General features: G+C 56.0%; 76 protein-coding genes, 1 tRNA gene and 2 pseudogenes (1 of these 79 running past the window's edge). 38 read left to right on the top strand and 41 right to left on the bottom strand.

The features are described 5' to 3' along the window. Positions 1–203 (top strand): NAD(P)(+) transhydrogenase (Re/Si-specific) subunit beta (locus tag HQ37_RS03030; RefSeq protein ID WP_036880147.1); only part of this gene is annotated, 203 nt, incomplete at its 5' end. A gap of 100 nt (positions 204–303) precedes the next feature. On the opposite strand, the gene pyk is transcribed toward HQ37_RS03030, so the two are convergent. Both pyk and HQ37_RS03020 read right to left on the bottom strand, forming a co-directional pair. After that, a complete protein-coding gene (gene pyk / locus HQ37_RS03025) occupies positions 304–1,737 on the bottom strand; it encodes a pyruvate kinase (protein ID WP_036880145.1) in 1,434 nt (477 codons plus the stop codon). A 36-nt stretch (positions 1,738–1,773) separates the two neighbouring features. Next, a complete protein-coding gene (locus HQ37_RS03020) occupies positions 1,774–2,205 on the bottom strand; it encodes a type II 3-dehydroquinate dehydratase (protein ID WP_036880142.1) in 432 nt (143 codons plus the stop codon). A gap of 67 nt (positions 2,206–2,272) precedes the next feature. On the opposite strand from HQ37_RS03020, the gene HQ37_RS03015 reads away from it, so the two are divergent. Next, the gene (locus tag HQ37_RS03015; RefSeq protein ID WP_036880141.1) at positions 2,273–3,190 is read left to right on the top strand and encodes a tyrosine recombinase; all 918 of its coding nucleotides are present in this window, start codon (positions 2,273–2,275) and stop codon (positions 3,188–3,190) included. Here HQ37_RS03015 and pdxH read toward each other — a convergent pair. Further along, complete coding sequence (gene pdxH / locus HQ37_RS03010) at positions 3,187–3,834, bottom strand: pyridoxamine 5'-phosphate oxidase (protein ID WP_036880139.1); 648 nt, start codon at positions 3,832–3,834, stop codon at positions 3,187–3,189. The two genes, HQ37_RS03015 and pdxH, sit on opposite strands and share 4 nt — an antisense overlap. Positions 3,835–4,243: 409 nt before the next feature. On the opposite strand from pdxH, the gene HQ37_RS03005 reads away from it, so the two are divergent. The 3 genes from HQ37_RS03005 to clpB all read left to right on the top strand — a co-directional run bounded on the left by HQ37_RS03005 (position 4,244) and on the right by clpB (position 8,966). Then, entirely contained in the window at positions 4,244–5,467 is a 1,224-nt protein-coding gene (locus HQ37_RS03005) for an L-serine ammonia-lyase, iron-sulfur-dependent, subunit alpha (RefSeq protein ID WP_036880301.1), read from the top strand. 3 nt (positions 5,468–5,470) lie between these two features. After that, positions 5,471–6,061, top strand: coding sequence for a DUF4294 domain-containing protein (locus HQ37_RS03000; RefSeq protein WP_036880138.1), 591 nt, complete (start codon positions 5,471–5,473; stop codon positions 6,059–6,061). A gap of 298 nt (positions 6,062–6,359) precedes the next feature. Beyond that, positions 6,360–8,966 carry an ATP-dependent chaperone ClpB gene (gene clpB / locus HQ37_RS02995; RefSeq protein WP_036880134.1) on the top strand — a complete coding sequence of 869 codons (2,607 nt, stop codon included), beginning with the start codon at positions 6,360–6,362 and terminating at the stop codon, positions 8,964–8,966. 99 nt (positions 8,967–9,065) lie between these two features. Here the strand turns inward: clpB and HQ37_RS02990 are convergent, their stop codons facing one another. From HQ37_RS02990 to HQ37_RS02925, 14 genes are all read right to left on the bottom strand, one after another. Next, the gene (locus HQ37_RS02990; RefSeq protein WP_036880131.1) at positions 9,066–11,249 is read right to left on the bottom strand and encodes a cation-translocating P-type ATPase; all 2,184 of its coding nucleotides are present in this window, start codon (positions 11,247–11,249) and stop codon (positions 9,066–9,068) included. A 12-nt stretch (positions 11,250–11,261) separates the two neighbouring features. Continuing rightward, positions 11,262–12,653, bottom strand: a complete 1,392-nt coding sequence (locus HQ37_RS02985) for a TIGR00341 family protein (protein ID WP_081951736.1) — start codon at positions 12,651–12,653, stop codon at positions 11,262–11,264. Between the two features lie 139 nt (positions 12,654–12,792). Beyond that, the gene (locus tag HQ37_RS02980) at positions 12,793–13,530 is read right to left on the bottom strand and encodes an ISAs1 family transposase (protein WP_052080711.1); all 738 of its coding nucleotides are present in this window, start codon (positions 13,528–13,530) and stop codon (positions 12,793–12,795) included. Between the two features lie 337 nt (positions 13,531–13,867). Further along, a complete protein-coding gene (locus HQ37_RS02975) occupies positions 13,868–15,163 on the bottom strand; it encodes a PAS domain-containing sensor histidine kinase (RefSeq protein ID WP_036880129.1) in 1,296 nt (431 codons plus the stop codon). Between the two features lie 14 nt (positions 15,164–15,177). Then, positions 15,178–16,524: a sigma-54 dependent transcriptional regulator gene (locus HQ37_RS02970; RefSeq protein WP_036880126.1), complete on the bottom strand. Its 1,347-nt coding sequence runs from the start codon at positions 16,522–16,524 to the stop codon at positions 15,178–15,180. A gap of 214 nt (positions 16,525–16,738) precedes the next feature. After that, positions 16,739–18,226 carry a TolC family protein gene (locus tag HQ37_RS02965; RefSeq protein ID WP_036880123.1) on the bottom strand — a complete coding sequence of 496 codons (1,488 nt, stop codon included), beginning with the start codon at positions 18,224–18,226 and terminating at the stop codon, positions 16,739–16,741. Between the two features lie 26 nt (positions 18,227–18,252). After that, the gene (locus HQ37_RS02960; RefSeq protein WP_036880120.1) at positions 18,253–19,509 is read right to left on the bottom strand and encodes an FtsX-like permease family protein; all 1,257 of its coding nucleotides are present in this window, start codon (positions 19,507–19,509) and stop codon (positions 18,253–18,255) included. A 7-nt stretch (positions 19,510–19,516) separates the two neighbouring features. After that, positions 19,517–20,818, bottom strand: a complete 1,302-nt coding sequence (locus HQ37_RS02955) for an ABC transporter permease (RefSeq protein WP_081951735.1) — start codon at positions 20,816–20,818, stop codon at positions 19,517–19,519. 340 nt (positions 20,819–21,158) lie between these two features. Next, on the bottom strand, positions 21,159–22,427 hold the full coding sequence (locus HQ37_RS02950; RefSeq protein ID WP_036880105.1) for an ABC transporter permease: 1,269 nt from the start codon (positions 22,425–22,427) through the stop codon (positions 21,159–21,161). 11 nt (positions 22,428–22,438) lie between these two features. Next, positions 22,439–23,716 (bottom strand): ABC transporter permease, encoded by a 1,278-nt coding sequence (locus HQ37_RS02945; RefSeq protein ID WP_036880103.1) that lies wholly within the window; start codon positions 23,714–23,716, stop codon positions 22,439–22,441. A 45-nt stretch (positions 23,717–23,761) separates the two neighbouring features. Continuing rightward, entirely contained in the window at positions 23,762–24,427 is a 666-nt protein-coding gene (locus HQ37_RS02940; RefSeq protein WP_036880101.1) for an ABC transporter ATP-binding protein, read from the bottom strand. Positions 24,428–24,487: 60 nt separating this feature from the next. Continuing rightward, positions 24,488–25,687 carry an FtsX-like permease family protein gene (locus HQ37_RS02935; RefSeq protein ID WP_036880100.1) on the bottom strand — a complete coding sequence of 400 codons (1,200 nt, stop codon included), beginning with the start codon at positions 25,685–25,687 and terminating at the stop codon, positions 24,488–24,490. A gap of 6 nt (positions 25,688–25,693) precedes the next feature. After that, a complete protein-coding gene (locus HQ37_RS02930; protein WP_036880096.1) occupies positions 25,694–27,028 on the bottom strand; it encodes an ABC transporter permease in 1,335 nt (444 codons plus the stop codon). Positions 27,029–27,049: 21 nt separating this feature from the next. Beyond that, complete coding sequence (locus HQ37_RS02925; protein WP_036880093.1) at positions 27,050–28,297, bottom strand: efflux RND transporter periplasmic adaptor subunit; 1,248 nt, start codon at positions 28,295–28,297, stop codon at positions 27,050–27,052. Positions 28,298–28,880: 583 nt separating this feature from the next. Here HQ37_RS02925 and HQ37_RS02920 point away from each other — a divergent pair. The 17 genes from HQ37_RS02920 (at position 28,881) to HQ37_RS02840 (ending at position 50,356) form a co-directional block, all read left to right on the top strand. Beyond that, on the top strand, positions 28,881–30,326 hold the full coding sequence (locus tag HQ37_RS02920; RefSeq protein ID WP_036880090.1) for a metallophosphoesterase family protein: 1,446 nt from the start codon (positions 28,881–28,883) through the stop codon (positions 30,324–30,326). A 67-nt stretch (positions 30,327–30,393) separates the two neighbouring features. After that, complete coding sequence (locus tag HQ37_RS02915) at positions 30,394–31,110, top strand: Sir2 family NAD-dependent protein deacetylase (RefSeq protein WP_036880087.1); 717 nt, start codon at positions 30,394–30,396, stop codon at positions 31,108–31,110. Further along, complete coding sequence (hemW, locus tag HQ37_RS02910; protein ID WP_036880085.1) at positions 31,107–32,225, top strand: radical SAM family heme chaperone HemW; 1,119 nt, start codon at positions 31,107–31,109, stop codon at positions 32,223–32,225. Before HQ37_RS02915 ends, hemW begins: the two co-directional genes overlap by 4 nt. A gap of 149 nt (positions 32,226–32,374) precedes the next feature. Continuing rightward, positions 32,375–34,255: a tRNA uridine-5-carboxymethylaminomethyl(34) synthesis enzyme MnmG gene (gene mnmG, locus HQ37_RS02905; RefSeq protein WP_036880082.1), complete on the top strand. Its 1,881-nt coding sequence runs from the start codon at positions 32,375–32,377 to the stop codon at positions 34,253–34,255. 24 nt (positions 34,256–34,279) lie between these two features. After that, positions 34,280–36,106, top strand: a complete 1,827-nt coding sequence (gene uvrC / locus HQ37_RS02900) for an excinuclease ABC subunit UvrC (RefSeq protein WP_036880080.1) — start codon at positions 34,280–34,282, stop codon at positions 36,104–36,106. 21 nt (positions 36,107–36,127) lie between these two features. Then, a complete protein-coding gene (gene dtd / locus HQ37_RS02895; RefSeq protein WP_036880075.1) occupies positions 36,128–36,586 on the top strand; it encodes a D-aminoacyl-tRNA deacylase in 459 nt (152 codons plus the stop codon). Between the two features lie 578 nt (positions 36,587–37,164). Beyond that, the gene (locus HQ37_RS08045) at positions 37,165–39,615 is read left to right on the top strand and encodes a tetratricopeptide repeat protein (RefSeq protein WP_160215060.1); all 2,451 of its coding nucleotides are present in this window, start codon (positions 37,165–37,167) and stop codon (positions 39,613–39,615) included. A gap of 94 nt (positions 39,616–39,709) precedes the next feature. Beyond that, positions 39,710–42,445: a DNA gyrase/topoisomerase IV subunit A gene (locus HQ37_RS02885; protein WP_052080709.1), complete on the top strand. Its 2,736-nt coding sequence runs from the start codon at positions 39,710–39,712 to the stop codon at positions 42,443–42,445. A 13-nt stretch (positions 42,446–42,458) separates the two neighbouring features. Beyond that, entirely contained in the window at positions 42,459–43,445 is a 987-nt protein-coding gene (locus HQ37_RS02880; RefSeq protein ID WP_036880072.1) for a hypothetical protein, read from the top strand. 28 nt (positions 43,446–43,473) lie between these two features. Further along, complete coding sequence (locus HQ37_RS02875) at positions 43,474–44,544, top strand: S41 family peptidase (RefSeq protein ID WP_036880069.1); 1,071 nt, start codon at positions 43,474–43,476, stop codon at positions 44,542–44,544. A 17-nt stretch (positions 44,545–44,561) separates the two neighbouring features. Then, positions 44,562–45,155, top strand: coding sequence for a radical SAM protein (locus HQ37_RS02870; protein ID WP_036880066.1), 594 nt, complete (start codon positions 44,562–44,564; stop codon positions 45,153–45,155). Positions 45,156–45,369: 214 nt separating this feature from the next. Continuing rightward, positions 45,370–46,269 (top strand): GTPase Era, encoded by a 900-nt coding sequence (gene era / locus HQ37_RS02865; protein WP_036880289.1) that lies wholly within the window; start codon positions 45,370–45,372, stop codon positions 46,267–46,269. Positions 46,270–46,310: 41 nt separating this feature from the next. Then, the gene (gene der / locus HQ37_RS02860) at positions 46,311–47,621 is read left to right on the top strand and encodes a ribosome biogenesis GTPase Der (RefSeq protein WP_036880064.1); all 1,311 of its coding nucleotides are present in this window, start codon (positions 46,311–46,313) and stop codon (positions 47,619–47,621) included. Between the two features lie 130 nt (positions 47,622–47,751). Beyond that, positions 47,752–47,943, top strand: coding sequence for a 30S ribosomal protein S21 (gene rpsU, locus HQ37_RS02855; RefSeq protein WP_036880061.1), 192 nt, complete (start codon positions 47,752–47,754; stop codon positions 47,941–47,943). A 247-nt stretch (positions 47,944–48,190) separates the two neighbouring features. Continuing rightward, the gene (locus tag HQ37_RS02850; RefSeq protein ID WP_036880058.1) at positions 48,191–48,766 is read left to right on the top strand and encodes a superoxide dismutase; all 576 of its coding nucleotides are present in this window, start codon (positions 48,191–48,193) and stop codon (positions 48,764–48,766) included. Between the two features lie 140 nt (positions 48,767–48,906). Continuing rightward, positions 48,907–49,212, top strand: coding sequence for a DUF3467 domain-containing protein (locus HQ37_RS02845; RefSeq protein ID WP_036880054.1), 306 nt, complete (start codon positions 48,907–48,909; stop codon positions 49,210–49,212). Between the two features lie 22 nt (positions 49,213–49,234). Beyond that, positions 49,235–50,356, top strand: a complete 1,122-nt coding sequence (locus HQ37_RS02840; RefSeq protein ID WP_152566773.1) for a 4-phosphoerythronate dehydrogenase — start codon at positions 49,235–49,237, stop codon at positions 50,354–50,356. A gap of 478 nt (positions 50,357–50,834) precedes the next feature. On the opposite strand, the gene HQ37_RS02835 is transcribed toward HQ37_RS02840, so the two are convergent. Together HQ37_RS02835 and HQ37_RS02830 are read right to left on the bottom strand one after the other, a co-directional pair. Next, on the bottom strand, positions 50,835–51,449 hold the full coding sequence (locus HQ37_RS02835; RefSeq protein ID WP_235264620.1) for a hypothetical protein: 615 nt from the start codon (positions 51,447–51,449) through the stop codon (positions 50,835–50,837). Between the two features lie 145 nt (positions 51,450–51,594). Continuing rightward, positions 51,595–52,017, bottom strand: a complete 423-nt coding sequence (locus HQ37_RS02830) for a hypothetical protein (protein WP_152566772.1) — start codon at positions 52,015–52,017, stop codon at positions 51,595–51,597. 601 nt (positions 52,018–52,618) lie between these two features. Between HQ37_RS02830 and HQ37_RS02825 the strand changes: the two genes are divergently transcribed. The 4 genes and pseudogenes from HQ37_RS02825 to HQ37_RS08415 all read left to right on the top strand — a co-directional run bounded on the left by HQ37_RS02825 (position 52,619) and on the right by HQ37_RS08415 (position 54,255). Then, positions 52,619–53,125 carry an HU family DNA-binding protein gene (locus tag HQ37_RS02825; protein WP_081951733.1) on the top strand — a complete coding sequence of 169 codons (507 nt, stop codon included), beginning with the start codon at positions 52,619–52,621 and terminating at the stop codon, positions 53,123–53,125. Between the two features lie 13 nt (positions 53,126–53,138). Continuing rightward, positions 53,139–53,582 carry a hypothetical protein gene (locus tag HQ37_RS02820; RefSeq protein ID WP_036880051.1) on the top strand — a complete coding sequence of 148 codons (444 nt, stop codon included), beginning with the start codon at positions 53,139–53,141 and terminating at the stop codon, positions 53,580–53,582. A gap of 2 nt (positions 53,583–53,584) precedes the next feature. Beyond that, complete coding sequence (locus tag HQ37_RS02815; RefSeq protein WP_036880049.1) at positions 53,585–54,061, top strand: N-acetylmuramoyl-L-alanine amidase; 477 nt, start codon at positions 53,585–53,587, stop codon at positions 54,059–54,061. Then, positions 54,058–54,255 (top strand): annotated as a pseudogene (locus HQ37_RS08415) (hypothetical protein). Before HQ37_RS02815 ends, HQ37_RS08415 begins: the two are co-directional and overlap by 4 nt. A 92-nt stretch (positions 54,256–54,347) precedes the next feature. Here the strand turns inward: HQ37_RS08415 and HQ37_RS02810 are convergent. Beyond that, a complete protein-coding gene (locus tag HQ37_RS02810) occupies positions 54,348–58,202 on the bottom strand; it encodes a TIM-barrel domain-containing protein (protein WP_235264619.1) in 3,855 nt (1,284 codons plus the stop codon). 340 nt (positions 58,203–58,542) lie between these two features. Between HQ37_RS02810 and HQ37_RS02805 the strand changes: the two genes are divergently transcribed. Continuing rightward, positions 58,543–61,629: a glycoside hydrolase family 2 TIM barrel-domain containing protein gene (locus HQ37_RS02805; protein ID WP_036880044.1), complete on the top strand. Its 3,087-nt coding sequence runs from the start codon at positions 58,543–58,545 to the stop codon at positions 61,627–61,629. A gap of 78 nt (positions 61,630–61,707) precedes the next feature. Here HQ37_RS02805 and rlmB read toward each other — a convergent pair whose 3' ends face one another. From rlmB to HQ37_RS02705, 20 genes are all read right to left on the bottom strand, one after another. Then, the gene (rlmB, locus tag HQ37_RS02800; RefSeq protein WP_036880040.1) at positions 61,708–62,460 is read right to left on the bottom strand and encodes a 23S rRNA (guanosine(2251)-2'-O)-methyltransferase RlmB; all 753 of its coding nucleotides are present in this window, start codon (positions 62,458–62,460) and stop codon (positions 61,708–61,710) included. Further along, a complete protein-coding gene (gene recN, locus HQ37_RS02795) occupies positions 62,447–64,135 on the bottom strand; it encodes a DNA repair protein RecN (protein ID WP_036880038.1) in 1,689 nt (562 codons plus the stop codon). The genes rlmB and recN overlap by 14 nt, the downstream gene beginning before the upstream one ends. Further along, positions 64,128–65,342, bottom strand: coding sequence for a bifunctional phosphopantothenoylcysteine decarboxylase/phosphopantothenate--cysteine ligase CoaBC (gene coaBC / locus HQ37_RS02790; protein WP_036880036.1), 1,215 nt, complete (start codon positions 65,340–65,342; stop codon positions 64,128–64,130). Before coaBC ends, recN begins: the two co-directional genes overlap by 8 nt. Positions 65,343–65,402: 60 nt before the next feature. Beyond that, on the bottom strand, positions 65,403–66,179 hold the full coding sequence (locus HQ37_RS02785; RefSeq protein ID WP_036880035.1) for a 3'-5' exonuclease: 777 nt from the start codon (positions 66,177–66,179) through the stop codon (positions 65,403–65,405). 25 nt (positions 66,180–66,204) lie between these two features. Then, a complete protein-coding gene (dnaN, locus tag HQ37_RS02780; protein ID WP_036880032.1) occupies positions 66,205–67,347 on the bottom strand; it encodes a DNA polymerase III subunit beta in 1,143 nt (380 codons plus the stop codon). 410 nt (positions 67,348–67,757) lie between these two features. Next, positions 67,758–68,633, bottom strand: a complete 876-nt coding sequence (cmr6, locus tag HQ37_RS02775) for a type III-B CRISPR module RAMP protein Cmr6 (protein WP_052080706.1) — start codon at positions 68,631–68,633, stop codon at positions 67,758–67,760. Further along, the gene (gene cmr5, locus HQ37_RS02770) at positions 68,630–69,094 is read right to left on the bottom strand and encodes a type III-B CRISPR module-associated protein Cmr5 (RefSeq protein WP_052080705.1); all 465 of its coding nucleotides are present in this window, start codon (positions 69,092–69,094) and stop codon (positions 68,630–68,632) included. The genes cmr6 and cmr5 overlap by 4 nt, the downstream gene beginning before the upstream one ends. 11 nt (positions 69,095–69,105) lie before the next feature. Further along, the gene (cmr4, locus tag HQ37_RS02765; RefSeq protein WP_036880029.1) at positions 69,106–69,786 is read right to left on the bottom strand and encodes a type III-B CRISPR module RAMP protein Cmr4; all 681 of its coding nucleotides are present in this window, start codon (positions 69,784–69,786) and stop codon (positions 69,106–69,108) included. A gap of 9 nt (positions 69,787–69,795) precedes the next feature. Then, the gene (locus HQ37_RS02760) at positions 69,796–70,995 is read right to left on the bottom strand and encodes a type III-B CRISPR module-associated Cmr3 family protein (RefSeq protein ID WP_036880026.1); all 1,200 of its coding nucleotides are present in this window, start codon (positions 70,993–70,995) and stop codon (positions 69,796–69,798) included. A gap of 2 nt (positions 70,996–70,997) precedes the next feature. Next, the gene (gene cas10, locus HQ37_RS02755) at positions 70,998–72,578 is read right to left on the bottom strand and encodes a type III-B CRISPR-associated protein Cas10/Cmr2 (RefSeq protein ID WP_036880024.1); all 1,581 of its coding nucleotides are present in this window, start codon (positions 72,576–72,578) and stop codon (positions 70,998–71,000) included. After that, complete coding sequence (locus HQ37_RS02750) at positions 72,575–73,708, bottom strand: hypothetical protein (protein WP_036880021.1); 1,134 nt, start codon at positions 73,706–73,708, stop codon at positions 72,575–72,577. The genes cas10 and HQ37_RS02750 overlap by 4 nt, the downstream gene beginning before the upstream one ends. Positions 73,709–73,710: 2 nt before the next feature. Next, positions 73,711–73,938 carry a hypothetical protein gene (locus HQ37_RS02745; protein ID WP_036880017.1) on the bottom strand — a complete coding sequence of 76 codons (228 nt, stop codon included), beginning with the start codon at positions 73,936–73,938 and terminating at the stop codon, positions 73,711–73,713. Between the two features lie 5 nt (positions 73,939–73,943). Continuing rightward, a complete protein-coding gene (locus HQ37_RS02740; RefSeq protein ID WP_036880014.1) occupies positions 73,944–75,518 on the bottom strand; it encodes a hypothetical protein in 1,575 nt (524 codons plus the stop codon). Between the two features lie 582 nt (positions 75,519–76,100). Then, positions 76,101–76,188 (bottom strand) — tRNA-Ser (locus HQ37_RS02735). A gap of 122 nt (positions 76,189–76,310) precedes the next feature. Next, positions 76,311–76,607, bottom strand: a complete 297-nt coding sequence (locus HQ37_RS02730) for a hypothetical protein (protein ID WP_152566771.1) — start codon at positions 76,605–76,607, stop codon at positions 76,311–76,313. Between the two features lie 33 nt (positions 76,608–76,640). Then, positions 76,641–77,486, bottom strand: a complete 846-nt coding sequence (locus tag HQ37_RS02725; RefSeq protein WP_036880008.1) for a DUF4296 domain-containing protein — start codon at positions 77,484–77,486, stop codon at positions 76,641–76,643. Positions 77,487–77,501: 15 nt separating this feature from the next. Continuing rightward, the gene (locus HQ37_RS02720; protein ID WP_036880005.1) at positions 77,502–78,173 is read right to left on the bottom strand and encodes a lipoprotein signal peptidase; all 672 of its coding nucleotides are present in this window, start codon (positions 78,171–78,173) and stop codon (positions 77,502–77,504) included. A gap of 3 nt (positions 78,174–78,176) precedes the next feature. Next, on the bottom strand, positions 78,177–78,563 hold the full coding sequence (locus HQ37_RS02715; RefSeq protein ID WP_036880003.1) for a TraR/DksA C4-type zinc finger protein: 387 nt from the start codon (positions 78,561–78,563) through the stop codon (positions 78,177–78,179). Positions 78,564–78,594: 31 nt separating this feature from the next. Then, on the bottom strand, positions 78,595–82,011 hold the full coding sequence (ileS, locus tag HQ37_RS02710) for an isoleucine--tRNA ligase (RefSeq protein WP_036880001.1): 3,417 nt from the start codon (positions 82,009–82,011) through the stop codon (positions 78,595–78,597). A 204-nt stretch (positions 82,012–82,215) separates the two neighbouring features. After that, positions 82,216–84,537 (bottom strand): outer membrane beta-barrel family protein, encoded by a 2,322-nt coding sequence (locus HQ37_RS02705; RefSeq protein WP_036879996.1) that lies wholly within the window; start codon positions 84,535–84,537, stop codon positions 82,216–82,218. Positions 84,538–84,708: 171 nt separating this feature from the next. Between HQ37_RS02705 and HQ37_RS02700 the strand changes: the two genes are divergently transcribed. Beyond that, entirely contained in the window at positions 84,709–85,482 is a 774-nt protein-coding gene (locus HQ37_RS02700) for a response regulator transcription factor (RefSeq protein WP_052080704.1), read from the top strand. A 620-nt stretch (positions 85,483–86,102) separates the two neighbouring features. Then, positions 86,103–87,599: an acetyl-CoA hydrolase/transferase family protein gene (locus HQ37_RS02695; protein WP_036879993.1), complete on the top strand. Its 1,497-nt coding sequence runs from the start codon at positions 86,103–86,105 to the stop codon at positions 87,597–87,599. A 138-nt stretch (positions 87,600–87,737) separates the two neighbouring features. Here the strand turns inward: HQ37_RS02695 and HQ37_RS02690 are convergent. Continuing rightward, positions 87,738–88,876 (bottom strand): annotated as a pseudogene (locus tag HQ37_RS02690) (ISAs1 family transposase). A 171-nt stretch (positions 88,877–89,047) separates the two neighbouring features. Here HQ37_RS02690 and HQ37_RS02685 point away from each other — a divergent pair. From HQ37_RS02685 to HQ37_RS02640, 9 genes are all read left to right on the top strand, one after another. Continuing rightward, on the top strand, positions 89,048–91,087 hold the full coding sequence (locus tag HQ37_RS02685; RefSeq protein ID WP_036879989.1) for a transketolase: 2,040 nt from the start codon (positions 89,048–89,050) through the stop codon (positions 91,085–91,087). 22 nt (positions 91,088–91,109) lie between these two features. Beyond that, entirely contained in the window at positions 91,110–91,550 is a 441-nt protein-coding gene (gene rpiB / locus HQ37_RS02680) for a ribose 5-phosphate isomerase B (RefSeq protein ID WP_036880261.1), read from the top strand. A 107-nt stretch (positions 91,551–91,657) separates the two neighbouring features. After that, the gene (locus HQ37_RS02675; RefSeq protein WP_052080703.1) at positions 91,658–93,100 is read left to right on the top strand and encodes an arylsulfatase; all 1,443 of its coding nucleotides are present in this window, start codon (positions 91,658–91,660) and stop codon (positions 93,098–93,100) included. 15 nt (positions 93,101–93,115) lie between these two features. Beyond that, complete coding sequence (locus HQ37_RS02670; protein WP_036879986.1) at positions 93,116–94,273, top strand: AI-2E family transporter; 1,158 nt, start codon at positions 93,116–93,118, stop codon at positions 94,271–94,273. 628 nt (positions 94,274–94,901) lie between these two features. Beyond that, a complete protein-coding gene (locus tag HQ37_RS02665; RefSeq protein ID WP_036879982.1) occupies positions 94,902–95,420 on the top strand; it encodes an isoprenylcysteine carboxyl methyltransferase family protein in 519 nt (172 codons plus the stop codon). A 463-nt stretch (positions 95,421–95,883) separates the two neighbouring features. Then, entirely contained in the window at positions 95,884–97,263 is a 1,380-nt protein-coding gene (gene murD, locus HQ37_RS02655) for a UDP-N-acetylmuramoyl-L-alanine--D-glutamate ligase (protein WP_369794059.1), read from the top strand. A 3-nt stretch (positions 97,264–97,266) separates the two neighbouring features. Then, positions 97,267–98,535, top strand: coding sequence for an FtsW/RodA/SpoVE family cell cycle protein (locus HQ37_RS02650; protein ID WP_081951732.1), 1,269 nt, complete (start codon positions 97,267–97,269; stop codon positions 98,533–98,535). A gap of 24 nt (positions 98,536–98,559) precedes the next feature. Further along, a complete protein-coding gene (gene murG, locus HQ37_RS02645; RefSeq protein WP_200879447.1) occupies positions 98,560–99,687 on the top strand; it encodes an undecaprenyldiphospho-muramoylpentapeptide beta-N-acetylglucosaminyltransferase in 1,128 nt (375 codons plus the stop codon). A 36-nt stretch (positions 99,688–99,723) separates the two neighbouring features. After that, on the top strand, positions 99,724–100,229 hold the beginning of the coding sequence (locus HQ37_RS02640) for an LOG family protein (protein WP_052080702.1). Its footprint extends 613 nt past the window's final position; 506 of the gene's 1,119 nt are visible here — the first part of the coding sequence; its start codon is at positions 99,724–99,726; its stop codon lies off the right edge, out of view.

Below are 100,229 nucleotides of genomic sequence, written 5' to 3'. Positions count from 1 at the left end.
CCCGAGAGGCCGAGGGGACGCCGATCTACGGGATGCCCATCCTCAGTGTCGATGCTGCCCCCCGTGTGATCATCTGCAATTATGACCTCTCTCCCGGTTATGCAGGCGTTCCCAACCCGCTCTACAGTCGAGGCGAAGGGGTCTTCCTCCGTTTGGGCGATGCCAAGGAGAGCCTCAAGGGCCTCATCGGCTTCGTCTCTTAGGGGCTCTCGTCAGCCACTCCGCTGAATGTGCCAAGGGCTGCCCTCCGAGTATGGAGGGCAGCCCTTGATGCTTGTCTATAGGTTGTGCTGCTGAGGCGAACTAGCTGTTCTTCTCGATGAGCATATCGACGGTCTCGATCTCGAGGCAGTGGGCTGCACCGGTGTGCCCGATCGTTCCACTCATGTAGGCAGCTTGAGACTTCTCCGTGATCAGACCCTTGTTGATGAAGTACTTGATGCCAGAAACGAGGCGAGCCTTCTCACAGGTCGTTTCTTCAGCAAAGTGTGCGTGTACACCATAGCTCAGGGCGAGCTGACGGGCTAAAGTCTCGTTGTAGCATACTGCGCATACAGGTACAGTAGCACGGAACGAAGATAGGTAGCGAGCTGTACGCCCAGTGAAGCTGTCGGTGATGATCACCTCGGTGTCGATCTTGTCTACAGAGCGGACAGCCTGCTTGGCTAGGAAGGCCGTCGTCGTGCTGACCTCGTTGGAGTGAGGCACCTCGTCGTCGTAGTTTGACTGTAGGGTAGCCTCGGCCTCGCTGATGATGCGAGCCATGGTCTGCACGGCCTCGAGAGGGTACTTACCATTTGCTGTCTCGCCAGAGAGCATCACTGCGTCAGTGCGGTAGTAGACTGCGTTGGCGATGTCGCTCACCTCTGCACGTGTTGGCAGTGGGTTGTCGATCATCGTGTGCAGCATCTGCGTGGCTACGATGACAGGCTTCTTGGCTGCGATGCACTTCTTGATGATCATGCGCTGGATGCTGGGGACCTTCTCAGCGGGAACTTCGATAGCGAGGTCTCCACGAGCGATCATGATCCCGCCTGCTACCTCAATGATCTCGTCAATGTTGTCTACGCCCTCTTGGTTCTCGATCTTGGCAATGATCTTGATGTCGCTGTTATGTGCGTCGAGGATCTCCTGGATGTCGAGGATGTCCTGGCGGTTACGGACGAAAGAGTGGGCGATGAAGTCGATGTTCTGAGGGATCGAGTGCAGGATGTTGCCACGATCCTTCTCTGTGAGTGAGGGCAGGTCGATGCGTACGCCTGGTACGTTTACGCTCTTGCGGCTACCGAGCTTGCCGTTGTTTTGGCAGGTTGTCAGGAGCTTATCGCCCTGCTTGTCGTCTACGTGAAACTCGAGTGCTCCGTCGTCGAGCAGGATACGAGCTCCCACAGGTACGTCGTGTACGAAGTTTACGTAGTTTACGTTGATGAGTTCGTTATTGGTCTTGCCCTCGGGGTTGGCCATGAAAATAACCTTATCACCAGCCTTGAACTCTCTCTTGAGCTCGGGATCCCCCTCGAGCGTGGTCGTTCTCACCTCTGGACCCTTGGTGTCGAGTAGCACGGCTACGTCGGGCGATACAGCGCGGGTATTGTTGATCACTTCGGTGATCCCTTCCTTAGTCATGTGGGCGGTGTTCATACGCACTACGTTTACACCAGCCTCGATCAGAGGACGAAGGAACTCTACGCTGCAACGCAGATCCGAGATGGTGGCTACAATCTTAGTCTTTTTCATCTTGTTCTTACTTATAAAATAGGGTTATTGTACTCATCAATAATCGCTGCGCCTGAGGGCCTCGATGGCCAAGGCGTAGCTCTCGAGCCCGAAGCCTGTAATGACACCCTGGCATGCGGAGGCGATCATCGAGGTGTGGCGATAGCTCTCTCGTGCATGGATGTTGCTCAGATGTACCTCGATGACGGGGAGATGGATGGCCCGCAGGGCATCGAGTAGGGCGATAGAGGTATGCGTGTAGGCTCCGGCGTTGAGGATCACGCCCTGGGCGGCCTCGTCCTCGAGGCGGTAGAGGTGATCGATCAGTGCCCCCTCGCAGTTGCTCTGGTAGTAGCCTAATTGGAGGTCTGGGTATCGCTGACGAAGCTGTTCGAGGTAGAGGTCAAAGGAGGTGCTGCCGTAGAGCTCTGGTTCTCGGCGGCCGATGCGACCCAAGTTCGGGCCGTTGACAATCTCTATTCGCTTCACGCTGTGTAGTAATACCTAATCCTTTCGTTACCTTTGCAAAGGTACGTATAAATTATTTATCAATGATATGTTCCCCAGCATGATGCAGCCCTTACTGGAGCGATACCTCTCTTATCTGCGCTTTGAGCTCAATCTTAGCCCTAATAGCTGCTCAGCTTATTTGGATGATGCCCGCAAGCTGGTGCGCTATCTCTCGGACGAGGGCCTTAGCCTTGAGGGGCTGACCTATGAGCAGATGCAGGGCTTTGTAGCGGGCCTGTATGACATCGGGATACAGCCTCGCTCAGTGGCTCGGATCATCTCGGGGGCGAAGAGCTTCTGTCGCTTCTTGCAGCTGGAGGGCTATATGGAGGCCGATCCGTCAGAGTTGCTCGAGACGCCACGCATTGGGCGGCATCTGCCCGATGTGCTCACGACTGAGGAGGTAGATCGGATGCTGGAGGCCTGCCTGGAGCGAGGAGGGGCGGAGATGTTGCGCAATCGGGCCATTCTCGAAGTACTCTTTAGCTGTGGACTCCGTGTCTCGGAGCTTTGCGGTCTCAAGATGGGGGATCTCTTCCTCGACGAAGCCTATCTTAGGGTCTATGGCAAGGGGCGTAAGCATCGCCTCGTGCCGATGAGCCCCTCGGCCATCGAAGAGGTGCGTCGCTACCTCCTCTCCCCTCGTCCACAGCCGCAGCGAGGGCAGGAGGAGTATGTCTTCCTTAGCCGCAGGGGGCGAGCGATCTCGCGCATCATGGTCTTCGTCCTAGTGCGTGAGCTTGCTGGCCTTGCTGGCCTTGGTCAGCGCAAGATCAGTCCCCACACGCTGCGCCATAGCTTCGCTACTGTGCTACTCGAGGGAGGGGCAGGTCTACAAGCCATTCAACTCATGCTCGGGCATGAAGATATATCTACGACCGAGATCTATACCCACATTGACCGCTCGAGCCTAAGAGAGGAGATCGAGCGATACCATCCTCGCAACCGTAAGACTCACGTCTAGGGAGCTATACGATGTAGTGTCCATTCGCCCGTGGTCTCATCCTTCTCGTAGAGGAAGCGATCATGCAGGCGGCTATCTCGACCCTGCCAGAGCTCTATGCGCTGAGGGGTAACGGCCCATCCGCCCCAGTGTTCTGGTCGGGGGATGTGGCGACCGATGAAGCGCAGGCTCTCGGCAGCGAAAAGCCCCATGATGTATTCTCTCGAGGGGATGGGGCGACTCTGCGGGGAGATGCGTGCACCGACACGGCTCTTGTAGGGTCGCTGGTCGAAGTAGGCATCGCTCTCCTGAGGAGAAAGTCGCTCGATAGTCCCCTCGATGTGGATCTGACGCTCCAACTCATGCCAGAGGAAGGTCAAGGCGACATGCCGATTGAGGGCGATCTGTTGCCCCTTGCGACTCTCATAATTGCTGTAGAAGACGAACCGATCGTCCAGGAGCTCCTTGAGCAGGACGGTACGCATGCTCGGCCGTCCGTCGGGCGTAGCCGTGGCTACGATGACGGCGGTGGGTTCGTTCACTTTCATCTCGATCGCCTCCTCAAGCCATTGGGCGACGATGCTGAGGGGCTCTTTGGGTAAGTCCTTGCGACTCAACTGTCGTGAGCTGTACTCACGACGGATGTGCTCTAGATGTAGATCCATTGTCGAAGAATTGTCTTTGTTGCCTGCTCTGTCTCGGCTCGCTTATGGGGCGTAGGAAACTCTACTGAGACCTCTCTTGCACTCCAAATAGGATCTCGAGTGAAGTCCTACTTAGGTCTCCAATGAAGTCCTATTTGGATCTCAAGTGAAGTCCTACTTAGGTCTCCAATGAGCCCCTACTTGGGACTTTGGGTACATCCCATCTAGGCCCTCGATTGAGAGGCCTGATAGGACTTTATCCGAAGCCCTATGGGCCCTTCGGCTGAGGCCCTCTCTGAGGGCGACAGAGCTTAGTCGAACAAATGTAAGTTTTTTCTTACTTTTGAATGATGTCGCAGGGCCTTATCTTGCCCCCGAGGGCTCGGTGAGGGAGTGGCTGCGACAGCCTTATCCACCTATTTCGATCCTTATGGAATCTATCAAGCAAATCTTTCGCATCGGCTATGGGCCGAGCAGTAGCCATACCATGGGCCCTGTGCGAGCCGCACAGATGTTCCTCGAGCGTTGCCCCGAGGCCTGTAGCTATACAGTAACCCTCTATGGTAGCCTAGCGGCCACGGGCAAGGGGCACATGACCGATACCGCCCTGCTCAACATCCTCACGCCTCATGCCCCGACGACTATCGAGTGGCTGCCCGATGTGATCCTCCCCTTCCACCCCAATGGGATGAAGTTCGACGCCTACGATACCCACGGGCAGATCATCGATACCTTCACCGTCTTCAGCATCGGCGGAGGGACGCTGGCCAATGAAGACTTCAACGAGCAGCGCATCAAGGAGATCTACCCCGAGCATAATATGCGCGACATCATGCGGGTACTCTCCAAGAGCGGCATGAGCTACTGGGAGTACGTCGAGCAGTACGAGGACTCCGACATTTGGGACTTCCTCGACGAGGTGTGGACGGTCATGCAAGAGGCCATCCTCTCTGGGCTCGAGGCCGAGGGAGTATTGCCCGGTGGTCTAGGCCTCAAGCGCAAGGCTTCGACTTATCTAGTCAAGGCGCAAGGCTATGGGGCGGCTAGTATCAAGAGCAAAGGCCTCGTCTATGCCTATGCCCTAGCCGTGAGCGAGCACAACGCCTCGGGCGGGCGAGTGGTAACAGCCCCTACATGCGGCAGCTGTGGCGTCATCCCTGCTGTGCTGTATCACCTACAGCAGAGCCGAGACTTCTCTCGCAAACGCATCCTCAGAGCTTTGGCCACGGCAGGTCTCTTCGGCAATGTAGTCCGCACCAATGCTTCTATCTCTGGGGCAGAGGTCGGCTGTCAAGGTGAGGTCGGAGTCGCCTGTGCTATGGGGGCAGCCGCAGCCTGTCAGCTCTTCGGCGGCTCTAATTTGCAGATCGAGTATTCGGCCGAGATGGGCCTGGAGCATCACCTCGGCTTGACTTGCGACCCCGTATGCGGCCTGGTACAGATCCCCTGCATCGAGCGCAATGCCTTCGCTGCTGCACGGGCGTTGGATGCCAATACCTATGGTACGTTTAGCGATGGGCAGCACCGAGTGAGCTTCGATCAGGTCGTCGAGGTCATGCGCAAGACGGGGCATGATCTGCCCAGCCTGTACCGAGAGACCTCGACGGGAGGCCTAGCCTCTACCTACAACATCTACGGTCAGCACATCGACTAAGCCATGATCTCGCTCGAGCAGACCCCTAGAGCCCTATTGCTTTTCCTAGGCCTCCTCCTAGGCCTCGGGTCGCTGCGAGCACAAGAGGTAGGGACGGACGAGCCCCCAGTCTGGGGCGACGAACTGCCAGAGCTTCTCATCGAGGCCAAGAGCCTCCCCCGACCGCTTAATGAGCTCGAGCAGTACCGACTGCGCAGGCGCATCCGAGACGTGCGCAAGACTCTGCCCTATGCGCGCTACATCGCTGCGACCCTTATCGAGACGTACGAGTACATGGAGACGTTGCCCACGGAGCGAGAGCAGGAGCAACATCTTCGGCGGGTGCAGCGAGAGCTGCGCCGAGATATGGAACCCAAGATGAGGGGCTTGACTCTGCGCCAGGGACAATTGCTTATCCAGCTTGTCTACCGACAGACTGGGCAGACGAGCTATGAGCTGGTCAAGGCCGTGCTCGGCGGCTTCAAGGCTTGGTGGTGGAATGCCTTCGCCAACCTCATGGGGGCTTCGCTCAAGGTGGGCTATGACCCGCAGAACAATCCCAACGATGCCACGACAGAGCGCATCATCCGACTCCTCGAGCTAGGCATGCTCTAGCCCCAGGAGAGAGTGCACGAGCCCATCCCCGAAGTATGGGGGTGGGCTCGTGGTATTGAGAGGGAGCTCCTCGGCAGAGAAGTGAGACAGAATGGCTTATAAACTCTGTGGAGAGGTCTGTTGAAGCCCTATTTTCAGTCAATATGTCTCGTTTTTAGCCCCTTGCATGAGATTTGCAGGGGCATAGATGTAGGGCGAGGGGAGACCTTCGAAGCCGGTGCGTAGGCCTACTTGCCCGACATTCAGAGACAACAATCACTCCAATTCAAGGCACAAAACAACAAGACAAACAACTGCTATGAACATCAATCGCTATACAATCAAAGCTCAAGAAGCTCTGCAAAACTCCGTAGAGCTCGTACGACAGAGCGGAGGACAGGCTATTGAACCTGCCCATCTACTCTCGAGCCTGCTCAGCATCGAGGGTAGCCCCATCCCCTTCCTGCTGGCCAAGCTCTCTATCCCTCAGCAGCGACTGCAAGAGGCCTGCGCCCAGCAGATCGCTCAGATGCCCCGTGTATCGGGGGCTGAGCCTTACCTGAGCCGCAACTCGCACGAGGTGCTTGAGCGTGCTGAGGGACTGGCCACCGAGATGAAAGACGAATATGTGGCCCTCGAGCACCTCTTCCTCGCCCTTCTGCTTACCTCCTCACCCATCAGCAAGATCCTCAAGAGCGACCTCGGTGCTGAGGAGAAAGCCCTTCGCCTGGCTATCGCCGAGCTGCGCGGCGGCAACCGTGTAACCAGTCAAAGTGCAGAGGAGCAGTATCAGGCTCTCGAGAAGTATGCCATTAACCTTTGCCAAAGAGCTCGAGAGGGTAAGCTAGACCCTGTGATCGGTCGAGATGACGAGATCCGCCGTGTGCTCCAGATCCTCTCACGTCGCACGAAGAATAACCCCATCCTCATCGGGGAGCCTGGGGTCGGTAAGACGGCCATTGCCGAGGGCTTAGCCTACCGCATCGAGCGAGGCGACGTGCCCGACAACCTGCGCAGCAAGCAGGTCTACTCGCTCGATATGGGTGCCCTCATCGCTGGGGCGAAGTACAAGGGTGAGTTCGAGGAGCGTCTCAAGAGCGTAGTCAGTGAGGTCAGCCGCAGCCAGGGGGAGATCATCCTCTTCATCGACGAGATCCATACCCTCGTCGGTGCAGGCAAGAGCGAGGGTGCTATGGATGCCGCTAACATCCTCAAGCCTGCTCTAGCACGAGGTGAGCTGCGATCCATCGGGGCAACCACCCTCGACGAGTATCAGAAGTACTTCGAGAAAGATAAGGCTCTCGAGCGACGTTTCCAGATGGTTATGGTTGACGAGCCCGATGAGATGAGCTCGATCTCCATTCTGAGAGGCCTCAAAGAGAAGTATGAAAATCATCATAAGGTACGCATCAAAGACGATGCGATCATCGCTGCCGTTCGCCTGTCGGATCGCTACATCAGCGATCGCTTCCTCCCTGACAAGGCCATTGACCTGATGGACGAGGCTGCAGCTCGACTGCGTATGCAGATCGATTCCTTGCCAGAGGATCTCGACGAGATTGCTCGCCGCATCAAGCAGCTCGAGATCGAGCGAGAGGCCATCCGCAGAGAGCAGGATGAGGCTAAGGTCGAGCAGCTCTCCGCAGAGATCGCTGCCCTCAAGGAGCAGGAGACCTCTGGTATGGCCAAGTGGCGAGCCGAGCAGGAACTCATTAATCGCATCCAGCAGGCTAAGATCGAGATCGAACGACTCAGCCACGAAGCCGAGCGTGCCGAGCGAGCAGGGGATTATGGCCTAGTGGCAGAGATCCGCTATGGTAAGATACGAGCTCAAGAAGAGCTGATTGCCCAAACGCAGAGCCAGCTGGCCGAGACTCAGGGACAGAGTGCTATGATCCGAGAGGAGGTCGAGGCGGAGGATATCGCTGACATCGTCTCTCGCTGGACAGGCATCCCCGTAGGCAAGATGATGCAGGGCGATCGTGAACGCCTCCTACACCTCGAGGACGAATTGCATCGACGAGTAGTAGGACAGCATGAGGCCATCGTGGCTGTTTCGGAGGCCATTCGTCGTAGCCGTGCAGGGCTGCAAGACCCCAAGCGACCCATCGGTTCGTTCATCTTCCTCGGCTCCACAGGTGTGGGGAAGACGGAGCTGGCTAAGGCTCTCGCAGAGGTGCTCTTCGACGACGATACGATGATCACCCGCATAGACATGAGTGAGTATCAAGAGAAGCACTCCGCCTCTCGTCTCGTTGGTGCGCCTCCGGGATACATCGGCTACGACGAGGGAGGTCAGCTCACAGAGGCTGTGCGGCGCAAGCCTTACTCTGTCGTCCTCTTTGACGAGATCGAGAAGGCGCACCCCGATGTCTTTAATATCCTCCTCCAGGTCTTGGACGATGGACGTCTAACGGACAATAAGGGCCGAGTCGTGAACTTCAAGAACACGATCATCATCATGACCAGCAACATGGGTAGCGACCTTATTCGACAGCAGCTCAGCGAGCTCAAGGGGCTGAGTCCGATACAGCGAGAGGAGCGTCTCGAGCGAACGAGCAACCAAGTCCTCGAGCTGCTCAAGACGATGCTCAGACCAGAGTTCCTCAACCGCATCGATGAGACCATTGTCTTCACTCCATTAGGTGAGGAAGAGATTCGTCAGATCGTCCGCCTCCTGCTCGACGCTGCAGTGAAGACTCTTTCTGCCAATGGTATCACCCTTCGCTACACGGATGCTTTGGTGGATCGAGTTGCGGCTGAGGGCTACGACCCCGAGTTCGGTGCTCGTCCAGTCAAGAGGGTCATCCAGCGCAAGCTGCTCAGTCAGCTTAGCCGAAGCATCCTCAGCGGCGAGGTGGAGACTGGAGGGTCTATCCTGATGGATGCTGACGAGAGTGGTTACCTCTTCCGCTCCGAAGCCTAAAGGGCATCGAGCTACGAATGACAATAGCGAGGCCGTCCTCTACTCTGTGGGGTAGGGGACGGCCTCGCTGCATCTTGTAAGGTGGGGGTAGAAGTCTCTCTAGAGGCGCACCTTGCCCAGGCGCAGGCTATTGCCTACGACGCTGAGGCTACTGAGGGTCATGGCCAGACTTGCCAGCATAGGGTTCATCTGGTGTCCTGTAAGGGGGATGAGTACTCCTGCAGCCACTGGGACGGCCAGCACGTTGTAGGCGAAGGCCCAGAAGAGGTTGCCTCGTATCGTGCGCAGCGTGGCTGCCGAGAGATCGATCAGGCGGACAATCTGTGCGGGATCACTGCTGCGCAGGGTTGCCATCGAGCTCTCCATCGCAATATCGCTACCTGCCCCCATAGCGATGCTGAGGTCAGCGGAGGCCAGGGCGGCACTGTCGTTGATGCCATCGCCGACCATAGCTACCCGAAGGCCGCTGCGCTGAAGCTCACGCACGAAAGCCTCCTTGTCCTCGGGCAAGACTTCTGCACGCCAATGCTCGAGCCCTAACCTTTGGGCTACGGTACGAGCTACGCGCTCTTCGTCGCCTGTGAGCATGTAAACCTTGATCCCTCTTTGGTGAAGAGAGGCTACAGCATCGAGCGAGCTGGGGCGTAGCTCATCATCGATGTCGATATGCCCGAGCAACTGTCGCTCCGAGGCTATGTAGATGCGGATAAGGCTGCTCTCAGCCTCGGCTGTCTCTGGTCTGTGCCCTAGCTCCTGCATCCATCGGTGGCTACCGACGAAGTAGCTTTCGCCCTGGAATGAGCCCTTGAGTCCTCGGCCTGTGATGGAGGTGAAGTCCTCTATCTCTGCGGGCGATATGCCTTCGAGAGTCCTAGCGATGGCCTTGGAGAGGGGGTGCTGACTGCGCTGCTCGAGGGCGAGTAGGATGCTAGGGGCTTCGCCTCTCTCTGTGCTGTACCACTGGATAGATGAGACTCGAGGCTCTCCGTAGGTGAGAGTTCCTGTCTTATCCATGACTACGGCATTGATGTGCGCTGCCACCTCGAGGCTCTCGGCATTCTTGACGAGGATGCCCATTCGGGCGGCTCTCCCAATGCCGACCATGATGGCAATAGGGGTTGCTAGACCGAGGGCGCAGGGGCAAGCGATGATCAGCACAGACATGAGTGCTACGAGGCCTCGAGAGAAGCCCTCCTCGGGGGCAAGTAAGAGCCATGCGACAAAGCTAATAAGAGCCACCAGAACGATCACAGGGACGAAGACACGCGCCACCCGATCGACTAGGCTCTGTATCGGAGCTCTAGAGCCCTGGGCTTCGTGCACGAGACGGATGATGCGAGAGAGTAGGGTGTCTTGTCCGGTCTTAAGGGCACGATAGACGAGGCTGCCCTCGGTATTGATCGTCCCTGCAAAGACTTCGTCGCCGAGCTGCTTGTGCCGTGGCAGGGGTTCTCCGCTCAGCATTCGTTCGTCGACGTAGGCCTCTCCCTCCTCGACGAGGCCATCGACTGCGATGCGTTCGCCAGGGCGCAGACGTAGGAGGGTGTCGGGCATGATGGCCTCGACGGCTACCTCTCGGTCGCCCTCAGGGGTGATAGCCATGGCGGTCTCGGGGCGTAGGCCAATGAGAGCCCGAATGGCGGAGTTGGCCGTGCGCCCAGCCCTCATCTCGAGCAGCTTGCCCAGTAGGACGAAGGTGATGATCATGCTCGAGGCCTCGAAGTACGCATGAGGCTCCTGTCCGAGGGAGCGCAATAGGTCTGGAAAGAGGAGGCCGAAGAGGCTGTAGAGATAGGCCACAAGGGTACTGAGCGAGACTAAGAGATCCATCCCTGCCCCGCCGCCCCTGAGCTGTAGCCAGGCACGTCGGTAGAAGGGGGCTCCGCTATAACCCATCACCACTAGGGTCAGGATCGCCTGGGTGATGACAGACCACTGCTCGTGCATGTAGCCCATGCTGAGGATCATAATCGGCACGGCGAGGATGAGGGCGAGGATCGTGGCTCGGCGCATGCGGCGGTACTCTCTCTCGGCGATCAGATCGGCATCAGCACTGCTCCACTGGCCGATGTGCAGCTGGTAGCCTAGCGAGGAGATGAGCTCCTGTAGCCGCTCGGGGGTACAGAGGTCGAGGCGGTAGCGTATGCGGGCCTCTTTGCTAACGAGGTTGATCTGTGCATCCTCGACCCCAGGGAAGCCCTTGAGGGCCTCGGTAGCCCTAGCGGCACAGCCTGCGCAGTGCAGTCCCGTGATGGTGAAGGTTCTTTGTACGCTGTTGGACATAGGATTTGGGAATTATTTGTAGATAACATTGAGCTTAGGGGCCTTGGATCTCTCTAGAAGCCAGCCGTCGAAGCGTTTTTCGTCCATTGCCGAGAGCTTGCGGGAGCGATCGACCAGGACGATGAGTACAGAGTCTTGATAGCTCTCGGCGGAGGCTGCCGGGGCGAAGGTAATGCGGTCGATTTCGGGGAAGAGCATCCGTGCCTCGGCATTCACCTCTCCCGAGAGGCGGCTGTAACGACTCTGTCGGGAGAGTACCTGCTTGAGCGAGTCGATCTCTCTTTGTTGCTGTTTGATGATACGCTCGCTATTGGCGTAGAGGTCTTGTAAGACGACACTTCGGAGCTCGTCCACATTTAGCTCTTGGCCCTTGCCATCCTCGAAGCCCTGCTTGATGATAAGCTTGGTGTCGTCGAGTCCGTAGCGAGGCATCAGGGTGGAAATACTGTCGATATAAGTCTCCTCGAACTCTTTACCTAGTAGCACGACCTCGAGACTGTAGCCGTCCCTGCTCTTGCTAAGCCGCTCACGGATGACTTGTACCCTAGGGGAGGATAGATGCTCGCTTACGAAGCGATGTGCACCATCTTCTCGTACGCTATCCTGCACGAGCAGGAAGGCGAAGTAGATACTGGGCATGATCGTGGAGACTGCGATGAAGGTTACTAGGCGACGGATATGACGCTCCCGCTCCTTATCGATGAAGGCCTTGCGAGGGAACTTGAGAGCACGTACCATGACATAAGTTCCAAGACCTATAAAGACCGAGTTGATGATGTAGAGATAGAATGCCCCAAAGAAGAAAGACCAGTTGAGCTGACTCAACCCATAACCTGCTGTGCAGAGTGGGGGCATCAGAGCTGTGGCGATGGCGACACCGGTGGCGACATTGCCCTTGTTGCGAGAGCCAATGGCCACCATCCCAGCTACTCCACCGACGAAGGCAATCAGCACGTCGTACACAGTGGGCGTGGTGCGGGCTAGTAGTTCGCTCTGTGCCTTGCTCAGCGGTGTCAGAACGAAGTAGATCGTAGCTGTTAGGACGCTGAAGAGGGTGATGAGGGCGAGGTTGCGCAGGGAGCGTTTGATCAGCTCGAAGTCCGAGATCCCCAGCCCCAGCCCGAAACCAATGATAGGGCCCATGAGGGGGGAGATGAGCATCGCTCCAATGATCACGGCGGTCGAATTGACATTCAAACCTAGCGAAGCAATCAAGATGGCGCAGACGAGGATCCAAATACGAGAGCCTCGGAAGTCTACATCTTCCTTGATGGTCTCGATGGTGAAGTGTTCGTTCTCTCTCTGGTAACCCAGGTCGATGAGCTCCAGGAGGCGTTTCTTGATGCGCTGGCCGATGCTGAGTTTCTCGGCAGAGTTAGAGGACTGTAGGTAGTCTGTATTCATCGTTATTGTACTGGTGAACTTATAGATATGACGAGTATCACAACAGATTGTCTACCCCTCCATGGGGATTAGATCTGCAAATGTACTCATATAACAATGACGACTGCCCGAGGGTTACAATGAGCCCAGGGCTGACGCATTAAAACTCCAGGTCGATTATTTGGCTGGGAGACATGCATCCAAAATTCAACATCATTCTGCTAATAGAGGACTTCTTTTTCTGCTTAATTCGCTGAAGTAGATAGAGATTTACCTTCTGTATTAAGTCCATAATCTGAGGAACATTGCGCACCCTTTTACGAGAATCATCTTGCCGGAGAAAGACATCCAAGCAATAATGTAGCTTGTTTTCAATGGCCCAATGATCTCGAATAGTCTTGTGTATAGCCTCTAAATCCGTTGAGGAGGAAATATAATAAGCCGTCTCTTGGCTTTTCTTACCTGTCTTTTTATCCTCACGAATACGGCTCACTTTATGGACAGAAGCTAGGCCAGCCCATCGGCTGAGTATCGAGGAAGCCTCAAGCTCTAGTGGATGCAATATGCTCTCATAACGCCTTGTTTCAATGCGTCCGTGCCCAAGCTCAGTCTGCTTATTAACAGCGATATGCTTGGCGAAGTGAGGACAGAAGAGCTCTTCCAATTCTTGTTTGCTGTGTAGCTGATTGTCTTTGACAGGCAAGAGATAATCGCCTCCTCTAGCGGTGATGGTCTTGGCTAAACTGGTCTGAGTAGCAATGGCATCTATAGAGATGAGATTGCCCTCTAGATCAAGCTTTTCAAGCAGGATTTCAATGGCATTGAGTTCGCAGTCTTTCTTATCAATATAGACTTGCGCAATAGAAACAAGTTCTTTGGAGGCTATCGCCCTAGCCACTGAGCACCGACTACTCTAGAACCAGGGATGTCCCCTCGAGAGCGACTTGAGGCGCAGATGAGACACCAGCAGAGGCTCGAGTGAGAGACCATCTAGCATCGCAGTAGAGGTCTAAGGAGGACTTCAACTGAGATCCAAATAGCATCACAACAGAGACTCAAGTAGGACTTCGATCGAGACTCAAATAGGATCGCAGTAGAGGTATAAGTAAGAGCAAAACACGGCCCTCGAGAGGCACTCCTACGAGGCCCTACAAGGAGGACAAAAAAGCTCTCGGACAAGCCTCCACCTAGAGGGTATGCCCGAGAGCTATGAGGCAGGACGAGGCCTCGAAGCGTTAGAAGTAGATCACAAAGCGCGTCCATCCATCGGGATGTGTGCTGAGGCTATAGCGGAAGCCGTGCCTGAGCATGACCTCTCGGATGAAGATCAGTCCAATGCCCTGCCCACTGCGCTTGGTGGAGAAGAAGGGGCGGAAGAGCTGAGCCTCAACCTCCTTCGAGATCCCTACCCCATTGTCTGCAATCTCGAGACTACGGCTGCTCTGACTCGTTCGGATGCGGATCTCTCCGTCGGTCTCGATGCTCTCGACGGCATTCTTGAGGATGTTTTGCACAGCCCCTTCGATGAGAAGCGTATCGAGCCATACAGGCTCGAGCAGAGGATCTAGCTCGAGGCAGAGCTCGATCGAGCGAGAGAGGCACAGCCCCTCCATCAGGCGAGCCGAGGTCGAGAGGAGCTGATTGAGGTCTGTAGGCTGTAGCGAGGCCTCTGGGATGCGTACCACATCGGCAAAGTTGGTGATGAAACGGCTCATGCTGTAGCAGCGATCGATGCACACCCGCATGACCTCGGCCAGCTCGAGGCTCTCCTCGCCCTCGGGCAGGAGAGAGATGAGCGTATCGAGCGTCGAGGTGATGCCAGCCGTGCTGTTGTTCACCTCGTGCGAGATCATCCGAATGACCTGCTCATAGGCCTTCTTCTCCGCCAGCCGCACCTCCTCGGTGAGACTCTCCATCAGGTAGAAGTGCCGAGCGAAGCCTCGATCGACAAAGCTCTCGAGCGTGCACTTATAGATCGAACCATCATGCATCGTAAGCGAACGGGTCTCGTGTAGCGGGATCTCCTCCAGCGGCAGGCGAGTGGTGCGGGTGATCTCCTCCACAGACCAACCGACCTCGACCTCGTGCTGCTCCAACTGGAGCATACGCCGAGCAGCAGGATTGACCAGGCTTACCCGACGGTCATAGTCCAGCACGATCACGCCCATCGGAGAGGCGTGGATAAGCAGATCGAGGAACTCATTCTGCTCCCTGAGCCGCAGACGCTCATGCTTGAGCTGATCCATCATGCGGTTAAAGATCTTGATCACCCCATCGGCCTCATATTGCCCGACCGAACGCAGGCGAGAGCTAAAGTCCTGCTCTCGCAGGAGATCCATCCCGCTCTCAATGCTCCTGATCGGGCGAATAGCAAAGCGATAGAAGAAGGGTAGGTAAAGTAGCGACAGGGCCGAGAGGATGAGCAGCCAAAGGCGGTATCTGCCCTCTCCACTGACAAAGCTCAACGAGGCTACAACCAGCAGGGAGAGCAGTAAGAGAGAGAGTAGTGTAAAGTGATGACGCAGGCGCATGAGAAAGGATGGGGCTAGAGGTTATACTTCTCCATACGTCTGTAGAGGGCCGCACGGCTGATCCCCAGCGTGCGAGCAGCACGACTCAGATTGCCCCGATGCTGCTCGAGAGCTCGACGGATAGTTTGCTCCTCCAGCTCCTCTAGACTCATGGCTGGCACAGAGGATTGGATTACAGAGCTTGGAGAATTGATCTGCAGAGCCTCGACCTCAATGCAACCACTACCCGAGACTAGGATACTTCTCTCAACGATGTTTTTCAATTCACGGATATTCCCTGGGAAGGAGTAGCTCGAGAGCTGCTCCAGTGCCGCTCGTGAGAAAGTCGCACGAGGCATCCCATGATGCTCCGTGAGGCGATCGGCGAAGTGCTGCGCCAGGAGGGGTATATCCTCCACACGCTCACGAAGGGCAGGTAAATGGATTTGGATCAGATTGATACGGTAGAAGAGATCCTCACGGAAGGTTTTCTCACGTACCATAGCCCCGAGGTCGGCATTCGTTGCACTGATCACACGTACATCTACCCGGGTCGGGCGACTATCGCCCAGCACCTCGAAGCTCTGATCCTGCAAGACCCGCAGCAGCTTGACCTGGCAGCTCAGATCCAACTCTCCGATCTCATCGAGGAAGATCGTCCCTCGGTCGGCCAGGCTAAACCGCCCTACCCGATCCGCATGGGCATCGGTGAAGGCCCCTCGTTTATGACCGAACATCTCACTCTCGAAGAGGCTCTGCGAGATCCCCCCGAGATTGACCTTGACGAAGGGCTTGGAACGTCTTCGACTATTGCGATGGATAGCCTCTGCGACCAGCTCCTTACCCGTACCACTCTCACCGGTGATCAATACCGATGCCTGCGTATCTGCTATGCGAGCGATGCTCGAGAGCACCTCGATCATCTGTGGCGATCGACCAATGATCCCTTCGAGATCATAACGCTCATCCAGCTCAGTACGGCTCGAGGGTACAGGTATCTGCCCTCGCTCACGGCTGCGCAGGTTGAGTGCCGTCTCGACCGAGGCGAGCAGCTGCATATTGTCCCAGGGCTTGGTGATGAAGTCAAAAGCTCCAGCCTGCATCCCCCTTACAGCCAAGGCTATAGATCCCCAAGCAGTGATGAGGATCACAGGCGTTTGGGGGCAGAATATGCGCACCTCTTGCAGTAGCTCTAGACCCTCTTCGCCCCGTATATCGACGGAGTAATTCATGTCCATGAGCATCAGAGCGGGCGTTGTATGGCGAACGAATTCCAGCACCTCCTGGGGCGAGGCAAAGGTCTCGACCTCGTAGCCCTTGCGCCTGAGCAGCAGCGAGAGCGACGAGCGCACAGCAGCGTCATCGTCTATAATGGCAATCATATCTTCGTCCTGGGACTGATTATGGGGTAAGGTCTGAGCCTCGGGGGAGCTCACCCTGGGCTATCCCTCGAGATCTTACTAGAGGCAGCGGAGACTGTGAAGGGCATCGGCCTAGGAGGCACAGAGCGTTAGACATACAAATATAGCTCATATTTCACATCCTCTAACCCAGATGGAGACAGGGCAAGAGGGGGAGAGGGGCGAGGGATGGGGGTTAGCGGCGCATGAGGGGCTCGAGGTCTACCTCTAGGCCCTCACCCCGCTCATAGTCGTAGAGCGTTAGGCTGCGGATCTGATAGTAATAGTGCCAGTAGAGGTGCATCTCGGAGAGATACTTCGCCCGAGCATTGTCCTTGGAGAGCTGAGCATCGCTGAGGTCGAGGGTGTTGATCTTGCCCAGGAGAAAAGACTCCACCGAGGTATCGTACCTCTTGCGAGCGATCAGGTCTGCCTCTCGGGCGATATTGAGCTGCTCGGCCTGGTTGTTGTACTGCTCGACAAGCAAGTAGATGTCTTGGGAGAAGTCCATCTCCTCCTTCCTCGTCTGAGCCTCAACGACGGCTCGATGACTCTCGGCGACCTTCACTCTTCCCTTGCGCTTGCCCCAGTCCACCAGGGGGATCTTGAGCCCGATCTGTACGATTTGGTTGTCGGCGAGGTTGCGGTAAGCTGCGCCCAGCTCCTGGGCTCGGCCAGTATAGCCTATAGAGGCGTAGATATTGATCTGCCTGCGATCGCCTCTAGCTCGGGCGACCTCGTAGTCGGCCTCGATCTGTCGGCGGCGTAGGTTACGGGCGAAGGAGCCGTGCTTCATCGCCCTGTCGAGCACCTCCTGGTAGAGCATCGTGGGGTAAGTAACCAGCTGTGGCGTCTCAGGCTCTAGATCGATCTCGCTTGAGAGGCCGAGGAAGGAGCGCAGGCGAAACATCGCCCCTCGTAGCTGCGACTGCTGGTGCGTAAGGGCCGAGGCGGCCTTGAGGGCGGAGAGCTTGAGCTGTAGGAGTTCGTTCTCGGAGATTTGGCCCATCTTGCGCCGAGCCTGAGCGATCTCGTAGATGCGCTCGGCATTGGTTTTGTTCTGCTCGGCGATCTTGTGGTTCTCCCTCGAGAGCAGGAGGTCAAAGTAGAGGGAGATCGTACGCAGGGTAATGCGCTCGCTACGCTCGATGAAGGCCGCCTTAGCCTCCTCGTAGCGTATGGGGGCGATACGACTCTGCCACTTGAGGTGATTGACTCCGAAGAGCGGCTGAGCGTAGGTGATGCCGATCGGGATGCTCATATAATTGCGCCGAGCCCCTGGGGTCGAGAGCGGATCTATGTACTGTAGGGAGGAGCTCAGAGAGAGCCGCCCACCTGTCAAGCGGACATTCTGCTCGATGGAGAGCTGGGCGGCTGTACGCAGGCTGTTGTTACGGACGAACTGGTACGATCCGTCTGCATTCTGATAGAGATTGAAGCCTCGCTGTAGGTCGGGGGCAGTCATCTCCAGGGTCATCTCGGGCAGCAGGTCGGCCCTGTGGGAGCGATAGGCCCAGTAAGCCGATCGTAGCTCGCCGAGGGCGACGGAGGCATCGACAGACTGCTCTCGAGCCAATGCGACTGCCTCGGCGAGGCTGAGGTGGCGCAGGCTACCCTCGCTCTGGGCCGAGAGATCGCCAAAGAGGAGCGAGAGGGGAAGGAGGAGGAGGGATATTCGTTTCATTGTCTTGGGGAGAATAGGGCGTGAGACTACTCGCTGCCGAGGGCCTCGACAGGCTGTATCTGAGCGGCCTTGCGAGCGGGGATCCAAACGCTGAGCACTACGACAGTGCCCATAAGGGCCAGGGTAAGGAGGTTGCCGACGAGGAAGCGCATCCAGGGGAGGTTGATCCAGTAGTAGGTGTCTTGTGAAATCACCTCGTTGGAGGCCATCCACCACTCATCGAAATTCTTGGTGAGCGTGAGCGTAAGGTCGGCCGAGAAGACCAAGTAATTGATCACGAGGGCGGGCAAGGCTGCCGCTAGGAGCAGGATGAGGGCCTCAAGGATGATATGCCCCGAGAGGCGGCGTGGGCTACAGCCGAGGGTCATTCTGAGAGCCAGCTCGCCCCGACGCTGCTGGGTGCGAAACCAAAACGAGCCGATGACCCCGAGGGCGATGCTCACGACGAAGAAGAGGGTTACGGTACGGGCCATCATTTCTTTCTTGGTGATCCCCTCCCAAAACTCTCGCCTCTGACGCAGCTCGCCGAGGCTGCTACAGCGCAGGATCTCCTCGGAGAAAGCTGCGGCGTTGAAGGTCTCGTCGGTGGAGAAGATATATTGATTGGCTATCCTCTCGCCCCGAGTCATGGGGAGGAAGGCCAGGGGCACGGGCAGGCGATAGTCCTCGACCTTGAAGTCCTCGCACACATCCACGACCCTCCAGTCCACAAGCCCCTTGGCCACGAAGCGATGCTCAGCCTCGTCGATGAGCTTGCCTCGAGGGTCTTCGTCAGCGAAGAAGTAGCGGGCCAGCGAGCGAGAGATCACCACCGCATTGGGGTCGCTGTAGTTGAGGCGAATGAGCTCTCCCGTATAGATCGAGCGGATGCCCAGGATGCTGAAGTAGCTGTCGTTCTCGATGCTCTTCTCGTAGACCAAGATCTTCTTGTCCTCGGCGGATTGCGTTTTGTCTAGTGTAAGCCCTAGGAGTGCTTGAGCCCCGAGATAGGGTGCTACTTGGCCCGAGGAGGCATAGACCTCCCGCACACCAGGGAAGCGACGGATGCGCTCGGGATAGCTATCGGCCACGGCCGAGGAGGGCTGAGAGCCACGAGGGGGGAGGTAGCGAGCCGTGTAGACCCCCTCGATGTCGAAGGCATTGGGCAGAAATCGATTGTGCAGGATCTGCACCCCGTAGTCCACGATGTACCAGGCGAGGCAGAGGCAGAGCAGCAGCTCGGCATAGAGCCAGGCGGTACGGCGGCGGAGCGTCCAGAGCTGCTTGAGGATAAGGCGTATCATAGAGGAGTTACTTTTGGTTGGCGTGATGATCGAGCAGGGAGCTCACAATACCCTGGCGAGAGAATTGGAGGACGGGCAGGAGGCTCGAGATGAGGTTGATAATGAATGCTCCTACGATGAGGTAGAGCATCGTCCAGCCATCGAGCAGGAGCGAGGGCGAGAGCCCCGAGGCTAGGTCTCCGAGATCCGCCAGGTCTACCCCAGGAACGGCATCGTAGATATAGATCAGCTCCAGCGAGCTGGCAACGAAGAGGGCTAGGACGAAGCCGATACTCGCCCCGATGAAGCTCAGGAGGAAGTTCTCGACGATGAACTGCATCATCAGGTCGAGGCGTGTCGCTCCGAAGGCCTTACGCACACCGATCTCGGCCAGTCGTCCCTCGAGGATCGTGCTGTTGAGCCCCGAGAGATTGAGGGCTGGGACGATGAGGAAGAGGGCCACGACAGCGATGAGGATCGCAAGCGTGCGGGAGGTATCGCCGCCCCCAGCGAGCATCTTGTCCAGGGTGGTGTAGGGAGCTCCGTCGAGGCGTACCTGCTGGCCTGTGGCCTTGGTATAGTCCTCGAGGCGATGGCTTAGGGCCGTGCGGATCTGCTCGGGGGTATAGCCTCCTTTCATGAGTAGCTTGGCCTGATAGCCCCCGAGTACGGTGGGAGCTCCCTCACGGGGCTCTTCTTTCATACTGCACGTATGGGGCACCCAAATATGCCCGAAGCTATTGGGCAGCACGTAGGGGACGTCCCGCACGATGCCGACGATGCGGTAGGCCTTATCGTCTAGGAAGAAGTCTCGGCCCATGGCCTCCTCGCCAGCGAAGAGATAATCTGCTACCCGACGGCTCACCACGGCCACCCGACGAGCGGCAGAGACATCTGCCTCGGAGAAGGGCTCACCGGAGATGAATTCGTAGTCGAAGATCCGCCAGTGCTCCTGATCCACATGGCGAACGGACATGGGCCGAGGCTTAGGGGTCTCGGGCGAGGAGACCTCCGCCCCCCATAGGAGAGCCTCCGTGGAGACACGCTCCACGCCCTCTAGGGGGAGGAGGTAATCTTGGATGAAGGACAGGGAGAGGGACCCCATGCTCATCGAGCGGTTCTCCTCATCCCCCCACTCGAGGGAGATCTGATCCATGTAGAGCGTCCGCCCGCGCTCGTGCTCGGGGTAGATATGCCCTCGATGCAGGTGCAGGTAGAAGGCCACGAGCATGGCCATCAATACCGCCACGGCAGTCCCTGCGATGTAGATAGTGCTGTAGAGGCGATGCTCTCGCATGAGGCGAAGAGCCTGTCTAATGTTTTGTCTCATTGTGATAGAGTACTATAGAGATGGCTACAGGGGTAGGCACCTGGATGATTGTAGATAGTGGGGCGAGGGAGGCCCGAGGGGCGTAGAGAGCTCCTACTAGGCTCGTGGCTGCGCTCCCGAGGGGAGCGCAGCTGAGCTCCTAGATAGGGCCGTGATCGAGGTCTAAGTAGAGGCTCTCTAGAGATCTAAGTAGGAGCGCAACAGAGATCTAAGTAGGACTTCTATCGAGATCCAAATAGGAGCTCCATGGAGATCTAAGTAGGACCTCGATTGAGACCCAAATAGGAGTGCCATCGAGCTCTAGAGCCTCACCCCTCGAGCCTCCTCCGAGGCCCGAAACTTATTCGCTGCGCAGAGCCTCAGCAGGGGACACCCGAATGGCCCTACGCCCTGGTGCCCATACCCCGAGGATGATCATGAGAGCCATCAGCAGGTAGGTCAGCACGAGGCCCGAGGCGTATCGCCCTAGGGTGAGCTGCATAAACCCTAGTGGGATCACCTCCCAGTACCCTAGGGCGTAGAAGACGAGCATGGCTGGGAGCATAGCCAGCAGCAGGAGCAGTAGGCCCTCGGCGTAGTACTTGCCCAGGATGCCCCGAGGAGTGTCTCCGAGTGAGAGGCGTAGACCAATCTCTGCACGGCGAGCCTCAGTCCTGAACCAAAAGACCCCAACGACACCGAGGAAGATATTCACCAGGAGAAAGAGTACAATGATCCCCTTCGTCTTGATCTCATTGAAGTTGTCCACTTGGCTGGCATCTCGGTTCTCCTCGACAGAGTAGAGATCGGCGATGTAGTAGTTGCCCAGGGTGAGCTGCTCGGTCATCTCGCTTCGGAAGCGGCGGATGAAGTCTCGATCCTCTTCGGGCTTGACCCTCATGGAGAGCTCCAAGCCCCACAGATCCTTACGGTCGGCAAAGTATCGCTCGATCATCGGATCTGTCATGGGGGTGGCGAAGTACTCCGTCCAGTTGATGAACTGGTCATAGCGTACGATGCGACTGATCGCCCCCACACGCAGCCTCTGGGCATTGTCCGAGCTGGGGTCGCCTCGGACGATCTCGCTACCGAGAGCCTCACGAGCCTTACCCTTGCCAAAAAAACGCTCGGCATAGTCCTGGCTGAGGATGATCTCCCCACGCCTCAGGGCCTCCACCATCGCCTCGGTATCCCCGTCGATGCTCTGGTAGCGGTACACTCGGAAAAACTCTGGGCTCACAATACGCTCCAGGGCTGTACAGGAGAGTGTGTCGTGGGTGAGCGAGATGGAGCGATTGTTCCACGTATGCGGACGAGAGTGCAGCGAGGTGCTGGCCACCTCGATCATCGGATTGCGGGCAATGCGGTCTCGGATGGTGAGCAGCTGGGCTCGGTTCTCCTCGACAGAGATCGTGTGGTCGTAGAGCGGACTATTGGGCTCGAGGTAACCCAGGCGCAGGCAGTAGGTATGCTCCACATCGAAGCCCATGGGCTGACGATAGATCTGATAGGTAATATAGAGCTGATCCACGACGACCCAGAGCAGCGAGGCCACGATCATGAGCTCGATCCATAGGGAGAGGTTGGTGCGCCATTCATTGCGCATCACCTTGAGTATATGGCGTATCATAGGGCAGCATTTTATTTGGAGAGTAACGAACTGACGATGCTACGCCTAGAGACTCTATAGGCGGGCAGCAGGGCCGAGAGCAGGTTGATCACCAGGCACAGCCCAAACGCTATGGCGAAGATCCTGGGACTAAGGAGCGAGAGGAGGTCTATCTCCAGTCTAGCTCCCGTCTCCGAATAGGCTAGATAGCCATAGATCAGCCCCTTGAGCAGGTAGGTCGAGGCCACAGCCAGCAGCAGTCCCAGGAGAGAGCCCACAGACGTCTGCACGAGGTTCTCCCAGAGTACCTGCATGAGCAGCTGGCTGCGCTTAGCCCCGAAGGCACGGCGTACCCCCAGCTCGCTGAGACGCTTGCGCATCCGAGAGCTGGTCATGCCCGAGAGGTTGATCGCTGGCACGAGGAGGATGACCAGGATGGTGATCAGCAGCTGCCGCACGATGCCCTCCATATCAGGGGCTACATTGGACCAGATGCGGTTGATGTGGGTGAACTGCGTGTCAGGCTGACCGAGGTAGTAGGCATCCATCTCGGGATTCTCTTCATTGCACTTGAGCCTCAGCTCCTCGACCTCGCTACGGATGGCGTCGAAGTCTTCCGACGAGCGAGCCAGGATGTAGGCCTTCAGATCGCCCACGATACCCCCATAGCCAGGGTCTTGCTCCACAGAGGTGATCGTAACCCAAACCTGAGCATAGCACGAGCTCGCTAGAGTCGAGACATCCCGCACGACCCCACAGATCCTGTAGGAGATATAGTCGATGAGGATCTCCTCACCCACGACCGCAGTCGTACCGTAGAGCTTGCGGGCCACGCTCTCGACCAGGACAGCCTTGGGCCGAGACGAGGCTACATCCGCCTCATCGTAGGGCGCACCCTCGACGAAGTCAAAGGCGAACATCTGCCAAAACTCCGCATCCGCCATCTTCCGATCCACCGAGAGGTTCTCCTTGCTCCCAGGTCTCGACACCGCTACAGGGTAGGTCGAGCCGACCGCACTAACGAGCTGGGCCGAACGCAGCGGCTTGAAGGCCTTCTGAGCATACAGATAGGACATGGAGCCATGCGAGCTCGACTTCTGCTCGCCCTTGGGCCCTGCCCCCATCTTCGAGACGAAGAGCATCCGATCTCGATTGACCTCGGGAGGGTAAGGGGCTGTGCGCACCTCATGAGCCATGATCATCACCATGATCAGGCACACAGCCAGCGCAGTACCCAGTATCGAGATCGCACTGAGCACAGGCGTATCCTGGAGGAGACGCCAGGCCTGCTTGAGATATAAGCGTATCATTACCTTATCCTTATCTAGTGTTGGACTTTGCCATCGAGGCGAGGGCTACGAGATGCGACGACCATCGAGGAAGCGGATCGTGCGTGTGGTCTCCTTGGCCTTGCTCTCATCGTGCGTAACCATGACGATCGTGCGGCCATCCGTCTGATTGAGGTCGTGCAGGAGGCCCATGATCTCCGCCCCCATCTTCGAGTCGAGGTTACCCGTAGGCTCGTCCGCCAGGATGATATGGGGGTTGCCGATGATCGCACGGGCAATAGCCACCCTCTGACATTGCCCCCCAGAGAGTTGGGCGGGGAAGTGTCGCATGCGATGCGATAGGCCTACCCGACGCAGTACCTCCTCGGCCAGACGTCTGCGCTCCTTACTCCCGACACCTCGGTAGAGCAGGGGGAGCTCCACATTGTCCAGTACGTTGAGCGAATTGATCAGGTGAAAGCTCTGGAAAACAAAGCCTAGATGTTCATTGCGGAAGCGAGCAAGTGTGCTGTCGTTCATCTCGTGGATGGTCTTGCCTGCGATGGTGATCTCTCCCGAGGTGGGGGTGTCGAGCAGTCCCATCACATTCAGCAGGGTACTCTTGCCACAACCCGAGGGGCCCATGACGCTGAGGAACTCACCCTTGTGCACCTCGAGGTTCACATTCTCCAGGGCTACGGTCTCGATTTCGTCGGTGCGATAGATCTTGTGTACTCGCTCTAGTTTGATCATTGTTTCCATTGTCTTGTAAGTATTAAGTTGATGATGATTTCATTAGGGGATGGATGGAGGTTATTCGCTGCGCAGGGCATCGACAGGGTTGAGGTTAGCTCCTTGGCGAGCTGGGATCCAAGCACTCAGCCCTACGACTAGGGCCATGATAACGAGGGTAGAGCCTGCGGTGATCACATAGCGCAGCCAGGGTTGATTGATGAGGTACATCGCATCGCCAGAGCCACGAGAGCCCGACAGACCAATCCCCATCAGGAGGTCATTGTCCACGATCAGGGCTGCGACGCCAAGAGCTGGTAAGCTGGCCATAAGGAGAAGTAGGAGGGCTTCGCCGACGAGGAGGCACTCCAGGCGCAATCTGCTCGAGCCTAAGGCCATCCTCAGCCCGATCTCGCTGCGCCGCTTACGCATCCTAAACCAAAACGAGCCTACAATACCCAGGGCAATGCTTGAGACGAAGAAGATAGCCAGAGCCCGAGCCAAGACCACCTGCTTGCCCACGCCGTAGAGATGGCTGAGGACATCACTCTCTTCGATGAGGGGCTTGCAGGGGCCCACCTCACGCTCAAAGGTCTCTCGGTCAAAGTCCCTAGAGACGGAGAAGACGATCTGCTGTAGGAGCTCCACCTCCTCTGGGTAGCGGAGATAGAGCGCAGGGTAGGGCAGCTCGTAGATAGCCCCCTTCTGCCGAGGGATCACGTCTACAATACGCAGAGCCCCTTCGCCACTATAGATCCTTCGACCGATGGCCTCCACGCTCCCAAAGAGCTTCTCAGCAAAGTCTTCGGAGACGATGACCCCCGAGGGGTCGGAGAGGTCGAAGCGGGCTCGCTCTCCCGTACGTATCGAGCGCACGTCGAAGACCTCGAAGTAGTCGTCGTCATTGATCGCCCTGTAGCGGGCATGCAGATCCTTGCCCGTCGTGCTGTCGGCATGATAGCGACCTCCGTTGAAGGAGCTGGAGAAGGGCAAGACATCGAACCTCGAGGTCATGTGCGTGGCGCGCACTGAGGGGAAGTGTCGCACCCGCTCGAGCAGCCGATCACGTTCCTCAGCAGCCTCCTCCTTGGTCATATAGACCTGCTCGAGGACGTAGACCCCATCGAGCTCGTAGCCCATCGGGATGCTTCGGTTGTGCAGCAGTTGAAATCCCAGGTCTACCATATACCAGGCAATCACGAAGACGATAGAGAGCTCGGCGAAGAGCCAAGCATTGTGCTTGCGCCCCGTCCATATCAGGGAGAAGATGTGTCGTATCATAGAGCTTTACTTTTTGCTAGCCTGATTGTCCGAGAGGGCATCTACGATGCTCCTCTGGGTAAACCGCCAGGCAGGGATGAGGGAGGTGAAGGTATTGAGCAGGAGGGCCGAAACGAAGGCAAAGGCGAAGATCTCAACCCGAAGCAACATACCGATCGAGATGCTTGGGGCGAATTGCTTGATCGAGGTCGTACCGCCTGCCATGTAGGTAATCATCGAACTGACGAAGGAGTCATAGACCGAGGAGGAGAGGATGATGTAGGCGAGCCCTAGCCCGAGCAAAGCTCCGAGAAGAGTCAGGACGAAGTTCTCTACCAGCACCTGCATGATGATGGAGCGGTTGGTTGCCCCGAAGGCCTTGCGTACGCCCAGCTCGGCCAGACGTCCCTCGAGTACCGAGCTATTGAGTGCCGTGAGGTTGAGGGCAGGCACGAGGAAGAAAAGCGCAAAGATGATAACTAGGCCAATAATGATCTTCGAGAGATCGATCTCTAGATTGCCCAGGCGAAACATCGCCCGAAGGCTCGTATCGGGTTGGCCCATCAGGTTGATCTTCATCTGTGTAGCCTCCTCTAGACGCTTGAGGTTCGCCTCGAGCTCTGCGATCACTTCGCTCTGAGAGACCCCATCTCGAGGGAGGATCGCTGCCTCGATCGTCCCGAGGATACCGCCTCGAGAGAAGGCATCCTTGTACCCCTCGTGGCAGGTATATGGGATCCAAAGATGAGCAAACGAGCCTCCCATATGATAGGGAACATCCCGAACAACCCCGATGATGCTGTAGCGATGCCCCATGAAGTTCACCTCCTGCCCAACGGCCTCCCGTGAGGGGAAGAGGTAGTCCGCTAGGCTACGATTGAGTACCATCACAGGGCGAGCAGCGTCGAAGTCTGCCTGAGTAAAGGGCTTGCCTGAGAGGAACTCTAAGTCGTACACTTGCCAAAAACCCGAGCTCACATACTTGGCATACACCTTCTTGTCCCGAGGAGCATCGGCAGAGGAAATGGTATTCGAGCCTCGCCCCATGATGAGCATCGAGCCTGCGACAGCCTTGGCCTTGGTCAGGGAATAGAAGCACTCGGTCATCGTACGATGCGAGAGGAAGGCACTCGAGGTCCACTGCTCAGTCGTGTCCATGGGACTCACTTGTGCCCCCTGTACATAGAGCATACGCCTGCGCCCTGTCTCGGGGTAGAGATCGGCTGTGCGGAGGTAGAAGTGAATGGCCACGAGCATGACCATCGTGATCGAGAGGGCAGTACCAGCGATGTAGATCCCGCTGTAGAGCTTGTTGCTCCTGACGAGCTCTCGTACTTGCTTGAGATGTTGCTGTATCATCATGTCCTGTCGTTTGTCTTGGGGTTATTCACTGATAGAGAGCTTGCTTTTGTCCCGATACTGGCTCATATCGCTGACGACGACCTCGTCGCCGACCTCGAGACCTGAGACGACCTCGACCCACTTGTAGTTGCTCTCGCCGAGGACGACCTCACGGCGAACCAATTCTCCTCCAGAGAGCACGAAGAGTTGATAGCTCCCCTTACCATTGTAATAAGGCCCGTTGGCAATGCGCAGGACATCCTCCTTGATCGAATGCATCACGTGCACATCGGTTCTCAGCCCAGAGCGTAGACGAGGGTAATCGCTCTGCTGTAGCGATACGCTGAACTGGATCACCCCATTGCGAGAGAGCGGGGTCAGGTTGCTCACCACGCCTGCGAGCTCGTCCTTGCCGACCTTGACTACGACACGGCTACCCACAGCGATGCGATCACCATAGCTATCGGCGATCTCGGCATCGATGCGAAAGTGGGAGAGATCCGACAGCGTAGCGATCTGGGTCCCAGGAGATACCTGCGAACCGATCTGATCGTGCACGAAGGTCAAGACGCCTGCCCTGGGGGCTCGTATCTGTGCATCCTCGAGGATGCGCTTCGTCTCGGCGAGGGTCTTGCGGAAGATCTCCAGCTCGAGCTCCATCACCCGAATATCGGCCTCGGCGACACGACGATCGTTGTCCAGTCGGCGACGGCTCTGCTCGAGCTCCAGTTCGGCTACACGGTGGCGGAGCTCGACCTCACGTACCTTGTCCGTCGTCCCAGCCCCAATGCTATCGAGGTAACGCTCGTTGCGCACCTCCACCTGCATCTTATCGAGCTGCATCGCACCGACCTTAATCTGCATCTCTGCGTTGCTGTGCTGGCTGGCGGAGCGAATGCGTAGCTGCTGGAGGCGAAGCGAGCGCACCTTGAGCTCGTCCAGCTGCTTGCGATAGTTGGTCTCGATGCTCTGTAGGTCGAGGCGCAGCAGCGGTGTACCTGCCTCTACGGAGTCGCCTGCATGCTTGTAGACCTCCTGTATTCGGCTCGAGATCGGAGCCGTAATGACCTCTTCAAAGGCCGCAGCGACCCTGCCCGAAGCTCCTACAGAGACCTCGATCGTCCCCACCTCTACGGTAGAGCGTCTGAGATCCTGTAGAGATACGCTGGCACGCAGATAACTGATGGCGACAAGGATCAGCACGAAGAGAATGAGAAGAGCGATGCCGACCTTGCTCCAGCGCATGAGCTTCTCACGGCGAAGGGTTGCTTGGGGGATGTTTCTGTCCATAATGCGTAATGATGTTGTTCGTTTACCTAGTAGAGAAACAAGCATCGTGCCAAAGTCATAACACGCTGATTATCAAATACTATTTTCGAATCAAGTGTCCGATAACGGACACTTACTGTCCGCCTGCGTACACTTCGAGCTCTAGGGCTCGAGAGGAGGGCTATCCCCTACCCTCAAGCGATCTAGATAGGAGCTCTACCGAGGGCCAAATAGGATCGCAAGAGAGATCTAAGTAGGACTTCCATCGAGACCCAAATAGGATCGCAAGAGAGGTCTAAGTAGGAGCTCCACCGAGGGCCTATCCTCTCGTCTGACGAGCCCCTATCGAGGTCTCAGATGAGGCTTCGGTAGGCACTCAACGGACGAAGAGACGAGAGCTCCGCCACAACCCTCCCGAGCCTTCACCCACAAGGAGCATGGCATCATGAACTCGAAGGAGGGCCTCAGGGGACGAGGTAGCTGCTGGGAGAGCAGCAGGGAGCGACTCACAGAGAGACATTTGTGGATAGAAAGAGCTAACTTTGGGGACAAGCAAGCCCCACCAGTATAGATATACACTTAGTAACCAAGATAGTAGAGATATATGAAGCGCAAGAGAAGCAGGAGATCCAGCTACAGCACTAGAAGAAGCAACCCCTCGGGCAAGAAGCAGAGGCGAGGCCTCAGACGGGCCCTCATCCTCACCCTCGTGCTCATCATCGCCAGCGCAGGCCTACTGACCTGGCGTTGGCGGGCATGGTTCGGCAACTTCCCCGAGCTCCCCTACGCCCCACCCCAGAGCATCGATCGTCTGAGCATCGTACCAGGGGCACACTTCGCCTCGAGCCGCACGATCTCTTGGCGTTGCGACAGCCTGCTGCAAGACTCCTGGCTCGAGTATGGGTTGGCCGAGGGCGACACAGTGATCCTCGAGCGCAGATGGCTGCCTGCCGAGGGCGTGATCGCCAGCAGCCGTTCGGGTAAGGGGGCTTATTACCATGCCGAGCTACACGGCCTACAGGCGGGTAAGACCTATCGCTATCGGGTGCACACGGGGCAGGAGTCCTCGGAGCGATACAGCTTCGTCATCCCCCCGAGCGACGAGGAGACCCACTTCGTCTATCTAGGCGATGTGCAAGATCCTAGTGGAGAGATGAGTCAGGAGCTCTTCGCTCGCCTGAGGGAGCAAGTCCCCTCGCCCGACTTCCTTGCCGCCGCAGGGGATCAGATTGAGGGGCCATGCGACCACTTTTGGGAGGCTTGGTATCGGGCCTTTGCCCCGTGGAGCGGTGAGCTCACCACGATACTCTCTACAGGCAATCATGAGTACCTCAAGCGAGGCTTCTTCCGAGAGCTTGACCCTCGATGGGTCGCCCAGTACAATTATCCAAAGAATGGGCCTGAAGGCTTCGAGGGTAGGAGCTACTATATAGACTTCCCCCTCATGCGCTTCATCGTCATCGACTCGAACGGCATCAACGGGCCGATCGACATCCAACGGCATCGCTCCTGGCTGCGTTCGGCCCTGCGTTCGTCGGCCCAACCTTGGCAGATCGTGATGTTTCACCATGCCGTCTACACAGTGCGCCAGGGGCGTTCACACCCTGTCATGCGCTATGTCTTCAATCCGATCCTTGAGCAGGAGGGCGCAGACCTCATCCTCCAGGGACACGACCACGCTTACTCACGCATCAGCTCTCACACCGAGAGTGGCGAGGCCATTAGCCCCGTATATCTGATCAGTTCGTCTTCGCCCAAAACCTATCGCAATGGCTGGGACGAGCGGCACGACCGCCTAGGCTCGGGGCTACAGCTCTATCAGAGCATCCGTGTACGTGCCGATAGACTGCACTATCAGTCCCGTCAGTACAACGGCGAGCTCTACGACGAGATCGTCCTGCACCACCGGCCCGACGCACCGGCCCGAGTAGAAGATCTTGCGACGAAGATCCCCGAGATCTTCGCCTTCGATGGCTTCGGCTCGGACAAGAAGGGGCAGCGTAAGGCAGAGGAGTACCGCACCGAGATCGAGCGACGCAGAAGGCGTTAACCCTTCCCCCTCGTCCCCCTGGGAGCGCAGCAAGCATTTCTCCATCCACATCACAGCAACAAGCACAATGAGTACCCCCCACATCGTAGTCCTCACGGGCGCAGGCATGAGTGCCGAGAGTGGACTGGCCACATTCAGAGACAGCGACGGTCTCTGGGCAAAGCATCGTGTCGAGGATGTAGCCTCCATCGAGGGCTTCTACCACAATCCGCAGCTGGTCCTCGACTTCTACGCCATGCGCCGCCGTGAGGCCTTTGCCGCCAAGCCTAACCAAGGACATATCGCCCTGGCCCAGCTCGAGCAGGCAGGCTATCGAGTAGACATCATCACCCAAAACGTAGATGACCTGCACGAGCGAGCAGGCAGTAGCTCCGTCATACACCTGCATGGCGAGCTCACAAAGAACTGCTCCGTAGCCCACCGGCAGATCACCCACCCCGTAACGCCCGAGACCCTCGCCCTCAAGGTCGGAGATCTAGCCCCCGATGGTTCACAACTACGCCCCTTCATCGTTTGGTTCGGAGAGGAAGTACCGATGATGGAGTCTGCGGCAAGACTCGTCGAGGTGGCCGATCTGCTCGTCATCGTAGGCACTTCGCTCGGGGTTTATCCTGCCGCTAGCCTCGTAGGCTATGCCCCAAGGACGACACCCATCATCCTCATCGATCCCAAACCCGTAGTCTCGGCCTATCGCCACGACATCGAGCATATTGCCCTCGGGGCGAGCAAGGGCCTAGAGGAGCTCAAGAGGCGCATTACAGAGGGGGGGATCTTCGGGCGATGAACCTCTACCTGCACGTCCCCTTCTGCGCCACACGCTGCTCCTACTGCGACTTCTACACCCGAACGAACCTCCGTCTGATGGAGCGTTACCATGCTGCCCTGCTCAAGGAGCTGGAGCTACGCGCTCCCGAAGCGGCAGACGAGACCGTCGAGCATATCTACCTCGGCGGAGGCACTCCCTCGCTGCTCTCGATCAAGCAGCTGGAGGCCATCTTCGAGGCCATCCGCCGCCATTACGACCTCCTACCAGGCGGGGAGATCACCCTCGAGGCCAACCCCGACGACATCTCCCCCGCCTACGCCGAGGCCTTGGGTCGCCTACCGATCAACCGAGTGAGCATGGGCGTCCAGAGCTTCGACGAGGGAGAGCTGCGCCTGCTGGGGCGCAGGCACAGCCGAGCTCAAGCCCTCAGAGCCGTCGAGCTGCTGCGCTCCGTCGGCCTCGACAACCTCAGCCTCGACCTCATCTATGGCCTTCCAGCTCAGACGCTCGAGGGGTGGAGGAGTAGCCTCATGCAAATGCTCGAGATCGCCCCTCCCCACCTCTCGGCCTACCATCTCATCTACGAGGAGGGGACGCCGATGATGCGCGCCCTCAGACAAGGGCGAGTGCAGGAGGTCAGCGAAGAGGCTAGTCTTAGCTTCTTCGAGCTACTCATCGACGAGACCTCTAGGGCAGGCTACGAGCATTATGAGATCTCCAACTTCGCTCGTCCAGGCTGCTATGCTCGCCTCAACACAGGCTATTGGCTCGGCTCTAAGTACATTGGCCTAGGCCCCTCGGCACATAGCTATGATGGGCTGCGCCGCAGCCACAACGTGGCCTCGACCACCCTCTACGCCCTCGCCTTGGAGGAGGGGCGTAGGGCGCACGAGGTCGAGACCCTTACCCCCGAGGACAAGCTCCACGAATATCTGCTGACACGTCTCAGGACGATGTGGGGCATCGACCTCGAGGCCATGGCCGAGCAGTTCTCCGCCAAGGAGGTGGAGAGCCTCCTCGATCGCTCGAGGGGGCATCTCGAGCGAGGGACGCTCACCCTCGAGGGGGGAAGGCTACGCCTGAGTCCCTCAGGGGTCTTCGTCTCCGACGGGGTCATCGCAGACCTCTTCTAGAGAGCCCCTCGCTCGCCTAGAGGCTACCGCCTCCGCCACGACCCACAGGCCTCAAGGCTTGTAGATTAGTGGCGGAGACGGTATCTTTGTGCCAGCCCTCCAAGCCCTCGACACGAGGAGAGCCCAGGGGCATTCATCCAAGATATATTATGACGCTACAATACGACATTATTGTCATCGGTGCAGGACATGCAGGCTGTGAAGCCGCCGCTGCCGCCGCCCGACTTGGCTCGCATACGCTCCTCATCACCCAAGACATGAACAAGATCGGTCAGATGAGCTGCAACCCTGCTGTGGGCGGCATTGCCAAGGGACAGATCGTCCGAGAGATCGACGCCCTAGGAGGGCGGATGGGACTGATTACCGACCGCACAGCTATCCAGTTTCGGATGCTCAACCGCAGCAAAGGTCCAGCGATGTGGAGCCCTCGAGCCCAGAGCGATCGCATGCGCTTCATGGAGGCATGGAGAGAGGAGCTAGACCAAGAGCCGAACCTTGACCTCTGGCAGGATAGTGTCGAGCGTCTCCTCCTAGACCCCGAGGAGGGGGTGCAGGGGGTCGAGACGAGGCTCGGGGTGCGCTTCGAGGGCAAGGCCGTCGTGCTAACGGCTGGCACCTTCCTCGGAGGGTTGATGCACTTCGGAGAGCTACAGATCGAGGGAGGACGGATCTCCGAGCCCGCCTCCCACGGGCTAACGGAGCAACTCCGAGCGGCAGGTCTGCGCACCGATCGGATGAAGACTGGTACTCCGCCTCGCATCGATGGCCGCTCGTTCGACCCCAAGGAGATGGGTGTACAGGAGGGGGAGGACGACCATCACAAGTTCTCCTACATGGACACACCTGCCCGTAGCAGCCTCATCCAGAGACCTTGCTATACACTGATGACCAACAAGGCTTGCCACGAGGTCCTGCGCAAGGCTCTCGACCGCTCGCCCCTATACAACGGACAGATCCAAAGCATAGGGCCCCGCTACTGTCCCAGCATCGAGACCAAGATCGTAACCTTTGCGGACAAAGACAGCCATCAGCTCTTCCTCGAGCCTGAGGGGGAGACGACGAATGAGTACTACATCAATGGCTTCTCCTCCTCTCTGCCCCTCGAGGTGCAGCTCGAGGCCCTAAGGCAGATCCCCCAGCTGCGCCATGTGCGTCTCTATCGCCCAGGCTATGCGATCGAATATGACTTCTTCGACCCCACGCAGCTGCACCACACGCTAGAGAGCAGGGTCATCCCTGGCCTCTTCTTGGCTGGGCAGGTCAATGGCACGACGGGCTACGAAGAGGCAGCAGGGCAGGGCCTCATCGCTGGGATCAATGCCCATCAGAGGACGAGAGGGCTAGCCCCCTTCACCCTCTCCCGCAGCTCTTCCTACATCGGGGTTTTGATCGACGACCTAGTTACCAAGGGGGTCGATGAGCCCTACCGCATGTTCACCTCGAGAGCTGAGTATCGCATCCTGCTACGCCAGGACGACGCCGATATGCGCCTCACGCCGCTGGCGGCAGAGCTCGGGCTCGCCACTGAGGAGCGAGTAGCCCTCCTGGAGGAGAAGCGGGCGTGGAGGGATCGCATCATCGAGTTTACCAAGACCTACTCCATCAAGCCCCAGCTGATCAATCCCGCCCTAGAGGAGCGGGGCATCACACCGCTGCGCCAGGGCTGTAAGCTCTTTGACCTCGTGCTGAGGCCTCAGCTCTCCCTCGAGGGACTCTCGGGGCTCGTCCCAGCCCTGGGTCGCCTATTAGGAGAGATTCCCTCTCGTCGGGCAGAGATCGTCGAATGCGCTGAGATCCTCATCAAGTACAGCGGCTACATCGAGCGGGAGCGAGAGATGGCGGAGAAGATCTCTCGACTGGACTACGTCCACATCCCCGAGCATCTGAACTACGAAGAGATCTCCTCCATCTCGACAGAGGCTAGGCAGAAGCTCGAGCGCATCCGCCCCAGGACGATCGGGCAAGCCTCACGCATCCCGGGCATCTCGCCCCACGACGTGAGCGTCCTGCTGGTGCTGTGCGGTCGATAATGTTTCACGTGAAACATCCGCTCCATGACCCGCGAAGAGATCAAGCAGATCCTCCCCACCCTACCCGAAGCCCCTGGTTGCTATAAATACCTAGGCGACGAGGGGCAGGTGATCTATGTGGGCAAGGCGAAGAACCTGCGGCGTAGGGTCAGCAGCTACTTCCACAGCGACACGACCAGCAGCAAGACCCGCCTGCTGGTTCGCCAAATAAGAGCCATCGAGTACATCGTCGTAGAGACGGAGTTCGACGCTCTGATCCTGGAGAACAATCTGATCAAGGAGCACCAGCCCCGATACAACGTCCTGCTCAAGGACGACAAGACCTATCCCGAGATCATCGTACGCAACGAGCCCTTCCCCAGGGTACAGGTGCTGCGGCGAGCTCCGAGGGATGGGTCTCTTCGCTTCGGGCCCTACCCCAGCGTACAGATGGCCCATGCGACGCTGGCGATGATCCAGGACATCTACCCCCTGCGCACCTGCGCCCTAGACCTGAGCGAGCACAAGATCCGAGAGGGGAAGTACCGAGAGTGCCTACAGTACCACATCAAGAAGTGCAAAGCCCCCTGCATCGGGGGGCAAGAGCATTCGGACTACGAGGCCAATATCCGTGAGATCATCAGCCTCCTGAAGGGCAACCTCAGGGACGTCATAGAGCTCTACCGAGAGGAGATGATGCGCCTGGCCGAGGAGCTACGCTTCGAGGAGGCGCAGATCTACAAGGAGCGGCTCGAGCAGCTCGAGCAGTATGAGGTGCGGCATACGGTAGCCCCGCAGCACATCCACCAGGTGGATGTCTTCAGCTATGAGCGTGATGGGAACAGCTTCTATGTGAACTACCTACACATCTCGCAGGGGATGATCACCAAGGCCGACACGCTGGAGTATCGGGTGCAGCTCGACGAGAGCGATACGGAGCTCTTCGCCACGGCGATCATCGAGCTCAGGCGACGCTTCGGCAGCCGAGCCCGTGAGGTCATCCTCTCGCAGGCGATAGACTGGCCTCTGCCAGAGGTTACGACGATCACCGTGCCCCAGCGAGGGGATAAGCGCAAGCTGCTCGAGCTCTCGGAGCGCAACGTCCGACAGTACAAGGTGGACAAGTACAAGCAGGCCGAACGCCTCAACCCCGAGCAGCGGATGATGCAGACCCTGGGGGAGCTGCGCCAAGCCCTCGGGCTGGAGCGGCTGCCGATGCACATAGAGTGCTTCGACAACTCGAACATACAGGGCAGCTCGGCCGTAGCGGCCTGCATCGTCTTCAAGCAGGCCAAGCCCAGCAAGAAGGACTACCGCAAGTACCGCATCCGCAGCGTCGAGGGGGCGGACGACTATGCCTCGATGCGAGAGGTCGCCATGAGACGCTACAGCAGGCTACAGAGCGAGGGAGCTCCCCTACCCGACCTCATCATCGCCGACGGGGGCAAGGGGCAGATGAATGCCCTCAAGAGCGTGCTCGAGGAGCTCGGCCTCGAGATCCCTGTGGCGGGGATGGTCAAGGATGATCGCCACCGCAGCACGGAGCTCCTCTACGGCACACCGCCCGAGGTGATCCCGATCAAGCACCAGAGCCCGAGCTTTCGGCTGCTGGAGCTGATCCAGAGCGAGGTACATCGCTTCGCCATCAGCTTTCACCGAGATCTCAGGAGCAAGGCCCAGCTCTCCTCTCGCCTCGACTACATCAAGGGCATTGGCCCGAAGACGAAGGAGCGACTCCTCTCGAGCTTCGGCTCGGTGCATCGCCTCCTAGAGGCCACGAGCCAGGAGATCGCCAGCGTCGTAGGCACGAGCAAGGCGGCTCTCATCTACACCGCTCTACACCACCCTCAGAGCGAGGGGGAAGACGAATAAACCCATCAAACTACCCAAGCTATGCGCATCGTGATCCAGCGAGTCCTCGGGGCAAGCCTCGAGATCGAAAAGAAGAGGCATGCCGAGATCGGCCCAGGGCTGCTGCTCCTGGTCGGCATCGAAGACCGAGACAGCAGTGAAGATGTCAGCTACCTGGCGAGCAAGGTCGCACAGATGCGCCTCTTCGACGATGAAGCTGGGGTCATGAACCGCAGCCTCATCGACACTGGCGGCGAGGTGCTGCTGGTGAGCCAATTCACCCTCATGGCCTCGACGAAGAAGGGCAACCGCCCCTCCTATATCCGAGCCTCACGACCCGAGAGGGCCATCCCCCTATACGAAGCCCTCGGCAAGGCTCTAGAGGAGCGGCTCGGCCGTCCGATCAGCTATGGGGTCTTCGGGGCAGATATGCAGATCACGCTGACCAACGACGGGCCAGTAACCATCATCCTGGACTCTCAGATGAGGGCGTATTTTTAGCTGCGCAGACCAAAGCCCAAGAGCCACACAACAACCTTATTACAAGAGAGATACAAATACAACTGGGTTTCATACCGAGATCCAGGTAGGATCGCAGTGGAGCTCCTACTTGGATCTCGATCGAGCTCCTATCTGAGTCTCGAGTGAAGTCCTATCTGAGTCTCTACGGCGTCCTATATGGGCCCTCGGTCGAGAGCCTCCCGAGTGCTCAGGTGAGGAGGCGGAGGGATCGCCCCCGAGCCCTCGGCGGGCATGCCATGGAGTGCCCCCAGTGCTTCACCAGCAGCCCCGCCTCCCCTCTATCCGAGAGGGAGGTGAGGCCGTGCCATTTTTGTAGAGAGGAAGCGATGCCCATCCAGGGGGAATCGTTACCTTTGCAGCAGTGGTTCTTACCCCCAAAAACAGACCCCATCCCCTCCCCCGCCATGCAAGAGAAAGAGACAAAGAAAACCCTATGGAGTCGGGCTAGACAATGGCCTAGTCTCCTGCGATCTGCAAGCAGCCGTGCCGTAGCCTGGAGCAAATCCATCCTGGAGAGCGGGAAGCCCCGGATAAAGAGGTTGCTCAAAGGCTTTGCAGTGCTCGCCATAATAGGTGCCATTTCGGAGAACATTGTCTCTAACCTCATAACTAATCAGATTGAAGAGGTACGTCATCGAGGAGACCGAGAGCTTGGGGCGCAAGTAGATGAGGCGATCCGAGCGGCCCTATCGGATGTCGATATCCCGAGGGATAGACATGCCCACTACTCCGAGCGTCTCAGGGAATACTACAGATCACGGAACTCGTCCTGGGCAAAGAGTGAAGAGGAGCAGAGATTGATCAAGGCCTTCGACGCACGAGTGGCCGAGCAGCCAACGGCCTCCAATTTCCGAATAGAAGAACTCCTGAAGCAGGTTAGTGCTATAGGGATGACGGATCAGTATATCCAAGCTATCCTTGGGGAGCTCCCCGTTAGAGAGGGGCGAGAGGCTACAATGAGGGCCATCGATCAGATGCTCGAGGCAGGGCGCATCCACTCAGAGAGTGCCCGAGACCTCATCAAAGAGATTGCGAGCTACGTCCTCGAGCACACCGAGGAGCTACAGGCGGAGATCCAAAGACTACGTCAGAGCGACAACAACTCCCTAGCCGAAGCACTGGAGGGCATCAGGGATGTAGTCGGCAGGGAGAGCAACCAAAGCCTAAGAGGGGTGCTCGATGCATACAGCAACCGTGAAAAGCAAGACGATGTGAGGCGTCTTCAGGATAAGGCGAGACTCCTCACGGAGCTCATCAAGGCGGCCCAAGTGATGTTCACCTTCGACGAAGCCTGCTACTTCTACGAGCGTCTACTAGAGCTAGAGCCAACCGCCGAGCATCACTCCAACTATGCCCACTTACTGCATGGGCTCAAGGAATTCAACGAGGCCAAGGAGCACTATGAGGAGGCACTAAAGATATCTCGCGAATTGGCAGAAAAGAGCCCTCAGACTCACCAACCCAATGTGGCTACGAGCATGAATAACCTGGGGAACTTGCTGGGCAACATCGGAGAGCTCGAGAAGGCCCAGAGCCACTACCAGGAAGCACTCAAGATGTCTCTCAAATTAGTACAAAAGGACCCACAGATCTACGAGCCCTATGTGGCTGCAATCTTGAATAACTTAGGGATCTTGATGAGCGACATCGGGAAGCTCGGGGAGGCCCAAAAGCACTACGAGGAGGCACTAAAGAGGTATAGAGAATTAGAGCGAAAGAACCCTCAAGCCTACAAGCCCGATGTAGCTGCAATCTTGAATAACTTGGGGATCTTGATGAGCGACATCGGGAAGCTCGGGGAGGCCCAAAAGCACTACGAGGAGGCACTAAAGAGGTATAGAGAATTGGAGCAAAAGAACCCACAGGCCTACAAGCCCGATGTGGCTAAAATCCTGAATAACTTGGGGAACTTACTGGATGATATCGGGGAGTTCGACAAGGCCAAGGGCTACTACGAGGAGGCACTAGGGATCTTTCGAGAATTGGCAAAGAAGATCCCTCAGGCCTACAAGCCCGATGTAGCTCAAACCTTGAATAACTTGGGGGTCTTGCTGGGTAGTATCGGGGAGTTCGACAAGGCCAAGGGCTACTACGAAGAAGCACTCGAGATCTATCGCAAATTAGCGCAAAAGAACCCACAGGCCTACATGCCCGACCTTGCTGCAAGCTTAGACCACTTAGGAGGTTTACTAAGAAATATCGGAAAGCAAGACGAAGCTAGGAAGCACGTCGAAGAAGCTCTACAAATCCGTCGCAAATTAGCAGAAAAGAACCCACAAGCATACAAGCCCAATGTAGCCATGAGTTTGAATAACTTGGGGCTCTTGCTGAGCGACATCGGGGAGCTCGACAAGGCTAAGGGCTGCTACGAAGAAGCACTCGAGATCTATCGCAAATTAGCGCAAAAGAACCCACAGACATACAAGGCAAATATGGCTGCGATATGGCATAATTTGGGGCTCTTGCTGAGAGACATCGGGGAGCTCGACAAGGCCAAGAAACACTATAAAGAGGCAGTAGAGATATATAGAGAATTGGAGCAAAAGAACCCACAGGCCTACAAGCCCGATCATGCCATGACCTTGAATAACTTGGGCATCTTGCTGGGTAGTATCGGGGAACTCGACGAGGCCAAGGAGCTCCTTGAGGATACACTAGAGAGATATAGAGAATTGGAGCTAAAGAACCCACAAACATACAAACCCAAACTCGCCATGACGCAGTACAACCTTGCGCTCCTCTACAACAAGCTCGAGAGGTCCGAGGAGGCTGAGCAGGCCTATAGGGAGACACGAGACATTCGACAGAAACTAGCCCAAGAGCAGCCTGCGGCCTACGAACTTGCTTATGCTAGGACGCTCATCATGGGTGTAGCACTGCTTAGGAGACCGATCGAGGAGCTCGAGGCAGCACGGACAATCCTCATGAAATACTCCAAGCACCCTGAGGCAAGGGGACTCCAAGGGATTATCGAGCAGCTCATAGGGGGGAGCCAGGCTGGGCAATAAGCCCCATACGAACCTTCCCCTGGGAATCGAGGCGTAGGGGGGCGAAGCGAGCGAAAAAAGGTATCTTTGCGGCAAACAATACTTTGCCCCACGTATGCCCGACAAATACGATGTAGACGAACAGCAGCCCCAAGCAACCCCTCAGGGCGAGTTGAACCCCAACCCCGAGACCACGCAGAGCGAAGAGCAAACCCCATCGGTAGAGCCACCCCGTGAGGAGGCCTCCGAGGCTCTGCCCCCCGAGGTCGCTGCCTACAAACCTGAATACAGCCACCTGAGCCAGATGTACCGCACCTGGTTCCTCGACTATGCCTCGTACGTCATCCTCGAGCGTGCAGTACCCCATATCGACGACGGCCTCAAGCCCGTGCAGCGGCGCATCCTGCACAACATGCGCCTCCTGGACAATGGCAAGCTGATCAAGGTACAGAACATCGCTGGCACGACCATGAAGTATCACCCCCATGGTGATGCCTCGATCAACGATGCCCTCGTGCAGCTCGGGCAGAAGGGTTATCTCATTGACACGCAGGGCAACTGGGGCAACATCCTAACGGGCGACCCCGCCGCAGCAGGGCGATACATCGAGGCGAAGCTCTCCCCTCTAGCCCGAGAGGCCGTCTTCTCGGAGCGCATTACGGAGTGGAAGAAGACCTACGACGGCACAGCGGACGAACCGATTGCCCTGCCGGTGAAGTTCCCCCTCCTCCTGGCCCAGGGGGCTGAGGGGATCGCCGTGGGGCTGTCGTCCAAGATCCTCTCGCACAACTTCGTCGAGCTGGCCGAGGCAGCCTGTGCCTATCTGCGTGGGGAGGAGTTTGTCCTCTACCCCGACTTCCCCACTGGGGGGCTGATCGATGTGAGCCGCTACAACGATGGAGAGCGAGGCGGAAGCCTCAAGTCTCGGGCCAAGATCGACAAGATCGATGCCCGTACACTGAGCATCTCGGAGCTGCCTGCGGGCAAGACCACCACCTCGCTCATCGAGTCCATCCTCAAGGCTGTCGAGAAGGGGAAGATCCGCATCAAGCGAGTCGATGACATGACCGCCGCCACGACAGACATCCGCATCACGCTGGCCAGCGGGGTCTCCTCGGACAAGGCCATCGATGCCCTCTATGCCTTCACCGACTGCGAGGTCAGCATCTCGCCCAACTGCTGCGTGATCTACGAGGACAAGCCCCTCTTTACGAGCGTGAGCGAGGTGCTGCGCTACAGCGTCGAGCGCACCAAGAGGCTCTTCGACATGGAGCTCAGACTCTTGCTCGGCGAGCGGGAGGAGGCCTACCTGGCCGCCTCGCTCGAGCGCATCTTCATCGAGGAGCGGATGTACAAGGATAGGGAGTTTGAGGAGGCCAAGAGCGAGGCCGAGGCCCTCGGCCACATCAAGCAGCGGATGCAGCCCTACCTCGAGCAGCTCCTACGCCCCATTACCATGGACGATCTGAAGCGACTGCTGGAGATCCGCATGAGCCGCATCCTGCGCTTCAACATCCCCCGTCACGAGGCCATGATGCTGGAGATCGAGCAGGAGATCGCCCGCCTGAAGCATGACATCAAACACATCGTCGAGTACACCATCCGCTGGTACGAGCACTTGATCGACCGCTATGGCTCAGCCTATCCGAGGCGTAGCCGCATCGTGAGCTTCGGCACGATCGAGGCGGTCAAGGTGGCCGAGCTCGATGCCAAGCTCTATATCAATCGAGAGGAGGGCTTCTTCGGCACAGGGCTCAAGGATGCCGAGTTTGTAGACAACTGCTCAAGCCTCGACGACATCATCATCTTCTTCCGCTCTGGGCGGTACTTCATCTCTAGGGTCGAGGAGAAACGCTTCTATGGGCAGGAGGAGGTCATCCATATTGCCCGCTTCCACCGAGGCGACGAGCGCACCATCTACAACGTCATGTATCGGGATGGTCAGCATGGGGCAACCTATGCCAAGCGGTTCAACCTCACAGGCATCGTCCGAGAGCGCATCTACGACCTCAGCCGAGGCACCAAGGGCTCTCGTGTGCTCTACTTCTCGGCCAATAGCAATGGCGAGGCCGAGCGGGTGGCTGTCAAGCTCAAGATCCGCAACCGCCAGCAGCGTCTCTTCGAGTTCGAGCGAGACTTCAGCGACATCGCCATCAAGGGTAAGGGCACGGTGGGCAACCTCATCACCAAGGCCGACATCAGCTCGATCCGTATGATCAGCAAGGGCTTCTCGACGCTCGGAGGGCGAGAGGTATGGTTCGACCGAGATGTGATGCGCCTCAACTATGCAGGTCAGGGCGAGCGTCTAGGGGAGTTCTTTGCCCGAGATCGGGTGTGCATCATCCTACAGAGCGGCGAGTGCTATACGACGAGCTTCGACGAGAGCAATCATATCGAGGACAACCTCTTGCGCATCGAGAAGCATGACCCTCGCAAGCTCTGGACAGCCGTCTACTACGACGCTGAGCAGGGCTATCACTACATCAAACGCTTCGCCATCGAGCCCGAGGGCAAGCGAGAGCAGATCCTCGGCGAGCACCCAGGCAATCGCCTCCTGCTGCTCACCGACACCTACTATCCACGTCTAGTGATCAGCCGAGAGGCCGAGCCCGAGGCGGAACGCATCGTCGAGATCGATGTGGAGGGCTTCGCCCTGGTCAAGGGCATCCGAGCCCGAGGCAAACGCATCGCCCCCTACCCGATCGCCTACCTCAAGGAGCTAGAGCCCCTACGTCCCTCCCCCCTCGACGAGGCCACAGCGACGGACGAAGGCGAAGAGGTTGAGGGCGGCGAGGAGCTCTTCGAGCGAGGCCTCTTCGACGAGACACAGACACTAGAGGATCAGCCCTAGCCCTACCCAAGCAATGAGACTAACCACCCTACTCCTCTACCTCAGCCTGAGCCTCTCGATCCTCCCCGAGGCCTTCGCTGCCGAGCCGCCTCAGGGCGAGCTGCTCCCCTCCTCTAGCGAGCTCAATCTCGGAGCTGGTTGGTGGCGGATACCACAGCCCCAGGAGGCAACCTATAGCATCAGACGGCGAACCAATTGGCTCGGTCTCGGGGGCATCCTCCTTAGGGAGAGCTACCTCTCGCCGCTTCGCTATGGAGGCATCGACCTCATGCTCCTCTCCGAGCAGGCCTCGCTCGGCTATCGAGCCAATACGCTTACCCCTCGAGAGGCCTCCATCCTAGCCCTCAGACCCCGGCAGGAGACCCCGACACGGATGTACTACCGACAGCAGGAGGTGCACCTCTCGAGCAGCGACAACCCTGCAGGCAATGCCTCCATCTATCGGCTCTCGGCACGGGGAGACTGGCACTATACCCTGCGCCTCCCCTTCGTTCCCCAGGGGCGGCTATACGTCGGCCCTGGAGTGAGTGCAGGCGTCGGCGGGCTCTACAGTACCCGCAATGGCAACAACCCCGCTACACTCAAGGCTGACCTCTCCCTCACCCTTGCTCTACACTACAGCTATCGTCTGCCATGGGAGAGCTTCCCCGCTCTCCTGCGCCTGAGCTCTCAGACCGAGCTCCTAGGGCTACACTTCGCCCAGCACTTCGGCGAGAGCTACTACGAGCTCTACTATCTCTCGGGCTCGCTTGCCCGCCGCTTTGTCTTCACCCAGCCTACCAAGGCCTGGGCCGAGCGGCTGATGGTCTCGATGGATCTGCCCGTATGGGATCACTTCACCCTCTCGCTGGGCTATCGGTGGGAGCATCGGGCCTCAGAGCTCCACCACATCACTCACCGCATCAGCAGCCACAGCCTCATGCTGGGGATCACGACCCACTCGATACGCATCGGGGGGCGACGTAGCATCCACAGGCAGCGAGAGCGTCTGCCCTTCTAGCCCCTTCCCCTAGCCCCACCACGAGACTATGAATAGACTTCGCCTCTTGCTCTGCCTCCTTACGAGCCTCCTCATCCTCCCAGCCTGCTCGAGCGAGGAGGACTATACGACCTCTGCGACAGAGAATTTCGATGCCCTCTGGCGCATCATGGATCGCCAGTACGCCTTCTTTGACCTCAAGCTCGACAAGGGCAAGAGCTGGCAAGACATCTACAACGAGTATCGCCCCCACATCGCCCCTCGGATGAGCAGCGACGAGCTTTTCAAGGTCATGACGGGGATGCTCTCGGAGCTCAAGGACGGGCATGTCAATCTCATTGCTCCCTTTGACTATGGTCGTTACTGGGCTTGGCGTACGGATTACCCTCGCAACTTCAGCTTCGACCTCATGGAGGAATACCTCGGCAAGGAGTATCGCATCGCTGGAGGCCTCTACTACACTCAACTCCTACACCACGGACATACACCCGACAGCATCGGATACATCCGCTATGGGAGCTTCTCCAGCCCTCTAGGCGAGGGAAACATCAATGCAGCTCTGAAACGACTCTCTCGCTGCCGAGCCCTCATCATCGACATTAGAGACAATGGAGGGGGGAATGTAACCACCTCCGATCGCCTGACTCGTCACTTCATGGACCAGCCTAGATTGGTTGGACGAACTAGGCACAAGACGGGCCCAGGGCACAACGACTTCTCCCCCCTAGTCGATATACGCCTCGAGACCCTCACCGTTGGGGTCAAGTGGCTTCGCCCCGTCGTCCTACTCACCAACCGAGGGGTCTACAGCGCAGCCAATGACTTCGTCCTCAAGATGAAGGGGCTACCGCTCGTTACCGTCATGGGCGATCGGACAGGCGGTGGGGGCGGCCTACCGATGACCAGCGAGCTGCCCAATGGCTGGGCCGTACGCTTCTCCAGTACGCAGACTTATGATGCCGAGGGCAATAATATCGAGCTAGGTATCGACCCCGATTATCTCGTTGCCATGAACCAAGCAGACCTCAGACGGGGTTATGATACTATCATAGAACGAGCCGTGAGCTACCTCAAGGAGCGGCTCGAAGAGTATCGCCGGACTAAGGTCTGGCGCAAATAGATAGACCATCAACTTGAATGCTAATCAACGAGATATTTTATAGTCTACAGGGCGAGGGGATCAATGTCGGCCGAGCTGCCATCTTCATTCGCCTCTCACGCTGCAATCTGTGTTGCTCCTTCTGCGACACAGACTTCGACGAGGGTGTCGAGATGAGCGACGAGGCCATCGCCAAGGCTATTGCCCCCTACCCCGCACGCTTCATCATTTGGACGGGGGGCGAACCCACCCTACAGCTCCAGCGTGAGAGCGTCGCCTACTTCAAGGCCCTAGGATACACCCAGGCTATTGAGACCAATGGGACACGCCCCGTGCCCGAGGGTATTGACTACATCACCTGTAGCCCCAAAGCTCCAGCCATGCAAAGGCTCAAGAGCAACTTTCCCCAGGGAGTCTCGGAGCTGCGCTTCCCTGTCGGCAAGGCCGAGGATCTGCCCCCAAGCATCGAGGAGCTCCCCCACTCTGAGGCTTACCTCCTCAGTCCTATCTTCTCGGGCGAGGACGCCATGCAGCTTGACCCCAAGGCTGTAGAGCTCTGTGTCGAGTACATCAAAGCACACCCAGAGTGGCGGCTAAGCCTACAGACCCACAAGCTCATCCACATTCGCTAGAGCCCCTCGAGAGGGAGGCTCTCAGAGGCCCTTCGGCAGAGAGATTTGCCTTCCGGTGGCGGTAAACCGCTGAAATATGATTAGTTTTGCACTTTAATTGCCCCACTGGGCAGGTACACCTTCGACGAAGCTCCTTCGTCTGAAGCTCTCGACTTCCCCTCCTCGCCCCGAGGCCAGGAGTATCTACTTAGTTATCATCATTATTCAAACGGTCATGAGCACAAGCAATGCAGAGCATCGCTCTGGCTTCGTCAATATTGTAGGCAACCCCAACGTAGGCAAATCGACCCTAACGAACCTACTGGTGGGCGAACGCCTATCGATCATCACCTCCAAGGCCCAGACGACCCGCCACCGCATCATGGGCATCGTCAATACGCCCGAGCTACAGATCGTCTACAGCGATACCCCTGGAGTCCTCAAGCCCAACTACAAGCTACAGCAGAGCATGCTCGAGTACTCGGAGAGTGCCCTGGGCGACGCCGACGTACTCGTCTATGTAACTGATACGGTCGAGGCACAGGACAAGAACGAAGACTTCCTGCGCCGTGTGGCCAGTGTCGAGTGTCCCCTCATCGTGGTCATCAACAAGATAGACCTCAGCAACCAAGCAGAGCTCGAGAGGCTTGTTGAGCTCTGGCACGAGCGACTGCCCAAGGCCGAGATCATCCCCCTCTCGGCACTTAATCGCTTCAATGTCGAGCCCCTGAGGCGGCGCATCGAGAGCCTTATCCCCCTCTCGCCTCCGTACTTCGACAAGGATGCACTGACAGATAGGCCAGCCCGCTTCTTCGTAACTGAGATCATCCGAGAGAAAATCCTGCTCTACTATCAGAAGGAGATCCCCTACGCCGTGGAAGTCGTCGTCGAGGAATTCAAAGAGGAGGAGGAGTTGATCCGCATCCGCACGCTCATCGTTGTCGAGCGTGAGAGTCAGAAGGGCATCATCATCGGACACCGAGGCTCCGCTCTCAAGAAGGTAGGGGCTATGGCCCGCAAAGACATGGAGAGGTTCTTCGAAAAGAAGATCTTCCTCGAGATGTACGTCCGAGTAGAGAAGGACTGGCGCAACCGAGATAACCTACTTCGCCGCTATGGCTATCAACTAGATTAGCCCTCTAGCAGAGCAGTATTCACAAACAAAAGACAAATCCTATGAGCAACTTAGTCGCAATAGTCGGACGGCCCAATGTGGGCAAGTCCACACTCTTTAACCGCCTTACACAGAGCCGACAGGCCATCGTCAACGAAGCTGCTGGGACTACCCGAGATCGACAGTACGGCAAGGTCTCCTGGCTCGACCGAGACTTCTCAATCGTAGACACAGGGGGCTGGGTCGTGGGCAGCGAAGATGTCTTCGAGGAGGAGATCAACCGCCAGGTTGAGATCGCCATGCAGGAGGCTTCGGTGATCCTCTTCGTCGTGGATATAGAGCATGGTGCGACAGACCTTGACGACGCTGTAGCAGCCAAGCTACGGCGCAGCAAGACGCCCGTCATCCTCGTGGCCAATAAGGCCGACAACTACGACCAGCACTATGCGGCTGCAGAGTTCTATAGCTTCGGCCTAGGAGACCCTCAGTGCATCTCAGCCGTCAATGGCAGTGGCACGGGGGATCTGCTCGACCTGATCGTCCGATCCCTGCCTGAGGATACCGAGGTCGAGACCGAGATCGACTGCCCTCGCATCGCCATTGTGGGTCGTCCCAATGCAGGCAAATCCTCTCTAGTGAATGCCTTCATCGGTGAAGAGCGCAACATCGTTACCGACATCGCCGGCACAACACGGGACTCGATCTATACGCACTACAACAAGTTCGGCATGAACTTCTACCTCGTAGACACGGCAGGCATTCGCAAGCGAGGCAAGGTGCACGAGGATCTCGAGTATTACTCCGTAATACGCTCGATACGAGCCATTGAGAATGCCGATGTCTGCGTCCTCATGCTCGATGCCACTCGAGGTATAGAGGCTCAGGATCTGAATATCTTCTCCATCATCCAGCGCAACAGCAAGGGTCTAGTCGTCTGTGTCAATAAGTGGGACTTGGTCGAAGACAAGAGTAACATCGTTATCAAGACCTTTGAGCATGCCATTCGTGAGCGACTAGCTCCCTTCACGGACTTCCCGATTCTCTTCATCTCGGCACTGACCAAGCAGCGCATCTTCAAGGTCTTAGAAACTGTCCAGGAGGTGTACGCTCGACGTAGCACCCGCATCCCCACGAGCAAGCTCAACGAAGTGATGCTGCCCATCATCGAGGCTACCCCTCCACCCTCGAATAAGGGTAAATACATCAAAATCAAGTATGTGATGCAACTGCCAACGGCTGTGCCCAGCTTTGCTTTCTTCTGCAACCTACCTCAGTGGGTCAAGGAGCCCTATAAGCGTTTCCTGGAGAATAAGATTAGGGAACATTGGGACTTCTCGGGCAATCCGATCAACATCTTCATTCGGGAGAAGTAACAGACAAGTCGGAGGGGCATAGGTGTGTGCTTTTGGTAGTTAGATAAACAATAGCTAAATTTGCACGTCCGTAGCTATAGGCCTACGCAACAAGGAAGAATAATAACAATAATATAAGTAAGAAGAAATCATGATCGTAGTTCCAGTAAAAGAGGGCGAAAACATCGAAAGAGCTCTGAAGAAGTTTAAGAGAAAGTTTGAAAAGACTGGCGCAGTAAGGGCTCTGAGAGCACGCCAAGCCTTCATCAAGCCTTCAGTAGCTAAGCGCAAGAAGATGCAGAAGGCCGTCTATGTAAAGCAGCTTCAGCAGAACGAGGACTAAGCCTTGAAGGCCTAGTGGAGCCCCATTAGGGAACGCTTATCGGCAGAGCCATGAGGCTCGCCTAGATCCTACGCCCTAGACATCAGAAGATGCCTAGGGCGTTTTGTTTCGAGAGAGGGGCGATGAGGCTCTCTGCCAAGGGAGGCTAAACAATCCTCTCCCACCGAAGGTTATTAGGACAGAGAGCCTCAGCAGGCTCTTACGATTATCATTATCCATTACTCACTACAAATACAACTCTTCAACAATGAAGCATGAACTAGTACAGCTGCCTTACGAGCTGAACGCCCTCGAGCCTGCCATCAGCGCAGAGACTCTCTCCTTCCACCACGGCAAGCACCTGGCAGGTTATGTAAACACCCTCAACCAGCTCATCGAGGGCACTCCCCTGGCAGATGCTAGCCTCGAGGAGATCGTATGCAATAGCGAAGGCCCTCTCTTCAACAATGCTGGGCAGACGCTCAACCACAACCTCTACTTCACTCAGTTCGCTCCCAACGCTGGTGGTGCTCCTACGGGCAAGCTGCTGGCTGCTATTGAGAAGAAGTGGGGCAGCTTCGAGGCCTTCCAGGCTGAATTCCTCACAGCTTGCACGACGCTCTTCGGCTCTGGTTGGGCTTGGCTGGCAGCTGACGCCAATGGCGACCTGGTGATCACCAAGGAGCCTAATGGTAGCAACCCTGTCGTACACGGCCTCAAGCCCCTCTTGGGTATCGACGTATGGGAGCATGCCTACTATCTGAGCTATCAGAACCGTCGCGCTGACCACGTCAAGGACGTTTGGGCCATCATCGACTGGAATGTGGTAGCCTCTCGCTACTAAGCCCCAATCACGCTCGTAGCTGAGCCTCCCAGGGCTCATAGCTAGAGTAGCGCGCACAAGCGGGTTAGCATCTAAACTTAGGTGCTGACCCGCTTTTGATGTATCTTTGGATGCATTTACCCTCTTTTTACAGACAAACAATGGAACAGACATCAGACAACCAATCCATCAACATCGAGCTTCCCGAGGAGGTCGCAGGCGGAGTCTATAGCAACTTAGCCATCGTCATGAACTCTCAGAGTGAGTTCGTCCTCGACTTCGTCCGCCTCTTGCCTGGACAGCAATCTGCTCAAGTATGCAGCCGCATCATCATGACCCCAGACAATGTCAAGCGACTGATCCGTGTGCTGCAACAGAATATCCACTCCTTCGAGCAGGAGTATGGAGAGATCTTCCTCAACGAAGACGCCCTGCCTGCCGAGGCCTATCCCCAAGGCGAAGCCTAGCCTTCACCCCAAGACACCTCCCATGATCCATATCGTAGCTGAGCGATCGATCCCCTACCTCAGAGGGATCGCCGAGCGGGTCGGCCGAGTAACCTACCTCGACAATGCGGACTTCTGCCCCGAGACAATTGCCTCGGCCGATGCGCTCCTGGTACGCAGCATTACCCGCTGCAATGCAGCCCTACTAGAGGGCTCTCGAGTGCGCTATATAGCGACGGCCACAGCGGGTTTTGACCATATTGATGCCGACTACTGCCAGAGGCATGGCATTGGCTGGAGTAATGCTCCAGGATGCAATGCGACGGCCGTGGCCCAATGGGTGCTCTCGGCCCTCTCGGGCTATGCCCTGCAGAGCGGATATTTGCTCTCCGGCAAAGTGCTGGGCATCGTAGGCGTAGGGCATGTCGGGCAAGAGGTAGAGCGTCTCGCCCCAGCCCTAGGGCTTAGGACGCTGCTGTGCGACCCCCCTAGGGCCGAGCGGGGCGACGAGGGGGAGTTTGTCTCCCTCGAGGAGATCTGCCGAGAGAGCGACATCATCACCCTGCATGTCCCGCTGAGCAGCAGCGGGGCCTACCCTACCCGAGGGATGGTGGGCGAAGCCTTCGTGCGCTCGTGTCGCCGTAGGCCCATCCTCATCAATGCCTGCCGAGGTGGGGTAACGCAGACTGAGGCCCTACTGCAGGGCAAGCGAGAGGGCTCGCTACGAGCCCTCATGATCGACTGCTGGGAGGCAGAGCCACATATCTCCGCCGAGCTACTCGCCGAAGCGGAGGTTGTCAGCCCTCATATTGCGGGCTTCTCGGCCGATGGGAAGTTTGCCGGTAGCCGTATGGCCCTAGGGGCGATCTGTAGGCACTGGGGACTCGAGCTCGAGGGGCTGATGAACTGGGACGAAGTGCCCGCCCCAGCCTCACCCGTGATAGATCTCTCGGGCAGGAGTGGCGAGGAGGCCCTCCTCTATGCCCTCACCCAAACCCTCTCGATCCCAAAGCGAGTGGGAGATCGGCTACGAGCAGATGCGACAGCCTTCGAAGAGCTGCGCAAGGGCTATGACTACCCTCGAGAGATGCGAGCCTACACCATCGTCGGAGCTCCGAGGGAGCTGGAGGATCGCCTGCGCAGGCTAGACTTCTCGATCGGCTAAGAGGCCAGGCCTCCTCAGACGGATGCAGCGGCAGCAGGGCTTCCCCCTCGAGGGGTAGGCCCTGCTGCCGCTCTCTTTGTGTCTGTGGGGACTATAGACAGAAAAATCATTGGAGACTATTGCGGCACATAGCATAGAAACGTATTAGGGTTGGCTCTACCCCCTACGGAGAGGAGGAGGAAGAGGAAAGGGTTCTATAAGCAGGGANTTGCGGCACATAGCATAGAAACGTATTAGGGTTGGCTCTACCCCCTACGGAGAGGAGGAGGAAGAGGAAAGGGTTCTATAAGCAGGGAGGGAGGTCTCTAGCTGCGCTCCTGTGGACGCAATATCGAGGGTAAGACAAAGGTGATGTATTTGCCTCAAAGGTAGCAAAATACTTTCTCTCTACAAGCTCTTTTGCGTAACGATTTTACGCTCAACATCCAGGGTCGCAAGGGGCGAGAGTCGGAGGCCGAGACCCTAGTCGGGGGAGGGGCTACCCCTGCAAGAACTTTTTCGTGATCGTGAGCAGCGTATCGGCTAAGATCTGTCGCCCTGCCTGGGTACTGAAATCAATCCCGCAAAAGGTGGAGCGATTGCCCCTCAAGAGCACATAGTAGAGCCCGCCTGCCAGGACAGCAAATAGAGCCTCGGGGGCGATCTCTCGAGCGTCGATCAGCTTGGAGAACTGTGGGAGGAACTCGGTCAGCGTCGCCTCTCTGCGGCGAGCACTCTTGCGGGTCAGGCCGCTATTCTCATACATCTCCCATACCATGATCGACTGCATATCCTTACTCTTGTGTATGGCGTCGATGAAGCGGGTAATAAGCTCGGAGAAGAATGCCTCGGAGCTCTCGTAGGCCTCAGTATCGAGGCCGATATGATCGTTGAGGAAGAAGTCGAACTGAGAGGTATAGGCTCGGATCAGCCCCTCATCGCTCTTGTACCTACGCTCCAGGACGATCATCTCGGTCTTGGAGAGCCTCGAGACCTCCTTCATCGTAACGGCGGAGATCCCCTTCTCCTCGACGATAAAGGCCACAGCATCCATCACATCTCGCTCTATTTGGCTGGCTGTCCTACGTCCTGCATAGCGTCTTTTGTACATCATTCGATCTTTTACAGTTAATAAATCCGAGGCCTCGGGACTGGAGACCTCGGCGCAAGATACAAAAATATCGGAGGCCCTCATGAGCCCCCGATATGTCGGTAGGGCCGACTAGCCAGCCAGCGCATGGGGCTACCCGGGAGCGGGGCTAGCGACCCTCCCTGACGAAGGTGTCGGCTGACCCGTACTGGCCCGAGAGCATCTCCTGCTCACTAGACCAAAGGAATAGGCGACCGTCCTCGACCTTGTAATAGAAGTCATGAGTCCAGTTCGACACCTTGATCCCCGAGCCATATACGAAGACCGAGAGCCGCCGACCACCCTCTGTGTAGAAGAGCTTCTTGCGCTTACCTCCTGGGAAGTAGTCCCCACCGAGCAATACCCCATCGGGCCTAAACTCGACCCTCGCAGAGCTTAGCCCCTGGGCTTCGCTCCCGACCCACAGCCCGATGAGGCGAGGGTCTCGCTCCTTCTTATTGAGGTCGGGGGCTTGCTCCTGGCAGGCAGATAGGGCCAGGAGGATGAGGAGCAGCGAGGCCAGCAACCTCGGGATCAGTGATACTTGTTTCATTGTCGTTTGATTTGAATAGGGTTCTCATTGTTTGTCTATCGAGAGGGGCTAGAGAGTGCTTCCTCGCTCTAGAGACCACACCAGACGGGCGGATCAGGGCAAGCAGTAGCCCCCCCACCCGGACACACCGCCAGCGTACGAGGCCTCTAGCATGAGCGTCCCTGCAAAGATAGAGAGGAGTATCATTATATCCAAACATCAAGGATATAATATTTCAAATAGCTATATACAAATAGATTACAACACAAAATACAATATATACAAACAATCAATACACAGATAAAGAGGGGGATAAGGCCTAGAGAAGTCGCTCGACAAGCCCCTCCCCTCTCGGGCACAGCCAGGCACTCAACCGAGGCAGAGGAGGGGCTCTAACCTCCCCTCTCGGGCAGACACACAGACACACTAGGGCGTGCGATAGCCCAGCCCGAGCAGCTAAGTACAACCAAGTCGCCTCGGCCCGTGCCCCTCCATCATACCTTTGTCCTGTCCGAAGCCGAGAGCCCCCCGCTGGTGCACCCTACCCAACTCGAGGAGCGAGGGCGTGATCGACAGACGAGGACAACACGACACTTTTATTCACTCTTTTATTTACACCACTATGAAGTACAATGTAGCCCAAATCGTCCCCAAGATGGGCAAGCACAAGGGACAGACACGTTACTACGCCAAGCCTACCCCCACCCGCAAGATCGGCTTCGAGGAGGTCATCCGAGACATCTCGGAGATGAGTTCGCTCACCTCGGGCGATGTACGCAACGCCATCGACCGCCTCTCCTACTACCTACGCCGTGAGCTCGCTGCTGGCAATACCGTTCAGCTCGGACAGATCGGCACCTTCCGCATCATCGCTGCCAGCAGACACGTAGAGCACGAGGAGCAGGTAACCACGGCCATCATCAAGCGTCCTCGCATCCTGCTGCACCTGACCAAGGAGCTTCGATCGGCCACCCGAGAGCTACAGCTCAGCGTCCACAACCCCAAGGCCAAGGGCGAAGCCCCTCAGAGCCCCGGGGGCAGCAGCTCGGGCGGATCGGACACGGGCGACCAAGACACTGGCGGAGGGGGATCAGGCGACCCAGGGCACAGCCCACACGTCGGGCTCTAAGAGCACAAGAGCGATGCCCCCAAGCAATCGCAGGCAACCCCAAGGCAGGAGTGCCCTCGCAGCACTCCTGCTGGGGCTCTGCCTCATGGGCTGCAGCACGAGCAGGCACTCGAGTCAGCAGGCCACAGCACTAGAGACAGAGCTCGAGCAAGCGCAGCAGCTCGAGCAGGAGCAGGAGAGCCGAGAGATCATCTGCGAGGAGCTCGAGATCGAGCTGCCCACGAGCGCAGCGGACAGCCTCATCAAGACGGGGCGCACTGTGCTCCGCAGGCGCAGAAGCCTCGAGAGCCACCGCCGAGGCCAGGCACACTCGCAGCAGACCGCTCGCCTGGGGCAGGAGCTTGAGCAACGCTCCAGCGAGCGACGAGCTCTGTGGCCGGGTCTCGGCCCAGGGATCGTCGTCGGCATCCTCCTCTCCCTCACCCTACTATACCTTACCCACAAATACCGCAAATGATTATGAATAAAGATCAAGTCAAGTATATCGTCATCCACTGCTCCGCCACACGGAGCAATACCTCCTACCCAGGTTGGCAGCTCGACCTCGACCATCGGGCCCGAGGCTTCAGCCGGGCGGGCTACCACTTCTACGTCCGCAGGAACGGCGAGATCGAGCGGCTCCGCTCGCTGACACGCCCTGGGGCTCACGTCAGAGGGTACAACCGATGCAGCATAGGCGTATGCTACGAGGGAGGACTGGACGAGGCCGCTCACATCGCCGACACCCGCACCGAGGAGCAGCGTCGGAGCCTCGAGAGATTGCTCAAGGGTCTCTGCCGAGCCTATCCGCTGGCCATCATCGTCGGGCATCGAGATCTAAGCCCAGACCTCAATGGCGATGGGCTGATCGAGCCCTCGGAGTGGGTCAAGGCCTGCCCCTCGTTCGACGCTCGCCAGGCCTATAGCCACCTATGCACAGGGAGGAGGCTCGGATGAATAGGCGCAAACCCCACGCCCCGCCACAGATATGGATCGCCAGCGGGCTCTCCGTCGTCGGGATCATCGTCCTCATCATGGGGCTATGCTGGCCTCCGTCGGGCGAGATCCACTAGAGCGTCCTGGTGGCCTATGGCGAGGTGATGACCTTCGCCGGAGCACTCTTCGGCATTGACTACCACTACCGCAGGTAGGGACGAGGATCGACGAAGCGCAGCGAGGGAGTGGCCTGGGCCTCGGCCCTACCACTCCCTCGCACACTTTGTCTCGAGAGACCTACCCCTCGTCAGAAGCTAACGACTCCGAGAGCACGGTCTACCAATAGCCCATCGATGACCTTGAGGGGCACACGGGTATTGCGCTTGGCTCTGAACTTGATAATCAGCAGTGGAGCATCACCTGAGAGCGTAGCCTCATGACCGACATTGACGAAGGTTGGGTAGAGAGCCTTCGTCCCGTCCGAGTGTAGACGGTCATAGGTGAGGTTGGTCATCTGCTTCGTGCCTGGGGTCTCAACACCCAGCCACTCCCACTCGGTAGCATCGTAGGGGATCGCTAGGCTAAAGGCATTGACTGCCTTCATATCCTGGCTACCACGGATGGTCAGTGTGAGCTCTTCGCCAGCCTTGACCTCGGTCCTATCTGCAGTCATCACGAGCTTGCCTGCCACAACATCCTCACTGCGAGGACGAGATCCACCAGCGAGCATCGTCGAGACGTGCGAGATGTCGTAGGCATCGATCAGACCATTGCGGTTGAGGTCTCCGATGCTCACATAGTCGAAGTCCGAGTCTTTGCTCCTGAGGCCCGTATAGTTGAGGTAGGAGGTGAAGTCGTTCTCATCGATACTCTTGTCTCGGTTAATATCCCCCTGCAGCAGGCTCTCTGTGCCTGGTGTCTTGAAGACATACAGCTCGCGGCCTGAGCCGTAGTTGCCTACAGCCTCGGTGATGTGTAAGCGAATATATCGAGCCCGCTGTCCTGCCTCGAAGCGGATGGTCTTGTGATCGGCATTGCGCATCCACTTGATCTCCTTAGGAGTACTCCAGCTGAGCTTGTCGGTGCTGATGCTATAAGTACCTGTGAGGATTGTACCATTACCCACATCTTCACGAGGGATATACACGAGGCTATCCAGGCTATTCACACCCTTGAGGTCAATAGTGAGGTCAAATGGCACAGCCTTGCCCGACCAAACCGTATGCCATACGCTCTTCTCGTCTCGGTCGAAGAACTTGTCAATGCCCTGACTGCCTTGGTTCGCACAGCTAGTCTGACCTGAGATGCCCTGGATGGCGAACTCGAGCGGATCACTCAGCGTACGATGCTTGACCTCTGTCCAGCTAGAGTGCCCCGAGCGATTGACCGCACGGACACGGAGCGTGTACTCGGTCTCGGGTCTGAGCGAGACGAACTCGAGCCCTCCGCCACGAATCGTCGAGTAGAGCATCCCCTCGTGCTCGATCTCATAATAGTCCGCCTCGGGCTGGGGTGTCCAGCAGGAGCGTAGCGAGTAAGCACTCTCGTCTGCCTCGACGAAGTGCACCTCGGGAGCTGCAAGCGTGCCTGTATGGCTGAGCAGGTGGTCGCTGTGGTCATAGTGATAGCCCGAGACCTCGACCTCGATCGTCGAGTGCTCGGTGTCTACCTTGGCGAGCTTGATGAGCAGCTGAGGGTTCTTGATGATCTCCTCACGGGCAAACTCGCTCCCCTTCGTGGCAAAGCGATTGAGGTTGGGTCGAGCCTCGTAATAGAACGCATTGCTCGCCTCGACCCAGGCCTCACGGGAGTGTACCTCCTGCAGCTTGACCCGACGGCCGTTGATGCGCACCTTGACCCCCTTGGCGGGGCGACTGATATTGATCCGTAGCTCCGTCTCCTTGACTGCCTCGAAGCCCTTGATGCTCCCCTTGACCTGTGTGGGGGCGATGCGGACACTCAGACGATCGCCCTCGAGCGAGGTGCTCAGAGGTGTCTGGGCATAAACGCCTCGACGATAGGCCTCGCTCTCGCCGTCGTCGTCATACTCGACGAACTCAGACTTGCCATAGGGGTAGAGCTCATAAGCACGATAGTCTCGACGCACCTCTCGGGGGGTGTTGTGCGGATGGGTCATGGGCAGGATAGCCCCAGCCTTGACCAGTACAGGGAGCTTCCACAGTGGCGCATCGAAGTCGTTGATGATCCGCCCGCCCTCGTAGCTGTGCCCCGTATAGTAGTCGATCCATTTCCCCTCGGGTAGGTAGATACCGTGGCGCACATCATTGCCCCGAGCATCCATCTTCGTGGCCTGGTAAATGGGGGCTACGAGCAGATAAGGGCCATAGAAGAACTGATACTGCGTCGCCGTCCCCAGTGTATAGGCATTGGGATAGTCGAGGAACATGGCTCGGATCATGGGCTTACCCTCAATAGCCTCATGGGCGATCGTGTAGGCATAGGGCATCAGCTCGGCCTTGAGCTTGAGATACCAACGGTTGATCGAGGTGGCAGGCTCTCCCAGGACATCGGGGTACTTGGGCGTACTGCCCCAGCCATCCATATTCAGCTCCATGGGGGTGAAGGTCTTCCACTGAAACTCTCGCACATTGACTGGGAGGTTATTTCCGCCGAAGATGCCATCCACATCGCTGGTGATATTGGGCTGGCCTGATAGACCCGAGCCAATGAAGGTGGGGATATGGAAGCGGATGTACTCCCACTCACCGCCCGTCTGGTCTCCGCTCCAGATCGTCGCATAGCGTTGCGTCCCAGCCCAGCCGTCGAGCGAGATGATGAAGGGACGGGCATCGCCTCCATAATAGGGCATAATGTGGCCTACATCCGCCACACCATTGAGGCCGAAGGAGTAACCCGCACCGACCCAAGCCACGTCGGTCTTGAGGGCACGCACCCCCGCATCACGCACTTCCTTGACGATGTCTCGCTGTAGCAGGGCCTCGATGCCCTCTTTGGGGTGCAGGTCGCTCTGCGTCCAGAGACCGATCTCTACACCTCGGCTGCGGGCATAGTCGCCGAAGCTCTTGAGGTTAAGGATATTGCCATCGAGGGTCTTCTCCTGCCCATAGCCTGCACCATAGCCATCATTGGGCAAGAACCAGCCCAAGGGCATGTCGTTGTCGAGGTAGCGATCTAGGGCAGCTCGGGCGGAGAAGAGGTAATTGCCCTTCTCTCCATTGAGCGACTCCTTGATGCCACCATTGTCCTTCTGATCCTCCCGATAACGCTTGCCGTCGGGCATGAGGACGCGCCCCTTAGGGTCTTCCTTCCAGTAGTCCCGATTGTAGGCATTCAGGTGGCCTTGGTAGAAGGCAAACTTTGGCATGAGCACAGGGTTACCCGTCAGCTGATAGAATGCCTGCAGCAGCCCCACAGGTGTAGGGCTAGCCATCACGAAGAGGTCGAGGTAATGCTCGCTGTGCGAGAGGGCTACTCGCCCCTCGCCCTTAGAGTCGAAGTCGTACTTGCCAGGCTTGAAAGTATGCCACATCACCCCATAACCAGCCGTAGACCAATAGAAGGGCGTAGGCGAGGCGACACCTCCATCGACCCAGTTGTTGGTATTCTCAATGGCGATGACCTTGCCTCGGTGCGAGAAGCGGCCGTTCTGCACGCCCCCACCATAGAAGTACTCGCCCTCCTGAGCTACGAAGTCGATCTTCGCCCCATCTCGGTCGAAGCGAATAGCCCCGCTCTGCTGCAGGATCGTACGCCCACCCTTGCGCTCCACTAGGCGAATGAGGCCACTCCCTCGGGAGACATGAAGCTCGAGGGCCGCACTCGAGAGGACGAAGTCGTCCCCCTCCTGCCGCAGCTGGATCTCTGAGGTCGCACGACGAGGCTGATCGACAAGGATTTGAGCAGGTGGCGTAGCCACTGGAGATCTCAGGATACCCCCCTGGGGATCCTCGAAGAGGCGGACGATATGATCCGCATAGAAGTCTAGCGTGAGGCGGCGACCTGAGTGGAAGCGCACCTCAAAGGTTGTCGGATTGATCTGCTGCAGCAAAGCGACCGACTGCGAAGTTACCTCCGCCCGATCGGAACTCTGCTGAGCGAACAGTCCATCCAGCCCCGACAGCGTAAGGGCCGAGGCCAAGACTAGAGAGGCTAGCCTAGGAAGCATCATTTTGCTTTGCATCGTCATCAAAATGTGAGAATAATCAGATGTGTAGAATAAATAATCGTGATCTCGAGGCAAAGACAGGTACATCACCCTCAAGCTCGCCCGATTAGGGGGACAAATATAGCCAATCCGCACGACTTCTCCACTCACCCTCAGAACAATAAAGAGGCTAGGGACCTCCCGCGATCTTTGACATAGTTGCTTCCTAAGCAGAAGCCTTCCTGCCCTCCCTCTAAGCGACAGTAAACGGATCAAGAAAACCTGGCTACAACGATGATCTCTAGATCTCAAGACAACGATAAAGTTTGTTACCTTTGTGTCTAAACATTTCTCTAACATCATTATTCTTTTATCTATGAGACGTCGCTTCCTATCCCTAATGCTGCTCTGCACAGCGGCGAACTTCGCCTACGGACAGAGCACAGAGGCCCCAGACATCCCATGGCAAGACCCTAGGCGCAATGAGATCCGTCGCCTACCCATGCACACCAATTACTTCGCTTTCGCCGAGGGTGAACGCACAGAGGAGCGTGAGCAATCCAAGAACTACCTTTCCCTGGGCGGGGTGTGGCGGTTCGATTGGGTGCGCCACCTGGAGCAGCGACCCAAGGATTTCTACCGTGTAGACTACAACGACAAGGCTTGGGGCACTATGCCCGTACCTGGGATTTGGGAGGTCAATGGCTACGGAGATCCTCTCTATGCCAACGAGCGCTATGCATGGAATGACCAATTCAAGGACAATCCACCCTACGTCCCCACACATAATAACCACGTCGGCAGCTACCGCCGCAGCTTCGTTATCCCCAAGGAGTGGCGAGGCAAGCAGGTCATCGCACACTTCGGCTCCGTTACCTCCAACATCAACCTCTATGTCAATGGCCAGCATGTCGGCTATAGCGAGGACAGCAAGCTCGAGGCAGAGTTTGACCTAACACCCTACATCCGCTTCGGGCAAGAGAACCTAATCGCCTTCCAGGTATTCCGCTGGAGCGACGGGACCTACTTCGAATGCCAAGATTTCTGGAGACTCAGCGGAGTGGGGCGAGAGTGCTACCTCTACGCTAGAGAAAAGAGGCGCATCGAGGATATTCGCATCACCCCTGAGCTGGACGATGCCTTCAAGGATGGTAGCCTGCGCATTGACCTACGCAAGACCAGCAGCACCCTTCCCGTCGAGCTTCGCCTAATGGATGCCTCTGGAGCAATCATCGCCGAGACACAGCTCTCAGGCGGCAAGTCCAGCACTACCATCCAGGTACAGTCGCCCCGCAAATGGTCTGCCGAAGATCCGTACCTCTATACCCTCGAGGCCAAGGCTGGCGGAGAGGTGATCCGCAATCGTGTCGGGTTTCGCAGAGTGGAGATCAAGAACAAGCAGCTCCTACTCAACGGCAAGCCTATCCTCTTCAAGGGGGCTAACCGCCATGAGATCGACCCAGACGGAGCCTATTACGTCTCTCGTGAACGCATGCGGCAGGACATCCTGCGCATGAAGCAGCTGAACATCAACGCCGTCCGTACTGCACACTACCCCAACGATAACTATTGGTACGAGCTCTGCGACCAGTATGGGATCTACGTCGTGGCCGAAGCCAACGTGGAGACACATGGCATGGGCTATGGAGACAGATCCTTAGCCCACCGAGCAGACTTCGAGCAGGGACATGTAGAGCGCAATACACGCCATGTGGCACGCGGCTACAACCACCCCTCGATCATCTCTTGGTCTCTCGGCAATGAGTCGGGTTATGGAGTGAACTTCGACAAAGCCTTCGCAGCAGTGAAGGCTCTAGATCCTACCAGGCCCATCCAGTACGAACGCTCCTACCTCAAGTGCACAGAGATCTACACCCGTATGTACATCCGCCCCAATGACATCGTCAAGTACCTAGAGAATGATCCGCCCATGCCCATCATCGTCTGCGAATATGCCCATGCGATGGGGAACTCCATTGGAGGTTTCGATGAGTACTGGGATCTGATCCGCAAGTACCCCCTCTTCCAGGGTGGCTTCATTTGGGACTTCGTCGATCAGTCTCTTCGCTGGCACACAAGAGAGGGCAGGGAGTTCTATGCCTATGCAGGGGACTTCAATCGCTACGACTACAAGGCAGACAATAACTTCCTCAATAACGGTATCGTCTCCCCTGACCGCAAACCCAACCCTCATGCTCACGAGATCGCCTATGTACACCAGAGCATTCGCCCAAGCCTCGTTGATGCCCAAGGCGGAAAAATCGCTGTCTACAACGAGAACTTCTTCATCGATCTCTCTCGTTATGATCTTCGTTGGGAGCTCTCAATCGATGGCAAACCTCAGCAGTCAGGTCTGATACAACTGCCCAAGATTGCCCCTCAGCAGACCCAACAGCTGAGCTTACCCTATCAGTTGCCAGAGGTTGCTCGAGACCAGGACGTTACCCTACAGCTCTACTTCACCCTGCGCCATCGTGATGGCATCCTGCCAGCAGGGCATCGCATTGCCCACGATCAGTTTGTCCTCCAGAGGGCTGAGCTCCAGCCTCTTGCCTTATCGAGAGGAGAGGCCTATCGCCCCATCCAGCTAGAGACGAACGACCGCAACTTCATCATCCTGAGCAACGATCGCTTCCGCATTGATATTCAACGCCGAAGTGGCTTCATCAGCAGATACATGGTTGCAGGTCGAGAGCTACTCTCCGAAGGGACACAGATCATGCCTAGCTTCTGGCGAGCCCCTACGGACAACGACATGGGAGCTCAACTACAGTGGAACTGGGCCATGTGGCGCAAACCTAACTTCAAGCTCGAGAAGCTCACCCCCAGCCCCCAGCAAGATGGTAGCATCAAAATAGATGCTGAATACACTATCCAAGATATTGGAGCTAAACTCCATCTGAGCTACCTCGTGAGCAAGGAGGGCGAGATTATTTACAGCCAGGAGATGACCCCTGGGGAGAAGAAGGATGTTAAGCCTCTCTTCCGCTATGGTCTTCGTCTGCAGATGCCTCAGCACTACGGATACATTAGCTTCTATGGGCGTGGGCCTATTGAGAACTACCCTGACCGCAAGGCATCTCAACATCTCGGACAATACGAACAGAGGGTAGCAGATCAGTTCTACCCCTACATCCGTCCTCAAGAGACTGGCGGCAAGGGAGACCTACGCTACTATCGAGTCCTCGACAGAGGGGGCTTCGGACTTGAGTTCCGCGCCGAGCAGCTTCTACAAGCAACAGCCCTGGATCGTAGCCTCGAAGATATGGACGGCTACCCACGCAAGACGCAGAAGCACTCCGAACTGCTACCTCTGGCAGGCTTCACCGATGTCTTCGTAGATAGCCATCACATGGGTCTAGGTTGTTATAACAGCTGGGGAGCACTGCCACAGGAACGATTCCTCCTCCCCTATAGCACCTACAAGCTGCGTATCTTGATACGCCCTGTAGATATTCGCTAAGAGTAGCAAACAACGAAAAGTATTGGGGTGTCGCAACGATCTTGCGACACCCCAATACTTTTACACAACAGCCTCAGGCTAATCGAACGAGACTGAGAGACTCTGTTGACGGAGAACTTCGTAGATCAAGATCCCTGCAGCGACAGACACATTGAGCGAGCCAATAGAACCATGCTGAGGAATCCGCACGATGCTATCCGAGCGTCTAAGTGTATCGGCGCTAGGCCCTTCACTCTCTGAACCCATGACTAAGGCTAGAGGGGGCAGAAGGCTCTCCTCGGTATAGACACGGGCAGCCTTCTCCGAAGCCGTTACGACCCGAATGCCATGCTCTTGGAGGCTGCGTAGGGCCGAGCCAATAGAACTTACACGACAGACTGGCAGACGGAGCAAAGCACCTGCAGAGGTTTTGACAGCATCAGCCGTTACGCTGACACTTCCCCGCTCGGGGATGATGATCGCATCGGCCCCAGCACACCCGGCCGTGCGGGCAATAGCCCCGAAGTTTCGAACGTCTGTCAGTCCATCGAGCACGACGAAGAAGGGCATACGCCCCTCATCATAGATCATCGGGATCAGCTGCTCGAGCTGGGTATATTCGATCTCACAGAGGAAGGCGACCACGCCCTGGTGGGCCTTGCGGGTAATACGGTTGAGCTTCTCCTCGGGAACGATCTGCAGAGGAATGACCCGCTCTCGTGCCAGGGAGGTGATCAGCTGCACTTCGTCGCTCTTGAGCCCCCGACGAAGGAATATCTTGTCAATCTCACGACCAGCCTCGAGGGCCTCGACAAGGGCATGAATACCATAGATGAGCTTATCTTGCTTCATTGTTTAGTCTATTCTGAGTGGTTGTCAATAGTTCGGCAGCAGCGGCTAGGCTGATGTCTGTGAGTTTATTGCCGCTCTGCATGCGGGCAATCTCCTGCACGCGCTCGAGGTGCTCTAAGCGGCGGATATGGCTTCGAGTGGCCTCGGCCTCATGCTCCTTGTAGATGTAGTAGTGGTCTTGCCCTGCAGCAGCGATCTGAGGCAGGTGGGTAACGGCCATGACCTGCATGCTGCGGCCCATCTGCTGGAGGATAATGCCGATGCGATCGGCAATATCGCCCGAGACCCCTGTGTCTATCTCGTCGAAGATGATCGTCGGCAAGCTCCTGCGGTCGGCAATCAGAGCCTTGATCGAGAGCATCAGCCGAGAGATCTCTCCCCCTGAGGCTATGTCGGCCACGGGCTCGAGCGGGATCTCCTTGTTCGCTGAGAAGAGGAAGGTCGCCTGATCCTGCCCAGAGGCCCCGAGCTCGGCCAATCGGTCGAGCTGGATGCTGAGGCGCACATGCGGCATTCCCAGCTCTCTAAGGGCTTCGACGAGAGCCTGCTCGATGGCTTTGGCTGCCTCTACCCTCTGTCCATGGAGCACCTCGGCTAAGGAGGTAGTCCTCTCCTCTCTCTGCAGCAAAGTCTGCCTTAGGGCTGCGATACGCTCATCCGAGCAGGAGATCGCCTCGAGCCTCCGCTCGAGCTCATCTCGATGCTCAATCAGGGCCTGACAATCGGGCTTGCCATGCTTGAGTAGTAGTCCCTGTAGAAGGTCTAGTCGCTCGCTAACATACTGCAACCTCTGCGGATCGTAAGAGATACTCTCGGACTGGCTATCGAGGGTCTGAGCGAGATCGACCAACTCGATGCGAGAGCTCTGTAGACGTTCGTAGAGCTCTTCAGCCTCAGGGAAATAACGACGTATGGACTGCACGCTCTCGAGGGCGACCCCGAGGGTGCGCAGAGCTCCCTGCTCATCGTCATCGAGGGCTGAGAAGGCCTTCGAGAGGGCGGTCTTGATATCGAGTGCATGGCTGAGGATACGCTCCTCCTCCTCGAGCCGCTCCAGCTCATCCACCTCAAGGGCTGCGGCATGAAGCTGGTCGAATTGGAACTGGAGGTAGTCTTGCTCTCGGATCTGCTCCGAAGCCAAAGCCTCTGCCTCAGCCAGCTGGCGACGAAGCTCTCGGAGCTCCCGATAGCTCTCGACATAAGCGGCTCGATCAGCAGCATTGAGGCTGTAGAGGTCTAGGACAGAGAGCTGAAAGTGGGCATCCCCGAGTAGTAAGTTCTTGTGCTGCGAATGGATGTCGATCAGGTACTCACTCAGCTGCTTGAGCAGCTGTAGGGAGGCGGGACTATCATTGACAAAGGAGCGACTCTTGCCCTTGACAGAGATCTCTCGGCGGATGATGCACTCATCGACCTCGGGATCAATATCCTCGGCCGAGAGGATCTGATTGACCGTCTCATCAATCTGCCCGAAGTGGGCCTCGATGATGCATCGCTCTGCCCCTGGGCGCACACTCGAGCTATCGGCCCTCTGCCCCATCAGCAGGGCAATAGCCCCGAGGATGATGCTCTTGCCCGCCCCTGTCTCGCCTGTGATGGCGGTAAAGCCTGGGCGAAAGTCAATGGTCAGTTCGTCGATGAGGACGAAGTTGCGTATGATCAGTCTCTCAAGCATGGGTCTCTCCAGAGATAGTCGAACGAATGAAGTCTACAATATCCCCAGCCACAGCCTCCTTGCTCTTGAGTGGATAGCTCCTCATAGGGGTATCAGGGGTAAGGATGGAGATCTTGTTCGTTAAGTGGCCAAAGCCTGCCCCCTCATCCTCAAGACTATTGAGGACAATGGCATCGAGGCCCTTGCGCTTGAGCTTGGCCTGAGCCTCCGCCTCACCCGATCCACTCTCGAGGGCAAAGCCAACGAAAAGCTGCCCAGGGCGTTTGTCTTGGGCCAGTGTCGCTGCGATGTCGGGGTTCTTGACCAGTTGTAGCACAAGCTCTCCCTCGCTCTCTCGCTTGATCTTATGCTCTCGCCGCTCGGCAGGGCGATAGTCAGCCACAGCAGCAGCGAAGATGGCAATATCTGCCGAGGCAACGTGCGCCCGAGAGGCCTCGAGCATCTGCTGGGCTGTCTGCACCGAGATGACCTCGACACCTGGGGCGGGCCGAAGGGCCGAAGGGCCTAATACCAAGCATACCTCTGCCCCACGTCTATGGAGCTCATTGGCTAGGGCTATCCCCATACGTCCCGTAGAGTGATTGCCGAGGAAGCGCACTGGGTCTAGAGGCTCATAGGTCGGGCCAGCGGTAATGAGGGCTCGGCGACCAGCCAAGTCCTTCCCCAGGGCGAAGAAGTCCTCCAGGGCCTGGACAATCACTTCGGGCTCCTGCATACGTCCCTTGCCCTCGAGGTGGCTGGCCAAGAAGCCCTCACTAGGCTCGATGACACGAACCCCTCTCTGCTCCAGTAGACGAAGATTATCCTCGGTGGAGGGATGGGCACACATATCGAGATCCATCGCTGGGGCGACGAAGACAGGGGATTTCATCGACAGATAGGTCGTAATGAGCATGTTATCAGCGATGCCGTGGGCCATCTTGCCAATCGTAGCGGCCGTAGCTGGGGCGACAAGCATCGCATCGGCCCAGAGGCCAATGTCTACGTGGCTATTCCAGGTACCGTCCCGACCCGAGAAGAACTCACTGATCACGGGCTTACTAGTCAGGGCCGAGAGGGTAATCGGGGTGATAAACTCCTTGCCCGCAGGCGTGATCACAATCTGAACCTCTGCGCCACGCTTGATCAGCAAACGGGCAAGCACCGCCGCCTTGTAGGCAGCGATGCTTCCTGAGATCCCGAGTACTATATGTTTACCTTGTAACACTAGTCTTGTAGATTATAGAATTAAGGTCAAGCGAGCCCTAGCCCACTCGACAAGGGGATATTAGCTCTGAGGCCGATTCAGGGAGAGGCGCACACGAGAGAACCAATTCTTCGTGTCTAGGGTAAAGCTCGCCCCCATCACCCAGTGGTAGTAGCTTGGCTCGCTCGAGAGGACCTCGGCCAAGACCCGCCCCTTGTGCTTGCCGAAGTTGATGATGATCTCATCCTGATCATTATAGGCCAACATCCCGGCGAAGTCTACCATACGGCCATAGCTGGAGAACTCGGCTAGGAAGTCCACATCATTAGTCAGCTCCTCAGGATAACGATCAAGCTGTGCCATGAGGATCTCATAGGTAGCCCGGGTGTCTGCCTCGGCTGAATGGGCGTTGTCCAGGGTCTTGTCGCAGTAGAAGCGGTAGGCAGCCTCGAGCGTGCGCCGCTCCATCTTGTGGTAAATAGTCTGCACGTCTACGAAGCGACGACGGCTCAGATCGACCTCGACACCAGCTCGGAGGAGCTCCTCCACTAGCAAAGGGACATCGAAGCGATTTGAGTTGAAGCCTGCAATATCACAGCCCTCAATCCATTGGTAGAGGCTGCGGGCTACTTGGGCGAAGAGGGGACAATCCTTGACATCCTCATCCGTGATACCATGCACTTCAGAGCTAGCAGGGGGAATAGGAATCCCAGGGTTGATGCGCCTCGTCTTGCTCTCCTCTAGGCCATCGGGATGCACCTTGAGGATAGAAATCTCGATAATACGGTCGTTGATCACGTTAACTCCTGTCGTCTCTAGGTCGAAGAAGACGATAGGGCGTTCTAATTTGAGCTTCATAAGTTCTCTCGGATCGTCTCGGGACTTATTCGCCGACCAGCTTGAGTGGAATGATGAGGCTACAGATCTCTATACCCTCCTCAGTCTCGCTAGGGGTGATAACGCCTGCACGAGTCTGATCTGCTAGATCTAGGGTAATCTGCTCGCTGGAGAGACCCGAGAGCAACTGCTGTAGCATGTTAAAGTCGAAGCCGATCCGAATGCGAGCATCGGCGGGGAGGCACTGACAGGGGATAGACTCCTCGGCAGCTACAGAGAAGTCGAGGTCATTGGCCGTGATGCGAATTTGTTCCTCACCAACCTCCAGGAGGATAAGGTTACTTGCCTTATTGGAGAAGATCGAGACACGCTTAGCGGCATAGAGCAGACTCTCCCGATCCACCACGACAGCATAGGGACTGGACGAGGGGATCACAGAGTTGTAGTTGGGGAAGCGTCCGTCGAGTAGCTTAGCGGTCAGCGTGAAGCGTTCCATCTGGATGCACACATACTTGTCATCGTAGGACAAGGTAATGTCCGCATTCTCCTTGGGTAGAAGCGAACGGGAGAGCAGCTGGCTGATCTTGCCCGGCATGCAGAAGCTCGCCGTGAAGCCTGGATTGACATTATGATCGGTATACTTGACCAGGATGCGACCATCCGAGGCCACGAGGACGAGCTTGTCCTCGAGGAAGTCGAAGTTCACCCCCGTCATGATGGGGCGACGCTCATCACTGCTGGCGGCAATGATAGTGCGCTCCAGGCCAGTCTGTAGAGCTCGGGCCGAAAGGCTAAGGCTATGCGTAGAGCCCTCGAGAGAGATCGCCTGTGGATAGGTATCGCTCGAGGTCGCCACGAAGTTGTAGTGGCCATTGCTGTAGGTCAGCGTAGCCTCTAGGCTTTCAGGAGAGACCTCCAGGCTAACGGGCTGATCGGGGAGCTCCTTGATCGACTCGAGGATGATGCGTTCGGGCACGGTGAAGCTACCCGCTCCGCCCTCATTACTCACCTCGAGCGTAGAGGTGATGCGGCTACTTAGGTCTGCGGCCGATAGCTTGAGCTGATTGCCCTCGAGCTCAAAGAGGATGTTGCCCAGTACGGGAACGACCGAGACACTCTTGGTCGAAATGATCTTGGCGACAGTCTGCAGGTGCTGCATGAGTTCACCACTGCTTACTACGAACTTCATATACGATCTAGTTTTATATCAATATTTTCATTTTGGATATTCGCCACTCGCGGCTAGCCTAGGGGGGCTCTTGGACAAGCCCTATATGGCATACAAATATAGTCATTTCGCAGCGAACTGGCAGCAGGTCTAGCAGCAAGTCTCTCGACAACAAGGTTCTCCATCACGAGCGTCTAGAGATAGCTTCCTAGCCCCTCAGCCCACAGCGACAAAGTAGGCCTCGGTAGGTGCTCCATGGAGCACCTACCGAGGCCTTTTATTTGATCCTATTTAGACCTCAAGTGAAGTCCTATCTAGACCTCGATGGAGATCCTATTTGAGTCTCAGCAACGACCCAGCCGAGAGCTTGACAGAGTCCACAGTAGGCTCTCACCTACGAGCCTATCGAGGCCTCACCTGTAGTCCCCTCGCTAGGGATGCGTAGGGCGAGGGGCATCGGGAGTAGCAGCTGAGTCTTCCTCTCGAAAGCGGCCATAGCCCACATTGGTCTTGGCTCCTAGACCTAACTCTAGAATAATTTTTCTGAAGATCTGCTTCTTGAGTTCGGCAGGGAATAGCCCTCCATCGTAGAGCAAAAAGCGGAAGCGATACGTTACCTCTGGCTCGACGCGCAAGAAGCGTACAGGATTGGGATCGGTGAAGACACTCGGATGATGCGTGATATAGTCTTCCCCCAATAGATTCCTCTTGGCTTTGACAGGGATTGCATCAAAGAATATATCTCGCTCATAGATAGAGAACCTTTTCTCCTTGGCATTTTCTTCCTCCTTTTGATACTCCAGTCCTTTGAAAACTTCGTCAATGAAGGCTTTTTTTAGCTTTTCACTGTCTTTAAGCTCTTCAAGGAGGCTTGGCTTATGCTCCTTGATCAACACCGTGATTGCCTCATCTGCTAGAAACTCCCACTCGTTTACAGCAGCTCTTAGCGCACCCTTGACAGACGATCCAGGGATAACGGGCAGCCCAGAGCTATAGTCGAAGTACATCCCCAGCTGGAAGAATGGGACTGCCTCCTCATCCTTCGGCTTATTGACCTCGTGATGATAGCCGATGCCACAGAGTAGACCTGGGTAAGTCGTCTGTAGACTAAAGCTATAGTAGGGAGCAGAGTCCGCCTCTGCCTCTCGAGGCCACAGTCGATCCAGGGCATTGTCCTTCGTGGTCATAGGCCTCTTTTCGGTTAAGCCTTTCCCTCCTTCAAATTGGTCGATATCGATCAGCTCCCCCTGAGCATTGAGCTTCAGGGTGTCGAAATAGTCCTGATAATAGTGCTTTCCGTAGTTCATACCTTGCCTCCTTTCTTCTTAGGGTCATCTATCTCGAAGGTGCGTAGGGCGAGCTTGAGAGCGACAACATACTGGAGCACCTCCCCCCGAAGCCTCTTGATCGGTCCTTCTTGGGAGAGATCTTTCAGCGTACCGCTGCGCCTGTCGAGCAGCTCAGCGATACACTCATGCCCTTTCTTCTGCCTTATCTTGTTGCGCCCCTCGGGTTGATGCATATAGAGGAGGGCCTTGAGCCATAGGCTAAGGTCCCCCTCAGCATTGCTCTCCTCTTGATCGCCACCTTTGTTGTAGAAGATGAGCGTGGGGAGTAGGCCAGACTGAATGATCGCTGGGCCTAGGGCATTGATGTAGCCCTCGTGCACCTTCTGAACCCTGCCATCTCCACCAGCAATCCCGACAGCTTGGATCGCCTCTATCGCTAGAGAGATCAGCTCCGCCTGCTTCTCCTTACTTATGATCATAGCAGTATCAACTAAATGAGTTTTGTGATTGTACAGAAGCCGTAGCCTACAGAGCCATTGGCCCCGATCTGCACGAGCTGCCCATTGAGCTCCTTGTCGAGCTCCTCGTCGAACTTTCCGAAGAGCTCCTCAGGGCCAGAGACAAAGAAGACAAAGCAGCTTTCTGCTGGCACTACCTCCTCGTACCAGAGGTTTTTGCTCTCGCCGTTATTGAGCTTATTGCGGGCAATAACGGGGAGCTCCTTGATGGCCTCAGTAAGTGTGCTGTGGCTTTCATTAGAGTAGTCTTGAGGCTTAAGGTCAAGCTCTCCCACTCCCTTGATCTGCGTCCAAAGTGCTTGGATATCCCGCTGCCACTCGGGGCAAGAAGCTAGCTTGTAGCCTTTAGGTTCGTTATCATCCCTTAGGGGATAGGCCAGCAAGTTAGCTTGGAAGAAGGTGAATTTCCCTGCATGCTGATTTGTCTGCTGGTTGCCCTCTCCTCCGAAGATATCCACAATAGGTAGGCTACCCTTATTGGGGCTCGACTCGAAGAATTGCCTCAATGCCCCCTTGAGGCTCGAGGAATAGATACAGGGGCGACCATTCGTTACATCTCGCTGTACACAGTTGTCCACTACGCTGTAGCTAGCACCACCGATACCCACATGCAGGTTGGTGAGGCACTTAATTAGATATGCAGCTGTCTTCATGATGGTTGTTTAGTTAGTTTTCTTAGGAATGAGGTGGGTGTAGTTATAGCCGATCTTATGGAAGTTATTAGCCTTGCGAACCAGTTGCTCAAACTCCCTAGCCTTCTCGTCGTCGGCGAAGTAGAAGAGCGATCCCCGAGCATACAGCTCTAGAGGTGGCTGCGCCAGAAGATGCTTCCTACTAGAGATGTTTTTTATCGACTCATCGTTTATGTCTGTTTTCGGAACAATTACCCGAGCAAAGTCTCTAATCTCTGTGATAGCGAAGGAAACAGCCTCCCAATCGACCTCAATCCTTGCATCCGAGAGGAGGACGACGACGCTATGAGTGGGAGATTTGGGCAGGGTCTGAAGCACCTCGTCGCATTTCTCCTGATAAACCGTCTCTGCATCTTTGACTTTGTCAGCGTCCTCTACCTCCATCAAGAAAGACTGTCGCTCACCTCCTAGGAAGACGACTTCGCTAGCAGGCAGTTTGCTCTCGACAGAACAAGTATAGTAAAAGGCGAAGCATAGACTGAGGCAGGGCTCCTGCACACATTTCTCTGGCTCTACCTCACAGCCATCTGAGTCGGTGTGCACTGTGCATTGCTCGTTCTTGAAGCGGCCAAACTCTTGATAGAAGAAGCCATACTCCTCGGGACTCCCTTTGTCCTTCTTCCACTTCTCGGCTCGCACACCCACTCGGCAGTCTACTCCGAAGAAGTCATCCTCCGAGATTGGTGTACCTTCGGCACTAGCCCACATGTGGGGATGATCTTTCTTAGGAGAATAGTTACTGAGGCACTCCCCTTTCGCATCGAGCTCAAGCACTTGATACGGCCCTTTGTCTTCTTCACCCTCTCGCTGATATCTCCTACCAATAGGGAAGTAATGTGTCGGGTTTCCCTTCTCTTTGGTATCCATCAAGAAGACGGGCGAGAGAGATTGTATCTGACCGAACTCGTTTTTTGCATTTCTATCGGGATTGAAGCTAAAAGGGCCAACCAGAGCATCTGCCTCTCTCCAATTAACAATCTTATTATTCTCATAGATACCTGTACCAGCAAGCTGGAGATACTGATAGCGCAGCAGGCCCAGCAGGGCGGTCTGCTGAGGGAAGCGAGCCGAGCGCAGGTAGTAATTGACCGAATCGTCTTCGTTGAACTTATGCTTCTGCCCAAAGAAGAACTTCTCCAGTGGTTTCAGCTTAACTAAATAGGTAGGCATAGTTATCTCTCCTCTTTATCTGTTGTGAATTGGCAGTAGCGCAGCAGTCCATAGATGAGCTGCTTGATCTCCTCTGCCTTATGGCCCTTGCTGGCCAGTCGAGCAATGAAGTTGAATACCTTGCCCAAGAATACTTTCTTGTCCGGCTTATCGTGGATCTCCTCGTCGAAGAAGTTCTTACACAGGGCAAGCAGCCGCTGCTCTCTCTTGACCTCCTCCTTCTCATTACTGAGAATGGGCGTGATGACTAGGTCAAACATCTCATTCAACCAGTGGATCAACCCATCGAGCATCGCCTCTTGATCGGCAGAATATCCTCGGACAAGTCCTATAGCCTCCTGGTACAGAGCTTTATCTTCACTCTCCTTAGTACTATACTTACAAGGCAAAATGAACTCAATCTTTCGTCCACTATGCTTGTGGATGGAGATGGCCACCCGATCTCGCCCGCTCTTCTTAGCCCGATCGAGGAGCTTACCAGCGACATCAATCGCCTCGGCCATAGGGCTCTTGTAGTAGAAGATACTCACGCCATAGGACATCGTCAGAGGTTGAGCTTCACCTTTCTCCAGTTCCTTCAAGAGTTCTTCGTGTTCCGCAACCAGCTTATCCCTAAAGTCCTTGAACTGCTTCTCGACAACCTCAATGAGATCAAAGATTTGCTGGCTCTCATCTCTGAGGATAGGGGTGAAGAAAAAGAGATCGTCCCCTCCGATGTAGACTGGGATGCCCTTAAGCCTCATGAGCTCTTCAGCCGCTTTCTGAGAGAAGTTGAAGAAGTATCTAGAGAATTCCTGCATTTGCCCCTCCGTCAGCTTTTCGAGGAACTTGCCAAAGCTATCTCCATCAGCCTTGACTACAGCCAAGTACTTGTAACAGTTGCGATAGCTATCTCGCTTCTCTGTCGAGAGCCTTGCATAGTCCATCGCAACCTCATGCTCTCCTCTTGTGTATTCCTCAATCTCCTCATCGGTCAACCAGCCCGAGACGGCAATGCGAGAGGTCGTCTCGAAGGGAACCCTAGCACTGCCACCCTCTTTCTTTTGTACGTCTAGATAGCTGTTGATGAAGCCGTTGTTGCTGGCGAGGAGTTTCTTGAATTGAGTGTCCTCCCCGGTGGCTGCCCTCTGCCTAAGCTCGAGCGCATCGAGGCGGGAATTCAGACCCTTAACGAATTCTGCTTCTCCCGTACACGCGAGTGGAAAACCATAGATGTAGATATAGCTCTGGAGGTAGGCTTCTAGAGCTTCTGCACTCTTGCCTCCAATCTTCTTTGCAAGGGTTTCAATCACCTTGGCTTTAATCTCTTCTAGGTCGGCCTTAATCTCTTCGAGCTCTTCGACTTCCTTTGTAACGATAGCCCTATCGGGGAATAGCCCAACCTGACTCAGCAGAGATTGGTTCCCTAAATCAGAAACATAATAAGGAGATATAACCTTATAGCCTTTCTCCGCTAGCTCTTTGAGTAGCTCTCTCATGATCCAGGAGAACATATAGCTTGCACTCCAGTAGGCCTTAACCTTGCGAGCCTTGCCGAACGTCTTAACGATCGGCCCTATGGTAATGATGGTGTATGTGCTCATAATAAATTCTTTACAGATCGGAGGTCTCTATCCTCGATGAAACCTAGGAAGTCGTCCAAGAAGCCCCTAGAGCCCTCGAAGCACTTCTTGTCAGGGGTATAGACCTTTCGAGACTTGCCAGCCTCCTCAGGATCGAGGGTGAAGGTGAATTCAGTCCCAAACATCTCCTTTGGGATCTCCGAAAGGATCAGATAGATGATGCTCCCGATAGGTTTATAGACAATCGGCGAGGCAAAACGTTTAATCTCATCATGAGAGACCACCACTCGCTTATCCTGCTGTGGGAACTCAAAGTGCCCATGAAGGCCGAGCAGAGCCCGAAGGTATCTCCGCTCTAGGGTAGCACTCTCGGTGGGCAGACCGACCAGCTCTCGCTCTATGGGCTTCTCCCAGTCGAGGGATTTGTCCTGGAAGTAATACCTCAGCTCCGAGGGCCTCCCCCTCTGACCCGTCTTGATCTTGTTGTGAAACCTCCTGATCTGATCCATCTGAAAGCGAAGATCCACCTTGCTCTCAAGGCAATCTAGCACCTGGTTGTGATACATCTTCTTGGCAATTTCTTTCCGAGAAGAACCCAAAGACGTCGTCCCGATACGGGCGAGGGTAAAGCTCCCGAAGCCCTTCGTCTGCCTTGCCCCGAAGTTGTGCAAGAGGAAAAAGTCCTCCAAATGAGCCTTGATGACCTCTAGCAGGCCCTCATGCTTGGTGTAGATCTCGCCCTGCACACTGCCCGCCTGAACAGCTAGGCGAGGCCGCCCCTCTCGCCTATTGAGCCACTCCTCGTTGGCGAAGTAAGGGGTCGAGGGGAGGATCTCGACCTCCCTAAGCTCTTCCTTACGCCTCAAGTCTCGCCTAAGATCCATCTCCTTGCGCTCACTCACCTGATTGAGGGGAAGATAAGTCTGCACGGGCTCTCCCTCGGGTAGGGTAAAACGCAGCTTATAGTCCAACGCCCCTTTCTCTTGGTAGATGAACCAATCCGCATTCAAATCTTCTTTCTTGATCTTCTTGAGCAGATACCGATCGAGCTTGGGCTTAACCTCCGAAGCCCGAAGCGTTGCCCCCTCGTACCCCGACTGAAAGTGAATAATCGGGGTGTGCTGCGTGAGCTGAAATTCTAGTTTGTGCATAGCTAATGGCCTATTGAAGATTGAGCCTTCTCTTGCTCCTCTTGTTTTTCTCTCTTTTTCTCTTCTCTCTGCTCCTTGAGGTCTTGCAAACGAGCGGCTTGCAGCTCCTTCTCATGTTTGAGTTCTGCATCGCGAGTCTTAAAACGATAATATCGATCAATAAGAATGCTTATAACGACAGCTAATGAAATGATGAGAACCACACATTCAAAGCTTATTTCGGTTTCCATAGCTTTTATTTTTTAGTAGTTAGATAGCGTGCAATAATAGGAGTGAGCAGACAGAGGACGATAATAATGATTGTAAGGACATCCCCCAAAGTCCAACTATCAGCAGAGACACTCTGCCCCCAAAGGTAACCTAAGAAGCCCTCCTTAGCAAAGAAATTAACCCCTAGAGCTCCTATGATAATGCTGATAGGTAAGTAAAACGCAGCTGTTTTGTTGAGCTCTCCTTGTTCCTCCACATCTAGATAATCAAAGAGCTTGGTTAGCTCATCCTCTAGAGCCTGGACATCATCTGTAATCCCCATATTCCGCTGGAAGAGCTGGTACATCTCAATGCCTTGAATTTGAGAGCTCACCTCACGGAAATGAATCTCGTTGATGAAGCGGATATAGTCCTCGTAAAGCTCCTTGATGTTTTGGCTTACTTGACGCCTATTCTTGCGAATCTGACAAGTGAGGTAGGTAATCTCTCCTCTAAAGCGCAGAATAGAGGCTCGCTGTACCAAACAGAGTACTGCCATTCGGTAGTACATTGTCATAAAGTGAATTTCGATAAAATCAGCCGTTGTCAGATAAACAGAAGAATCTCTAGTCATGCCCATCAGTGTACCATATCCAACCCATCTATTGTAGGTGCATCGTTTAGTTTCAGATAATTGTAAATCAGCATTCGCTAGCCCGATATCTTTACCATCTCCAAATAGATATTTGGACCAAAAGTCCTTCATCTCTCCAGATTCATAGCAGTTAATGCTATCGACAGTTGTCTTATTGGTCTTTTCTGAGGCTTCCAGCTTTTTTACAAGACTGGCATTGTTATAAAAGCTCAAGAAGTACATCCGATCATCCATAACGGGTGATATACGGATCTTTTCCTTTCGTTCGTCGCAGTCTCTAAAGACAAAGCGACAATAACTATCCCCAACCCTATCTGTTGGCTTATAGCCAAAGATTTGACGGATATGGTCGGGAGGCAGGAAGACCCCTCTGTGATCTATCGGCTCTGTATATTGCTTGAAATCATCGTGGAAGTTTAACTCTCCCAGCTGCCCCGAAATAGAATCGGCTAAGAAAACGTTCTTAGCAGCAAGCGGATCATCTTGAGCCATAAATTGAGGATAAATACGCCGACCAAAGTCGTTGATGCGCAGAATATCCTCTTGATTGGGATGCTTCTCATTGCGTAGGAAGAATGACATCACCCCCACACCAGTATCGAAGACCTGTACCGAAACTTTCTCCAGGACTAACTGGTAGGGCTCTGCATCCCCACGAACCTTGATGTTGTAAGAGCCTCCAGGCTCGGCAAGCTCATAGCAGTAGACCGACTCATTCTCTTTCGTGGCAAAGAGGGCGGGGCGGACGAAAGGATGAAAGTAGACATACTCGCTGTAGTGCTCGGCAGAGGTGCCGATCTCGAAGTAGGTGCGACGCAGAGGGCTAACCTCGGAGAACACACGATCAAAAGCCTCGAGGCTCGTGCGCTCACGATAGGGGCTATCGCCCTTGCCCGAAGAGTGGGCGATGTAATCCCACTGAAAGGGAAAGATAAAGATATGACGGCTGTACACGGGCACACTCATAAGTTCTCAGTTGGGTATTTTTCGACAAATAGGACATGCTCGACCCCGAGGGCTGAGAATATCCTCCGAAAGGTAGTCATAATCTGACAATGGACAATCACTTCTCCCCCTCCCGTGAGAGGATAAAGGATGGGGCGAGGCTTTCCCATCCTATCCAAGAGCAAAGTGCTCTGTATGAACCTCTGTAGCCCCCCTCGATTGAGGAAGATGTAGCTCCACCCTCGCTGACCCGTGGAGGGACAAAGAGTACCTATCGAAACCTCTACTGAGACCCCAATAGGAGCTCGAATGAAGTCCTACTTATACCTCGATCGAACTCCTATCTGAGTCTCGAGTGCGCTTCTACTTAGACCTTGATCGAGGCTCTATCGGGACTTCATCCGTTGCCCCGAGGGATGCTCAACTTCGTCCCTATAGGGCATTCGCTGGCAGCCCTCTCGAGAACGCATACACTCCTCTAGGGGGCATACACCCGAGGGCCTATCGGGAGCTCGTCCGAGCCCTCGTCAGCCCTCGAGGAGAGGAGGTGGGGAATAGCAAAGGGTGCAAGCGCACTACTGCACTTGCACCCCTAACGATCTGCGGAGAGAGAGGGATTCGAACCCCCGATACGCTTTTGGCGTATACACGCTTTCCAGGCGTGCCTCTTCAACCACTCGAGCACCTCTCCTGATTTGCCCCGCAAAGGTAATAAGAATTATTGAGCTATTCACCCTCCAAGACAACGAGCTATCAATAAGCTCCGAGGCCTATGCCAGCAGCGGACAGGGGGGCTAGACACAGACCAGGGGATCAGTAGGTCGCAGAGAGATCGACCTGCCACGAAGAAGATCCCTGCAGCAAAGCCCCCAGCTCCTCTAGTGAGACCTCCTGAGCGGGTGAAGCCTCCTGCTGCGCCCAATCCCTCGAGAGCGGGTCAGGGCGTAGGAAAATCGTCCCACTGACGAAGATCGTGCGCTCCGCCTCCGCCTCGAAGGCTTTGAGCTCCAGCCTGCCCTCATCGTCCAGGCACACGCTTGCTCGAGGGAGACAATAGTGCCCGAGACGAATATAATGCGCAGCATAGCGCACCCGAGGCTCTAAGCGCATGGGGGACATTGTACGAGGGGTGTTTGGCGTGGGTTAATAGTCTTCGGGCATTGCCCAGTTGTCATTAGGGTCGTAGCCTGACCCTGGGAGCGAATAGCGTACCAAGCTGAAGCTATCCAGGGCTACGATCCTCTGCCCCGAAGATCTCAGAGGCAGTATGCCCTTGATGTGGCCTACACAGCGCACAACCTGCTCCTTACCCTGCTGTTGCACCTCGATACTATGTATCCCTGAGCGCAAGATCAGGAGGCTATCGAGCCGAGTGGTCGAGTCCTTGAGGTAGCGGTATAGGTAGAGGCGTAGCGCACCGAGACTGTCCAGCTCGGGGAGACCCGTGAGGCGCACCGAGAAGTTCAGGCGACGAGTCGAGTCGTAGGGAGAGCCAGGGCTTAGGTCAAAGCTGCGATAGAGCAGGCCGCCATCAAGGGCGTGATAGCTGGGCTCTGAGGGGAGGAAGTTTACCGAGTCAAGATTGTAGGTACTGAGCTGATACTGGCGGGCCTCCTCGGCTACAATCTGCTCATGCTGCTGTTTGAGCCTCGTATGGGTAGCCTCTAGGCTGTCATAGGCTACACGATAGAAGTCGTGCATAAGCGTCATATCATAGCGAGCGTACCACATGATCGAGCTATCCCAGTCTGCCTGCGTATAGCCATAGCGGGCCAGGAGGGCAGCATACTCACCCTGGCGGAGACTGTCGGGCGTGTACTCCTGCTGTAGGGCAGAGTTGAGCAAGGCCATCTCGATGAGCAGAGGCCTCATCTCATCCTTGCCAATCTTCGACCAGCCTCGAGACGAACAGCCCCCCACCAGTCCGAGTACAAAGACGCAGACCGATAGGAGGCTGATGAGTATGCTAGAGGACTTGCGCTCACGCATGAGAATAGAGGGGACTTAGTCGATGGAAGAACTGCCGCTTGCAGCCTGCCCCCTCTTCCCTACCCCGTCAAGCATATGAGCGAAAGTACGGGGGTAGAAGATTAGAAGGGCAATCACACCGATGCTGATACAGGCATCCGCGAAGTTGAAGACTGGAGCGAAGAAGATGAAGGGTTCGCCCCCATAGAAAGGAAACCAATCGGGGTAAGTAGTCTTGATCAGTGGGAAGTAGAACATATCCACCACCTTGCCATAGAAGAGGCTACCATAGCCCTCACCCCAAGGCACGAGCTCAGCGACCTGCCCCACGCTCGAGGTGAAGATCTCCCCATAGAAGAGGCTATCGATGATATTGCCCACTCCCCCGGCAATGATCATAGCCAGGCAAGCGATGAAGCCCAAGCCATAGACCTGACGACGAATGAGCCTACTGAGGTAATAAGCCCCTAACCCCATAGCTACGATACGCAGAAGGGTTAAGAAGAGCTTGCTGCCGAGCTGGATGCCAAAGGCCATCCCCTCATTCTCCAAGAAGTGAATATAGAACCAGGAGGTAATCTCATAGGACTGTGTCTCGATCATCGTCATCTTGACCCAAATCTTGATCACCTGGTCGATCACCAAGAGAACGATGATCAACAGCAGCATCCACCAGCCTTGTCTGCCCGTAGTCGCCTTGATCTGCATAGACTACTTCTTCTCCGAGAGCTTAGCCTCGATGCTTAGAGTCGTATGAGGGACGGCACGCAGACGCTCCTTGGGAATCAATTTGCCCGTCTCACGACAGATGCCGTAGGTCTTCTTCTCGATACGCACGAGGGCTGCCTGTAGTCCCTGGATGAACTTGAGCAGACGCATAGCCTGCTGGCCAGCTTCGCCCCGAGAGAGGATCGTAGCCCCCTCTTGAAGAGATTTGAAGGTAGGCGACGTATCGGCAACATCATTGCCCGAGGCCATGCTAGCCCCTGCACGCAGCAGCTCGTAGTCTGCCGTAGCTTGCTCCAGCTTCTTGAGGATAAGCTCTTTGAACTCTTGCAGGTCTTCGTCCGAGTATGCAACTCTCTGATCTGTACTCATTGGTGTATAGTGTTTGGTTTGTACGTAAAAGCTATTTACTGATCGACACCCATAACGAGAAGCCATCCATGTCTAGCTCGACAGGGCTCTCGATACGAGGTACAACTTCAAAGTTCTCTGCCTGCACCTCTCGGGCAATGTATGAGGCATAGAGGCTGAGGGCTTGCTCCATCTCTGCACTCTGCTGCAGGCGAACATGGATACGGTCGCTGAGCTCGTAGCCGCTCTGCTTGCGGAGGTTTTGCAGGCGATTGATGAGCTCTCGGGCCAGGCCCTCGCTACGTAATTCGTCCGTGATGGTAATGTCGAGGGCTACGGTCAGAGCTCCTTCGTTGGCCACGAGCCAACCAGGGATATCCTCCGAGTAGATCTCTACATCCTCACGCTCAAGGACTACAGTCTGCCCCTCAACCTCGAGCTCGAGGCGACCGCTGCGCTCCAGCTGACCGATCTGCTCCTGAGAGAGCATAGCCGAGAGGGCTGCAATGGCCTTCATGATTTTGCCATAGCGAGGGCCAAGGCGTTTGAAGTCTAGCTTCACCCTCTTGACCAGAGCCCCCTGGCCATCGCCGACGAAGCGAAGCTCCTTGAGATTGACCTCACTGAGGATGAGGGGGACAACAGGCTCGATCGAGAGTCGCTGAGCCTCATCCAGCACAGGGATCATGAGGGTCTGTAGAGGCTGACGCACCTTGATATTCACCTTACGTCTGAGTGCCAACACCATCGAGCAGATGCGCTGAGCCATCTGCATATTCACCTCGAGAGGCTTGTTGATGAAGGCCTCGTCGGCCTCTGGCATGAGGCTCAGGTGTACAGAGCCCTGAGCCCCCGAAAGCCCAGGGTGCAGATCACGATAGAGCTGGTCGGCATAGAAGGGGGCGATGGGGGCCATCAGCTGCGCAACAGCCTTGAGCGAAGCATAGAGGGTTTGATAGGCCGAGAGCTTGTCGTTAGTCATCTCTCCAGCCCAGAAGCGGCGACGGCAAAGGCGTACATACCAGTTGCTGAGCTGTTCGCTGACGAAGTCGCTAATGGCTCGAGCAGCTCGGGTAGGCTCATAGTCGGCATAGTGGACATCGACCTCCTGGATGAGCGAATGCAGAGCTGAGAGGATCCAACGGTCGATCTCGGGACGCTCACTGAGGGGTACTTGCTCGGCCTCGAGGTCGAAGCCATCGAGATTGGCATACAGGGCGAAGAACTGATAGGTATTGTAGAGGGTTGAGAAGAACTTGCGACGCACCTCCTCGACGCCCTCGATGTCGAACTTGAGGTTATCCCAAGGGGATGAGTTCGAGATCATATACCAGCGTACAGCATCAGCACCGTAGGTACGGATGGTCTCGAAGGGGTCTACGGCATTGCCTAGACGCTTGCTCATCTTGTTGCCATTCTTGTCCAAAACGAGACCATTGGAGATCACGGCCTTGTAGCTGACAGCATCCGAGATCATCGTCGAGATCGCATGCAGGGTAAAGAACCATCCACGGGTCTGGTCTACCCCCTCGGCTATGAAGTCCGCAGGGAAAGCTCGACCGCTCTCCACCAGCTCCTTATTCTCGAACGGATAGTGCATCTGTGCATAGGGCATAGCTCCCGAATCGAACCACACGTCGATGAGGTCGGCCTCACGATGCATGGGCGCACCCGAGGGGGAGACGAGCGTGATCTCGTCCACGAAGGGGCGGTGCAGATCGATCTTGTCGTAATTCTCCTGAGTATATAGCCCTGGGACGAAGTCCTTGATGGGGTTCTCAGTCATGAAGCCCGCCTGTACAGAGCGTTCGATCTCTTCGTAGAGCTCGGCTACAGAGCCGATACAGAGCTCCTCTCGACCGTCCTCTGTGCGCCAAATCGGCAACGGAGTACCCCAGTAGCGGCTGCGGGAGAGGTTCCAGTCCTGCAGGTTCTCTAGCCACTTGCCGAAGCGACCAGTACCTGTACTCTCGGGCTTCCAGTTGATGGTACGGTTAAGCTCGATCATGCGCTCCTTGCAGGCGGTCGTACGGATGAACCAGCTATCCAGTGGGTAATAGAGGACGGGCTTGTCCGTGCGCCAGCAGTGGGGGTAGCTATGGGTATGCTTCTCGATTCGGAAGGCTTGCCCTCGAGCCTTGAGCGAGAGGGCGATAGCAACGTCGAGCGTCTCGTCCTTGTCCGTGAGCTCTTCGTCGTAGGCATTCTTGACATAGCGGCCTGCGTAGGGGATATAGGCCTCGACATCCACCTGAGTCGAAACAAACTCTGGGTCTAGCTCCTCGAGTCGATAGAGGCGACCAGAGAGGTCGACCAATGGACGCTCATTGCCCTCCCGATCCTTGACGAGCAGGGCGGGCACACCGCTCTGTCTAGCGACCTTGTTATCATCTGCTCCGAAGGTGGGCGCAATATGTACGATACCTGTACCATCCTCCGTAGTAACGAAGTCGCCGAGGATCACTCTGAAAGCCCCTGCCTCAGGACGTACCCAGGGGATCAATTGCTCATACTCGAGACCCTCGAGCTCTCGACCCATCCACGAGCCAACGATCTGGTAGGGCAGATGCTTGTCGCCCTGCTTGTAGGCGGACAAATGCTCAGCACCCTCTAGCTCTAGGCTCACAAGGCTAGCGAGCAAGGCCCGAGCCACAACGATGGTGATGGGGGCAGCAGTATAGGGGTTGAAGGTGCGTACGGCCACATATTCGATCTCAGGGCCTACACAAAGGGCTGTATTGGAAGGAAGCGTCCAGGGAGTTGTCGTCCAAGCGAGGAAGTAGGCCTCGCCATGGCCCTGCATCTCAGGCAGGGGCTTACGGATGGCGAACTGGGCGATGCAGGTAGTATCCTTCACATCTCGGTAGCAACCAGGCTGATTGAGCTCGTGAGTACTGAGCCCCGTCCCAGCGGCAGGCGAATAGGGCTGTATGGTGTAGCCCTTATAGAGCAAGCCCTTGCCATAGATCTCCTTGAGCAGATACCAAAGGGTCTCGATATAGCGATTGTCGTAGGTGATATAGGGGTGCTGCATGTCCACCCAGTAGCCCATCTTTTGGGTAAGATCCTCCCACTCACGGGTAAACTTCATCACATCCCGACGACAGGCCGCATTATACTCGGCTACACTGATTGTCTTGCCGATGTCTTCCTTGGTGATCCCGAGGGCCTTCTCTACGCCCAGCTCTACGGGTAGGCCATGGGTATCCCAGCCAGCTTTGCGCTCGACTGAGAAGCCCTTCATGGTCTTGTAGCGACAGAAAATATCCTTGATCGAGCGAGCCATCACGTGGTGAATGCCGGGCATCCCATTGGCAGAGGGAGGTCCCTCGTAGAATACGAATGATGGGGCATCCTTGCGCTCACGAAGACTCTGTAAGAATAGCCCTTCCTCTTCCCACCTCTGAAGCATCTCCTCCCCTGCGAGAGAGAGACGTAACTGGTCATACTCGGCAAACTTATGGCTCATACCTTTGATACTGCTTTCCTTAAATATATTATAAACGCTGCAAAGGTACGTTATTTTGCTCAATCTGTAAGAGCTCTGGAGGGCAGCCTCAAGCAGAGAAAGCTCTGAGAACAAGAGGCCGATACCTCGAGAGAACCACTAGGCATCTCTCGAAGCATCGGCCTCTCTTGCGTTGAGGGATCTCTCCTCGGCGAAGTGCAGCCTCTATAAACGATTGATGGCCTCGGAGGCAGTATCTCGGCCTCGGTACTTGCGCTCCTTGTTGAAGCGGTAGGTAAAGTTGAGGTGAATGCTCCGAGAGTCGCTGTACTCACTCTGCCTGAGGGCTACCCCTCCGATGGCTGTAGAGAGCTGGCTGCCGCCGGTGCGCAGGAGATCCATGAGGCGCAGCGAGACCTGTAGACGACCGTCGAAGAAGCTCTTGTTGGCATACATATTGATCACGTGCCGCCTCTCCAGATTGTAGATCTTCATCGTGGAGGCACTCTGATAGCTGTACTCAGCCTCGAGGTAGTAGCCACGGGGCAGGGTGAAGCCATGATTGAGGCGCAGGTAATATAGGGGTTTCGTTTGGTGCATTAGGCCCTCCCTAAGCCCCTCAATGTGGTTGTACTGGTAGGCCGCTGTGGCACTCAGGCTGTACCAGCCCCAACGCTCTCGGGCGTTGGCGACGAGCTCGAGAGAGGAGGCTCGTCGGTAGTTCGCTGGGGCGAAGATATAGCCGCTAGGGACCTCTCTATTGGCTCGGATGTGGGTAGCAATGAGGTCTCGATGCAAGGCATAACTGGCTGCAAAATAATAGTTTGAGAAGATCAAATTGTAACCGAAGCTATGGTTACGCTGGGGGACGAGGTTCGGGTTACCCTCCTGCATGAGGTACTGATTCGAGCGATAGGTATTGTTAGTCAGCTGCTCCATCGTTGGGCGGAGGATGGACGAGCCGAGGCTAAGGCTGTGCATGGTCTTGCCCAGCTTGCCCGAGAGCTTGACAGCATAGAAGAGGTCTCCCCAAGAGCGGTCAAGATCCTTCCCCCCGACGAGTCGATTGTGCAGGGCACTCTGAGCTCGCTCGTAGCGCAACCCAAGCTGAGCGTCCCAGCCCTTGAGGGCGAAGCGATAGGAGGCAAAGCCTGCAAACACCCGCTCGTCGTTGGTGTAGTCGCTCACTCGCTTGAGATCGAGGCCATAGAGCTGGTGGCTATCGCCTGTGATGTCGTTGGCCTCGATCCCCAGCTCGAGGGCCTGCCCACCCTCGAAGCTATAGCCTAGGATAGCATTGCCCTGCCAGAGGCGGCGATGGCTCTTGGAGTGGATCACGATCGGGGTCGTCGTCTGATGCAGGAGGCTCTGCTCGCTAGAGGTCTGATCTCGGTCAAGGCACTTGTCGAGGTAGTCGCCGTTGAGGGTGAGGTTGATCCGAGGGGTGAGATCCCATGAGGCGAAGGCGTTGAGGTGGTGCAGAGCCGAGGGGTCCTCGACCTGGGTCAGGGAGAGGATCTCATCGTTAAGCTTAGGGCCTATGTAGGACCTGGAGTAATCGTTTAGCTCTGAGAGCTCTACATCTCGACCGAAGACATACTTAACCCCCAGTCTGAGGTTAGATCGAGGCGAGAAGTCCGCTCCGCCCATGAGCTTGACCTCTCTGCCGCCAGGCTTGATGACCAGGTTTGTCGTGAGCCGCTCCTCGAGGGCCGTGCCCTCTGTCTCGGAGATAAGGGTTTCTAGATCCTGCGTGTTACGCTTGCGGGCACGACCATAGAAGAGCATAGCATAATAATTCGCCTTGCCCTTGTTGTAAGCCAAATGAGCCTCACCTCTACTGGAGAAGAAGTGCGCCAAGCGATTCCAGCTCATCAGGCGTATCGAGAGGGCCGAGAGGTCTCGCTCGGTGCGGATGTGCAGCACAGCCCGCACGTCGCTGGGATAGCGCGCCCCTGGGGCATTGTCTAGGCTGAGGCTCTTGATACGCTTGATGTCTATCATGCGCAGGTCGCTCACCTCATGCACCTCCCGACCATTGAGGTAGATCATCAGCCTCCCGCCAGAGATCAGCCCGACAGAGCCATCGAGCGAAGTCCTCAGTCCAGGCACTTGTCCCAGCACCTCCATAATATCTGAGCGATAGGCCAGGGTCGTACCCTGCACGCTCATCTCGAGAGCTCCATGCCTAAGGCGTATCTGTGGGCGATCGGCCTTAACGACCAGGCTATTGAGCTCGACGACGGCCTCCCTAAGGGTAATGCGCATCGTCTCGGAAATAGGATGGGAGGCCTGCTCATAACCGACAGAGCTAAGCGAGAGGTAACAGGCCTCGGGCAAGCCCTCGAAGGCAAAAGCTCCCAGGCTATCGGTAACTGCCCCTCGGACGAAGGTAGAGTCGGAGAGCCTCTTGGCCACAACATTGACAAACTCGAGGCCCTCGCCGTGCTGATTGACCACGATGCCTCGCACACGCTGCTGCGCTTGAGCCTCGATCGTACTGCATAGGAGAACGAGGAGGATGGGGAGGGAAAGTATTCGTTTCATAGTCTCTAACCGTTAAACGTTCGTTGATGCAGCAAAGGTACTGGGCGCACCAAGCGGCGTGCAATACCCAAAAGGGTAATTCTACTCCCAAGTGGCCAACTCTTACCCTTCCGGGTAATCGGATGCCTAACAATCACTATATTTGCTTCATCACCACTAAGGATTCTCCCGATGAAGACTGATGCGAACATCCCCTCACGCCTCTACCCCGACAGCGTGGATCGCCCGAGGGTCAACCCTGAGGCCTACCAGGATCTACAGCCCTATATTGACTCAGTGGTCGCCCTCTCTCGGCTCACCTACCAGTCGCTCTACATCATCGACTACCATCGGATGAACTTCCTCTATGTCTCGGACAATCCTCTCTTCCTCTGTGGCAAGAGGGTCGAGGAGGTGCAGCAGGAGGGCTATGCCTTCTACTACGAGCATGTGCCGAGCGAGGATATAGCCTTTCTCACAGCGGTCAATCGTGCGGGCTTCGAGTTCTTCCGCAGGCAGCCTGTTGAGGAGCGTTGCAGCTACACCATCTCCTACAATTTCCAGCTCTACAAAGAGGGGACGAGCGAACTTATGCTCATCAACCACCGGCTCACCCCGCTCAAGCTCGACGAGGAGGGAAATATTTGGCTCGCCCTCTGCATCGTCTCCCTCGCCTCCACCAGTCAGCGGCATACCGCCTACATCACACAGGCCTACTCCAAGAACTGCTGGCAATACACCCCGAGCAGCGGACGGTGGCGACTCAGCGAGACGATCGAGCTCAGCGAATACGAAAAGGCCGTGATCCGACTGGCGAACCAAGGTCTATCCGTAAGCGAAATAGCGGTGAAGATCAACAAGTCCGAGGACTCTGTCAAGGGCTATCGCAAGAGTCTCTTCGTCAAGCTCGATGTGGCGAATATCTCCGAGGCTATCGCCGTAGCCACTGAGCACCGACTACTCTAGAGCGTGCGGCATCCCCCTCGGGGGCTTCCCTCTCTCGACCGAGGGCCTCAGCCTTAACGATTAGCCCCTCCATCCACAGCCTACAGCAGACTGTGGGCGGAGGGGCTGTCGCATACGCTCTCCACTCCCTGAGCAGCTCGCTGAGGCTCTATGCCGAGGGCTGCCATCGAGGATCGAGGTGGGGCGGAGCTGAGGGGGCGATAGGAGCGCAGGTGAAGTCTCGGTAGCCTCTCGAGTGAGAGACCATCTAGCATCGCAGTAGAGGTCTAAGTAGGACTTCAACTGAGATCCAAATAGCATCACAACAGAGACTCAAGTAGGAGCTCCACCGAGACCCAAGTAGGATCGCAATAGAGATATAAATAGGAGCTCTATTGAGGTCTAAGTAGGGCCTCGATAGAGGTCTAAGGAAGAGCGCACTTGAGCCTTGCCCTAGAGCTCTTCCGAGGCCACACACACCACAGGGACAGCCTCCCGAGATGATGCCCCCGACACTTATCACCATGCGAGAGAGTATTTGTAGATATAATTAGCTAATGATAGAGTTAATTCGTAATTTTGAGGCACGTTAGATAGGACTTCAAAAACATCCACATTATATTTTCAAAGAGCTCAACATTATGGCATTGAAATTCATCACTGCAGAAGAGGCTGCCGCATACGTGCAGCACAATGACAATGTAGGCTTCAGCGGCTTCACCCCCGCTGGCTGTCCCAAGGTTGTCCCCGAGGCAATCGCTCGACGTGCCGAGGCAGAGCACGCCGCAGGCCGTCCGTTCAAGATCGGTATGTTTACAGGGGCTAGCACAGGGCCTCACCTCGATGGAGCTCTGGCAAGAGCCGAGGCGGTTAAGTTCCGCACCCCCTATCAGTCCAACAAGGATATGCGTGCATCCATCAATGCAGGCAAAGCTCCTTACTTCGACGTTCACCTCTCTATGCTCGCCCAGGAGATGCGCTACGGATTCTTCGGGCCAGTCAATGTAGCGATCGTCGAGGCTGCCGATGTTACCGAGGACGGGCAGATCGTCCCCACCTCTGGCGTAGGTATCCTACCTACAATTTGCCGCTTAGCAGACAAGATCATCATCGAGCTCAATGATCGCCACCCCAAGGAAATCCGAGGCATCCACGACATTGTCGAGCCCCTAGACCCTCCCCATCGTGAGGCTCTCGGCATCTATAAGCCCTCGGATCGTGTAGGTAAGCCCTATGTACAGGTAGACCCGGCCAAGATCGTCGGTGTGGTGCGCACGAGCGAGCCCAACGACGAGAGTGCCTTCGCACCTCTGGACGACGTTACTCGTGCCATCGGGGCAAACGTAACCAAGTTCCTCGTCGAGGAGATGAAGGCCGGCCGCATCCCCGCCGAGTTTCTCCCCCTACAGAGCGGAGTGGGCAACGTGGCCAATGCCGTACTCGAAGCCCTAGGCGACAGCCAGGACATCCCCGACTTCGAGGTCTATACGGAGGTGATCCAAGATGCCGTGATCACACTGATGAAGCGAGGCCGAGTGAAGTTCGCCAGTGGTTGCTCGCTCTCGGTGAGCCGCCCTGTGATCCAGGATATCTATGCCCATCTCGACCAGTTCAAAGACAAGCTACTGCTCCGCCCCCAGGAGTACTCCAACAACCCTGAGATCGTCCGTCGCCTAGGCGTGATCGCCATCAATACGGCCCTGGAGGCAGATATCTTCGGCAACGTCAATTCGACCCACGTCAACGGGACGCGCATGATGAACGGGCTCGGAGGCTCAGGGGACTTCACTCGCAGCGGTTACCTCTCGATCTTCATCACCCCCTCTACGGCCAAGGAGGGCAAGATCAGTGCCTTCGTCCCCATGGTTTCGCACCTAGACCACAATGAGCACTCGGTCAAGATCATCATCTCCGAGTACGGTGTGGCTGACCTAAGAGGCAAGTGTCCACGACAGAGAGCCCACGAAATCATTGAGAACTGTGTGCATCCCGACTATCGCCCCCTGCTACGTGAATACCTGGAGCTAGGTGTACAGGGACAGACTCCTCAGAGCCTAGAGGCCTGCTTCGCCTTCCACCGCGAAATCGAACGCAGCGGAGATATGCGCCTGGTCAAGTGGTCTGACTACAAGAAGTAGCCTAGGGTAGAGCCTTCAACAAAAATACCTTCGCCAGAGAGCAAACTATTGAGGTCTGTTCACTGGCGAAGGTATTTCATTCCCTCCCCTCTCACTAAGAGATCGCTTCACTCAGGTACTTGAGGCAGGGCAACCGCATCAAATCTTTAGGAGCTTCTTGAGATAGTCTATATTGAGAGCGGCTTTGAACAGCCTCTTACGCAAGGATAGTTTGTCTTTGTACCCAGAGACAATGGCTAAAGCAAACTAGAGACAATGGCTAAAGCAAACTTTCTCAACGTGTTTAGGTTGGTGGCTGAATAATTCTTACGAGCACGGCAGGCATCTTCCCTGAAGGTTACATCCAAATGCCAATGGAGTCTATTCTCAATCCCCCAATGCCCTCGAATGTATTGCCCTATTAAGCGACATTCTTCAGGTGGTAAACTACTGATATAATACTGTTTATCTATTCGGTTTTCTCCCCCTAAACTACTAATCTCTCGCTCCACTTGAATTAAACTTCTCAAGCCTTGCCATTGACCATACTCGCCTCCGTCAAAGACCTCTGAAGCTAGTAATGTCGTATAAGTCCTCTTCTCAATACGACCATGATTTTTCTCTACGGTCTCATAGCTATGACTCCTATATTGTCCTGTGAAGCAATCTTGAACGTCCTCATACAAATGTTTTTGATTGCCTTTGAGGCTTAGAATGTAGTCAGCTTCTGACTGGATAATCTGCTCTGCAATGTTGGTTTGAGTCCCCATAGCATCGATGCTAATAACTGCCCCTGATAAATCAAGGCTATCCAAGACCTCTGGAATGGCTTGTAACTCATTGCGTTTCTCGGCAACAGTCTCTTGAGCAAGGCTTAAACCTACTTCATCAACCCAAGCTGAGAGAATATGTGTACTGCCTGTTTTCTTCTTAGATCCTCTCAGACGTTTGCCGTCAATGGCGATGTGCTTACCTTCTAAGTCGCTAATCAGCTCTTTACCATAGACTTGAAGACAAGCATAGAGAGACTGAGGTTCAATGCGTTGGAGCACTCTCTCGAACGTGTCTACGCTCGGACAGCCATTAGGCAATTCAACCAGTGGGCGAAGCGATTCTCCACGCTCTAAGCAAAGTTCATGCATGGACTCATAGTCCTCGCCTCCACACATGGACTCATAATCCTCGCCTCCACACAAATAACTCGCTAGTGCAATAACCAAAATATCGCTCAACTTATGCTTGCAACGACCCACAACACGTGGGTCGGAGACCATCGAAAAATAATCGCGTACATCCATACACCAAAGATAGCCTTATTTCGATGCGATTGCCCTGAGACATTGCTCTGAAGGGTTAGGTGTGTGGGAAATATTGCCTAACTTTGGGCTTGGTAATAGGGCCGATTGCACAAGACGGCAGAGATCCTGATCGCATTCACATAACAAACATATATCCTAAGCGTAAGCATCATGAACAGTATCGAACTGATGACTAAGGCCGCAGACAATATCCGTGTGCTGGCAGCCTCGATGGTAGAGAAAGCTAAGAGCGGACACCCTGGCGGTGCTATGGGCGGTGCGGACTTCATCAATGTCCTATTCTCCGAGTTCCTCATCTTCGACCCCAAGTCGCCTCGTTGGTTTGGGCGAGATCGTTTCTTCCTAGACCCAGGGCATATGTCGCCTATGCTCTATGCTCAGCTTGCGCTCGTCGGCAAGTACAGCATGCAGGAGCTACAGCAGTTCCGCCAGTGGGGTAGCCCTACGCCGGGACATCCCGAGGTAGATCCTGACCGAGGAGTTGAGAATACCTCAGGTCCTCTAGGTCAAGGGCACACCTATGCTGTGGGGGCAGCCATTGCGGCCAAGTTCCTCGAGCATAAGTTCGGCTGGATGATGAGCCAAACGATCTATGCCTACATCTCCGATGGGGGTATCCAGGAGGAGATCTCTCAAGGAGCTGGTCGCATCGCAGGTCATCTAGGCCTCGACAATCTGATCATGTACTATGATGCCAACGATGTACAGCTCTCTACTCGTGTGAGTGAGGTGGCTTCGGAGGATGTAGCGATGAAGTATCGTGCTTGGGGATGGCATGTGATTGATATTGATGGGCATGATGTGCCTGCTATTCGCCGAGCGCTTACCGAAGCCAAGGCTGTAGTGGGCAAGCCTACCCTCATTATTGGCCGTACAACAATGGCCAAGGGTGTGGTCGGGGCTGATGGCACCTCTTTTGAAGGAGCTGTGAGCACCCATGGTCAGCCCTTAACGGCCGCTGGTGCATGTATCGAGGCTACCATTAAAGGCTTGGGTGGAGACCCTGAGCATCCCTTCTCCATCTTCCCCGAGGTCGAGGCTCTCTATGCCCGCCGTATGGAAGAGCTAGAAACCCTCGCTCAGGAGCGAGCTGGAGAGGAGAAGCTTTGGAGAGCTGAGCATCCCGAGCTTGCCGAGAAGCTCGATCGTTGGTTCTCGGGAGAAGCCCCCAAGGTCGATTGGGATGCCATTGTGCAGAAGCCGAATCAGGCCACTCGTGCCGCCTCGGCCACGGTGCTGGGGGTGCTGGCAGATCAGGTGGAGAACATGATCGTCTCCTCAGCTGATCTCTCCAACTCGGACAAGACCGATGGCTTCCTCAAGAAGACTCGCGCGATGAGCCGTGGAGACTTCGGCGGAGCTTTTTTACAGCCTGGGGTGGCCGAACTGACAATGGCTTGCCTGTGTATCGGGATGGCTCTTCATGGCGGGGTAATCGCTGCCTGCGGTACTTTCTTCGTCTTCAGTGATTATATGAAGCCTGCGATCCGTATGGCTGCTCTGATGGAGTTGCCCGTGAAGTTCGTTTGGACGCACGATGCTTTCCGAGTAGGGGAGGACGGGCCTACCCACGAGCCTGTAGAGCAGGAGGCACAGATTCGCTTGATGGAGAAGCTACAGAACCATAGCGGGCGCAACAGCACTCTAGTACTTCGCCCCGCTGACGTGCAGGAGACAACCATGGCTTGGCGTTTGGCTATGGAGAACGTCGACACGCCTACGGCCCTCATCCTCTCTCGTCAGAATATCAACGACCTGCCCCTGCTGAACCCTATCAGTTGTCGCTACTGTGAGGCTGCCCAGGCCGCTCGAGGAGCTTATATCGTCTCTCGGGACGAGAACCCACAGGTAGTCCTCTTGGCCTCGGGCAGTGAAGTCTCTACCCTGGTCGATGGAGCAGAGTTGCTGCGTCGTGAGGGCATCCGCCTGCAGATCGTTTCGGTACCCTCGGAGGGCCTCTTCCGCCTGCAGGATAAGGCTTACCAAGATGAGGTATTGCCGCAAGGCATCAAACGCTTTGGGCTGACAGCAGGTCTCCCCGTTAATCTGCTGGGGCTCGTCGGAGAGCAGGGCAGCATTTGGGGGCTGAGCTCTTTCGGCTTCTCTGCGCCCTACAAGGTGTTGGATGAGAAGCTGGGCTTCACTGCTGAGAATGTCTACACGCAGGTGAAGAAGCTCATGGAATGCTAACCCCTCTGTCCTCGAATTGGATATGAAGACGAATAAACCCATCGGCCTATGTAGCGACCATGCTGGCTACGAGACCAAGGAGTTGGTCAAGGCCTACCTCGAGGGTAAGGGTATTGCCCTCCATGACTATGGTTGCTATAGCGACGAACGCTGTGACTACCCAGACTTCGCCCACGGCCTAGGTCGAGCTATAGATGTGGGCGAGGTGGACTATGGTATCGCCGTCTGTGGCTCGGGTAATGGGATCTCGATGGCCCTCAATAAGCATGCCTCGGTACGGGCCGCATTGTGCTGGTGTGCCGAGATCGCAGGCCTGGCTCGTGCTCATAACGATGCCAATGTGCTATCGATCCCAGGTCGCTTCGTCGATGAAGAGCTCTGTCGCTCGATCGTTGAGGCTTTCCTCTCGAGCGAGTTTGAGGGTGGTCGGCATGCTGGACGAGTGGCTAAGATCCCTCTCTAGTGCCCGAAAGCCGCTCTATGCTGCAAATACATCTGTAGAGGTATTGTCTCCACCAGGGGGGCGATACCTCTATGAGAATATAATCCTCCGCTAACAACCTATTGACAATGATGAAACGTGTACTTCTGCCCTCAGGGCTACTTCTCGCTCCTGCCCTTTTCTCCCTCTCCGCCGAGGCACAGACGAGGCAGCCTAATGTGATCTTCATCCTAGCCGATGACCTTGGCTATGGAGACCTCGGCTGTTATGGGCAGCAGCTCATCCTGACGCCTCGGCTCGATGCTATGAGTCGTGCAGGGATGCTCTTCACTGACTTCTATGCTGGTTGCTCGGTGAGTGCCCCCTCTCGAGCCTCGCTGATGACGGGGTTGCATACGGGACGGACGAGGATTCGAGGCAATAAGGAGGTTCAGCCCGAGGGACAGACCCCTATGGCCGATCGTGCGACGCTCGGCCGTCTCTTTCAGCAGGCTGGTTACCGCACAGGCATCTTTGGCAAGTGGGGGCTGGGTCATCCTGGCTCAGGTGCAGAGCCAGCGGATCGAGGCTTCGACCGCTTCTATGGCTACAACTGTCAGCGTGTCTCGCATAAGTACTACCCCGAGCATCTGTGGAGTGATCGGGAGCGTGTTCTCTTCGAGGAGAATGCGGGGGATGCTCGCAAGACCTATGCTCCAAGCCTCATCCAGGAGCAAGCCTTGCGGTTCATCGACGAATCGGCTCAGGAGGGCAAGCCCTTCTTCGCCATGCTGACCTATACGCTGCCCCATGCTGAGCTGAACCTCCCCCATGATGAATCCTACGCATACTACCGAGGTAAGCTGACGCCCAAGCCCTGGCAGGGTGGCCCTTCGGGCTATGGATCGACTCCTGATGCCCATGCCTCATTCGCCGCTATGGTTACGCTGCTGGATAGCTATGTCGGTCAGGTAGTCGATCGGATCAAGGAGCTGGGCCTTGAGGAGGATACACTCATCATTTTCACCAGCGACAATGGCCCTCATCGTGAGGGTGGGGCAGACCCTGAGTACTTCGATGGTAATGGCCCTCTGCGAGGGCATAAGAGAGATCTCTACGAAGGGGGGATTCGAGTACCGATGATCGCCTATTGGCCAGGGAGGATCACCCCCGAGAGTCGATGCAGTGTGCCAGGAGCTTTTTGGGACTTCATGCCCACCTTCGCCTCGATGCTCGGGGAGAAGCAACCTGAGACGAGTGGGGTAGATCTCATGCCCCTACTCTTGGGCCAGGCCAAGGCTAGAGCACGCAAGCAGGAGCGACCCCTGTACTGGGAGTTCCATGAGGAGGGAGGCAAGATGGCCCTGCGCCAGGGCAAATGGAAGCTGGTAGCCCTAAAGGTCAATAGCGACGCTCCCGTCTATGAACTTTACAATCTAGAGCAAGACCTCGGGGAGCAAAACAATTTGGCTGAGCAAGAGCCTCGCCGCCTGGAGCGTATGAAGCGACAGATGCAGCGCATGCACTCCCCCTCTGAGCTCTTCCCCTTCAAACATGAGCGAGTGGCTCAGCAACCGCTGGGCATGCCCTAATCCCATTGGTTCTCTATGGATAAGTTCTTGAATAAACCCTTTACGTTGGATCGTACGGTACGCATCCTGCTCATCAGCATTCTGGTGCTACTGTGCGTGATGGCTATCAGTGCGATCTGGGAGGTGCTGCTGCCCTTCCTCTTGGCAGGCATCTTCGCCTATGTGATGCTTCCGCTGGTGAAGTTTTTTCAGTACAAGGCTCGAGTCAAGTCTCGGGGTCTCTCGGTGCTGATCGTCTTTGTGCTGCTGGGGGTTGTGCTGGCCCTCGGCTTCATCTACCTGATCCCTTCGATCGAGGAGGAGATTGCCAAGACGCTCGAGGCCTTGAATGTCTACAATGGAGGGGGGCTGCTTGAGCTGATCCTTCCCGAGGGAATGCTCGCTATGCTCAAGGAGGCTGTCGATCTTGATCGCTTCTCGCAGGAGCTCTCGGTAGAGAATATCATGAAGACGATCGAGACGGCCTGGACGCAGGTCGGCTCGATCGTCGATAGTACGATCTCGGTCTTCTCGTGGGGGGTGGTCTTTGCCATGGGGATCGTGTACTTTATCTTCATCATGATCGACTTCGAGGGCCTAGCCAGTGGGATGATCGAGCTCTTCCCTCCCTCTATTCGGGGGTCGCTACATTCGGTGATGACGGAGATCGATTCGTACATGAATAGCTACTTTCGTGGGCAAGCACTCATTGCCCTGAGCGTGGGGCTACTGCTGAGCATTGGCTTCAATATCATAGATCTTCCGATGGCTACGGCTATGGGGATTCTGATCGGTCTCCTGAACTTCATCCCCTATATGCAGGCCCTGGGGGTAATCCCTTTGGCTTTTATGTCTGTGCTGATGAGTGCCCAGCAGGGTCAGGGAGTTTTCGTGTGCCTGCTCCTGGCCTTTGGAGTGCTCTTTATCGTTCAGGTAATTCAGGAGACGATCCTTGTGCCCAAGATTATGGGGGAGAAGATGGGGATGCGTCCTTCGCTCATCCTCCTCTCACTCTCGGTGTGGGGGTATCTGCTCGGCTTCTTCGGGATGCTGGTTGCCCTACCTCTGACGATGTCTCTGTACTCGATTTACATGCGCTACGTCCTCCGGGACGAAGCCTACATAGCCCTCATAGATGCTAAGCTCAAGAGGGATCGAGAGCGTAGGGAGGCTCGCAAAAAGGCCAAGAAATAATGTAAGATAGATCCTCTCCCTCGACGAGGTGGAGGTCGATAGAGGGATAGGGAGTAGCCCATGTGGGCTACTCCCTACTTTTTGTCTCTAGAAATAAATTCAAGAATTTAATCCGTTGAGGTAGAGTATGTATTGGGGGGGACGATAAAATATTGCTTCTCTCGATGCAAGGAAACCAGTAGCTTCGCATTTTACATGTAGTTGCGCCTCTGCTCTTGAGAGGATCGCCCTCATTGAGATGAAGCCGAAGGACTGAAGGCTGAGTGTCCGATAGGATCTCGACTGAGAGGTTAGATGGCGATTCTTCTGAACTCCCAGTAGACCTACGCCTAAGAGCCTATATAGGATCTCACTCGAGGCTCAAGTAGGATCTCATTTGAGGTCTAAGTAGGATCTCACTGAAGACTCAAGTAGGAGCTCCATAGAGCTCCTTTCGGGCTCACTAGAGCAGCCACGATGCACAGGGGAGAGGCTCCTCGAGGCAGGGAGGGGATGGATTATCATGTATCAAGCTCCATAGATTGCGGCGAATATTTTTGGAGGCAAGCCCTAACCCCCAATCAAACTTCAAGAAACGAATGACTACGAATTTATTTTTAATCACAAACTAATTAGTATTGTTATCGGTATGCAATATATCATTACGACCTTCGCCATCTTCTTCATTCTGCGCCTCCTCTCGCTCTCGTACTCGATCCGCAACGAGAAGTTGCTGCTTCGGAAGGGGGCTGTTCAGTACGGTAAGTTCAATTCACTCCTGCTCACCCTGGCCCATATTGCCTATTACTTCTCGGCTCTATACGAGGCCTATCGCTCGGGGGTAGACTACAACGAGATCTCTGCCTGGGGGACAGGGGTGATGACCTTTGCCTACCTCATGCTCTTCTATGTGATCTATAAGCTCCGAGACGTGTGGACGCTTAAGCTCTACATCGTCCCCAATCAGCGTATTGAGCGTAGCTTCCTCTTCCGCACTGTGCGTCATCCGAACTACTTCCTCAACATCATCCCTGAGCTCATCGGTGTTGCCCTGCTCTGTAATGCCTGGATGACGCTCCTGCTGGGTCTACCGCTCTATATGATTCTCTTGGTGGTACGCATCCGACAGGAGGAGCAGGCCATGAAAGGTCTTTGGGCTGCTGAATAAACTGCTCCAAACATCTCAAGGGCTCGCCTCCTAGGGCGTAGGGCTCAGGCATTCGCCTGGGCCCTACGCCCTGTCTGTTTGTTTCCGTATATGTTGCTGTTGAGGCCTCCGCTTGTTTCTTTAGCTGAGATAAGATCCATTGTAACTATCTCAGGTCTCTACAAGGGTATCGCTTCTTGCCGTTATCGGCAAGAAGTAGGGGCGTCGAAGGCTCTGCGCAGGCATCCCTTGCCGATAGTCCCCCGGCCCTCCACGCATGGGGGCATCCCTCTCTTGATCGGAGCTCAGGGCAGCTCGCAAGAGCTTTGGGCTCTTGATTTGCTTGCACAACTGGATAAATTTGGCGAATATTGCAAATCGATGTTCACACCATCATCCCTCCATCTAGGCTTGTCTCGATAGATCCACTCTCGAGGGGGCTAGAGGAGCGAAATAATTCATTCAAAATAAGCCATTACAGCAAATGATGAGCGAACTACAACAGTACGATATAGTCGTCCTCGGCGCAGGGGAGAGCGGCGTCGGTGCAGCCCTGCTCTGCCAAAGTCGAGGTATGAGGGTCTTCGTCTCCGATTATGGTCAGATCGCAGACAAATACAAAGCCGAGCTAGAGGCTGCTGGCATCCCCTACGAGGAGGGTCAGCACAGTCAGCAGACGATCCTCTCGGCCAAAGAGGTGGTCAAGTCGCCTGGCATCCCGAACAAAGCCCCCATCATCCGTGCCCTCAGAAACCAGGGGATACCGATCATCTCCGAGATCGAGCTCGCCCTGCGCCATACCGATGCCAAGATCATCGGGATCACTGGGAGCAATGGCAAGACCACTACGACCATGTGGCTACATCACATCCTCTCGGGTGCTGGGATGCGGGTTGGTTTGGCAGGCAATGTCGGCTTTAGCCTGGCTCGGCAGGTGATCTCGCCCGAGCAGCCCGAGTATTATGTCGTCGAGCTGAGTAGCTTCCAGCTGGATGACATGTATCGTGCGCATATCCATATCGCTCTGGTAATGAATATTACCCCCGACCACCTCGATCGCTACAACTACGACATGGAGCAATATGCCCTGGCGAAGATGCGTATCTTGCAAAATCAAGGCCCTTCAGATGCTTTCATCTATTGGGGCGAGGATGAGTTCATCGCTCGCTATGTAGCAGCCCATCAGCCCATGCCGATGCAGCTACTGGCCTTCCATACCTACTCGCAGGTAGGCTCGGCCGCAGACAAGAGCGACGACAATGTGATGCGCATCCACTTCGATGATATAGCTTTCGAATTGCCCATCTCGGAGCTTGCCCTACAAGGCCCTCACAATCTACAGAATGCCATGGCTGCCTCCATCGCTGCCCTTCGACTAGGGGTGTCGGCCGAGCACCTGCGGCAGGCCCTCAAGGACTTCATCAACGTCCCCCACAGACTGGAGAAGATCGCCGTCGTCGATGGGGTGCGCTACATCAACGACTCCAAGGCTACAAATATTAGTTCGACCTACTATGCTTTGCGCACCATGACGACACCCTACGTCCTCATCCTCGGAGGGCAGGACAAGGGCAACAACTACGAGGAGATCGCCCCTCAGATCGAGGCTCTAGCCCGAGGCCTGATCTTCCTCGGCGTGGACAATACGAAGCTGCACGCAGCCTTTGATCATCGTGTCGCTCGCATCTCCGAGGCTCGTTCTATGGCCGAGGCCATCCGGCTGGCCCGAGAAATGGCTCATCGGGGCGATACAGTCCTCCTCTCGCCTGCCTGTGCGAGCTTCGACCTCTTCGATAACTACATGCACCGAGGGGATTGCTTTCGCAGCGAAGTCCTCGCCCTCGAGGGGCAGTCAAAGCCTTAGCCCATGAGTAATCAGACCAGACCTCTGCGCACGGAAGGCATATTGAGTAAGATTTTCGAAGGGGACAAGCGGTTGTGGCTGCTCTATGCTACCTTCATCATCGTCTCCTTCTTCGCAGTCTCGAGTGCCTCGAGTGCTCGAATGTACAGCTTCCTCATGAGCCAGCAGGGGACAAACCCTGTCTTCAAGCATGTTGTCGTACTGCTCTTCTGTCTGGGGACGGCTGTCATTGTCTCCAAATTCCCCGTTGAGTGGTATCGGAGGAAGAAGTATCTCCTGGCTCTTATAGTCGGTGTGTTCATCGTAGCCCTGTGGCTTAACCCTACGGAGGCCAACCAGGCCTCTCGATGGACGAGGATCATGGGAATATCGATTCAGCCCTCTGAGTTCTTCAAGCTTATCATCGTGCTTTATGGGGCCGAGATCGGAGCGAAGGTGGCTAAGATGCGCCGAGAGCACTTCCCCCTAGCCAAGAAGTATGCCCACCTTTTCTTCTTGATCTATTGGTTTGTGATTGTTGCTATTACGCTCTCCATCAATCTGACCAATCTCTCGACGACCTTCATCCTGATTTCGTTCCTATTCCTCTATACGATTACTCTTAGAGCCCCCCTCTCCTTCATTCTCCGAGTCTTTGTCCTGCTCTTCGTCGCAGGGGCATTGCTCGTCTCAGCTCTACTCTTTATCCCTGAGGATACGTTGCGCAAGATCCACCACAGATCGCCTGTGTGGCAGCAGCGTCTGTACCATATTGCAGAAGATCCCTCCTCAGACAAGGAATACTACAACCTAGAGGAGGGAAGCACTCAGAGCAAGCTGGCACTTGTGGCTATCTCTAGAGGACAAGTCCCCAGTGGTTTGGGCAAGAGCAAGACAAGAGATTATCTGCCCCTGGCCTATTCGGACTATATCTACGCCATCATCGTCGAGGAGTGGGGAGTCGTCGGGATGCTCTTCGTCCCCTCGCTCTATCTGCTTTGGTTTCTTTGGGTTGGTAGGCTTGCCCAGCGAGAGGAGAACATGTATCGACGCTACGTCCTCTTGGGCTTTGGGCTCTTGTATCCCTTCTCAGCTCTGATCAACCTCATGGTAGCCTCTGGTATGTTTATCACGGGGCAGCCTCTGCCACTCATTAGCGACGGCGGTTCATCCTATCTTAGTGCTAGCATTGCGGTGGGTATTGTGATCGGGATCTCTCGCTCACAGACCAAGATCAGAGAGCTCGACCGCAGAGAGCAAGAGATCCTTAGTGCTGCAGAGACAGAGGCTTAGATGGACTTCTATGATAATCATCAAATGAATATGGAGCAAACAATTCATCCCAAGCGTGTTATCATCAGTGGTGGCGGCACAGGGGGGCATATTTTCCCTGCGATCTCTATCGCCGATACCCTACGCAAGCGTTATCCCGACATCAAGATCCTCTTCGTTGGTGCGGAGGGGAGGATGGAGATGCAGCGTGTCCCAGCGGCTGGCTATGAAATCGTTGGGTTGCCCGTCGAAGGCTTTCACCGCAAGCAGATCTGGCGCAATGTCTCGGTCCTACGCAAGTTCGCTCGAGCCCTTGTTATGGCTCGAGCCCTCGTGCGCTCCTTCGCTCCAGATGTAGTTATAGGGGTAGGGGGCTATGCCAGTGCACCCACCCTCAAAGCGGCTCAGAGCCTAGGTGTCCCAACTCTCATCCAGGAGCAGAATTCCTATGCCGGGGTGAGCAATAAGCTCCTGGCTCGTAGGGCCAATCGCATTTGTGTGGCCTACCCAGATATGGAACGCTTCTTCCGCAAGGACAAGATCGCCCTAACGGGCAATCCCATCCGCCCTCAGATCGAATTCTTGACGGCCACTCGAGCTGAGGCCTTGGCTTACTTTGGCTTCCCCAAAGACGTTGGAGAGGTCGTCCTAATTGTCGGTGGGAGCCTCGGGGCTAGAACGATCAACGAGAGTATTGCCTCCTCGCTCAAGCTCTGGGCAAGCTCTGGGGCGGCACTCATCTGGCAGACGGGGCGTCTGTATCAAGAGCAGGCCCGCCTGGCTCTTGTCGATTATCCTGGGCGGTACTATTGCTCGGCCTTCATTGATCGGATGGACTATGCCTATCTCCTGGCCGATGTGGTGATCTCTCGGGCTGGGGCTTGCTCGATCTCTGAGCTTTGCCTCCTGGGTAAGCCCAGTATTCTCGTTCCTTCGCCCAACGTAGCCGAGGATCATCAGACGAAAAATGCCCTGGCCCTCTCTAGTCGAGGGGCTGCAATCCTCATCCCCGATGCGGAGGCTGTCGAACGCCTCAGCTCGGTTGCCCTTGAGCTTCTGGCCGACAAGACGAGGCGAGAGAGCCTACAGGTCGAGATCCTTGGCCTCTCGGAGCCTCGAGCTGCAGAACGCATCGTAGACGAGGTAGAGCAGCTCTGTCGTAAGGAGTTGTAAACGGAGGCTTGGAAGCTAGGATAACCGCCTGAGTTCATGAAACTATACGAAGACCTCTCCGATCTGAGAAACCTTTTCAAGGAAGAGGAGATCCGTGATGTTGCCTTCCAAGGGATAGACTTCTCCTCGGTCGAGAGGGATATGCTCGAGACCAAGTATGTCGAGTGCCTCTTCTTGGGCTGCAAGATCTCGCCCAGCCTGATGCTTCATCTCTACGAGCATAACTACATCTTCCCTAGTCTTAACGTCCCCTACAAGACCTACCCCGAGGAGCTCTACACAGGCCTTTCCCTCTACGAAGGCTACCACTGGGAGCGACCTGAGAGCTATGTCTCCTGCTATGACAAGCGAGTCTATGACCACTATGTGGCCTCTACCCACAGACAATCACTCTTAGACTCGCTCTCGCAAGCCTTGCATGATCATTCTATATCAGAGAATTTGACGAAGCTCCTAGAGGACTATTCGGCCCACAAAATCGTCGCCATCATGGGCGGTCATGGATTGAGCCGCACCTCACCGATGTTTCGTCAGATTGCTCA

Origin of the sequence: Porphyromonas sp. COT-239 OH1446 (assembly GCF_000768875.1) — a bacterium.
Classification (GTDB): domain Bacteria; phylum Bacteroidota; class Bacteroidia; order Bacteroidales; family Porphyromonadaceae; genus Porphyromonas.
Note: the sequence above shows the minus strand (reverse complement) of the source record. Positions and strands in the feature narration are given on the sequence as shown.

What these genes read in the sequence shown, in the direction of transcription:
- dtd (WP_036880075.1), top strand. Translation starts at nt 36,128, where the DNA reads ATGCGCATCGTGATCCAGCGAGTCCTCGGGGCAAGCCTCGAGATCGAA.
- HQ37_RS02725 (WP_036880008.1), bottom strand. Translation starts at nt 77,486, where the DNA reads ATGCGTGAGCGCAAGTCCTCTAGCATACTCATCAGCCTCCTATCGGTC.
- HQ37_RS02840 (WP_152566773.1), top strand. Translation starts at nt 49,235, where the DNA reads ATGATCCATATCGTAGCTGAGCGATCGATCCCCTACCTCAGAGGGATC.
- HQ37_RS03000 (WP_036880138.1), top strand. Translation starts at nt 5,471, where the DNA reads ATGATCTCGCTCGAGCAGACCCCTAGAGCCCTATTGCTTTTCCTAGGC.
- era (WP_036880289.1), top strand. Translation starts at nt 45,370, where the DNA reads ATGAGCACAAGCAATGCAGAGCATCGCTCTGGCTTCGTCAATATTGTA.
- HQ37_RS02685 (WP_036879989.1), top strand. Translation starts at nt 89,048, where the DNA reads ATGAACAGTATCGAACTGATGACTAAGGCCGCAGACAATATCCGTGTG.
- HQ37_RS02960 (WP_036880120.1), bottom strand. Translation starts at nt 19,509, where the DNA reads ATGATACGCCTTATCCTCAAGCAGCTCTGGACGCTCCGCCGCCGTACC.
- HQ37_RS02750 (WP_036880021.1), bottom strand. Translation starts at nt 73,708, where the DNA reads ATGCACAAACTAGAATTTCAGCTCACGCAGCACACCCCGATTATTCAC.
- HQ37_RS02945 (WP_036880103.1), bottom strand. Translation starts at nt 23,716, where the DNA reads ATGATACGCTTATATCTCAAGCAGGCCTGGCGTCTCCTCCAGGATACG.
- HQ37_RS02970 (WP_036880126.1), bottom strand. Translation starts at nt 16,524, where the DNA reads ATGATTGCCATTATAGACGATGACGCTGCTGTGCGCTCGTCGCTCTCG.
- rlmB (WP_036880040.1), bottom strand. Translation starts at nt 62,460, where the DNA reads ATGAAGCAAGATAAGCTCATCTATGGTATTCATGCCCTTGTCGAGGCC.
- rpsU (WP_036880061.1), top strand. Translation starts at nt 47,752, where the DNA reads ATGATCGTAGTTCCAGTAAAAGAGGGCGAAAACATCGAAAGAGCTCTG.
- HQ37_RS02875 (WP_036880069.1), top strand. Translation starts at nt 43,474, where the DNA reads ATGAATAGACTTCGCCTCTTGCTCTGCCTCCTTACGAGCCTCCTCATC.
- HQ37_RS02825 (WP_081951733.1), top strand. Translation starts at nt 52,619, where the DNA reads ATGAAGTACAATGTAGCCCAAATCGTCCCCAAGATGGGCAAGCACAAG.
- HQ37_RS02950 (WP_036880105.1), bottom strand. Translation starts at nt 22,427, where the DNA reads ATGATACGCCATATACTCAAGGTGATGCGCAATGAATGGCGCACCAAC.
- HQ37_RS02695 (WP_036879993.1), top strand. Translation starts at nt 86,103, where the DNA reads ATGGCATTGAAATTCATCACTGCAGAAGAGGCTGCCGCATACGTGCAG.
- murD (WP_369794059.1), top strand. Translation starts at nt 95,884, where the DNA reads ATGATGAGCGAACTACAACAGTACGATATAGTCGTCCTCGGCGCAGGG.
- clpB (WP_036880134.1), top strand. Translation starts at nt 6,360, where the DNA reads ATGAACATCAATCGCTATACAATCAAAGCTCAAGAAGCTCTGCAAAAC.
- HQ37_RS02650 (WP_081951732.1), top strand. Translation starts at nt 97,267, where the DNA reads ATGAGTAATCAGACCAGACCTCTGCGCACGGAAGGCATATTGAGTAAG.
- HQ37_RS02785 (WP_036880035.1), bottom strand. Translation starts at nt 66,179, where the DNA reads ATGAAGCTCAAATTAGAACGCCCTATCGTCTTCTTCGACCTAGAGACG.
- HQ37_RS02715 (WP_036880003.1), bottom strand. Translation starts at nt 78,563, where the DNA reads ATGAGTACAGATCAGAGAGTTGCATACTCGGACGAAGACCTGCAAGAG.
- HQ37_RS02990 (WP_036880131.1), bottom strand. Translation starts at nt 11,249, where the DNA reads ATGTCCAACAGCGTACAAAGAACCTTCACCATCACGGGACTGCACTGC.
- HQ37_RS02760 (WP_036880026.1), bottom strand. Translation starts at nt 70,995, where the DNA reads ATGCCTACCTATTTAGTTAAGCTGAAACCACTGGAGAAGTTCTTCTTT.
- cmr4 (WP_036880029.1), bottom strand. Translation starts at nt 69,786, where the DNA reads ATGAAGACAGCTGCATATCTAATTAAGTGCCTCACCAACCTGCATGTG.
- HQ37_RS02740 (WP_036880014.1), bottom strand. Translation starts at nt 75,518, where the DNA reads ATGAGTGTGCCCGTGTACAGCCGTCATATCTTTATCTTTCCCTTTCAG.
- HQ37_RS02940 (WP_036880101.1), bottom strand. Translation starts at nt 24,427, where the DNA reads ATGATCAAACTAGAGCGAGTACACAAGATCTATCGCACCGACGAAATC.
- HQ37_RS02885 (WP_052080709.1), top strand. Translation starts at nt 39,710, where the DNA reads ATGCCCGACAAATACGATGTAGACGAACAGCAGCCCCAAGCAACCCCT.
- HQ37_RS02975 (WP_036880129.1), bottom strand. Translation starts at nt 15,163, where the DNA reads ATGCGCCTGCGTCATCACTTTACACTACTCTCTCTCTTACTGCTCTCC.
- HQ37_RS02920 (WP_036880090.1), top strand. Translation starts at nt 28,881, where the DNA reads ATGAAGCGCAAGAGAAGCAGGAGATCCAGCTACAGCACTAGAAGAAGC.
- hemW (WP_036880085.1), top strand. Translation starts at nt 31,107, where the DNA reads ATGAACCTCTACCTGCACGTCCCCTTCTGCGCCACACGCTGCTCCTAC.
- cas10 (WP_036880024.1), bottom strand. Translation starts at nt 72,578, where the DNA reads ATGAGCACATACACCATCATTACCATAGGGCCGATCGTTAAGACGTTC.
- ileS (WP_036880001.1), bottom strand. Translation starts at nt 82,011, where the DNA reads ATGAGCCATAAGTTTGCCGAGTATGACCAGTTACGTCTCTCTCTCGCA.
- HQ37_RS02835 (WP_235264620.1), bottom strand. Translation starts at nt 51,449, where the DNA reads ATGATGTACAAAAGACGCTATGCAGGACGTAGGACAGCCAGCCAAATA.
- uvrC (WP_036880080.1), top strand. Translation starts at nt 34,280, where the DNA reads ATGACCCGCGAAGAGATCAAGCAGATCCTCCCCACCCTACCCGAAGCC.
- HQ37_RS03005 (WP_036880301.1), top strand. Translation starts at nt 4,244, where the DNA reads ATGGAATCTATCAAGCAAATCTTTCGCATCGGCTATGGGCCGAGCAGT.
- HQ37_RS02925 (WP_036880093.1), bottom strand. Translation starts at nt 28,297, where the DNA reads ATGGACAGAAACATCCCCCAAGCAACCCTTCGCCGTGAGAAGCTCATG.
- HQ37_RS02930 (WP_036880096.1), bottom strand. Translation starts at nt 27,028, where the DNA reads ATGATGATACAGCAACATCTCAAGCAAGTACGAGAGCTCGTCAGGAGC.
- HQ37_RS02665 (WP_036879982.1), top strand. Translation starts at nt 94,902, where the DNA reads ATGCAATATATCATTACGACCTTCGCCATCTTCTTCATTCTGCGCCTC.
- mnmG (WP_036880082.1), top strand. Translation starts at nt 32,375, where the DNA reads ATGACGCTACAATACGACATTATTGTCATCGGTGCAGGACATGCAGGC.
- HQ37_RS02670 (WP_036879986.1), top strand. Translation starts at nt 93,116, where the DNA reads ATGGATAAGTTCTTGAATAAACCCTTTACGTTGGATCGTACGGTACGC.
- pdxH (WP_036880139.1), bottom strand. Translation starts at nt 3,834, where the DNA reads ATGGATCTACATCTAGAGCACATCCGTCGTGAGTACAGCTCACGACAG.
- HQ37_RS02815 (WP_036880049.1), top strand. Translation starts at nt 53,585, where the DNA reads ATGAATAAAGATCAAGTCAAGTATATCGTCATCCACTGCTCCGCCACA.
- HQ37_RS02845 (WP_036880054.1), top strand. Translation starts at nt 48,907, where the DNA reads ATGGAACAGACATCAGACAACCAATCCATCAACATCGAGCTTCCCGAG.
- HQ37_RS02805 (WP_036880044.1), top strand. Translation starts at nt 58,543, where the DNA reads ATGAGACGTCGCTTCCTATCCCTAATGCTGCTCTGCACAGCGGCGAAC.
- HQ37_RS02745 (WP_036880017.1), bottom strand. Translation starts at nt 73,938, where the DNA reads ATGGAAACCGAAATAAGCTTTGAATGTGTGGTTCTCATCATTTCATTA.
- recN (WP_036880038.1), bottom strand. Translation starts at nt 64,135, where the DNA reads ATGCTTGAGAGACTGATCATACGCAACTTCGTCCTCATCGACGAACTG.
- murG (WP_200879447.1), top strand. Translation starts at nt 98,560, where the DNA reads ATGAATATGGAGCAAACAATTCATCCCAAGCGTGTTATCATCAGTGGT.
- HQ37_RS02830 (WP_152566772.1), bottom strand. Translation starts at nt 52,017, where the DNA reads ATGAAACAAGTATCACTGATCCCGAGGTTGCTGGCCTCGCTGCTCCTC.
- HQ37_RS02915 (WP_036880087.1), top strand. Translation starts at nt 30,394, where the DNA reads ATGAGTACCCCCCACATCGTAGTCCTCACGGGCGCAGGCATGAGTGCC.
- HQ37_RS02985 (WP_081951736.1), bottom strand. Translation starts at nt 12,653, where the DNA reads ATGAATACAGACTACCTACAGTCCTCTAACTCTGCCGAGAAACTCAGC.
- der (WP_036880064.1), top strand. Translation starts at nt 46,311, where the DNA reads ATGAGCAACTTAGTCGCAATAGTCGGACGGCCCAATGTGGGCAAGTCC.
- HQ37_RS02850 (WP_036880058.1), top strand. Translation starts at nt 48,191, where the DNA reads ATGAAGCATGAACTAGTACAGCTGCCTTACGAGCTGAACGCCCTCGAG.
- HQ37_RS03015 (WP_036880141.1), top strand. Translation starts at nt 2,273, where the DNA reads ATGTTCCCCAGCATGATGCAGCCCTTACTGGAGCGATACCTCTCTTAT.
- HQ37_RS02935 (WP_036880100.1), bottom strand. Translation starts at nt 25,687, where the DNA reads ATGATACGACACATCTTCTCCCTGATATGGACGGGGCGCAAGCACAAT.
- HQ37_RS02820 (WP_036880051.1), top strand. Translation starts at nt 53,139, where the DNA reads ATGCCCCCAAGCAATCGCAGGCAACCCCAAGGCAGGAGTGCCCTCGCA.
- HQ37_RS02720 (WP_036880005.1), bottom strand. Translation starts at nt 78,173, where the DNA reads ATGCAGATCAAGGCGACTACGGGCAGACAAGGCTGGTGGATGCTGCTG.
- HQ37_RS02955 (WP_081951735.1), bottom strand. Translation starts at nt 20,818, where the DNA reads ATGAGACAAAACATTAGACAGGCTCTTCGCCTCATGCGAGAGCATCGC.
- cmr5 (WP_052080705.1), bottom strand. Translation starts at nt 69,094, where the DNA reads ATGATCATAAGTAAGGAGAAGCAGGCGGAGCTGATCTCTCTAGCGATA.
- HQ37_RS02870 (WP_036880066.1), top strand. Translation starts at nt 44,562, where the DNA reads ATGCTAATCAACGAGATATTTTATAGTCTACAGGGCGAGGGGATCAAT.
- dnaN (WP_036880032.1), bottom strand. Translation starts at nt 67,347, where the DNA reads ATGAAGTTCGTAGTAAGCAGTGGTGAACTCATGCAGCACCTGCAGACT.
- HQ37_RS02810 (WP_235264619.1), bottom strand. Translation starts at nt 58,202, where the DNA reads ATGCAAAGCAAAATGATGCTTCCTAGGCTAGCCTCTCTAGTCTTGGCC.
- HQ37_RS02705 (WP_036879996.1), bottom strand. Translation starts at nt 84,537, where the DNA reads ATGAAACGAATACTTTCCCTCCCCATCCTCCTCGTTCTCCTATGCAGT.
- pyk (WP_036880145.1), bottom strand. Translation starts at nt 1,737, where the DNA reads ATGAAAAAGACTAAGATTGTAGCCACCATCTCGGATCTGCGTTGCAGC.
- HQ37_RS02880 (WP_036880072.1), top strand. Translation starts at nt 42,459, where the DNA reads ATGAGACTAACCACCCTACTCCTCTACCTCAGCCTGAGCCTCTCGATC.
- HQ37_RS02730 (WP_152566771.1), bottom strand. Translation starts at nt 76,607, where the DNA reads ATGCGCTTAGAGCCTCGGGTGCGCTATGCTGCGCATTATATTCGTCTC.
- rpiB (WP_036880261.1), top strand. Translation starts at nt 91,110, where the DNA reads ATGAAGACGAATAAACCCATCGGCCTATGTAGCGACCATGCTGGCTAC.
- HQ37_RS02675 (WP_052080703.1), top strand. Translation starts at nt 91,658, where the DNA reads ATGATGAAACGTGTACTTCTGCCCTCAGGGCTACTTCTCGCTCCTGCC.
- HQ37_RS02700 (WP_052080704.1), top strand. Translation starts at nt 84,709, where the DNA reads ATGAAGACTGATGCGAACATCCCCTCACGCCTCTACCCCGACAGCGTG.
- HQ37_RS02965 (WP_036880123.1), bottom strand. Translation starts at nt 18,226, where the DNA reads ATGAAACGAATATCCCTCCTCCTCCTTCCCCTCTCGCTCCTCTTTGGC.
- cmr6 (WP_052080706.1), bottom strand. Translation starts at nt 68,633, where the DNA reads ATGAACTACGGAAAGCACTATTATCAGGACTATTTCGACACCCTGAAG.